Annotated in this window: 113 protein-coding genes, 3 tRNA genes, 3 pseudogenes and 1 riboswitch (1 of these 120 only partly in view); of the genes and pseudogenes, 65 read left to right on the forward strand and 54 right to left on the reverse strand. The window is 70.9% G+C overall.

All coding sequences use genetic code 11. The features are described 5' to 3' along the window. Positions 1–45: 45 nt before the first annotated feature. Positions 46–1017, reverse strand: a complete 972-nt coding sequence (locus AB0K18_RS22510; protein ID WP_364917170.1) for an ATP-binding cassette domain-containing protein — start codon at positions 1015–1017, stop codon at positions 46–48. A 231-nt stretch (positions 1018–1248) separates the two neighbouring features. On the opposite strand from AB0K18_RS22510, the gene AB0K18_RS22515 reads away from it, so the two are divergent. From AB0K18_RS22515 to AB0K18_RS22565, 11 genes are all read left to right on the forward strand, one after another. Beyond that, a complete protein-coding gene (locus tag AB0K18_RS22515) occupies positions 1249–1791 on the forward strand; it encodes an AAA family ATPase (protein WP_364917172.1) in 543 nt (180 codons plus the stop codon). An 8-nt stretch (positions 1792–1799) separates the two neighbouring features. Beyond that, the gene (locus AB0K18_RS22520; protein ID WP_364917174.1) at positions 1800–2804 is read left to right on the forward strand and encodes a lysozyme; all 1005 of its coding nucleotides are present in this window, start codon (positions 1800–1802) and stop codon (positions 2802–2804) included. Positions 2805–2823: 19 nt separating this feature from the next. Beyond that, positions 2824–3369: an NlpC/P60 family protein gene (locus AB0K18_RS22525; protein ID WP_364917176.1), complete on the forward strand. Its 546-nt coding sequence runs from the start codon at positions 2824–2826 to the stop codon at positions 3367–3369. A gap of 451 nt (positions 3370–3820) precedes the next feature. Further along, positions 3821–3896 (forward strand) — tRNA-Thr (locus tag AB0K18_RS22530). Positions 3897–4276: 380 nt separating this feature from the next. Next, positions 4277–4350: transfer RNA gene (locus AB0K18_RS22535), tRNA-Met, on the forward strand. Positions 4351–4421: 71 nt separating this feature from the next. After that, entirely contained in the window at positions 4422–4586 is a 165-nt protein-coding gene (gene rpmG, locus AB0K18_RS22540) for a 50S ribosomal protein L33 (RefSeq protein WP_019632658.1), read from the forward strand. A 200-nt stretch (positions 4587–4786) separates the two neighbouring features. Next, positions 4787–5236 (forward strand): MaoC family dehydratase N-terminal domain-containing protein, encoded by a 450-nt coding sequence (locus tag AB0K18_RS22545; protein ID WP_364571567.1) that lies wholly within the window; start codon positions 4787–4789, stop codon positions 5234–5236. 1 nt (position 5237) lies between these two features. After that, positions 5238–5666, forward strand: coding sequence for a MaoC family dehydratase (locus AB0K18_RS22550; protein WP_364917178.1), 429 nt, complete (start codon positions 5238–5240; stop codon positions 5664–5666). 211 nt (positions 5667–5877) lie between these two features. Beyond that, on the forward strand, positions 5878–6879 hold the full coding sequence (locus tag AB0K18_RS22555) for a hypothetical protein (RefSeq protein ID WP_364917181.1): 1002 nt from the start codon (positions 5878–5880) through the stop codon (positions 6877–6879). Between the two features lie 11 nt (positions 6880–6890). Continuing rightward, entirely contained in the window at positions 6891–7928 is a 1038-nt protein-coding gene (locus AB0K18_RS22560; RefSeq protein WP_364917183.1) for a UDP-N-acetylmuramate dehydrogenase, read from the forward strand. A gap of 232 nt (positions 7929–8160) precedes the next feature. Next, positions 8161–8727 (forward strand): TMEM165/GDT1 family protein, encoded by a 567-nt coding sequence (locus AB0K18_RS22565; protein WP_364571575.1) that lies wholly within the window; start codon positions 8161–8163, stop codon positions 8725–8727. Between the two features lie 9 nt (positions 8728–8736). On the opposite strand, the gene AB0K18_RS22570 is transcribed toward AB0K18_RS22565, so the two are convergent. Both AB0K18_RS22570 and AB0K18_RS22575 read right to left on the reverse strand, forming a co-directional pair. Continuing rightward, entirely contained in the window at positions 8737–11589 is a 2853-nt protein-coding gene (locus AB0K18_RS22570; RefSeq protein ID WP_364917185.1) for an AAA family ATPase, read from the reverse strand. Between the two features lie 124 nt (positions 11590–11713). After that, positions 11714–11860, reverse strand: a complete 147-nt coding sequence (locus AB0K18_RS22575; protein ID WP_345394884.1) for a hypothetical protein — start codon at positions 11858–11860, stop codon at positions 11714–11716. Between the two features lie 229 nt (positions 11861–12089). On the opposite strand from AB0K18_RS22575, the gene deoC reads away from it, so the two are divergent. From deoC to AB0K18_RS22595, 4 genes are read left to right on the forward strand one after another with little or no spacing between them, the layout of a single operon-like run. Then, a complete protein-coding gene (gene deoC, locus AB0K18_RS22580; protein ID WP_364571581.1) occupies positions 12090–13019 on the forward strand; it encodes a deoxyribose-phosphate aldolase in 930 nt (309 codons plus the stop codon). Between the two features lie 3 nt (positions 13020–13022). Continuing rightward, positions 13023–14444, forward strand: coding sequence for an aldehyde dehydrogenase family protein (locus AB0K18_RS22585; RefSeq protein ID WP_364917188.1), 1422 nt, complete (start codon positions 13023–13025; stop codon positions 14442–14444). After that, on the forward strand, positions 14434–14631 hold the full coding sequence (locus tag AB0K18_RS22590; RefSeq protein ID WP_355416814.1) for a hypothetical protein: 198 nt from the start codon (positions 14434–14436) through the stop codon (positions 14629–14631). Before AB0K18_RS22585 ends, AB0K18_RS22590 begins: the two co-directional genes overlap by 11 nt. Then, entirely contained in the window at positions 14624–15469 is an 846-nt protein-coding gene (locus AB0K18_RS22595) for an aldehyde dehydrogenase family protein (RefSeq protein WP_364917190.1), read from the forward strand. Before AB0K18_RS22590 ends, AB0K18_RS22595 begins: the two co-directional genes overlap by 8 nt. A gap of 65 nt (positions 15470–15534) precedes the next feature. Here AB0K18_RS22595 and AB0K18_RS22600 read toward each other — a convergent pair whose 3' ends face one another. Continuing rightward, positions 15535–16977 (reverse strand): amidase family protein, encoded by a 1443-nt coding sequence (locus AB0K18_RS22600; RefSeq protein WP_364917193.1) that lies wholly within the window; start codon positions 16975–16977, stop codon positions 15535–15537. 56 nt (positions 16978–17033) lie between these two features. On the opposite strand from AB0K18_RS22600, the gene AB0K18_RS22605 reads away from it, so the two are divergent. After that, on the forward strand, positions 17034–18212 hold the full coding sequence (locus AB0K18_RS22605; RefSeq protein ID WP_364917195.1) for a pyridoxal-phosphate dependent enzyme: 1179 nt from the start codon (positions 17034–17036) through the stop codon (positions 18210–18212). A gap of 4 nt (positions 18213–18216) precedes the next feature. Here AB0K18_RS22605 and AB0K18_RS22610 read toward each other — a convergent pair whose 3' ends face one another. From AB0K18_RS22610 to AB0K18_RS22620, 3 genes are read right to left on the reverse strand one after another with little or no spacing between them, the layout of a single operon-like run. Continuing rightward, positions 18217–18897 carry a hypothetical protein gene (locus tag AB0K18_RS22610; protein ID WP_364917201.1) on the reverse strand — a complete coding sequence of 227 codons (681 nt, stop codon included), beginning with the start codon at positions 18895–18897 and terminating at the stop codon, positions 18217–18219. Beyond that, the gene (gene hrpB, locus AB0K18_RS22615) at positions 18849–21239 is read right to left on the reverse strand and encodes an ATP-dependent helicase HrpB (protein ID WP_364917204.1); all 2391 of its coding nucleotides are present in this window, start codon (positions 21237–21239) and stop codon (positions 18849–18851) included. Before hrpB ends, AB0K18_RS22610 begins: the two co-directional genes overlap by 49 nt. A gap of 18 nt (positions 21240–21257) precedes the next feature. After that, entirely contained in the window at positions 21258–21641 is a 384-nt protein-coding gene (locus AB0K18_RS22620; protein ID WP_364917206.1) for a metalloregulator ArsR/SmtB family transcription factor, read from the reverse strand. 89 nt (positions 21642–21730) lie between these two features. Here AB0K18_RS22620 and AB0K18_RS22625 point away from each other — a divergent pair, with 89 nt between their 5' ends. Next, positions 21731–22882, forward strand: a complete 1152-nt coding sequence (locus AB0K18_RS22625) for an MFS transporter (RefSeq protein ID WP_364917209.1) — start codon at positions 21731–21733, stop codon at positions 22880–22882. 66 nt (positions 22883–22948) lie between these two features. Continuing rightward, positions 22949–23632, forward strand: coding sequence for a hypothetical protein (locus tag AB0K18_RS22630; RefSeq protein WP_364917211.1), 684 nt, complete (start codon positions 22949–22951; stop codon positions 23630–23632). On the opposite strand, the gene AB0K18_RS22635 is transcribed toward AB0K18_RS22630, so the two are convergent. Then, positions 23601–24431 (reverse strand): undecaprenyl-diphosphate phosphatase, encoded by an 831-nt coding sequence (locus AB0K18_RS22635; RefSeq protein ID WP_364375410.1) that lies wholly within the window; start codon positions 24429–24431, stop codon positions 23601–23603. The two genes, AB0K18_RS22630 and AB0K18_RS22635, sit on opposite strands and share 32 nt — an antisense overlap. A 215-nt stretch (positions 24432–24646) precedes the next feature. On the opposite strand from AB0K18_RS22635, the gene AB0K18_RS22640 reads away from it, so the two are divergent. The 3 genes from AB0K18_RS22640 to AB0K18_RS22650 all read left to right on the forward strand — a co-directional run bounded on the left by AB0K18_RS22640 (position 24647) and on the right by AB0K18_RS22650 (position 26331). Beyond that, on the forward strand, positions 24647–25567 hold the full coding sequence (locus tag AB0K18_RS22640) for an AraC family transcriptional regulator (protein ID WP_364917214.1): 921 nt from the start codon (positions 24647–24649) through the stop codon (positions 25565–25567). Then, entirely contained in the window at positions 25564–26073 is a 510-nt protein-coding gene (locus AB0K18_RS22645; RefSeq protein WP_364917217.1) for an HAD domain-containing protein, read from the forward strand. The genes AB0K18_RS22640 and AB0K18_RS22645 overlap by 4 nt, the downstream gene beginning before the upstream one ends. A gap of 66 nt (positions 26074–26139) precedes the next feature. Further along, positions 26140–26331, forward strand: coding sequence for a PspC domain-containing protein (locus AB0K18_RS22650; protein ID WP_345394922.1), 192 nt, complete (start codon positions 26140–26142; stop codon positions 26329–26331). Here the strand turns inward: AB0K18_RS22650 and AB0K18_RS22655 are convergent. Then, positions 26316–27530, reverse strand: a complete 1215-nt coding sequence (locus tag AB0K18_RS22655) for an MFS transporter (RefSeq protein WP_364917219.1) — start codon at positions 27528–27530, stop codon at positions 26316–26318. The genes AB0K18_RS22650 and AB0K18_RS22655 overlap by 16 nt on opposite strands. Positions 27531–27614: 84 nt before the next feature. On the opposite strand from AB0K18_RS22655, the gene AB0K18_RS22660 reads away from it, so the two are divergent. The 3 genes from AB0K18_RS22660 to AB0K18_RS22670 all read left to right on the forward strand — a co-directional run bounded on the left by AB0K18_RS22660 (position 27615) and on the right by AB0K18_RS22670 (position 30526). After that, positions 27615–28193 (forward strand): TetR/AcrR family transcriptional regulator, encoded by a 579-nt coding sequence (locus AB0K18_RS22660; protein ID WP_364917222.1) that lies wholly within the window; start codon positions 27615–27617, stop codon positions 28191–28193. A 45-nt stretch (positions 28194–28238) separates the two neighbouring features. Beyond that, positions 28239–28874, forward strand: a complete 636-nt coding sequence (gene lipB / locus AB0K18_RS22665; protein WP_364917225.1) for a lipoyl(octanoyl) transferase LipB — start codon at positions 28239–28241, stop codon at positions 28872–28874. Between the two features lie 122 nt (positions 28875–28996). Beyond that, on the forward strand, positions 28997–30526 hold the full coding sequence (locus AB0K18_RS22670; protein WP_364917228.1) for an alpha/beta fold hydrolase: 1530 nt from the start codon (positions 28997–28999) through the stop codon (positions 30524–30526). 51 nt (positions 30527–30577) lie between these two features. On the opposite strand, the gene AB0K18_RS22675 is transcribed toward AB0K18_RS22670, so the two are convergent. Then, positions 30578–32110, reverse strand: coding sequence for an amino acid permease (locus AB0K18_RS22675; protein ID WP_364917230.1), 1533 nt, complete (start codon positions 32108–32110; stop codon positions 30578–30580). Positions 32111–32248: 138 nt separating this feature from the next. Then, on the reverse strand, positions 32249–32797 hold the full coding sequence (locus AB0K18_RS22680; RefSeq protein ID WP_364917232.1) for a type 1 glutamine amidotransferase domain-containing protein: 549 nt from the start codon (positions 32795–32797) through the stop codon (positions 32249–32251). A 120-nt stretch (positions 32798–32917) separates the two neighbouring features. On the opposite strand from AB0K18_RS22680, the pseudogene AB0K18_RS22685 reads away from it, so the two are divergent. Next, a pseudogene (locus AB0K18_RS22685) lies at positions 32918–33121 on the forward strand (cation transporter); the annotation flags it as partial. 70 nt (positions 33122–33191) lie between these two features. On the opposite strand, the gene AB0K18_RS22690 reads toward AB0K18_RS22685, so the two are convergent. Continuing rightward, positions 33192–33899, reverse strand: coding sequence for an SDR family NAD(P)-dependent oxidoreductase (locus AB0K18_RS22690; protein ID WP_364917234.1), 708 nt, complete (start codon positions 33897–33899; stop codon positions 33192–33194). 89 nt (positions 33900–33988) lie between these two features. Here AB0K18_RS22690 and AB0K18_RS22695 point away from each other — a divergent pair, with 89 nt between their 5' ends. The 6 genes from AB0K18_RS22695 (at position 33989) to AB0K18_RS22720 (ending at position 40701) form a co-directional block, all read left to right on the forward strand. Beyond that, positions 33989–34834, forward strand: a complete 846-nt coding sequence (locus tag AB0K18_RS22695) for a helix-turn-helix transcriptional regulator (protein WP_364917237.1) — start codon at positions 33989–33991, stop codon at positions 34832–34834. Positions 34835–34984: 150 nt separating this feature from the next. Then, the gene (locus AB0K18_RS22700; protein ID WP_355416873.1) at positions 34985–36799 is read left to right on the forward strand and encodes an ABC transporter substrate-binding protein; all 1815 of its coding nucleotides are present in this window, start codon (positions 34985–34987) and stop codon (positions 36797–36799) included. Next, positions 36796–37848: an ABC transporter permease gene (locus tag AB0K18_RS22705; protein ID WP_364917241.1), complete on the forward strand. Its 1053-nt coding sequence runs from the start codon at positions 36796–36798 to the stop codon at positions 37846–37848. Before AB0K18_RS22700 ends, AB0K18_RS22705 begins: the two co-directional genes overlap by 4 nt. After that, positions 37845–38726: an ABC transporter permease gene (locus tag AB0K18_RS22710; RefSeq protein ID WP_364917244.1), complete on the forward strand. Its 882-nt coding sequence runs from the start codon at positions 37845–37847 to the stop codon at positions 38724–38726. Before AB0K18_RS22705 ends, AB0K18_RS22710 begins: the two co-directional genes overlap by 4 nt. Next, positions 38723–39700 (forward strand): ABC transporter ATP-binding protein, encoded by a 978-nt coding sequence (locus AB0K18_RS22715; RefSeq protein ID WP_364917246.1) that lies wholly within the window; start codon positions 38723–38725, stop codon positions 39698–39700. The genes AB0K18_RS22710 and AB0K18_RS22715 overlap by 4 nt, the downstream gene beginning before the upstream one ends. Beyond that, the gene (locus AB0K18_RS22720; protein WP_364917249.1) at positions 39697–40701 is read left to right on the forward strand and encodes an ABC transporter ATP-binding protein; all 1005 of its coding nucleotides are present in this window, start codon (positions 39697–39699) and stop codon (positions 40699–40701) included. Before AB0K18_RS22715 ends, AB0K18_RS22720 begins: the two co-directional genes overlap by 4 nt. Positions 40702–40704: 3 nt before the next feature. Here AB0K18_RS22720 and AB0K18_RS22725 read toward each other — a convergent pair whose 3' ends face one another. Continuing rightward, positions 40705–41352, reverse strand: coding sequence for a response regulator transcription factor (locus AB0K18_RS22725; RefSeq protein ID WP_364917252.1), 648 nt, complete (start codon positions 41350–41352; stop codon positions 40705–40707). A gap of 205 nt (positions 41353–41557) precedes the next feature. Here AB0K18_RS22725 and AB0K18_RS22730 point away from each other — a divergent pair. Further along, positions 41558–42736 (forward strand): annotated as a pseudogene (locus tag AB0K18_RS22730) (RNA-guided endonuclease TnpB family protein); the annotation flags it as partial. Positions 42737–42786: 50 nt separating this feature from the next. Here AB0K18_RS22730 and AB0K18_RS22735 read toward each other — a convergent pair. Beyond that, positions 42787–43902, reverse strand: coding sequence for a histidine kinase (locus AB0K18_RS22735; protein ID WP_364917254.1), 1116 nt, complete (start codon positions 43900–43902; stop codon positions 42787–42789). Positions 43903–44049: 147 nt separating this feature from the next. Here AB0K18_RS22735 and AB0K18_RS22740 point away from each other — a divergent pair, with 147 nt between their 5' ends. Beyond that, positions 44050–45168, forward strand: coding sequence for an alpha/beta fold hydrolase (locus AB0K18_RS22740; protein ID WP_364917257.1), 1119 nt, complete (start codon positions 44050–44052; stop codon positions 45166–45168). A gap of 23 nt (positions 45169–45191) precedes the next feature. Here the strand turns inward: AB0K18_RS22740 and AB0K18_RS22745 are convergent, their stop codons facing one another. Beyond that, positions 45192–45827, reverse strand: a complete 636-nt coding sequence (locus AB0K18_RS22745; RefSeq protein ID WP_364917260.1) for a maleylpyruvate isomerase N-terminal domain-containing protein — start codon at positions 45825–45827, stop codon at positions 45192–45194. A 79-nt stretch (positions 45828–45906) separates the two neighbouring features. Beyond that, a complete protein-coding gene (locus tag AB0K18_RS22750) occupies positions 45907–46635 on the reverse strand; it encodes a nucleotidyltransferase domain-containing protein (RefSeq protein ID WP_364917263.1) in 729 nt (242 codons plus the stop codon). A 10-nt stretch (positions 46636–46645) separates the two neighbouring features. Here AB0K18_RS22750 and AB0K18_RS22755 point away from each other — a divergent pair, with 10 nt between their 5' ends. Next, on the forward strand, positions 46646–47461 hold the full coding sequence (locus AB0K18_RS22755) for an SDR family NAD(P)-dependent oxidoreductase (RefSeq protein ID WP_364917266.1): 816 nt from the start codon (positions 46646–46648) through the stop codon (positions 47459–47461). Here the strand turns inward: AB0K18_RS22755 and AB0K18_RS22760 are convergent. Together AB0K18_RS22760 and AB0K18_RS22765 are read right to left on the reverse strand one after the other, a co-directional pair. Further along, entirely contained in the window at positions 47448–48386 is a 939-nt protein-coding gene (locus AB0K18_RS22760) for a ribose-phosphate pyrophosphokinase (RefSeq protein ID WP_364375315.1), read from the reverse strand. The genes AB0K18_RS22755 and AB0K18_RS22760 overlap by 14 nt on opposite strands. A gap of 66 nt (positions 48387–48452) precedes the next feature. Then, complete coding sequence (locus tag AB0K18_RS22765; RefSeq protein ID WP_364917269.1) at positions 48453–49091, reverse strand: HAD family phosphatase; 639 nt, start codon at positions 49089–49091, stop codon at positions 48453–48455. Between the two features lie 98 nt (positions 49092–49189). Here AB0K18_RS22765 and AB0K18_RS22770 point away from each other — a divergent pair, with 98 nt between their 5' ends. Beyond that, on the forward strand, positions 49190–50992 hold the full coding sequence (locus AB0K18_RS22770) for an alkyl sulfatase dimerization domain-containing protein (RefSeq protein ID WP_364917271.1): 1803 nt from the start codon (positions 49190–49192) through the stop codon (positions 50990–50992). Here AB0K18_RS22770 and AB0K18_RS22775 read toward each other — a convergent pair. Next, positions 50989–51450, reverse strand: a complete 462-nt coding sequence (locus AB0K18_RS22775; RefSeq protein ID WP_364917272.1) for a hypothetical protein — start codon at positions 51448–51450, stop codon at positions 50989–50991. The two genes, AB0K18_RS22770 and AB0K18_RS22775, sit on opposite strands and share 4 nt — an antisense overlap. Before the next feature lie 22 nt (positions 51451–51472). Then, complete coding sequence (locus tag AB0K18_RS22780) at positions 51473–52888, reverse strand: cytosine permease (protein ID WP_364917275.1); 1416 nt, start codon at positions 52886–52888, stop codon at positions 51473–51475. 105 nt (positions 52889–52993) lie between these two features. Between AB0K18_RS22780 and AB0K18_RS22785 the strand changes: the two genes are divergently transcribed. Then, positions 52994–54394: an MFS transporter gene (locus AB0K18_RS22785; protein ID WP_364917278.1), complete on the forward strand. Its 1401-nt coding sequence runs from the start codon at positions 52994–52996 to the stop codon at positions 54392–54394. Between the two features lie 89 nt (positions 54395–54483). Further along, positions 54484–55545 carry a HAMP domain-containing sensor histidine kinase gene (locus AB0K18_RS22790; protein WP_364917281.1) on the forward strand — a complete coding sequence of 354 codons (1062 nt, stop codon included), beginning with the start codon at positions 54484–54486 and terminating at the stop codon, positions 55543–55545. A gap of 5 nt (positions 55546–55550) precedes the next feature. Here AB0K18_RS22790 and AB0K18_RS22795 read toward each other — a convergent pair whose 3' ends face one another. Further along, positions 55551–57338, reverse strand: coding sequence for a bifunctional metallophosphatase/5'-nucleotidase (locus tag AB0K18_RS22795; protein ID WP_364917284.1), 1788 nt, complete (start codon positions 57336–57338; stop codon positions 55551–55553). 108 nt (positions 57339–57446) lie between these two features. On the opposite strand from AB0K18_RS22795, the gene mshD reads away from it, so the two are divergent. Beyond that, entirely contained in the window at positions 57447–58355 is a 909-nt protein-coding gene (gene mshD, locus AB0K18_RS22800) for a mycothiol synthase (RefSeq protein ID WP_364917286.1), read from the forward strand. Positions 58356–58370: 15 nt separating this feature from the next. On the opposite strand, the gene AB0K18_RS22805 is transcribed toward mshD, so the two are convergent. From AB0K18_RS22805 to dcd, 3 genes are all read right to left on the reverse strand, one after another. After that, positions 58371–59378 carry an inorganic phosphate transporter gene (locus tag AB0K18_RS22805; RefSeq protein WP_364917288.1) on the reverse strand — a complete coding sequence of 336 codons (1008 nt, stop codon included), beginning with the start codon at positions 59376–59378 and terminating at the stop codon, positions 58371–58373. Between the two features lie 8 nt (positions 59379–59386). Further along, positions 59387–60004: a DUF47 family protein gene (locus tag AB0K18_RS22810; protein ID WP_106243913.1), complete on the reverse strand. Its 618-nt coding sequence runs from the start codon at positions 60002–60004 to the stop codon at positions 59387–59389. A gap of 251 nt (positions 60005–60255) precedes the next feature. Further along, positions 60256–60831 carry a dCTP deaminase gene (gene dcd / locus AB0K18_RS22815; protein WP_364917720.1) on the reverse strand — a complete coding sequence of 192 codons (576 nt, stop codon included), beginning with the start codon at positions 60829–60831 and terminating at the stop codon, positions 60256–60258. A gap of 98 nt (positions 60832–60929) precedes the next feature. Here dcd and AB0K18_RS22820 point away from each other — a divergent pair. From AB0K18_RS22820 to AB0K18_RS22840, 5 genes are all read left to right on the forward strand, one after another. Then, positions 60930–61003: transfer RNA gene (locus tag AB0K18_RS22820), tRNA-Gly, on the forward strand. Positions 61004–61274: 271 nt separating this feature from the next. Next, a complete protein-coding gene (locus AB0K18_RS22825) occupies positions 61275–61463 on the forward strand; it encodes a DUF5919 domain-containing protein (RefSeq protein WP_364917723.1) in 189 nt (62 codons plus the stop codon). A gap of 35 nt (positions 61464–61498) precedes the next feature. After that, positions 61499–62323: an inositol monophosphatase family protein gene (locus AB0K18_RS22830; RefSeq protein ID WP_364917291.1), complete on the forward strand. Its 825-nt coding sequence runs from the start codon at positions 61499–61501 to the stop codon at positions 62321–62323. A gap of 344 nt (positions 62324–62667) precedes the next feature. Next, a complete protein-coding gene (locus AB0K18_RS22835; RefSeq protein ID WP_364917293.1) occupies positions 62668–62904 on the forward strand; it encodes a hypothetical protein in 237 nt (78 codons plus the stop codon). Then, positions 62901–63293 carry a type II toxin-antitoxin system VapC family toxin gene (locus tag AB0K18_RS22840; protein ID WP_364917296.1) on the forward strand — a complete coding sequence of 131 codons (393 nt, stop codon included), beginning with the start codon at positions 62901–62903 and terminating at the stop codon, positions 63291–63293. The genes AB0K18_RS22835 and AB0K18_RS22840 overlap by 4 nt, the downstream gene beginning before the upstream one ends. Positions 63294–64002: 709 nt before the next feature. On the opposite strand, the gene AB0K18_RS22845 is transcribed toward AB0K18_RS22840, so the two are convergent. Together AB0K18_RS22845 and AB0K18_RS22850 are read right to left on the reverse strand one after the other, a co-directional pair. Next, a complete protein-coding gene (locus tag AB0K18_RS22845) occupies positions 64003–64302 on the reverse strand; it encodes a helix-turn-helix transcriptional regulator (RefSeq protein ID WP_364917299.1) in 300 nt (99 codons plus the stop codon). Positions 64303–64491: 189 nt separating this feature from the next. Beyond that, entirely contained in the window at positions 64492–64641 is a 150-nt protein-coding gene (locus AB0K18_RS22850; protein ID WP_364917302.1) for a hypothetical protein, read from the reverse strand. Between the two features lie 497 nt (positions 64642–65138). Between AB0K18_RS22850 and AB0K18_RS22855 the strand changes: the two genes are divergently transcribed. The 3 genes from AB0K18_RS22855 to AB0K18_RS22865 all read left to right on the forward strand — a co-directional run bounded on the left by AB0K18_RS22855 (position 65139) and on the right by AB0K18_RS22865 (position 67315). Next, complete coding sequence (locus tag AB0K18_RS22855) at positions 65139–65927, forward strand: class I SAM-dependent methyltransferase (protein WP_364917305.1); 789 nt, start codon at positions 65139–65141, stop codon at positions 65925–65927. Positions 65928–66181: 254 nt separating this feature from the next. After that, positions 66182–66412 carry a hypothetical protein gene (locus tag AB0K18_RS22860; RefSeq protein WP_364917308.1) on the forward strand — a complete coding sequence of 77 codons (231 nt, stop codon included), beginning with the start codon at positions 66182–66184 and terminating at the stop codon, positions 66410–66412. Positions 66413–66919: 507 nt separating this feature from the next. After that, positions 66920–67315, forward strand: coding sequence for a hypothetical protein (locus AB0K18_RS22865; protein ID WP_364917310.1), 396 nt, complete (start codon positions 66920–66922; stop codon positions 67313–67315). A gap of 167 nt (positions 67316–67482) precedes the next feature. On the opposite strand, the gene AB0K18_RS22870 is transcribed toward AB0K18_RS22865, so the two are convergent. The 4 genes from AB0K18_RS22870 to AB0K18_RS22885 form a co-directional block, all read right to left on the reverse strand. Then, the gene (locus AB0K18_RS22870; protein ID WP_364917313.1) at positions 67483–68286 is read right to left on the reverse strand and encodes an SDR family oxidoreductase; all 804 of its coding nucleotides are present in this window, start codon (positions 68284–68286) and stop codon (positions 67483–67485) included. A 365-nt stretch (positions 68287–68651) separates the two neighbouring features. Beyond that, positions 68652–69137 (reverse strand): DUF5946 family protein, encoded by a 486-nt coding sequence (locus AB0K18_RS22875; RefSeq protein WP_364917316.1) that lies wholly within the window; start codon positions 69135–69137, stop codon positions 68652–68654. Positions 69138–69279: 142 nt separating this feature from the next. Continuing rightward, the gene (locus AB0K18_RS22880) at positions 69280–69693 is read right to left on the reverse strand and encodes a PIN domain-containing protein (RefSeq protein WP_364917319.1); all 414 of its coding nucleotides are present in this window, start codon (positions 69691–69693) and stop codon (positions 69280–69282) included. Beyond that, entirely contained in the window at positions 69690–69950 is a 261-nt protein-coding gene (locus AB0K18_RS22885) for a CopG family transcriptional regulator (RefSeq protein WP_364917321.1), read from the reverse strand. Before AB0K18_RS22885 ends, AB0K18_RS22880 begins: the two co-directional genes overlap by 4 nt. A gap of 252 nt (positions 69951–70202) precedes the next feature. Here AB0K18_RS22885 and AB0K18_RS22890 point away from each other — a divergent pair, with 252 nt between their 5' ends. Next, positions 70203–70580: a VOC family protein gene (locus AB0K18_RS22890; protein ID WP_364917324.1), complete on the forward strand. Its 378-nt coding sequence runs from the start codon at positions 70203–70205 to the stop codon at positions 70578–70580. 15 nt (positions 70581–70595) lie between these two features. Here the strand turns inward: AB0K18_RS22890 and AB0K18_RS22895 are convergent, their stop codons facing one another. Further along, positions 70596–71549, reverse strand: a complete 954-nt coding sequence (locus tag AB0K18_RS22895) for an AraC family transcriptional regulator (protein ID WP_364917326.1) — start codon at positions 71547–71549, stop codon at positions 70596–70598. A 90-nt stretch (positions 71550–71639) separates the two neighbouring features. On the opposite strand from AB0K18_RS22895, the gene AB0K18_RS22900 reads away from it, so the two are divergent. Both AB0K18_RS22900 and AB0K18_RS22905 read left to right on the forward strand, forming a co-directional pair. Beyond that, on the forward strand, positions 71640–73259 hold the full coding sequence (locus AB0K18_RS22900) for a zinc-binding dehydrogenase (RefSeq protein WP_364917329.1): 1620 nt from the start codon (positions 71640–71642) through the stop codon (positions 73257–73259). 393 nt (positions 73260–73652) lie between these two features. Next, on the forward strand, positions 73653–73760 hold the full coding sequence (locus tag AB0K18_RS22905; protein ID WP_364917331.1) for a DUF5713 family protein: 108 nt from the start codon (positions 73653–73655) through the stop codon (positions 73758–73760). A 21-nt stretch (positions 73761–73781) separates the two neighbouring features. On the opposite strand, the gene AB0K18_RS22910 is transcribed toward AB0K18_RS22905, so the two are convergent. The 3 genes from AB0K18_RS22910 to AB0K18_RS22920 form a co-directional block, all read right to left on the reverse strand. Further along, the gene (locus AB0K18_RS22910; protein ID WP_364917334.1) at positions 73782–74447 is read right to left on the reverse strand and encodes an HAD-IB family phosphatase; all 666 of its coding nucleotides are present in this window, start codon (positions 74445–74447) and stop codon (positions 73782–73784) included. After that, a complete protein-coding gene (locus tag AB0K18_RS22915) occupies positions 74440–75051 on the reverse strand; it encodes a TetR/AcrR family transcriptional regulator (RefSeq protein WP_364917336.1) in 612 nt (203 codons plus the stop codon). The genes AB0K18_RS22910 and AB0K18_RS22915 overlap by 8 nt, the downstream gene beginning before the upstream one ends. A 199-nt stretch (positions 75052–75250) precedes the next feature. Continuing rightward, positions 75251–75778, reverse strand: a complete 528-nt coding sequence (locus AB0K18_RS22920; protein WP_364917338.1) for a hypothetical protein — start codon at positions 75776–75778, stop codon at positions 75251–75253. Positions 75779–75914: 136 nt separating this feature from the next. Here AB0K18_RS22920 and AB0K18_RS22925 point away from each other — a divergent pair, with 136 nt between their 5' ends. Beyond that, entirely contained in the window at positions 75915–76307 is a 393-nt protein-coding gene (locus tag AB0K18_RS22925) for a GNAT family N-acetyltransferase (RefSeq protein WP_364917340.1), read from the forward strand. A 142-nt stretch (positions 76308–76449) separates the two neighbouring features. On the opposite strand, the gene AB0K18_RS22930 is transcribed toward AB0K18_RS22925, so the two are convergent. After that, a complete protein-coding gene (locus AB0K18_RS22930) occupies positions 76450–76881 on the reverse strand; it encodes a MarR family transcriptional regulator (RefSeq protein WP_364917343.1) in 432 nt (143 codons plus the stop codon). Between the two features lie 55 nt (positions 76882–76936). On the opposite strand from AB0K18_RS22930, the gene AB0K18_RS22935 reads away from it, so the two are divergent. Next, positions 76937–77560: a DJ-1/PfpI family protein gene (locus tag AB0K18_RS22935; protein WP_364917346.1), complete on the forward strand. Its 624-nt coding sequence runs from the start codon at positions 76937–76939 to the stop codon at positions 77558–77560. Positions 77561–77650: 90 nt separating this feature from the next. Beyond that, the gene (locus AB0K18_RS22940) at positions 77651–78256 is read left to right on the forward strand and encodes a shikimate kinase (protein ID WP_364917348.1); all 606 of its coding nucleotides are present in this window, start codon (positions 77651–77653) and stop codon (positions 78254–78256) included. Here AB0K18_RS22940 and AB0K18_RS22945 read toward each other — a convergent pair. Beyond that, positions 78219–78719, reverse strand: coding sequence for an FBP domain-containing protein (locus AB0K18_RS22945; protein ID WP_364917350.1), 501 nt, complete (start codon positions 78717–78719; stop codon positions 78219–78221). The genes AB0K18_RS22940 and AB0K18_RS22945 overlap by 38 nt on opposite strands. Positions 78720–78794: 75 nt before the next feature. Between AB0K18_RS22945 and AB0K18_RS22950 the strand changes: the two genes are divergently transcribed. After that, on the forward strand, positions 78795–79370 hold the full coding sequence (locus tag AB0K18_RS22950) for a WHG domain-containing protein (RefSeq protein WP_364917353.1): 576 nt from the start codon (positions 78795–78797) through the stop codon (positions 79368–79370). Here AB0K18_RS22950 and AB0K18_RS22955 read toward each other — a convergent pair. The 3 genes from AB0K18_RS22955 to AB0K18_RS22965 are packed head-to-tail and all read right to left on the reverse strand — an operon-like array spanning position 79356 to position 81292. Beyond that, positions 79356–79955: a hypothetical protein gene (locus AB0K18_RS22955; protein WP_364917355.1), complete on the reverse strand. Its 600-nt coding sequence runs from the start codon at positions 79953–79955 to the stop codon at positions 79356–79358. The two genes, AB0K18_RS22950 and AB0K18_RS22955, sit on opposite strands and share 15 nt — an antisense overlap. Next, the gene (locus tag AB0K18_RS22960) at positions 79952–80683 is read right to left on the reverse strand and encodes a Clp protease N-terminal domain-containing protein (RefSeq protein WP_364917358.1); all 732 of its coding nucleotides are present in this window, start codon (positions 80681–80683) and stop codon (positions 79952–79954) included. Before AB0K18_RS22960 ends, AB0K18_RS22955 begins: the two co-directional genes overlap by 4 nt. A 3-nt stretch (positions 80684–80686) precedes the next feature. Continuing rightward, on the reverse strand, positions 80687–81292 hold the full coding sequence (locus tag AB0K18_RS22965; RefSeq protein ID WP_364917361.1) for a TetR/AcrR family transcriptional regulator: 606 nt from the start codon (positions 81290–81292) through the stop codon (positions 80687–80689). 153 nt (positions 81293–81445) lie between these two features. On the opposite strand from AB0K18_RS22965, the gene AB0K18_RS22970 reads away from it, so the two are divergent. Together AB0K18_RS22970 and AB0K18_RS22975 are read left to right on the forward strand one after the other, a co-directional pair. Further along, the gene (locus AB0K18_RS22970; RefSeq protein ID WP_364917365.1) at positions 81446–82411 is read left to right on the forward strand and encodes a 2-dehydropantoate 2-reductase N-terminal domain-containing protein; all 966 of its coding nucleotides are present in this window, start codon (positions 81446–81448) and stop codon (positions 82409–82411) included. 126 nt (positions 82412–82537) lie between these two features. Further along, positions 82538–83215 (forward strand): hypothetical protein, encoded by a 678-nt coding sequence (locus AB0K18_RS22975; protein ID WP_364917367.1) that lies wholly within the window; start codon positions 82538–82540, stop codon positions 83213–83215. Here AB0K18_RS22975 and AB0K18_RS22980 read toward each other — a convergent pair. After that, positions 83202–85211, reverse strand: a complete 2010-nt coding sequence (locus tag AB0K18_RS22980; protein ID WP_364917369.1) for a GxGYxYP domain-containing protein — start codon at positions 85209–85211, stop codon at positions 83202–83204. The genes AB0K18_RS22975 and AB0K18_RS22980 overlap by 14 nt on opposite strands. A gap of 235 nt (positions 85212–85446) precedes the next feature. Between AB0K18_RS22980 and AB0K18_RS22985 the strand changes: the two genes are divergently transcribed. Both AB0K18_RS22985 and AB0K18_RS22990 read left to right on the forward strand, forming a co-directional pair. After that, a complete protein-coding gene (locus AB0K18_RS22985; protein WP_364917371.1) occupies positions 85447–85785 on the forward strand; it encodes a hypothetical protein in 339 nt (112 codons plus the stop codon). Positions 85786–85819: 34 nt separating this feature from the next. Next, entirely contained in the window at positions 85820–87934 is a 2115-nt protein-coding gene (locus tag AB0K18_RS22990; protein WP_364917373.1) for a carbon starvation CstA family protein, read from the forward strand. Between the two features lie 6 nt (positions 87935–87940). On the opposite strand, the gene AB0K18_RS22995 is transcribed toward AB0K18_RS22990, so the two are convergent. Together AB0K18_RS22995 and thiD are read right to left on the reverse strand one after the other, a co-directional pair. Further along, positions 87941–88615: a TenA family protein gene (locus tag AB0K18_RS22995; RefSeq protein WP_355417029.1), complete on the reverse strand. Its 675-nt coding sequence runs from the start codon at positions 88613–88615 to the stop codon at positions 87941–87943. A gap of 28 nt (positions 88616–88643) precedes the next feature. Beyond that, positions 88644–89453, reverse strand: a complete 810-nt coding sequence (gene thiD / locus AB0K18_RS23000; protein WP_364917375.1) for a bifunctional hydroxymethylpyrimidine kinase/phosphomethylpyrimidine kinase — start codon at positions 89451–89453, stop codon at positions 88644–88646. After that, a riboswitch (TPP riboswitch) is annotated at positions 89441–89536 on the reverse strand. It overlaps the preceding gene by 13 nt. A 57-nt stretch (positions 89537–89593) precedes the next feature. Here thiD and AB0K18_RS23005 point away from each other — a divergent pair. Together AB0K18_RS23005 and AB0K18_RS23010 are read left to right on the forward strand one after the other, a co-directional pair. Next, positions 89594–90538, forward strand: a complete 945-nt coding sequence (locus AB0K18_RS23005; protein ID WP_364917377.1) for an ATP-dependent DNA ligase — start codon at positions 89594–89596, stop codon at positions 90536–90538. A 221-nt stretch (positions 90539–90759) separates the two neighbouring features. Next, a complete protein-coding gene (locus AB0K18_RS23010) occupies positions 90760–92226 on the forward strand; it encodes a M28 family metallopeptidase (RefSeq protein WP_364917380.1) in 1467 nt (488 codons plus the stop codon). Positions 92227–92279: 53 nt separating this feature from the next. Here the strand turns inward: AB0K18_RS23010 and AB0K18_RS23015 are convergent, their stop codons facing one another. Both AB0K18_RS23015 and AB0K18_RS23020 read right to left on the reverse strand, forming a co-directional pair. Continuing rightward, positions 92280–93806, reverse strand: a complete 1527-nt coding sequence (locus tag AB0K18_RS23015) for a M28 family peptidase (RefSeq protein ID WP_364917383.1) — start codon at positions 93804–93806, stop codon at positions 92280–92282. A gap of 82 nt (positions 93807–93888) precedes the next feature. Continuing rightward, the gene (locus AB0K18_RS23020) at positions 93889–94503 is read right to left on the reverse strand and encodes a hypothetical protein (protein ID WP_364917386.1); all 615 of its coding nucleotides are present in this window, start codon (positions 94501–94503) and stop codon (positions 93889–93891) included. Between the two features lie 207 nt (positions 94504–94710). Between AB0K18_RS23020 and AB0K18_RS23025 the strand changes: the two genes are divergently transcribed. Both AB0K18_RS23025 and AB0K18_RS23030 read left to right on the forward strand, forming a co-directional pair. Continuing rightward, positions 94711–95964, forward strand: coding sequence for a hypothetical protein (locus AB0K18_RS23025; RefSeq protein WP_364917389.1), 1254 nt, complete (start codon positions 94711–94713; stop codon positions 95962–95964). An 18-nt stretch (positions 95965–95982) separates the two neighbouring features. After that, positions 95983–96186: pseudogene (locus AB0K18_RS23030) on the forward strand (WXG100 family type VII secretion target); the annotation flags it as partial. A gap of 66 nt (positions 96187–96252) precedes the next feature. On the opposite strand, the gene AB0K18_RS23035 reads toward AB0K18_RS23030, so the two are convergent. The 3 genes from AB0K18_RS23035 to AB0K18_RS23045 all read right to left on the reverse strand — a co-directional run bounded on the left by AB0K18_RS23035 (position 96253) and on the right by AB0K18_RS23045 (position 98044). Continuing rightward, a complete protein-coding gene (locus AB0K18_RS23035; RefSeq protein ID WP_364917391.1) occupies positions 96253–96378 on the reverse strand; it encodes a hypothetical protein in 126 nt (41 codons plus the stop codon). A gap of 65 nt (positions 96379–96443) precedes the next feature. Continuing rightward, positions 96444–97505, reverse strand: coding sequence for a HesA/MoeB/ThiF family protein (locus tag AB0K18_RS23040; protein WP_364917394.1), 1062 nt, complete (start codon positions 97503–97505; stop codon positions 96444–96446). A gap of 95 nt (positions 97506–97600) precedes the next feature. Beyond that, positions 97601–98044, reverse strand: a complete 444-nt coding sequence (locus AB0K18_RS23045) for a hypothetical protein (RefSeq protein ID WP_364917396.1) — start codon at positions 98042–98044, stop codon at positions 97601–97603. A 211-nt stretch (positions 98045–98255) separates the two neighbouring features. Between AB0K18_RS23045 and AB0K18_RS23050 the strand changes: the two genes are divergently transcribed. Continuing rightward, entirely contained in the window at positions 98256–98753 is a 498-nt protein-coding gene (locus tag AB0K18_RS23050) for a sigma-70 family RNA polymerase sigma factor (protein WP_355417230.1), read from the forward strand. A gap of 34 nt (positions 98754–98787) precedes the next feature. After that, positions 98788–99483, forward strand: a complete 696-nt coding sequence (locus AB0K18_RS23055) for a zf-HC2 domain-containing protein (RefSeq protein WP_364917399.1) — start codon at positions 98788–98790, stop codon at positions 99481–99483. A 53-nt stretch (positions 99484–99536) separates the two neighbouring features. Here AB0K18_RS23055 and AB0K18_RS23060 read toward each other — a convergent pair whose 3' ends face one another. The 5 genes from AB0K18_RS23060 to AB0K18_RS23080 form a co-directional block, all read right to left on the reverse strand. Next, positions 99537–101846, reverse strand: coding sequence for a hypothetical protein (locus AB0K18_RS23060; protein ID WP_364917401.1), 2310 nt, complete (start codon positions 101844–101846; stop codon positions 99537–99539). After that, positions 101843–103543: an ABC transporter permease subunit gene (locus tag AB0K18_RS23065; RefSeq protein WP_364917404.1), complete on the reverse strand. Its 1701-nt coding sequence runs from the start codon at positions 103541–103543 to the stop codon at positions 101843–101845. Before AB0K18_RS23065 ends, AB0K18_RS23060 begins: the two co-directional genes overlap by 4 nt. Positions 103544–103604: 61 nt before the next feature. Continuing rightward, positions 103605–104840 (reverse strand): hypothetical protein, encoded by a 1236-nt coding sequence (locus AB0K18_RS23070; protein ID WP_364917407.1) that lies wholly within the window; start codon positions 104838–104840, stop codon positions 103605–103607. Continuing rightward, positions 104824–105453 carry an ATP-binding cassette domain-containing protein gene (locus AB0K18_RS23075; protein ID WP_364917410.1) on the reverse strand — a complete coding sequence of 210 codons (630 nt, stop codon included), beginning with the start codon at positions 105451–105453 and terminating at the stop codon, positions 104824–104826. Before AB0K18_RS23075 ends, AB0K18_RS23070 begins: the two co-directional genes overlap by 17 nt. 97 nt (positions 105454–105550) lie before the next feature. Beyond that, the gene (locus AB0K18_RS23080) at positions 105551–106159 is read right to left on the reverse strand and encodes an alpha/beta hydrolase (RefSeq protein ID WP_364917414.1); all 609 of its coding nucleotides are present in this window, start codon (positions 106157–106159) and stop codon (positions 105551–105553) included. A gap of 98 nt (positions 106160–106257) precedes the next feature. On the opposite strand from AB0K18_RS23080, the gene AB0K18_RS23085 reads away from it, so the two are divergent. Together AB0K18_RS23085 and AB0K18_RS23090 are read left to right on the forward strand one after the other, a co-directional pair. Beyond that, positions 106258–107484, forward strand: coding sequence for an aromatic acid exporter family protein (locus AB0K18_RS23085; protein ID WP_364917416.1), 1227 nt, complete (start codon positions 106258–106260; stop codon positions 107482–107484). Positions 107485–107623: 139 nt separating this feature from the next. Beyond that, positions 107624–108301 (forward strand): hypothetical protein, encoded by a 678-nt coding sequence (locus AB0K18_RS23090; protein WP_364917418.1) that lies wholly within the window; start codon positions 107624–107626, stop codon positions 108299–108301. On the opposite strand, the gene AB0K18_RS23095 is transcribed toward AB0K18_RS23090, so the two are convergent. After that, the gene (locus AB0K18_RS23095; protein WP_355417097.1) at positions 108279–108647 is read right to left on the reverse strand and encodes a hypothetical protein; all 369 of its coding nucleotides are present in this window, start codon (positions 108645–108647) and stop codon (positions 108279–108281) included. The genes AB0K18_RS23090 and AB0K18_RS23095 overlap by 23 nt on opposite strands. Before the next feature lie 105 nt (positions 108648–108752). Further along, positions 108753–110031 carry the 3' end of a tetratricopeptide repeat protein gene (locus tag AB0K18_RS23100; RefSeq protein ID WP_364917420.1) on the reverse strand. 2174 nt of this gene lie beyond the right edge of the window, so only the last 1279 of its 3453 coding nucleotides appear in the window; the start codon falls outside the window, past its right edge — the gene reads right to left on this strand; the stop codon is at positions 108753–108755.

Raw genomic sequence — 110031 nt, forward strand, 5'->3', positions numbered from 1 at the left:
AGAGTTCCTTTCTCGGGCGGGCGACCGGCGGTGAAGCAGGAAGCCTCACGGGCGACCGTGGGAATCCCCCTCGTTCACGAGGGGGAGGAGGTCAACTTCGAGGCTTCTCCCCGTGAGAGTCAGGAACACGTCGTCGAGGGTCGGGCGGGTGGTCTCGGCCGTGGTGACCTTGATGCCGGCGGCGTCGAGCGCCCGCAGGTAGTCGGGCAGCGCGGCGGGGGCCTGGGCGACCCGCAGCCGCACGGTCGTGCCCTCGGCGCTGCCGCCCCCGATCCCGGCCGCCGCCGCGGCCTCGCGCTCGGTGCCGGTGGTGATCGTGATGTGGTCGCCGGCCAGGTCGTTCTTGAGCCGCTCAGCGGTGCCGTCCGCGATGATCAGGCCGTTGTCGATGATCACCACCCGCTCGGCCATGGTGTCGGCCTCCTCCAGGTAGTGGGTGGTCAGGAACAACGTGGTCCCGTACGTTTCCCGCAGCCGCAGGATGTGCCGCCAGACGTCGGCGCGGCTCTTGGGGTCGAGCCCCGTCGAGGGTTCGTCGAGGAACAGCAGGTCGGGGCGGTGGATGAGGCCGAGCGCGATGTCGAGGCGGCGGCGCTGCCCGCCCGAGAGCGTGCCCGGCGCCCGCTTGGCCAGCGGGGTCAGCTCCAGCAGGTCGAGCAGCTCGTCGGCGCGGGCGCCCGCCTCCTTCGGGCGCAGACCGTAGCAGCGGCCCTGGGAGACCAGCTCGTCGCGGACGAGCTGGTCCTCGCCCGCGCCGTTGCGCTGCCCGACGTAGCCGATGCGCGAGCGCACCGCCCTCGGGTCGGCGGCCACGTCGTGGCCCGCCACGGTGGCGGTGCCCGAGGTGGGCGGCAGCAGCGTGGTGAGCATCCGCAGGGTGGTGGACTTCCCCGCGCCGTTCGGGCCGAGGAACGCGACGAGCTGGCCGGCTTCGACGTCGAGGTCGATGCCGCGTACGGCGGTGACGGTCTCCTTCTTCACCTTGAAGTCACGGGTCAGTCCCCGTGTGTGGATCATGGTCGGCCTCCTGCGGGCATGACGAAGAAACCCCTGGTCGGGGCCGCTTTCGGTGGATCGGCTCAAGTCTGGGCGCCCGATCGGATTTCGGCAAACGTGAATGTTACGTACACAAATGCCCCTGACCTGCGAAAACGACGTCATTCCGACGTCTTCGACATAGGCCGATTTACGGCCGCTGAAGTGCGGTTTCTCCCTACGTCATGAAGATTTTTTGCGACGATGCCCGTCATGTGCGAACTGGTCGTCATCGTGAACGGTCTTCCCGGCTCGGGAAAGACGACGCTGGCCCGCGAGCTCGGTCGGCGGCTGCGGTTGCCCGTCTTCACGAAGGACGTGGTCAAGGAGACGCTGGCCGACACGATCCCGCGTCCCGAAGGCGTGGGGCCGCGCGAGTGGAGCAGGCATCTCGGCAGGGCCGCGGCCGAGAGCCTGTGGACTCTGCTCGCCACCGCCGGACCCGGCGCGGTGCTGGAGAGCCCCTGGCTTGCGCCGCTGCGGCCGGTGGTGGAGACCGGGCTGCGGCGGGCGGGCGTCGAGCCGGGCCCGCACGTGCGCGAGGTCTGGTGCGACGTCCCGCTCGACCTCGCCAGGAGCCGGTACGAGAGCCGCGTACGGCATCCCGTGCACCACGACGACGAGGTCGGGGACGAGCGATGGGCCGAATGGGCGGCCGGGGCGCGGCCCTTGGCACTGGGCCCGGTCCAGCGGGTCGACACCACAAAAGAGGTTGATATTTCCGAGCTTGCGAAATGGTGTAGGGGTCCGGAATGATCACTGGCGTGAAACGTCTGTTGTTATCTACGGTGATCGCCTCGATCGGCATGACCGGCGTCGCCCATGCCGCCGATGACGTGCCCGGCGTGGACGTCAGCAATTGGACGGGCGAGATCGACTGGCCCGCCGTCGTGGCCGGTGGCGGGAAATTCGCGTTCGTGCAGGCCACCGAGGGCACGAATTATCGCAATCCGATTTTCGACTCCCAGTACGGCGGCGCCGCCACGGCCGGTCTCGTCCGCGGCGCATATCACTTCGCGCAACCGCACGAATCCGATGGGACAGCGCAGGCCGACTATTTCCTGCAGAACGGCGGTAACTGGGTCAGCGACGGCCAGACGCTTCCGGGTGTGCTCGATTTGGAGGACAACCCGTACCAGTCGAAGAACGGCAAGAACTCGTGTTACGGCCTGTCCACCAAGGACATGGTCACCTGGATCACGGACTGGACGAAGAAGTACTACGAGGCCACCGGGCGGCGGGCGATCATCTACACCACCACGAGCTGGTGGCGTACGTGCACGGGCGACTCCAAGAAGTTCGCCGTCAACCCGCTCTGGCTGGCCCGCTGGGGGAGCGAGCCGGGTGAGCTGCCGAAGAGCTGGAAGAAGCACACGTTCTGGCAGTCGGCGGAGAAGGGGCCGCTGGTCGGCGGCGGGAACGCGTTCAACGGCTCGGAGTCGCGCCTGAAGGAGCTGGCCAACCCGCCCGCCGAGGTGCGGGTGTCGGGCCGGGTCGGCGGCAGGACGTCGTACGCGGTCACGATCGCCAACACCGGCCCGCACCCGGTCGCGAACGTCAAGCTGTCCGGCCGCGCCTTCGGCGGGCAGCGCGTGGTGAAGGCGCCCGGCTGCACGTTCAGCGGCACGGCGGTGCGCTGCGTGGTCAAGGAGCTGCCGCGCAGGAAGAAGATCACCTTCGTGTTCACGACCAAGCCGAGGAAGTCGAAGGGCACGGTCGGGATGAATGTGACGGTCGGATCGGTGAAACTTACCCTTAAAGCCCGATAAATCGGTGTTTGGGGGCGGAATGAGGCGGCGGTCAGCCGCGGCGGCGGCGCTGCTCCTGCTGACCGCCATGGCAATGGTCACGGCATTGGTCACGGCATCAGTGCCACTGGGGCTGTCCCTGCCGCCGCTGACCCTGCGGATCGCGTACGAGATCCAGCAGCGCGGCATCGCCTACTCCTGGGGCGGCGGCCACGCCCCCGACCCCGGCCCGTCCAAGGGCACCTGCCGGGGCTACCGCGGTTCGATCAAGCCCTGCCCGGCCGCGAAGACGCGCGGGCTCGACTGCTCGGGCTTCACCCGCTGGGTGTACGCGCTCGCTCACGGCCGCGACGTGCTGGGCCCCGGCAACACCGACGCGCACGTGCGCAGGATGCACCGGGTCAGCCGGCCCGAGCCGGGTGACCTGGTCTTCTTCGGCAAGATCGGCAAGAAGCGGATCAGGACCCACCACGTCGGCATCTACCTCGGCGGCGGCAGGATGATGAACGCCCCCGAGACCGGGGCCGTGGTGCGCGTCGACTCCATCGCCGGTAAGAAGGACCTCGCCGGCTTCTACCGTCACTGAACGCCCGGCTCCTACCGATTCGGTATGCCGGTAACGCGTGGTGCGCGACGAAAAATGAGAGACCCCAGGGCTACTCTGTGCCGTTGTGGAAAGGCCAACGAGAAGGTGCTGGGTCGGCATCGACGGCTGGGAGGTCGTCGGAGCCGTGCGCGCGGGGCGGCAGGTGCTGCGGGTGCGCAGAAACGGGTGGGTGGTCGCCGACTGCACGTCCGTGGCGGAGGTGGCCTCGCTCGTCGATCTGGCCGATCTGTGCGAGGTCGTCGAGTTCCCGCGGCGGCGGCCGGTCGGCCCCCTGATGGACCTCGTGACGGACCCCGTGACAGACCCCGTGGCGGACTCTTCGGCGGGCGCTTCCATAGAGGGCCGATCGGGCTCTTCTGGAGAGGGCCGAACGAGTTCGCATCATCGGTGAGTGCCGTGTATGGTTACACCTGTCCGCAGCGCCGGACAGGCCCCTATAGCTCAGTCGGCAGAGCGTCTCCATGGTAAGGAGAAGGTCAACGGTTCGATTCCGTTTGGGGGCTCCACTTCGCACCGACATCACGCCCGCTCCGGGTTTCGGAGCCGGGCGTTTTTCGTTGTCCGGGCCTGCCCGCTGGGGGAGCGGCCGCGGGCGCGGCGCGGATTCGCGCCGGGACCGCTCCGCGGCCGCGCCGGGGGCGTCGTAGGGCGCGGGGTCACGGGCGGCCGTACGGGCGGCTGCGCGGGCGCGTGCGGGTTCGCGGCGGTCCGGTGGCGCTGCTACGCTGATCACCCTCGCGTGGTGCGGCATGGGGGATGCCGCACAAACGATTTCGATTGACGGGGGTTCCTGAGGCATACTGGGAGCACCCCACCCGATCGGGTGAGTTACTCACGTGCTCACCGCTTCGGGTATCCTCTACGGGCCGGGTCGTTCCGGCTCAAAGGCGGAGTAGCTCAGTCAGGCAGAGCAAACGGCTCATAATCGTTGTGTCGCCGGTTCAAGTCCGGCCTCCGCTACTGCCCTAGCCCAGGTCCACCGACCTGGGCACGGGCGTGTCCATGTCCCGAACGTAGAAAGGCACTCCCAAGTGGCTGCCACCGACGTTAGGCCGAAGATCACGCTGGCCTGCCAGGAGTGCAAGCACCGCAACTACATCACGCGGAAGAACCGGCGCAACGACCCGGATCGGCTTGAGCTGAAGAAGTACTGCCCCAACTGCCGCTGCCACCGCGCGCACCGCGAGACCCGCTAGGTTCTCCGGGCAGGGCTTCTGCCTCCAATATCTCTTCATAACGCACAACCGGCGTCCCTTCGCAGGGCGCCGGTTCGTCGTGTCTGAGGCCCCGGTTCCGTGCCCTCGGCAAAAAGGCTTGCATAGCAGGGACAGCCGAACGTTGTTCTGTTAGCGTCTCGCTCATCGACGCCGGTACGGAGACATGCGAGGGAGCAACCATGGCCTTGAACCGTGACTTCGTGGGCAGAACGTATCCGCCCAGTGCCCCGTACGAGGTCAGCCGGGTGAAGATCAAGGAGTTCGCGGCCGCCATCGGCGACAACAACCCGCTCTACCGCGACCGCGAGGCCGCCAGGGCCGCCGGTCACCCCGACGTCATCGCGCCCCCCACGTTCCCCATCGTCTTCAGCCTGCAGAGCGGCGGCGAGGCGCTCGTGGACCCCGACCTGGGCCTCAACCTCGCCATGGTCGTCCACGGCGAGCAGCGCTTCGAGTACGTCCGCCCGATCCACGCCGGCGACGAGCTGGTCATCACCTCCGCCATCACCGACATCCGCACCGCCGGGCACAACGAGCTGCTGACCGTCAGGAGCGACGTGCGCACGGTCGAGGGCGAGCCGGTCTGCGTGACCTACAACACGATCGTCGAGCGCGGAGGGGCGAGCTGAGATGGGCGCTGCGGTGAAGTACGACGAGGTCGAGGTCGGGCAGGAGATCCCGGCCGTGGACTACCGGGTGCGCCGCCTGGACCTGGTGATGTACGCCGGCGCTTCGGGCGACTTCAACCAGATCCACTGGAACGAGCGCTTCGCCAAGATGGTCGGGCTGCCCGACGTGATCGCGCACGGCATGTACACGATGGCGCAGGCCGGCCGGTTCGTCACCGACTGGGCGGGCGACCCGGGGGCGGTCGTGGACTTCGGCGTGCGGTTCTCGTCGATGGTGGTCGTGCCGGACGACGACAGGGGCGCGACCATCACGGTCAGCGGGGTCGTCGAGGACAAGCTGCCCGACAAGCGGGTGGTCATCGGGCTGACCGCCACGTCGGGCGACGCGAAGGTGCTCTCCAAGGCCCGCGCGGTCGTCCAGCTCGCCTGACCCGCTCCCGGCCCGCGCGGAGGCCGGCTCGCCTGACCCGCTCCCGGCCCGCGCGGCGGCCGGCTCGGCTGACCCGCTCCCCGGCCCGCGCGGTCGTCCGGCGCGCTTAAACGCTCAGTGATAAGTGGGCGGGTCTCGGGTAGCGCGTGACCCTATGAGTGAAGCCGTACGACACATTTGGCCCACGGTTCGATCGATCCCCGTTTCCGCCGTGACCGACGCGAGACCCCCAGGACATCTCAAGGCCGCCCGCGTCGAGCAGGTCGCGGGCGGCACCGGAACCGGGCGTGACACGGCGGGCGGGGCGCGTACCGAAGCGACGACCGGGGCGGAAGGCAGGCGGGCGTCCGGGGTGGGGACGCGCGGTACCCACGCCCGCATGAACCCGGCCGCCGAGCTGGGCTTCTCCGGCGACCCCGGCCAGCACGGCGACCCCGATGACGAGATGCTGCACGCCCAGCGCACCTGGGACGGCACGCTGGCCACGAACCGGCTCGACGACCTCGGCGTGAACGTCGAGCGGCAGCGCGTGGCGACGCAGGACGTGACGGAGTGCGTCGGCGTGCTGGTGGACGGCTGGCCCGAGGACGTCAGGCGCTGCCTGGAGTCGGTGGTCGCGCACACCAGGGCGAAGGTGCTCGCCCTTGACCTGGGCAACGTGGACGGCGCCGGAGACGTGCTGGCCGAGCTGGCGCGGCGGTACCCCGAGCGGATCACCGCCTGGCACGTGGCCGAGACCCCGCACTGGCGCGGCGGCACCGCCACCTGGGGCGAGAGCCGCGCGAAGCTGCTGCACCTTGACGACTCCGAGGTGCACGTCCTCATGGAGACCGGCCTGGAGTTGCACGGCGACGCGCTGACCCCGCTCGTGGCCGCGGTCAACGAGGGCGCGGTCGCGGCCGGGTGGCGAGGCGCGGAGCCGGCCGACGACGGGCGTACGTGGCTGGAGGCGGGCCCCGGCAAGGTGCGGGCGCTCACGGGCGGCATCATCGCCGTACGCCGGGCGCAGGCCCTGGCCGCGCTGCCCGAGGACGCCAACTACGGCCGTCACGCCGACCTTGAGCTCTCCCTGGCCCTGCCGGGCGACCTGGTGGTACCCGAGGGACGGCCGCCGGTGCTGCCGCTGCAGCCGCACGACGTCCCGGCCGACTATCTGGAGCGCGAGTCGCGCCGCAACCACGACGAGGTGCTGCGCAGGCTGCATGCCTCATAAGCTTGTCGGTCATGGAGATGCTCGCGCCGTACACCACGCTGCGCCTGGGAGGCCCCGCCCGAGACTTCGCCGAGGCCACATCGGCGGAGCAGCTCGTCTCGCTGGTCGCGGAGGCCGACAGGACCTCGACCCCCACGCTGGTGCTCGGCGGGGGCAGCAACCTCGTGGTGGCCGACGAGGGCTTCGACGGGCTGGTCATCAAGGTCGCCACCGAGGGCGTCACGTTCACCCGCGACGGTGAGCAGATCGTCGTGACCGCCGAGGCCGGCGAAGACTGGGACGCGCTGGTGGTCCGCGCGGTCAGCGAGGGCTGGTCGGGCATCGAGTGCATGTCCGGCGTGCCGGGGCAGGTCGGCTCGACGCCGATCCAGAACGTCGGCGCCTACGGGCAGGAGGTGGCCCAGACCGTCCGGTGCGTGCGGGCCTACGACCGGCTCACCCGGCAGGTCGTCGACATCGAGGCGCGGCAGTGCGGGTTCTCCTACCGTGACAGCGTCTTCAAGCGTGACCTCTCGCGTTACGTGGTGCTCGCGGTGACCTACACGCTTGAGGTGTCCGCGCTGTCGGGGCCGCTGGCGTACGAGGAGCTGGCCCGCAGGCTCGGCACCGAGGCGGGAGGCCGGGTGCCGCTCGCCGAGGCCCGAGAGGCCGTGCTGGCGCTGCGCAGGGGCAAGGGCATGGTGCTCGACCCCGGCGATCCCGACACGCGCAGCGCGGGCTCGTTCTTCACCAACCCGATCCTGACCGCCGAGCAGGCGGCGGAGCTGGCGGTCCGCGCGCCGGGGCATCCGCAGTGGGAGGTGCCCGGCGGGCTGGTCAAGGTGCCGGCCGCGTGGCTGATCGAGCAGGCCGGCTTCGCCAAGGGCTACGAGCGCGGGCCCGTACGCATCTCGACCAAGCACACGCTCGCCCTCACCAACCCCACCGGCGCCGCCACCACGCGCGATCTGCTGGCCCTGGCCAGGGAGGTGCGCGACGGCGTGCGCGAGAAGTTCGGGGTCACGCTGGTCAACGAGCCGGTGATGGTGGGCTGCACCCTGGGGGAATAGCCCCGGGCGGGCTGCTGTTAGGGTGTTCTGGAGTTACCGAAGGGGAGTAGTCCCAATCGTGTGATCGACACACTGGCGCTTCTGGGCGCCCGGTCATGCGGGCCTTCGCGGGCGGACGAGACCTTCGGCCTGGCAAGCCATGTTGACGAGGCGTTGCCGGGCCGAACGTCGTGCCCGAAATTCCCTGGGTGTCGCGCTTCCGGTCCGGTCGCGCGGAAGGGGACCCCCTCTCTTGGAAGCGTTCTGGATCAGTCTCGGCGCGATCTTCATCGCCGAGCTGGGTGACAAGAGCCAGTTGATGGCCATGACGTTCGCGACCCGGTTCAAGATCTGGCCCGTGCTGGCCGGCATCACGATCGCCACCACCGCCGTCCACCTGGCCAGCGTCGCCCTGGGCGGGCTGATCGGCACCGCGCTGCCCACCACGGCCATCTCGATCGTGGCGGGAATCGCCTTCCTCGGCTTCGCGGTGTGGACGCTGCGCGGCGACGAGCTGACCGAGGAGGAGAAGAGCAAGGCCCGCCGCACCACCAGGAACGCCGTGATCGCGGTGACCGTGGCGTTCTTCCTGAGCGAGCTGGGCGACAAGACGATGCTGGCCACGATCACGCTGGCCACCCGGCACGACTGGCTGGGCACGTGGATCGGCTCGACGATCGGCATGGTCGCCGCCGACGCCCTGGCCATCGTGGTGGGCCGGCTGCTCGGCAAGCACCTGCCGGAGAAGGCCATCAAGTACGGCGCCGCCGCCGCGTTCGCCGTCTTCGGCGTGGTGATGCTGGCCGAGGCGATCTTCTAAGGCATTGCGTCAGCTCAGCAGCGACAGGCGGTGGGCCGCGGCGGCGGCCTCGCCGCGCGTCGTGACGCCGAGCTTGGCGAGGATGTTCGAGACGTGCACGCTCACCGTCTTCGCCGAGATGAACAGCTCGGCGGCGATGTCACGGTTCGTCCGGCCCTGGGTGACCAGGCGCAGCACCTCCAGCTCGCGCGGCGTCAGCAGCTCCGACGGCTCCTGGGCGAGGTCGAGCCCGCCCACCCGGCGGCAGAGCGTCTCGATCTCCTCGATCAGCGGCGTCGCGCGCAGCGCCTCGGCCAGCGGCAGCGCCACCTTCAGCCGGGCCGCGGCGCCCTCCCTGTCGCCGGACCGCGCGCTCACCCCCGCCGCCCTGAACAGGGCCTTGGCCTGGTTGTGCGGGCGGCGCAGCCGCTCCCACGCGGCCGCGGCGGCGTCGAAGTCCCCCGTGTACGACAGCCGGTACGCCTCCACGACCGGCCCGTCCACCGACAGCCCCGCGGCCACCTCGGCGGCGTGCGCGCGGACGGCGGCGCTGCGCTCGGGCTCGGTCTCCTGGGCCGCGTCGCACACGTTGCGCAGCACCGCGAGCAGCCGCCACGACAGCATGGCCTTGCTCGACCGCTTGGGCTGGGCCAGCACCTGCTCGGCGGCGGCCAGCGCGGCGGCCGGCTCGCCCCGGGTGAGGTGCCAGCCGATGAGCAGCCTGGCGTTGCTGATGATGTCCTGGACGAACTCCTCCGCGCGTGACGCGAACAGCCCGATCTCCGACAGGATGCCCTTGACGAGCGCCATCTCGCCCCTGGCCAGCGCGATGTCGGCGCGGACGCGCAGCAGGGCGTAGCGGGTGCGCAGCACGGGGCCGTGGCTGAGCGCCGTCTCGACGGTCTCGACGGCCTCGTCCCAGCGGCCCAGCGCCTCCAGCGCCTCGGCCCTGTTGTTCAGGATGAACGTGCCGCTGCCGCGCAGCCGCCCGTACTTCTTGGCGACCCGCCAGCCCTCGTCGGCCCGGCGCAGGGCCTCGTCCGCGCGGCCCATGTCGATCAGCGTGTCCACCAGGTTGCCGATCGCGCGGCTGATGACGCGGCCGCTGCGCTGCTCGCGGCCGATCGCGATGGCCTGCTCGTTGATGATGTTCGTGCTCTCCAGCTGCCCGCGCAGCGAGTATCCGAGCGCCTGGTTCATCAGCAGGTCGCCTTCGAGGCAGCGGTCGCCGTGCTCCCTGACCCAGCGCAGGCCGTCGCTGATGAGCCGGTCGGCCTCCGCCAGCTCGCCGCGCAGCATCAGGTGGCGGCTCAGCGGGGTGACGACCTCGGCCCAGTCGAGGGTGTTCTCGGGGACGAGCCGCAGCGCGTGCCTGAGGTCGTCGATGACGCCCGGCTGGTTCTTGGAGTTCTTGAACGCGGCCCTGCGCACGATGAGCTGCGACACCCTGGCCGGCTCGCGGGTCTCGTCCAGCTCGGCGAGCGCCGCCTTGACGAACTTGACCCCTTTGTCCACGTCGCCGCCGGCGTTGGCGGCCTCGGAGGCGCGTTCCAGTGCGGCGGTGTGGTCCACGCCGGTCAGCTCGGCCGCGTCGGGGACCCGGTCCCAGAGCATGAGCACGCGTTCGAGCAGTTGCAGGGCCTCGGTGTAGGCGAACGTCTTGAACGACTCGTGGGCGGCGTCCCAGGCCGACAGCAGGGCCCAGCGGTCGTCGCGGGCGCCGTACCAGTGGTGGGCCAGCTCGACGGCGGCCCTTCCCGGCGGGACGAGCGTGCGGTCCTTGGAGATCTCCTCGGCGTAGCGCGCGTGCAGGCGCTGGTGCTCGCCGGGCAGCAGCTCGTCGTGGACGGCCTCGCGGATGAGCGAGTGGCGGAAGACGTACGCGCGGTTGTCGGCGATCTGCAGCACGTTGCCGGCGATGGCGGGGCGCAGCGCGGTCTCCAGCGCGACGTCCGTCAGGCCGCTGACGGCGGCGAGCAGCGCGTGGCCGACCCGGTTGCCGCCCGCGGCGGCGACGCGCAGCACCCGCTGGGTCTCCTCGGGCAGGCGTTCGACGGAGGCGAGGATGAGGTCCTGCATGGAGTCGGGGAACGTGCACCCGTCGCCGTTCTCCAGCATGGCCTCGACGAACAGCGGGATGCCCTCGCTGCGCTCGTAGACGTTCTCGATCTTGGCGTACTCGGGGGTCCTGCCGAGGATGGCGGTCATCTGCTGGGCGACCTCGTCCCTGGACAGGCGGGGCAGGTCGAGGCGGAGCACGCCCTGCACGCGGCCCAGCTCGGCCAGCACGGGCCTGAGCGGGTGCTGGCGGTGCAGGTCGTCGGAGCGGTAGGTCATCACCAGCAGCACCTGCGGGGTGCGCAGGTTGCGGCTGAGGAAGGCGATGAGGTCGCGGCTGGAGCGGTCGGCCCAGTGGATGTCCTCGATGACGAGGACCGTGGGGCGGTGGTCCGCGAGGCGTTCGAGGAGGGTGAGGAACTGCTCGAAGAGCCGGGCGCGGCCGGTGTCGGTCTCGCCGTCGCCGTTCGGCTCGCCGAACTCGGGGAGCAGCCGGGCGAGGTCGCGCTCGGCGCCGTCGGGCAGCAGCCCGGTCACCGCGGCCGGGCCCTGCTCCCTGACGAGCTGGCGCAGGGCGGCGGTGAAGGGCGCGTACGCGAGGCCCTCGGTCGACAGCTCCACGCAGCCCCCGACGAGCACGTGGGCCCCACCGGCCGTACACTGCTCGGCGAAGCGCTGCACCAGCCGGGTCTTGCCGACTCCGGCCTCGCCGCCCAGCAGGACGGCGGTCAGTGTGCCTTTCCTGGCGTCGTCGAGGCTTTCCGACAGAGCCGTCAGCTCCTCTTCCCGCCCGACGAAGACAGGACTGACAGATCGTCCCCGCATGTCATCCAGCATGTCACGCCACATCCGCTGCTATCGACGCTTTTGTCCGGGTGTTGGACACGGTCTCAAGGGGGCTGGGAGGCCCGGCCACGTGGCAGTGAGTGGCCGGGCTCTCGTGCGGCGGTCATGCGTGACGGCGGCGGCCGAAGAGCGAGCGGCGCTCGGACTTGTTGTGCCGCTCGGCGTCGCGGGCGAGGCGGTGCTCGGCGGCGGCCGCACGCAGCTCGCGGGCCTGGCTCTTCATGTACTCGAACTCGATCTCGGGATGCATCGAAGTCTCCTGAAATGTCGTGCTTCTTGCTGACATATTCAAGATTCGGGCTAAGGCCCGGCCCCGCACATCAGGTGGATGCCCTATCTCTCCCGTCACGCCGCCTCCGGCATACCTAGCCCGGCCGCCTTAGACCTCCCCGCATCCCTAGGACCAGGCCCGGCGTGCCCTAAGGTGCTCCGGTTTGGAGGAGGCGGCCCTGGTCGGCGATGCTGTCTAGGTGTCAACTGTGACTACCTCGCTTGCCGACGTCGCCTCGTCCGACGCGGCGCTGCGAGCATTCCTGCACGGCCTGCCCGGCGTCGACCGGGTCGGCGCCGACCAGCGGGCGGCGATGCTCGGCACCCGATCGATCAAGACCACGGCCAAGGCGCAGGCCATCGACCTCGCCATCTCCATGGTCGACCTGACCACACTCGAAGGGGCCGACACGGCCGGCAAGGTGCGCGCGCTGTGCGCCAAGGCCGTGCGCCCGGGCGGCGACGCCCCCTCCGTCGCGGCCGTCTGCGTCTACCCCGACCTCGTCGCCGTCGCGGCCGAGGCGCTCAAGGGCAGCGGCGTCAAGGTCGCCTCCGTCGCCACCGCGTTCCCCAGCGGACGCACCTCGCTGGAGGTCAAGGTGAGCGACACCAGGCTCGCCGTGGCCGCCGGCGCCGACGAGATCGACATGGTGATCGACCGCGGCGCGTTCCTGTCCGGCCAGTACATGAAGGTCTACGAGCAGATCGTCGCCGTGAAGGAGGCCTGCGGCGCCGCCCACCTCAAGGTGATCCTCGAGACCGGCGAGCTGTCCACCTACGACAACGTGCGGCGGGCCTCCTGGCTGGCGATGCTGGCGGGCGCCGACTTCATCAAGACCTCCACCGGCAAGGTCTCGCCGGCCGCCACGCCGCCGGTGACGCTCATCATGCTGGAGGCCGTACGCGACTTCCGCGAGGCCACCGGCCGCCAGGTGGGCGTGAAGCCCGCGGGCGGCATCCGTACGTCGAAGGACGCCATCAAGAACCTCGTGCTGGTCAACGAGACCGCCGGCGACGACTGGCTGACCCCCGACTGGTTCAGGCTGGGCGCCTCCTCGCTCCTCAACGACCTGCTCATGCAGCGCGAGAAGCTCGCCACCGGCCGCTACGCGGGTCCCGACTACTTCACCCAGGACTAGACGATGTTCGAATATGCACCGGCACCCGAGTCGCGCGACGTCGTCGATCTGAAGTCCTCCTACGGGCTGTTCATCGACGGCGAGTTCGTCGACGGCTCAGGGCCCTCGTTCAAGACCGTCAACCCCGCCACCGAGGAGACGCTGGCCGAGGTCGCCACCGCCTCGTCCGACGACGTCGACCGCGCCGTGCGGGCGGCGCGCAAGGCGTTCGGCGTGTGGAGCGCCCTGCCCGGCGCCGAACGGGCCAAATACCTCTTCCGCATCGCGCGGATCATCCAGGAGCGGGCCAGGGAGCTGGCCGTGCTGGAGACACTCGACAACGGCAAGCCCGTGCGCGAGTCGCGCGACGTGGACCTGCCGCTGGTCGCGGCCCACTTCTTCTACTACGCGGGCTGGGCGGACAAGCTGGAGTACGCCGGGTTCGGCACGCCCAAGCCGCTCGGCGTGGCCGGCCAGGTCATCCCCTGGAACTTCCCGCTGCTCATGCTGGCCTGGAAGATCGCCCCCGCGCTGGCCTGCGGCAACACGGTCGTGCTCAAGCCGGCCGAGACCACGCCGCTGACCGCGCTCGCGTTCGCCGACATCTGCCGCCAGGCCGACCTGCCGCCCGGCGTGGTGAACATCGTCACCGGCGCCGGTGAGACCGGCGCCGCCGTGGTCGCGCACCCCGACGTCGACAAGGTCGCCTTCACCGGCTCCACCGAGGTCGGCCGGATCATCGCCCGCACGGTCGCGGGCACCGGCAAGAAGCTGACGCTGGAGCTGGGCGGCAAGGCCGCCAACATCGTGTTCGACGACGCCGCCATCGACCAGGCCGTCGAGGGCATCGTCAACGGCATCTTCTTCAACCAGGGCCACGTCTGCTGCGCCGGTTCGCGGCTGCTGGTGCAGGAGTCCGTCCAGGAGGAGCTGCTGGCCGCGCTCAAGCGCCGGCTCGGCACGCTGCGGCTCGGCGACCCGCTCGACAAGAACACCGACATCGGCGCCATCAACTCCGCCGACCAGCTCGCCAAGATCCGGCAGCTCAGCGACCTGGGCGAGACGGAGGGCGCCGAGCGCTGGTCGCCCGCCTGCGAGCTGCCCGAGCGCGGCTACTGGTTCCCGCCGACGCTGTTCACCGGGGTCGCGCAGTCCCACAGCATCGCCAGGGAGGAGATCTTCGGGCCCGTGCTGTCCGTCCTGACCTTCCGCACCCCGGCCGAGGCCGTCGAGAAGGCCAACAACACCCCGTACGGGCTGTCGGCCGGCGTCTGGACCGAGAAGGGCTCGCGCATCCTGTGGATGGCCGACCGGCTGCGCGCCGGCGTGGTGTGGGCCAACACCTTCAACAAGTTCGACCCCACCTCGCCGTTCGGCGGCTACAAGGAGTCGGGCTACGGCCGCGAGGGCGGACGCCACGGGCTGGAGGCCTACCTTGACGTGTGAGTACCGCAGGCCCCGCCGCAGGAAGCTGCGCGCCCAGGCCACCAGGGGGCACGCCTACGCCAGGGCCGGGCGGCCCGTACGCACCGGCTGGTACGCCCACCGCTGCGGCGTCAGCCGATGCGGCCAGGTCTTCGTGCCGGTCCAGATGTCGCAGGAGTCCACGTGGAGGGGTCGGGGCGATGAGTAGGTTGTCCGTCAGAAAGACCTACAAGCTGTACATCGGCGGGGCCTTCCCGCGCTCCGAGAGTGGGAGGTCCTACCCGGTGACCTCGGCCAAGGGCGACTTCCTCGCCAACGCCTCGCGGGCCTCGCGCAAGGACGCCCGCGACGCCGTGGTGGCCGCTCGCAAGGCGTTCCCCGGCTGGTCGGGGGCGACGGCGTACAACAGGGGGCAGATCCTCTACCGCGTCGCCGAGATGCTGGAAGGGCGGCGCGCGCAGTTCGCCGACGAGCTGGGCGGCACCAAGCGGGCGGCGCTGGAGCAGGTCGACGCGGCGATCGACCGGCTGGTCTGGTACGCGGGCTGGTCCGACAAGATCGCGTCCGTGCACGGTGGCGCCAACCCCGTCGCCGGGCCCTACTTCAACCTGTCCACGCCCGAGCCGACCGGCGTCGTCGCCGTGGTGGCGCCCGACGACCCGCTGCTCGGCCTGGTGTCGGTGGTCGCGCCGGTGATCGTGACCGGCAACACCTGCGTCGTGGTGGCGTCCGAGCCGTCCCCGCTGGCGGCGATCACCCTGGCCGAGGTGCTCGCCACGTCCGACCTGCCCGGCGGCGTGGTGAACATCCTCACCGGGCAGCGCGCCGAGCTCGCCCCCTGGCTGTCCGCCCACATGGACGTCAACGGGCTCGACCTGACCGGCGTCACCGACGCCGAGCTGGCGCTGAGCTGCGAGCAGGCGGCCGCCGAGAACCTCAAGCGGGTCTCGCGGCCGGTCCAGGAGGACTGGACGGCCGGCCCCGGGATCGGGCGCATGACCCGCTTCCTGGAGATCAAGACCGTCTGGCACCCCGTCGGCATCTGACGCTCACGCGGCGGGCCGCCCGTCCGGCCGTCGAGGGCCGCGCGGGCCGTCCGCTGCCGGTGCGCTTAGTGGGCGAAGCCCGGTGGGCTGAGTGGTGGGTGTGCGGCCTGGAGCTGGGCGGCCAGTCCCAGGAGGTGGGGCTCGCCGCCCGGCGGGGCGACGATCTGCACGGCGATCGGCAGGCCGCTCGAATGGGTGGCCAGCGGCACGGCGACGGCGGGCCAGCCGCACATGTTCCACGGCCCGGTGGCGGGCGCGTAGGCGACGTTGGTGAGGGCGTTGCGCAGGAAACCGCGCTCGCCCCACCGCTCCGCCTTGGGCGGGATGCCGGCCAGCGCCGGTGTGACGAGCGCGTCGGCCCGGCCGAACCACTGGTCGGCGCCGTAGCCGCTCCAGCGCTCCCGGCCGCGCACGCCGTCCAGCTTGAGCGCCGCGAGCACCCGGCCCGTCCTGGCCAGCCCCTTGGTACGCCGTTCGAGCCGCTGCCGGTCGAGCCCCTCGATCGCCTCGGCGGCCCTGACCAGCCAGGTCGCGATCGTGCTCGGCCCCAGCCAGGCGGGCAGCGACCGTTCGTGCTCCACCACCGTGTGCCCGGCCACCCGCAACGTCTCGGCGGCGCCGCGTACCGCCGCCTTGAACTCGGCGTCCACCCGCAGCCCCGGCGGCAGCGGCTGCGGCGCGTACGCCACCCGCAGGTCGAACGGCTCAGGGCTGCCGGGCGGCGGCTGCGGCTCCCACACCTCGTCGTCGTCCGCCCAGACCGAGCGCAGCATGCGCGGCGGCGGCTCCACGCGCCGCCCCGAGCGCCACGCCTCGGCCAGCGCCGGGTCGGCGGCCAGCACGGACAGCGCGAGCGCCAGGTCGGCGGCGGTCCGCGCGATCGGGCCGTTCTCGGTCAGGTGGTCCCAGTCGTTCGCCGGCGGCGGTACCAGGCCGAGGCCCGGCTTGATCGCCAGCACGCCGCAGCAGGCCGCCGGAATGCGTAACGAGCCCATGCCGTCGTTGCCGAGCGCGATCGGCACCATGCCGGCCGCCACCGCCGCCGCGCTGCCCGAGGAGGAGCCGCCGGCCGTGCGCGCGGGGTTCCAGGGGTTGCGGACGATGCCGTACGCGCTGTCGCCGAACGCCACCAGCCCCAGCTCCGGCAGGTTCGTCAGCCCGACGATCAGCGCGCCCGCCGCCCGCAGCCGCGCCACCGTCTCGTGGTCGTGCGGCGCGGGAGCATCGGACGTCGCCGCCGAGCCGCCCCTGGTCGCCTCGCCCGCCACCTCCAGGTTGTCCTTGACCGCCACCGGCACCCCCGCCAGCGGCAGCTCGGCCAGGTCGCGCCGCTTCTGCAGGGCTCGCGCCTCGTCCACGGCCTGCTCCCTGACCAGCCGGAACGCCCCGATGCCGGGATCGCGCCGCGTGATGACGTGGAGATGCTCCTCCACCACGGTCGTGGCCTTGACGTCACCGCTCCTGACGGCCGCCGCGATCTCGATGGCGGACCTTCCTGCCCACACCATGGTTAGAGTGTGCAGCTTTTCACTGATCGTTGCGAGGATCGGTAGGGTCCTTGCACGTGAACGGACCTTCGCTTGCCCTCCGCCAGCGCTCCCTGGGCGACCTATCGGCCGAGTTCCCGCTGTTCCCGCCGCTGACGCGCGGCTGTCCCAAGACCAGCACCGCCGAGCTGGCCTACCCGCTGGAGGTCGTCTACGACTACGCGAAGGTCGACAGAGGGCTCTTCACCCAGCCGCCCGGCCCCGACATCGCGCGCTGGTCGCCGCTGCTGCCGCCGCTCGACGCGCCCACGCTGGGCGAGGGCGGCACGCCGCTGATCCCGTTCGGTGACGTGCACGTCAAGGACGAGTCGCGCAACCCGACCTGGTCGCACAAAGACCGGCTCAACCGGGTCGCCGTCAGCGCCGCCGTGGCGTCCGGAGCGCCGGGCGTTGTCGTCGCCTCCTCCGGCAACCACGGCGCCTCCGCCGCCGCCTACGCGGCCAGGGCCGGGCTGCCCGCGATCGTGCTGGCCTCCGCCGACTCGCCGCCCGCCGTGCAGGCGTTCGTGCGGTCGTACGGCGCCAAGGTCGTCTCCGTGCCGGTCGAGGCGCGCTGGCCGCTGCTCCGGCAGGTCGTGGACGAGCTGGGCTACCACCCCGTCAGCAACCAGACCGTGACGCACACCGGGCATCCGTTCGGGCCCGAGGGCTACAAGACGATCGCGTACGAGCTGTTCCTGCAGCTCGGCACCGTCCCTGCCGCCGTCTTCACGCCCACCGGCTACGCCGAGCTGCTGTACGGCGTGTGGAAGGGGTTCGCCGAGCTGCGGCTGCTGGGGGTCGCCGACCGGACGCCGCGGATGTTCTCGTGCGAGACGGCCGCCGGCGGGCCGCACGCCAAGGCCCTGGCCACCGGCGCCGACGCGGCCGTCGTCGGGCTGGGGCCGACGGACGCGTACGGGGTGGCCTGCTCCGTCGGCGGGCACCGGGGCGTGGTGGCCGTCCGCGACAGTGCCGGCGACCCCGTCCTGGTCACCGACGAGGAACTCCGCCTGGCCCAGCGGGATCTGGCCCGTGCGGGCCTGTGGCAGGAGCTGTCCGGCGCCGCCGGCCTCGCCGGCTACCGCCGCCTGCGCCGCGACTTCGGCGGCCCTGTGGTGTGCATCGCGACGTCCAGTGGCTTCAAGGACACCGGCGTGGCCACCGAACGCCACCCCGCCCTCGAAGAGCCGGCCTTGGAGGACCTCATCCCCTGAAACTTCAGGGTCTGTGCCAGACGCGGAGGGGGCCGGTGGTGATGAAGCCGTGGGTGAGGGCGTCTGAGGGGTCGATCTCGTAGCCGGCCAGCGGGCGGCCGGGGAACAGGTGGGCGGCCATGGCCGTCACGCCCTCCCAGGCCGAGCTCGGGCCGAACACGTTCGAGACGCCCACCACCGGGCCGGTCGCGGTGAGGACCGCGCCCTCGGTGATGGTGTCGCCGGTGCGGGCGTACACGATCGTGGCCCCCGGCTCTTCGAGGAGGGCCGGGGTGAAGAGGGCGGTGAGGTCGCAGGCGCTCGCCCAGGCGGCCAGCGTGGCGGCGTCCTCCACCACCTGCCAGGTCGTCTCCGCCGGGCCGGGGGCCGGGCGGTGGATCCAGTGCGCCTCGAACAGGACCTCGAAGCCCGGCAGGTCGAGCGTGGCGAAGCTGTCCTTGACCGAGGCGCCGGAGCCGGCGTCGATGTGGGGCAGCACGTCGGTGGCCGTGGCGAGCGGGGAGAGCGTGACGGCGTCGGGGTAGAAGGGCGGGGTGCGGACGGGGTTCGTCCAGGCCACGCCGGCGAACGTGCCGGGCCTGCCGTGCGCGCGGCACATCAGGTCACACCAGGCGGCGTTGTCGCGGGCCGCCGCGATCACTTCGTGCGGCGCGTCGGCTGAGCGGTGAGGGGGTCTTCCGGCCATGGGTGCTTAGGGTAACGACCGCGCATCTCAGCCCGTACGTGCCGGTAGCCCGCACGCCAGAACGACGCCAGGTCCGCCGTCACCGCCAGCGGGCGGCCCGCGGGGGAGAGCAGGTGCACGAGGACCGGCACCCCGGCGATCCGCGGGGTCTCCTGCCAGCCGAACAGCTCCTGCAGCTTCACCGCCAGCACCGGCTGCTCGCCCGAGTAGTCGATGCGGATCTTGGAGCCGGTGGGGACCTCGATGCGTTCGGGGGCGGTCCGATCCAGGCGTTCGCTCCACGGGATGAGGCGTTCGAGTGCGCTCGCCACGTCGATGCGTTCCAGGTCAGCGCGGCGGCGGGCGCGGGACAGCTCGGGCTCCAGCCACTGGCCGGCCAGGTCGATGAGGTCCTTCATGTCGCCGGTCGGTGGCCAGGGGTCGCCCAGGGCCCGATGGCAGAAGGTCAGGCGGTCTCTCAGGTCTTTGGCGGCTTTCGTCCAGGTGAGGACGTCTTCGGTGCGCAGGCCGTACAGGATGGCCTCCCGTACGTCGGCGTCCTTGAGCGGGGTGGCGTTCAGCTCGATGGCGCCCATCCGCTCCACACGGCGGGCCGACACGTCGCCGCGGCGCTCGCCCGGCGGGACCTTCCAGGCGACCTCGTCCTCGACCGTCGTGCCCACGGCCATGCGGGCGGTGGCCTCGTCGATCGCCACGGCCTGCCTGATGCGGGCCGACGCCGCCCCGGCCGGACGGTCGGCGACCGCGATCGCCAGCCACTCGGCGCTCCCCAGCCGCGAACCCTCGGGCAGCTGGGCCTGCGTCCCCGACACCATGAGGTACCCCCCGCCCCGCCGCCGCGCCACCCGCTCAGGAAACGCCAACGCCACCGCCAGCCCCGCCACCTCGTCCTCGGACCTCCTCGTGGAAGGGGCGGAGGAGCGGTGGAGGCGGCGGGTCTCCTGCTTCCAGCGGGTGGCGAAGGGGGTGGTGGCGCGGCGGGTTGTGCGCCAGACGTGCACCAGGTCGTCCGACGCGTCGCGGGGGAGCTGTTCCGAGAGCAGGGCGACCACCTCGGCGGCTTCCTGGCCGAGGTCGAGGAGGGCGCGGGCCAGGCGTGGGTGGACGCCGGCCAGGGCCATCCGCCGCCCTCGCTCGGTCACTCGCAGGCCCGCTCTGCCGGGTTCGAGGGCGCCGAGCATGGTGAGGGTCTCGGTGGCGGCGGTGAGGGCCGCGGGCGGAGGTGGGTCCAGGAGGGCGAGGGCCTCGGCGTCGGGGGTGCCCCAGCAGGCGGCCTGGAGGGTGAAGGCCGTCAGGTCCGCCAGGGCGATCTCCGGGCGGGGGTGGTCGGCCAGGCGGGCGTGGTCGGTCTCCGTCCAGCAGCGGTAGACCGTGCCGGGGGCCTCGCGGCCCGCTCGGCCCGCTCGCTGGGTGGCCGCGGCCTTCGAGGCTCTGACCGTGGTGAGAGAGCCCAGGCCTCGGGAATGGTCGGTACGCGGCTCGCGGGCCAGCCCGGAGTCCACCACCACGCGTACGCCGGGGACGGTCAGGCTCGACTCGGCCACCGACGTGGCCAGCACCACGCGGCGGCCCGCCCCGGGGGTCAGGACGGCGTCCTGGACGTGGGCCGGGGCCTGGCCGTGTACTTGGAGGACCTGGTCCACGTCGCCCGCGAGCTGCCCGGCCACCCTGGCGATCTCGGCGACGCCGGGCAGGAAGCACAGCACGTCGCCGTCCCGTTCCGCGAGGGCCCGGCGGACGACCGAGGCCACGTGGGTGAGCAGCGCGGGGTCCACGCGCAGGCCGTGGGGCGGGCCCACCGGGCGCGGTGGCGGTGCCCAGACCGTCTCCACGGGGTGGGTGGCGCCGGTGGCGGCCACCACCGGGCCGCCGATCAGCCGCGCCCACGGCTCGGCGTCGGCGGTCGCGGACGTGGCCAGCAGGCGCAGGTCGGGCCGGAGCGTGTCGCGTACGTCGAGGAGGAACGCGAGCGCGGTGTCGGCGTCGAGGTGGCGTTCGTGGCACTCGTCGAGGATGACCGCGTCCACGCCGGTCAGCTCCTGGTCCCGCTGGAGGCGCTGGAGCAGGACGCCGGTGGTGACGACCTCGACCATGGGGTTGGCGCCTTTGTGGCGTTCGCCCCTGATCGTGTAGCTCACGCCCATGCGGCGGGCCGCCGCGCGTACGGCCAGGCGGCGCGGCTCGGCCACCAGCACCCGCAGCCCCGCCTCGGCCAGCGCCAGGGGCACCACGGTCGTCTTGCCGGTGCCGGGCGGCGCGGTCAGCACCGCGCTGCCGTGACGTTCGAGCACGGCGAGCAGCTCGGGCAGCGCGCCCCTGATGGGCAGGTCGGTCTCAGGCACAGGCGGCGACTCTGCTCGTCAGCGGGACCCGGCGGAGGCGCGCGCGGCTGCTGGGGCGCTCACCGTGCCTTCGGACGTGGTGGGGGTGCGGTGGAGGGTGGTGGCGGTGAGGATGGCCGGCAGGAGTCCGGGGAAGCGGGATTCCAGGTCTTCGTGGCGCAGGCTCATGTATTTCAGGCGGCCGTCCTGCTCCGTCCGCACCACGCCGGCCTCGCGGAGGGTGCGGTAGTGGTGTGAGGCGGTCGATTTGTGGACGCCGAGGGCGTCGCCGGCGACCGTGCAGTTCATCTGCCCGGCGGCGGCCAGGCGGGCGACGATCTCCAGGCGCACCGGGTCGCTGAGCGCCCGCAGGACCTCGGTGAGCTGGATGTTCTCCGTGGCGGGTTGCGGGAGCAGGCGCATGGGGAAACCCTACCTCCGTCCCATGGTTTGACAACAATCCAACTATACGTCAGTTTGATGGGCATCCAACTTTCTCGGGGGAGGCCCACATGCGCTCGCGGCTCTATCCGTTGGCCGCCGGAAATTTCGCGATCGGTACCGGTACGTTCGTCACCGCCGGTCTGCTGGCGCCCATCTCCGCCGACCTGGGAGTGTCCCGGCCGGCCGCGGGCCAGCTGATGACGGTGTTCGCCCTCGCGTACGCCGTGCTCTCCCCCGTGCTCGCCGCACTCACCGCCCGCATGTCCCGCAGGACCCTGCTGCTGCTCGCCATGGGCGTGTTCGTGGCGGGCAACGTGCTGACCGCGCTGGCCCCGACGTACGCGCTGGTGCTCATCACCCGCGTGGTGGCGGCGGCGGGTGCGGCGATGTTCACGCCGACGTCCTCGGCCGTGGCCAACGCGCTGAGCGCCCCCGAGCGGCGCGGGCGCGCGCTGGCACTCGTGATGGGCGGGCTGAGCGTGTCGTCGGCCATCGGGGTGCCGCTCGGCACGTGGCTGGGCGAGGCGGTGAGCTGGCGGGCCACGCTGTGGCTGGTCGCCGGGCTCGGCGTGCTGGGCCTCGCCGGGGTGGCGGCGCTGGTGCCGGAGCTGCGGCTGCCGGCGTCGGGACGGCTGCGCGAGCGGTTCGAGCCGCTGCGCGACCGGCGGGTGCCCGCGGTGATGGTGACGCAGCTGCTGTTCTTCGCGGCCGGGTTCACCGCGTACACCTACATCGGCTCGCTGTTCGACCTGCCGCTGGCCGCGCTGCTGTGGGCGTGGGGGCTGGGCGGCATCGTGGGCAACATGCTGGGCGGGCGGCTCACCGACGCGTACGGCCCCCGCCGCATGATCATCGGTGGCCTGGCCGTGGCGGTGGTGTTCATCGCCCTGATCCCGGTGGCGAACCTGGCGCTGCCCGTCGCCCTCGTGTGGGGCTTCCTGTGGGGCGCGACCGGCTGGATGATCGCCCCCGCACAGCAGTTCAGGACGGTCACGGCGGTGCCCGGCAACGTCTCGATCGGGCTGGGGCTGCTGTCGTCCGCGCAGTACCTCGGGCTGGTGGTGGCGGGGCTGGCCGGCGGGGCGGCGCTGGAGACGTACGGAAGGACGGGCGTGGTCGTGCTGTCGGCCGGGCTCGGCCTGGTGGGGCTGGTCTTCACGCTGGTGACGTACCGGCCGGCGAGGGTCCTGGCGGCCGAGCCCGCGCCCGCCTCCTCCTGACGGCGGACGCCCGGTCACCCGCCGGGCGGACGACCGGCGGCCGCCCGCCCGCCTACGGTCGGCGGCATGCTCAGAGACCAGGTGACCTTCCGCCGCGTCGCGGCGGGCGTGCTGCTCATCGTGGCGCCGCTGCTCCAGGCCGTCGCCGTCGCCGTCGATCCAGGGACCTGGGGCGACGAGCGCGAGACGGTCAGCTTCGGCGCGAACCCCGCGCTGGCCCAGGCGCAGTCCGTGCTCTACCACTGGAGCTGGATGCTGCTGGTGGTCGCGGTCATCGGCCTGACGCACCTGACCAGGCGCCGGGCCACCCGGCTCGGGCACGTCGGCGGGGCGCTGGCGGTGATCGGCTACCTGCAGCTGTCGGGGCTGCTGATCGTCGACCCCGTCGAGTGGTGGCTCGGGCGTCACCACTCACCCGAGGAGGCGCAGCGCATCCTCGACGAGATGATGGACCTGCCCGGCGTGACGTTCGGCTTCCAGCTCCCGTGGATGTTCCTCGGCTTCGTCGGGCTGCCGCTGCTGACGGTGGCGGTGTGGCGGGCCGGGTTCGCGGGGTGGTGGGTGCCGGTGCTGGTGACGGCCGGGTATCTCGGCGGGTTCCTGGTGTCGTACGGGCCGCTGACCGTGCCGCTGTGGGCCGCCCCCGCCGTCGCCCTCGGCTGGCTGGGCCTGAAGGTGCTGCGCATGGGCGACGAGGAGTGGGCGGCCTACTACCGGCTCAGCCCTGAGCGGGAATCCAGCCCAGCGTGACGGCCAGGATGACGAAGAAGCCGAGCGCGATGCGGTAGATGACGAAGCCGGTGAAGCGGTGGGTGCTGATGTAGCGCAGGAACCAGGCCACCGCCGCGTAGCCGACGAGGAACGAGATGACCGTGGCCAGGATGGTGGGGCCCCAGTCGGGGGCCGGACCCTCGCCGATCTCGGCCAGCTCCAGCACCCCCGAGGCCAGCACGGCCGGGATGGCCAGCAGGAACGAGTATTTCGCGGCGTCCTCGCGGCGGTAGTCGAGCAGCAGACCGGCCGTCACGGTGCCGCCCGAGCGGGACACGCCGGGGACCAGGGCGAGCGACTGCGCGAAGCCGTAGATGATCGCATGGGTGAAGCTGAGGTGCTTCTCCAGCGTCAGCTTGTTGCGCGCGGTGTGGTCGGCGAACCACAGGACGACGGCGAAGACGATGAGCGTGGTGCCGACCAGGCGCAGGTCGCGGAACGAGGTCTCGATCTGGTCCTTCAGCGCCAGGCCGAGTATGGCGATGGGCAGGGTGCCGACGATGACGTACCAGCCCATGCGGGCCGCCCAGTGGCCGCGCAGCTCCTTGACGAAGAGCGAGCGGGTCCAGGTGGAGATGATCTCCCAGATCTCCTGCCGGAAGTAGATGAGCACGGCGGCCTCGGTGCCGAGCTGGATGACCGCCGTGAACGCCGCCCCCGGGTCCGGCCACTGAGCGAAAGCGGACACCACCCGGATGTGGGCGCTGGAGGAGATCGGCAGGAACTCCGTGAGCCCCTGGACCAACCCCAGAACCACCGCTTCTAGCCAGCCGATCACGACGACACCTTCCGTGGACGCAGCGAGTGTGAGGGTGAGGCTAGCGGAATCGGGGGTCGAGCGATTGCTCTCGTAAGGCGTTGAGCTGCTGTGATCGCGCGTCGTGGCGAGGTCGATGCGTCCTGTTCATGAAGAATTGGGCGGTTGTTCGCCCGGTCGTAGGGCGGAGTGCCCCGCCGGTTGAGCAGGGGAATCGCATGTGCCATGGTCTGACCATGGATCAGCTCGCGGCGCTGCTCGACGGGCCCAGAGCACACGGCGCCTTCCTCCTCCGCTCGATCCTCGATCCGCCGTGGTCCCTGCGCATCCAGGACGAGGCTCCGCTGTCGGTGGTGGCGCAGGTGCGGGGCGAGTCGTGGATCACGTTCGACGGCTGCGAGCCCGTACGCGTCGAGCCGGGGCGGGTGGCGATCGTCCGGGGGCCGGAGCCGTACACGGTGGCCGACGACCCGGCGACGGAGCCGCAGGTCGTCATCCACCCCGGCCAGCGCTGCACCACCCTCGACGGCGAGTCCGTCTACCAGGCGATGGACCTCGGCGTCCGTACGTGGGGCAACGACCCCGGCGGCGGCACCGTGCTGCTCACCGGCACCTACAACCTGGAGGGCGAGGTCAGCAGGCGGCTGCTCGACGCGCTGCCCCGGCTGATCGTGGAGCCCGGCGGGCCGCTCATCGGGCTGATGAGCGCCGAGATCGTCAAGGACGAGCCAGGCCAGGAGGCCGTTCTCGACCGGCTGCTCGACCTGCTGCTCATCGCGGTGCTGCGGGCCCACTTCGCGGCGAACGAGGCGCCGGGCTGGTACCGCGCGATGGGCGACCCGATCGTCGGCAAGGCGATGCGCATGCTGCACAACAACCCGGCACACCCGTGGACGGTCGCCGCGCTGGCGGCCGAGGTGGGGGTGTCGCGGGCCTCGCTGGCGCGGCGCTTCACCGACCTGGTGGGCGAGCCGCCGATGGCGTTCCTCACCGACTGGCGGCTGGCTCTGGCCGCCGACCTGCTGCGCGAGCCCGACGCCACGATCGGCTCGGTGGCGAGGAAGGTCGGCTACTCCAGCCCGTTCGCGCTCAGTGCGGCGTTCAAGCGGGTACGCGGGGTCAGCCCCCAGCAGCACAGGGCCGGGGCCGTCACGTGAAACCCCTGCTCCTGCTCGACGTGGACGGCGTGCTGAACCCCATGGGCCGGCCCAGCCCCGACTTCCGGCCCTACCGGTGCACGATCGGCGCGGAGGTCTACACCGTCTACCTCAACCCGCGCCACGGCCGCCGCCTGCTGGAGCTGGCCCTGGCCACCGGCTCCGAGCTGGTCTGGGCCACCACGTGGGAGCACCACGCCAACGAGTGGATCGCGCCGCGCGTCGGCCTGCCCTCGCTGCCGGTCATCGCCGTGCCGCCCGACGTGCCGCCGAGCGAGCACGGGGAGATGTTCAAGACCCCGCACGTGGCCGCGTACGCGGGGCGGCGGCCGTTCGTCTGGTTCGACGACCAGGTGTTCGCGGAGGACGAGGAGTACCTCAGGGTCCATCAGGGACTGACCGATTTCCTGCTCGTGCACGTCGATCCGAGGCGGGGACTGACCAGCCGCGATCTGGGCATGGCACAGGAGTGGCTGACCCTCTCAGGGTTTTCTCAGGGTCCCTGACGGGAGTCGGGCCGCTGTGTCGTCCGTTCTTCAAGTAGGTCGACAACCACGACGGAGGAACAGCTCATGTACCGCTCACGAGAGCACAGGATCCTGGCCGGCGTCTGCGGCGGCATCGCCGACAAGACGGGCATGCCCCCCACGCTCGTCCGGATCCTCTGGCTGCTGCTGTCGCTCATCCCCGGCCCGCTCTGGGTGGTCTACGTCGCCATGTGGATCCTCGTCCCGGAGGCGCCGAAGGGTTACCGGGCGGCATAGCGGCCCCGGTCCGCCGCACGGAAGAGCGCGAGCGCGATCAGCTCGGCGCCGACCGCGGCGGCCGGCAACCACCCGCTCCCGTACGTCTCCAGCACCACCCCGCCGAGCGCGGCACCGCAGGACACGCCCACGTAGACGGCACTGCTGTTGAGCGCGAGCGCCTGCGGGGCCGCAGGACCGGCGAGGGCGATCATGCGGGACTGCGCGGGCGGCGGGATCCACCACGACGCACCCGCCCAGAGCAGCAGCAGCGGCAGCAGGGCGAGCAACGGCACGGGCCTGAAGAGCTGGCAGCAGGTCAGGGCGGCCATCACCGCCGCGAAGGCGGCGACGCCGGTGGTCATCGCCCGGCTCGCGCCCCAGCGGTCGGCGGCCCGGCCGCCCAGCTGCCCGCCGGCCAGCCCGGCGAGTCCGGCCAGCACGAACACCCAGCCCAGCTCAGTGGGCCCGGCTCCGGCGAGGTCGCGCAGGAACGGGGCGAGGTAGCTCAGCACCATCATGCTGCCCAGCACGATCGCGACGATCCCGAGCAGGCCGAGCAGCACCTGGGGGCGGGCCAGCGGGGCCAGCCGCCGCCCGACGGGCATGGCGGGCGCGGGCGGCGTCTCGGGCAGCGTGGCACGTACCGCGAGCAGCGCGACGATCCCCAGCAGGGCCCCCAGCCCGAACGTGGCCCGCCAGCCGAAGGCGCCGCCTACCCAGGTGCCGAGCGGCACGCCGAACGTGAGCGACACGGTCAGCCCGCCCATCACCAGCGCCAGGTAGCGGCCCTGCCGCTCGGCGGGTGCGAGGGAGGTGGTGATCGCGTACGCGGCGGGGACGACCGCCGCCGCCGCGACGGCGGCCAGCACGCGCAGGCCGAGGAGCAGCGCGTACGAGCCGGCGAACACGGCCGCCGCGTTGGCCGCGACGAACAGCGCCAGCGCCCAGGTCAGCAGCCCGCGCCGCGACCAGGTGGCGGTCACCACCGACGCGACGGGCGCGGCCAGCGCGAACGCCAGCGAGAAGGCGGTGACGAGCTGCCCGCCCACGGCCTCGCTCACCCCCAGGTCGGCGGAGAGCGCGGGCAGCACGCCGGCGATCACGTAATCGTCGGTGGCGAAGGTGAACGTGGTGAAGACCAGCGCGAGCAGCCACGTGGGCAGATACGTGGGCAGATACGTGGGCAGCCGGGCACGCCGGCGCACGTCGATGGGCATGGGTGTCCCCTGGAATTAAGGTAACGGTCGTTTCCTGGATAGGGTAACAGTCGTCACCTCAATGGCGTCAAAGGGGAATCCCGCATGGCCAGGACCGCCGACCCGCACCGCCGCGGCGAGCTGCTCGACCAGATCATCGACTACCTGGCCGAGCACGGCCTGTCCACGCTGTCCATGCGCCCGCTGGCCCAGCACCTCGGCAAGTCCACCCGCGTGCTCACCCACCACTTCGCCGACAAGGAGGAGCTGCTGTCGGCCACCATGGAGCGGCTCGACGAGCGGCACCGCGACTGGCTGCGCGGGCTGCCCGGCTGGTCGGGCTCCGACAGCGTGGGCACGATCATCCGCCGCACCTGGGACTGGCAGACCCGCGAGGACAACCAGCCGATCGCCCGCCTCATCCACGAGATCGAGGGGCTCGCGGTGGCCGGCAAGCTGGCCGGGCACGTGCCGCGGCTGCTGTCGGACCGGTCGGAGTTCGTGGCCGGGCTGCTGCGCGAGCGCGGGGTGCCGGAGCCGGAGGCGACGCGGATCTCGACGCTGGCGAACTCGGCGTACACCGGGCTGCAGATCGACTTCCTCACGACGGGAGAGCGCGAGCGGGTGGAGGCCGCGCTCGACCAGCTCTGCGCGCTGGTGGACGAGTGGGTCGCGGCCTGCTGACGACCTGCGGCGGGGTCAGTCAAAGGACGGGCATATCCTCGAAACATGAGGGCAAGGCCGCTGACGCTCATCCACGATGGGCTCGTCGATTACGATCAGGCGATGGAGCGCATGACCGACCTCGTCGGGCAGCGCCAACGGGACGAGCGGCCGGACACGCTCTGGCTGCTGAGTCACCCGTCCGTCTTCACGATCGGGCGCCGCACCCCGATCACCCACCTGCCCGACCCGTCGCGCGGCATCCCCGTGGTCGAGACCGGCCGGGGCGGCCAGCTCACCTATCACGGGCCCGGTCAGCTCGTCGGTTACCTCATCGTCAAGCTGGACGAGGGGGAGGGCATCGTCGACTACGTCCGCGAGGTCGAGCTGCGGCTGGTGGAGGCGCTGGGCAAGCTGGGGCTGCCGGCCGAGCGGCGTGACACGCCGCCGGGCTCCGAGCTGCTGACCGGCGTGTGGACGGTGGAGACCGGGCGGAAGATCATCTCGATCGGCATGCGCCAGAGCAGGGGCGTCACCAGCCACGGGTTCGCGCTCAACGTCGACGGCGACCTGACGCCGTGGAACTGGGCGGTCGCGTGCGGGATGCCCGACGTCGACATGACCTCGCTCAAGCGCGAGCTGGGCAGGGCGGACATGGACGAGGTCCGCGAGGTCGTGGCGGAGGCGTTCGAGGCGTCCTGACGGGACGAGTCATCCTCAGGGAGGAAAAATCGTCATTTCTCCCCGCACATAACCCCAGATAAGCGATGATCCATCTTCGGTCGCACGCCCCGACGGGGGGATCGACAGAAGATTGGAGCATCGTGCGAAAGAGGTTCACGCTGCTCGCCGCCGCCTTAGTGGCGGTGGCGACATTGTCGCCCGCGGCGCCCGCCAACGCGGCGGTCCCGCAGGCGCAACGCACCATCACCTGGGCTCCGTGCGAGGAGGAGCCGTCGGCCGAGTGCGGCACGCTCACCGTGCCGATCGACTGGTCGAAGCCCGACGGCCCGACCGTCGACATCGCGGTCGCCCGCCGCAAGGCCACCGACCCCGACGCCAGGATCGGCTCGCTGGTCATCAACCCGGGTGGTCCGGGCGGCTCGGGGGTCGAGGCCGTGTACGGCGCGCCCGGCTCCTACACCGAGGAGCTGCAGCGCCGCTTCGACATCGTCGGCTTCGACCCTCGGGGTGTGGGTCGCAGCCACCCGGTGATCTGCTCGGCCTCGGTCTACAACCAGATGCCGCACACGGTGATGAGGAGCCAGGCCGACTTCGCGGCATGGGACGCCTTCACCAAGCGCCTGCACCAGGACTGCCGCGAGCGCACCGGCCCCCTGTACGACCATGTCGACTCCGTGGACGTGGCCCGCGACATGGACGCCCTGCGCGCCGCCCTCGGTGAGGAGAAGCTCACCTACTACGGCATCTCGTACGGCACCCTGATCGGCCAGATGTACGCCGAGCTGTTCCCCGACCGCGTCCGCGCGCTCGGCCTCGACAGCAACATGGACCACAGCCTCGACGTCGTGGGCTTCATGACGACCGAGGCGCTGGCCGTCGAGGACGCCTTCGACCAGTTCGTCGGCTGGTGCGACCAGGAGCCGAGCTGCGTCCTGCACGGCCAGGACGTGCGGGCGATCTGGAAGAGCCTGCGGGAGAAGGCCAAGCGGGGCGAGCTGGTCTACCCGAGCACCGGCACGAAGATGACGGAGCTGCAGCTCATCTACAACGCCGCGCTGGGCAACGAGGGGCCCGACTGGTGGACGCTCAGCCAGACCATCAACTGGCTGAACGGCGGGCCCGAGCCCGACTGGGTGCCGCCGCTGCCGGGCCGGGGGCCGGTGGAGGGCGACGTGGCCGAGCTGCCGACCACGATCCTGTGCCAGGACTACAACCTCAGGGTGCGCAACTACGCCGAGTACGCCGCCCTCATGGCGGTCTCCGGCAAGCTGGCGCCCGACACGCGGTACCACCCGTACCCGGTGGACGACCTGCCGATCTGCATGAACTACCCGACGACGAACAAGCCGCACAAGCTGCGGTACACGGGTGACGCTCCTCTGCTGCTCGGCAACTCGCTGCACGACCCCGCCACGCCGTGGATCTGGTCGGCCAACGCGGCCCGCCAGCTCGGCCCGAAGGCGGTGCTGCTCACGTACGAGGGGTGGGGGCACCGCATCTACGGCAAGGACAAGTGCCAGACGGACATCTTCGACGAGTACCTGATCTCGCTGAAGGTGCCCGCGCACGGCACCCGCTGCGCGGTGGGCACGCCTGAGGAGGAGAGCCTGCTCAAGAGCAAGGCCGGCACGCACGCCTGGCCGACGGACCGGCTGAGCTGGGCCGGCTAGAGCACGTTCGCAAGACGCCCGGGGGCCTTGAAGGCCCCCGGGCATTTCGCGTCAGGAGACGAGGTTCTCGTCGTCCACCGTGCGGCGCGGCCCGGTGAACCAGTGGCGGGCCGACAGCGCCCACCACAGCGCGATGCCGACGAGCACGATGCCCACCGCGACGGGCGCGTAGTTGACCGACGTCCAGGTGAAGTCCGCGCTGCCGGGCACGCCGGCCGGCGAGAACGGCATGATGAAGTAGACCGAGACGATCACGATCTCGACGCAGGCGATCCAGCACAGCGCCTTGTACTTGCGGCCCAGCGTCCACGGCCCCGGAGTGAAGGCGTCGCCCATGCGCAGCCGCAGCCAGATCGGGATGAGGAAGGCCAGGTAGAGGCCGATGACCGCGATCGAGACGACGGCGTAGAACGCGACCGGCGTGGTCAGCCCGGGAGGGGCGTAGAGCGCGGGCAGCGTGATGAGGGCGGCGGCCACGCAGCCGGCCACGATGGCGTTGACCGGGGTGCGGTTGCGGTCCACCTTCGACCAGAGCCGCCAGCCGGGCACGGCGCCGTCGCGCGAGAACGCGTACGTCATGCGCGACATCGAGGTCACGCAGCTCATCCCGCAGAAGAACTGGCCGATGGTGGAGATCGCGAAGATCGCGGTGGCCAGCGGGGACGACAGCGCGGTCTCGAAGATGGCGCCGACGAAGCCGGACTGGGCGTTGAGCTCGTCCACGTTCGTGGCCGCGAACAGGAACGCGAGCAGCAGGATCCAGCCGCCGATCGCCGAGTAGAAGATCGACTGCCACAGGCCGCGGGCGGCGCTCTTCGCCGCTCCCTGCGTCTCCTCCGACACGTGGGCGCAGGCGTCGAAGCCGGTGATCGTGTACTGGGTGAGCAGGAAGCCGAGCGGCAGCACGTACAGCCAGAAGGGCAGGCCGTCGGAGCCGTCGCCGAAGCCCGAGGTGTTGTTGGTGCCGAAGAAGACGAAGCTCGCCGACTGGTGCTCGCTGGGCGCGAAGACGAGGATGGCGACCACGATCGCGGCGCCGGCGACGTGCCACCAGACGGAGATGTTCTGCAGCAGCGAGATCAGCCGGTGGCTGAAGATGTTGATCAGCGCGTGCAGCGCCAGGACGATCACGAACAGCAGGAACGCCTGGGGGAGCGTGGCCTCCCACGCGCCGCCGGTCAGCCGGTTGAGGGTGATGTTGAGGAACGTCGCGCAGCCGTAGTCCACCGAGGCGGTGACCGCGATGAGCCCGATGAGGTTGAGCCAGCCGGTGAACCAGCCGTGGATCGGCTTGCCCAGCTTGGCGGCCCACCAGTAGATGCCGCCCGCCGTCGGGTACGCCGACACCAGCTCCGACATGCAGAAGCCGATGATGAGGATGAACAGGGAGATCAGCGGCCAGCCCCAGGAGATGGCGATGGGGCCGCCGTTGTTCCAGGCCTGTCCGAAGGTCGTGAAGCAGCCGGCGAGGATGGAGATGATCGAGAAGGAGATGGCGAAGTTGGAGAAACCGCTCCAGGTGCGGGCCAGCTCCTGCTTGTAGCCGAGCTCGGCCAGTCGCCTGGAATCCTCTTCTGTGCTCATTGAGGTCTCCCTGGGGGGCGCGGAGGACGCTCCTTTTGGTCTACGTCTAGACCATTTCTCCCCAGGGGACAAGGCGTTACGGGCGGGTTTCGATCTCGCCGGTCCGGTCCGGGCTCGCCGGGCCCGGACCGGCGAGCCTCACTTGTCGCCGAAGAGGTCGGTCACGGCCTGGCAGAACGCCTTGAGGTCGTCCGGCTTGCGGCTGGTCACCAGCGTGTTGCCGCCTTCCGTGCACACCACGACCTCCTTGTCCACCCAGGTCGCCCCGGCGTTGCGCAGGTCGGTCCGCAGGCTCGGCCACGAGGTGAGCGTGCGCCCGCGGACGACGTCCGCCTCGACGAGCGTCCACGGCGCGTGACAGATGGCCGCCACCGGCTTGCCGGCGTCGAAGAAGGACTTGGCGAAGCGCACGGCGTCGGGCGACATGCGCAGGAAGTCCGGGTTGGCGACGCCGCCCGGCAGCACCAGGCCGTCGTACGAGGCGGGATCCGCCTCGTCCACGGTGTCGTCCACGGCGAAGGTGTCGGCCTTGTCCAGATGGTTGAACGCCTGGATCCGGCCGGCGGAGGTGGAGACCAGCCTGGGCGTGCCGCCCGCCTGTTTGACCGCCTTCCACGGCTCGGTGAGCTCCACCTGCTCGACTCCCTCGGGTGCCACCAGGAAAGCGATGGTCTTGCCGTCCAGCATGAGAACCCCCTTGGACTGCGTGTTTCCCGTCCCCTTACCGGGCGGCGCGCATGTATGCGTCTTTACCCCCAGGGGGTATAGAGTGAGCGCATCGGAGCCGATCCAGGAAGGAGCGTTCGCATGACCGTCGCCACGTACCAGGTCGAGGGCATGACCTGCGGCCATTGTGTCAGCGCCGTGACAGAAGAGGTGAGCGGCATCGCCGGGGTGAGCGGAGTGGAGGTCGATCTCGCCTCCGGCGCGGTGACCGTCACCAGCCAGGCCCCCATCGACGACGCGCTGATCGGCGCCGCCGTCACGGAGGCCGGCTACGAGCTGGCGGGCGCGGCGGCTCCCGTCGAGCTGCTGCCCATGGCCGGCGAGTCATGCTGCGGCAGCGGCGGCTGCTGCTGACTCACCAGGGCAGCGGGCCCTGCGCGGTGAAGAAGCCCCCGGTGGGACCGTCGGGGGCCACCCGCGCCATCCGTACGATGATCTCCGCGCCCTCCTCGACGGACTGCGTGCCGGTGTTGAGGTTGAGGTCGGTCTTGGTGTAGCCGGGCTCGACCGCGTTGATCCGCATCTCGGGGAACGCCTTGGCGTACTGGATGGTGAGCCGGTTGACCGCGGCCTTCGAGGCCGGGTACGCGACGCCGGGATAGGCGTGCACCGGGGTGCCCTCGGTGGTGCCGATGGCCATCGAGGCCAGGCCGCTGCTGACGTTCACCACGACGGGGGCGGCCGAGCGGCGCAGCAGCGGCAGGAAGGCGTGCAGCACGCGCACGACGCCGAAGACGTTCGTCTCGAACGTCGTGCGCATGATCTCGGCCGTCACCTCGGCCGGCGTGTAGACCGTGCCGTCCGGCCGCCGCTCCTCGATGCCGGCGTTGTTGACCAGCACGTCGAGCCCGCCGTCCGCCTCCACCGCGGCGGCCGCGGCGGCCACGGACGCGTCGTCGGTGACGTCGATGAGCACGTGCCGCGCCCCCAGCTGCTCCGCCGCCCGGCGGCCCCGCCCGGCGTCCCTGCTGCCCACGTAGACGGTGTGGCCCGCGGCGATGAGGCGGCGGGCGGTCTCGTATCCGAGCCCCTTGTTGGCTCCGGTGATCAGTGTCGTCGTCATGCTCCCAGCTTCCGTCCCGGCCCGCTGACCAGCCAGCACCCTCGCCGTCCTGGGACTCGCGGTACCAGGGAGAGGGCACACTGGGGGGCATGACCACGAAGGAGTTCGGGCAGGCGGTCAGGCGCTGGCGCGAGCGCATGCCGCCCGAGGCCGCCGGGCTGCCCACGAGCGGCCATCGCCGCACCTCCGGGCTGCGCCGCGAGGAGCTCGCGACCCTCGCCGGCATCTCCGTCGACTACGTCGTCCGCCTGGAGCAGGGCCACGCCACCAACCCCTCACCGCAGATCGTCGAGGCGCTGGCCCGCGCGCTGCGGCTGTCGGACGAGGAGCGCGCCTACCTGTTCGAGGCCGCCGGGCTCGCGCCGCCGGGCCCGGAAGCGGTGCCCGCGCAGATCACGCCCAGCGTGCTGCGGCTGATCGACCGGCTCGACGGCGCCGCCGTCGCCGTCCACGACGCCACCTGGACGCTGCTGCTGGCCAACCCCCTGTACGCGGCCCTCGTCGGCGACCCGGCCGGCCGGCACGGGCGCGAGCGCAACGCCCTGTGGCGCATCTTCCTCGGCTCCGGCACGACCACGCCGGTCAGCCGCACCCCTGACGAGCAGGCCGCGTTCGAGGCGGCGCTGGTCGGCGACCTGCGCGCCACGGCCGGCCGCTACCCCGCCGACCGCTCACTCCAGGAGCTGATCGCCGAGCTGCGCGCGGGCAGCCCCCGCTTCGCCGCGCTGTGGGACTCCGGCACGGTCGGCCGTCAGGTGGGCGGGCGCAAGACGTTCGAGCATCCCCGGGTGGGCCCGATGACGCTCGACTGCGACATCCTCAGCGTGGCCGGCAGCGATCTTCGCGTCATCGTCTACACCGCCGAGCCGGGTACCGCCGACGCCGAGCGACTCGCTATTCTGGCGCGCCAAGTGATGGCGCCCGCGGGGACATGACAGCAGCTCACGGCCGTGCCAAGGGCACTGAAAATTTACACCGCCGTTGGAAACGAAGATGAAACAATTTTCCGCCACTCGTTGACACGCGGTCTCCGTATGGTGTGCCTTCTTCTACACAGAGACCCCCCGCCTGAAGGTGAGGCACTTATGAGGAAATGGTTCGCACGCCTGGCTGCGCTGGGCGTCGCGCTATTAGTGGCCGGTCAGGGCACCACGGCTGCCCTCGCCCAGGACCCGGCGGCGGGGAAGAAGATCGTACGCGTCGGCGCCACGCAGGCGATGGACTCGATGAACCCCTTCCTCGCGGTCCGCCTGGTCTCCACGTCGATCCACCGCTGGATGTACGGGTTCCTCACGGTGCCCGACTCCAAGACGCTCGCGCCGAGCCCCGACCTGGCCGAGTCGTGGAGCACGTCGGAGGACGGGCTCACCTGGACGTTCAAGATCCGTGCCGCCAAGTGGTCCGACGGCCAGCCGATCACGGCCGAGGACGCCGCCTGGACGTTCAACAAGATGATGACCGACGAGGCCGCCAAGACGGCCAACGGTCCCGCGGTGGAGAACTTCGAGAGCGTCACCGCCAACGGCCAGGACCTGGTCATCAAGCTCAAGGCGCCGCAGGCCAGCATGCTGGACAACCCGGTCCCGATCATGCCCAAGCATGTCTGGGAATCGGTCACCGACATGGCCAACTACGACGCCGAGAAGTACCCGACCGTCAGCAGCGGCCCGTACTTCGCGATCGAGCACAAGAAGGACCAGTACGTCAAGCTGCAGGCCAACCCCAACTACTGGCGGGGCAAGCCCAAGATCGACGAGCTGCAGGTCATCTTCTACGACAACCCGCAGGCCGCCATCGCGGGCCTGAAGAACGGCGACATCGACCTGCTCGGCCGGATGAACCCGCCGGAGTTCGAGGCCATCCAGAACGACCCCAACATCGTCGCCTGGAACGAGCAGGGCCGGCGCGCGGCGTACCTGCAGATCAACCACGGCGCCACCACCAGCGACGACAAGCCCGTCGGTGACGGCCACCCGGCGCTGAAGGACCAGAAGGTCCGCCAGGCGCTCCACTACGCCATCGACAAGCAGAAGCTCGTCGACGAGGTCCAGAACGGCCTGGCCAAGCCGGCCGACGGCTCGATCGTCCCGCCGATGTACCAGGACTTCTTCTGGGAGGCCACCGGTGACGAGAAGGTCAGCTACGACCCGGCCAAGGCCAACCAGATCCTCGACGACGCCGGCTACAAGAAGGGCGCCGACGGCGTCCGTACGATGCCCGACGGCAAGCGCAAGCTGGAGTTCCGGTTCAGCATCCACACGGACACCCCGATCGAGGACAAGCTGGCCGAGTATCTGACGGGCTTCTTCAAGGAGATCGGCATCACGCTGACCACCAAGAAGCTCGACTCCAGCAAGTTCACCGAGGAGACCGGCGTCACCGGCCTGTTCGACATCGCCATCAGCGGCTGGTCGGTCAACCCCGACCCCGAAGAGGTCCTCGCCACCCACCTGTGCAGCCGGCGGCCCAGCCCGACCGGTGAGGGCGGCGGCACCGAGTCCTTCTACTGCGACGACGAGTTCGAGCAGCTCTACAAGGACCAGCAGAAGGAGCTCGACCGGCCCAAGCGCGCCGAGCTCATCAAGAAGATGCAGGAGCGTCTCTACACCGACGCCCCGGTCATCGCGATCTACTACACCAACGACCTTGAGGGTTACCGCAAGGACCGCATCACCAGCATCACCCCGATCCCCGAGGACAGCGGCATCCTCTACGGCGGCAGCGGCTACTGGCCGTTCTACACCGTGGACGTCAAGGCCGTGGCCGCGTCCGGCTCCAGCGCCGAGGGCGGCTCCAACACCGGCCTCATCGCGGGCGTCGTGGGCGGCGTGGTGGTCATCGGTCTCGCGGTGTTCCTCCTGAGCAGGCGGCGCAAGAGCACCGCAGACGAACGCGAATGACGACACCGCTCGAAGCAGCAGAGCCCGCCGCCCAGGCGGCGGGCCCTGGTGACGAGCGCCCCACCAGCCGCGGCATGCTGCAATATGCGCTGTCCAAGGCCGGTGGGGCGCTGTTCAGCATCGCCATGGTGATCATCGGAACCTTCTTCGTGTTCCGGCTGCTCCCCGGCGACCCCGTACGCAACCTGGCCCAGGGCCGCAACATGACCCCGGCCCAGCTCGACCTCGAACGCCGCAGGCTCGGCCTGGACAAGCCGCTCATCGACCAGTTCTTCCAGTTCGTGGGCGACACGCTCAGGCTCGACCTCGGCACCTCCTACGAGTACAAGCGCCCGGTCATCGACCTCATCGGCGAGCGCATCGGCCCGACGCTGCTGCTCGCCGGCACGGGCCTGGTCATCGCGGTCAGCCTGGGCGTCTGGCAGGGCACCAGGGCCGGCTGGCGCCACGGCAGCCGCTTCGACCGCTTCTCCACCGGGCTGTCGCTGCTGCTGTGGTCGGTCCCGACATTCTGGCTCGGCCTGCTGCTGATGATGGTCTTCGGCGTCGGCATCGGGCCCATCCCCGGCATCTTCCCCTTCCGGGGCATCGAGAGCGTGGACGCGCCCGACGGGTTCGCGTACGTGCTGGACGTCGCCTCCCACATGGTGCTGCCCTGCCTGACGCTGGTGGCCGTCGTGTACGCCCAATACCTGCTCATCATGCGCTCGTCGCTGCTTGAGGAGGTCAGCCAGGACTACGTGACGGTGGCCAGGGCCAAGGGGCTGCGCGACGACGACGTACGACGCAGGCACGCGGTGCCCAACGCGCTGCTGCCCACGGTCACGCTGGTGTTCATGCGCATCGGCTTCGTCGTCGGCGGCGCCGTCACCGTGGAGACGATCTTCACCTGGCCGGGGCTCGGGCAGCTGTTCTACGAGGCGGTCAGAGTGCCCGACTTCACGCTCATGCAGGGGACGTTCCTGCTGATCACGGTCGCCGTCATCGTCATGAACACGCTGGCCGACGTGGTCTACCACGTGCTCGACCCGAGGGTGAGGTCCGCATGACGGCTGTCGCCTCCGAGCGCAGGAAGCAGGCGCTGAGCCGCTTCTGGGCCGGATTCCGCACCCACCGCGGCGGCGTCGCGGGTCTCGTCGTCCTCGTCGTCGCGGTCGTGCTCGCGCTCGCCGCGCCGCTGTTCATCGACGAGACGGTCACCAGCGTCATCCAGAACACCGGGCAGCGGTGGGCCGCGCCCAGCCTCGCCGAGCCGTTCGGCACCGACGAGTCGGGCCGGTCGATCCTGCTCATGGTCTGGTGGGGCTCGCGCACGTCGCTGTTCATCGGCTTCCTCGCCGCGCTGCTCAGCATCGTGATCGGGCTGATCGTGGGCGTCGCCGCCGGGCACTTCAGGGGCTGGGCGGGCGGCGCGCTCATGCGCGTCACCGACTGGTTCCTGGTGCTGCCCTCGCTGGTCACCGCGCTCGTCCTGGCCGCCATCCTGGGCGGCAGCACGTTCACGATCATCGCCGCGATCGGCATCACCACCTGGCCGTCCACCGCCCGGCTGATCCGGGCGCAGACGCTCGCCGTCGAGGCCAGGCCGTACATCGAACGCTCCAAGGCGCTCGGCGCGGGCCACTGGCACATCACCACCCGGCACGTGCTGCCGAACGTGGCGCCGCTGCTGCTGGCCAGCACCACCCTGGAGGTGGCCAGCGCCATCGTCACCGAGTCCACGCTGGCCTTCCTCGGCGCCAGCTCCAACCGCACGTCCTGGGGCACCATGCTCCGGGCCTCCTACGACTTCGGCGCCACCACCCAGGGCGCCTGGTGGTACATCCTCATCCCCGGCCTCGCCATCCTGCTCGTCGTGATGGCGTTCACGCTGGTCGGAAGGGCGCTGGAGGCCGTGCTCAACCCGAGGCTGAGGAGGGCCGCATGAGCCTGCTCGAACTCGACGACGTGTCCGTGACCTACCGCATCGCCTCGGGCGAGGTGCCCGCCGTACGCGGGGTGTCGCTGGCGCTCGACGCCGGTGCGGCGCTCGGCGTCGCCGGCGAGTCGGGGTCAGGCAAGTCGACGCTGGCCATGGCGCTGCTGCGGCTCCTGCCCAAGGACGCGCAGGTCGGCGGCCGGATCCTGCTCGACGGCGAGGACGTCCTGACCATGAAGTGGGGGCGCATGCGCGCCGTCCGCTGGGCCGAGGCGTCCATCGTCTTCCAGGGCGCCCAGCACGGGCTCAACCCCGTGCGCAGGATCGGCGAGCAGATCGCCGAGCCGCTGCTCGTGCACAACCTGGCCAAGCCCGAGGCCGCCCGCGCGCGCGTCGCCGAGCTGCTCGACCAGGTGGGCCTGCCCGCCTGGCGGGCCCGCAGCTACCCGCACGAGCTGTCCGGCGGCCAGCGGCAGCGCATCATGATCGCGATGGCGCTGGCCTGCTCGCCGCGCCTGATCATCGCCGACGAGCCGACCACCGCGCTCGACGTGATGGTGCAGGCGCAGGTGCTCACCCTGATCAAGGACCTGGTCGCCGAGCACGGCATCTCGCTCATCATGATCTCGCACGACCTGTCGGTGCTCGCCGACGTGTGCGACCAGCTCGCGGTCATGTACGCCGGCCGCGTCGTCGAGCACGGCCCGTCCGCCGAGGTGTTCCACGACGCCAAGCACCCCTACAGCAAGGCGCTCGCGGCGGCGTTCCCCACCGTCGGCGACCCGGTCTCGCGCATGGCCCCCAAGGGCCTGGGCGGCGACCCGCCCGACCCGATGGAGCTGCCCACCGGCTGCGCCTTCCACCCGCGCTGCCCGGTCGCGCTCGACACGTGCGCCGACCTCGACGTGCGGCTCTGGCCGGCCGGGCCCAACCGTACGGCGGCCTGTGTGCACGCCAGGGCCGACGAGGAGGTCGCCTCATGACGGAGACCCGCACCGCCGCGGAGGAGCTCGGCACCACCAGGTCCGGCCTGCTCGAAGCGCGTGACCTGCACGTCGAGTTCGCCTCCAGGGGCCGCCGCGCCCGCGCCGTGGACGGCGTGAACCTGGCCGTCGGCGAGGGCGAGATCGTCGCCCTGGTCGGCGAGTCGGGCTGCGGCAAGACCACGCTCGCCCGCACCCTGCTCGGTCTCGAACGCCCCACCTCGGGCGAGGTCCGCTACGACGGCGCGGGCCTCGGCTACACCACCAAGGCGCTGCGCGCCTACCGCAGGCAGGTGCAGCTCGTCCTGCAGGACCCGACCGGCTCGCTCAACCCCCGCCACACCGTCTACGAGGCCGTCGCGGAAGGCCCCCGCATCCACGGGCTGGCCGACGAGCGCGACATCGTGGCCACCGCCCTGTCCAGGGCCGGGCTGCGGCCGCCCGAGCGGTTCTTCCAGCGCTACCCGCACGAGCTGTCCGGCGGGCAGCGGCAGCGCGTCGTCATCGCGGGCGCGCTGGCGCTCAACCCGAAGGTGCTGGTCGCCGACGAGCCCGTGGCCTCGCTGGACGCGTCCGTACGGGGTGAGATCCTCGCCCTGCTGCTCAAGCTGCGCGCGGAGCTGGGGCTTTCCGCGCTGGTCGTCACCCACGACCTCGGCCTGGCCTGGAACATCGCCGACCGGGTCGCCGTGATGTACCTCGGCAGGATCGTCGAGTCGGGCCCCGTCGAGCAGGTGCTGACGGCGCCGCGGCATCCGTACACGCAGGCGCTGCTGTCGGTGCTGCCCGAGTCGCCCGAGCGGATCGTGCTGACCGGCGAGCCGCCCGACCCGACCCGCATCCCCGGCGGCTGCCGCTTCCACGCCCGCTGCCAGGTGCTGGCGTCGGGCAAGGCGGCGGAGGCGGGAGTGGACGGCCGCTGCCGCACTCAGCTCCTGGACATCCTGCCCGCAGTGCCGGACGCCCAGGCCGCCTGCCACTACGCGGAGACCGTCTCCTGACGCTCAGGCGAGGTCGGCGTCGTGGACCAGGATGGCCGCCTGTACGCGGTTGGCCAGGCCCAGCTTGGCCAGCACGCGGCTGACGTGGGCCTTGACCGTGGCCTCCGTCAGGCGCAGCTCGCGGCCGATCTCGGCGTTGGACAGGCCGCGGGCCAGGGCCCTGATGACGTCCTCCTCCCGGCCGGTCAGCCCGGCGAGCTGCCGGCGGGCGGTCTCGGCGCGGGAGGGGGCGCGGTCGGCGTAGGAGGCGATCAGGCGCTTGGTGACCGAGGGGGAGAGCATCGCCTGACCGGCCGCGACCGTGCGCACGGCGGCGGCCAGCTCGCGCGGCGGGGTGTCCTTGAGCAGGAACCCGACCGCGCCGTGCCGCAGCGCCTCGTGGACGTACTCGTCGAGGTCGAACGTGGTCAGCATGATCACCTTGGGCGGCTCGGGCAGGGCGAGGATCCTGGCCGCCGCGGCCAGCCCGTCGAGGACCGGCATGCGGACGTCCATCAGCACCACCTCGGGCCGCAACCGCCGTACGGCCGACACCGCCTCCGCACCGTCCCGCGCCTCACCCGCGACGGCGATGTCCCCCGACGCCTCCAGGATCAGCCGCAGCCCCGACCGCACCAGCTCCTCGTCATCCACGACGAGCACCCTGATCACGCGAGAACCCCGGCACTCATGAGAACGCCGCCCACTTGGGCGGTGTTACTGATCATCAGATACCTCCGTGGAACCCCCGCCTTCAGGCGGGGAAGGATTCGGACTCCTGCGGTGCGGGACGGGGGCGGCCGGTTCGCCGTCAGGTGAACCGGCGTATCGAACACACGCGCGACCTTTGGTTGATCGTTTCGGTAGCATGTGAGGTGTGGCGCAGATCGTGAAGCGGGCCTACAAGTACCGCTTCTACCCGACCCCCGAGCAGGCCGGCGAGCTTGCCCGGACGTTCGGCTGCGTCCGTCTCGTCTACAACAAGGCGCTCGAGGAGCGCAGCCGCGCCTACCGGCTGGAGGGCCGCCGTGTCTCTTATGTGGAGTCTTCTGCGCGGCTGACGGAGTGGAAGCGCAGCGGCGAGTACGGCTTCCTGTCGGAGGTGTCGTCGGTTCCTCTTCAGCAGGCGTTGCGGCATCTTCAGGCGGCGTTCGCGAACTTCTTCACCAGGCGCGCCAACTACCCGGCGTTCAAGTCCCGCAAGAAGTCCCGGGCGTCGGCGGAGTACACGCGTTCGGCGTTCCGCTGGCATGACGGCGCCTTGACGCTGGCGAAGATGGACACACCGCTCGATATCGTGTGGTCGCGTCCGCTGCCGGAGGGTGCGCGGCCGTCCACGGCCACCGTCTCCCGCGACGGCGCGGGACGCTGGTTCGTGTCCCTCCTGGTCGAGGAGAAGATCAGCCCGCTCCCGCCCGCCGGGCGGAGCGTCGGTGTGGACGCCGGCATCACCGCGCTGGCGACACTCTCGACCGGCGAGAAGATCGTCAACCCCAAGCATGAGCGCGCCGACCGCCGCAAGCTGGCCAAAGCCCAGCGCGCCCTGGCCCGCAAGGCCAAGGGGTCGAACAACCGCGCCAAGGCCCGGGCCAGGGTCGCCAGGGTGTACGCCCGGATCGCCGACCGCAGAAGAGATCACCTGCACAAGGCCACGACACGGCTTGTTCACGAAAACCAAGTGATCGCCGTGGAAGACCTGACCGTCCGCAACATGGTCAAAAACTGCGGCCTGGCCCGCGCCATCTCCGACGCGTCCTGGCGGGAGTTCCGCTCCATGCTGGAGTACAAGGCCGCGTGGTACGGGCGCACCGTGGTGGCGGTCGACCGCTGGTTCCCGTCGTCGAAGCTGTGCTCGGCGTGCGGGGCCCTGCAGGAGAAGATGCCGCTGAACGTCCGGGAGTGGATGTGTGCTTGCGGTGCGGTCCATGACCGGGATGTGAACGCGGCCAGGAACGTGCTCGCCGCCGGGCTGGCGAAGAGCTGAAACGCCTGTGGAGCGGGTGTAAGACCTCAACGAGAGTCCTCTCGGACGGGGCGACCGGCTGTGAAACAGGAACCCTCACGGGCGACCGTGAGAATCCCCCTCGTTCACCGAGGGGGAGGATGTCAAGTGGGGATCCTGGCGCTCACGAGGAAGCCGCCGCCTTCCTGGGCGCTGCTGCGGAGCGTGCCCCCGAGCAGCTCGACGCGCTCGCGCAGCCCCACCAGCCCCCATCCCGCTCCCGGCACCGCCCCGCCCTCGCGGAGGGCGTGCGGGGCCTCGTTGCGCACCTCAACCCGCAGCTCGTCCTCGCCGTAGCGGATCAGCACGTCGGTGCCCGCGTCGCCCGCGTGCTTGTGCACGTTGGTGAGCGCCTCCTGGACCACCCGGTACGCCGTGCGCTCCACCGTTTCCTCCATCGGCCGCGGCTCGCCCTCGTCGCGCCTGGTCACGTCGATGCCGAGGGCCCGCGACTGGTCGAGCAGCCGGTCGAGGTCGCCCAGCGTGGGCGGCGGGCTGAGGGCGGCGTCGGGCGGCTCGTGCCGGGGCGCGCGCAGCACGCCTAGCACGTCACGCAGGTTGGCCAGCGCCTCGCGGCCGATGCCGCCGATCAGCGCCGCGGTCCCGGCCGCCTCAGGGTCGCCGGTACGCAGCTCCAGGGCGCCCGCGTGCAGCACGATCAGCGAGACCCGGTGGGCCACCACGTCGTGCATCTCCCGCGCGATCCTCGCCCGCTCCTGCGCCCTGGCCTGCTCGGCCCGCATGACCCGCTCGCGTTCGAGCCGCTCGGCCCGCTCTTCTGCGGCGGCCAGCACCTCGGCCCTGGCCCGCGTCCACATGCCGAGCGCCAGCGGCAGCCCGACGACGGCCACCGCCATGAGCAGCGCGTTGCCCGGCCCCGTGGCGGGCGCCTGCTGCGGGCGGCCGACCGCCAGCGGAAGGGCGCACACCACCAGGCAGCCGGCGACGTACGCGACGAGCTGACGGGCGCCGCGCAGCGTGCGGCCCGCCTGATAGGAGGCGACCAGCAGCGGCGGCCACATCAGCAGCCACACGTACGCCAGCGCGCCCACGGCGGCCAGCGGCCACCAGGCGCGGCGCGCATGCCAGGCGGCGACCCCGGCCACGACGGCGATCAGGACGAGCACGGGGACCGGCAGCCCGGACGGCACCCCCGCCTGCCCGGTCCCGGTGAACCACGACAGCCCGGCGACCACCGCGCCGAGCAGAACGAACCGCATGGCCACAGCGTAGGCCGCACGCCGCGCGACGCTTTACGACGAAAGTAGTAACGCGCCGAGCGGGGCGCGCCTTACGACGAAAGTAGTAAGCGCGGATCGACGATCGGGGCGGACACCTCGGCGGCCCGGCGCGCCAGCCTGGCAACCATGCACAAGTCCCTGGCCCTCACGGCCCTCACCCTGACCTTCCCCGCGACCCTTTCCACGACCCTCGCCACCCCACCGGCCCACGCGACGGCCACCGCACCCGTTCGGGCCGCCGTCTCTGAGCTCAAGCTGCCGGCTCCCACCGGGCGGCGGCCCGTGGGGACGGAGAGCCTGCACCTCGTGGATCTCGGCCGGCGGGACCCGTGGAATCCCGGCGCGGAGCACAGGGAGCTGATGGTGACGCTCTGGTACCCGGCGAAGAAGGCCGTCGGCGCGCGGGCGCCGTACATGACGCGGGCGGAGTCGGAGGCGGTGCTCGCCGACTACGACGTGCCGGACAAGAGCGTGCTCAGCCGGGTCGTCACGCACGCGCGGCTCAAGGCGCCCGTCGCCAAGGGCAGGCTGCCGCTGGTCGTCATGTCGCCGGGGTTCAGCTTCCCGAGGGCGACGCTGACCTCGCTGGCCGAGGACTTCGCCGCCAGGGGGTACCTCGTCGCGGCGGTGGAGCACACGTACGAGTCGGTCGGCACCACGTTCCCCGACGGCCGCACCACCGGCTGCCTGGCCTGCGAGCAGCGGCCGGACGGCGCGGACGTGGCGGCGGGCCGGGTGAAGGACGTGCGGTTCGTGCTGGACGAGCTGCTCGACGGCCGCTGGGCCCGGCGCATCGACCGCGAGAAGATCGCCATGGTGGGCCACTCCATGGGCGGGTACGCCGCCGCCCAGACCATGCTCGCCGACCGCCGCATCAAGGCGGGCGTCAACCTGGACGGCACCTTCAAGGTCGGCAAGCCGCTCAAGCGCCCGTTCATGATGATCGGCACCCCGTCACACGCTCCCGGCGAGGGGAGCGGCAGCTGGGACGAGGCATGGACGCACCTGAAGGGGCCGAAGCGGTGGATCACGGTGGCGGGCACCGACCACGCGGCGTTCGTGGACTACGCGGTGCTGCGCAAGCCCCTGGGCATCCCGGCGCAGCAGCTCGACGGCGCCCGGGCGCTGGAGATCACCCGGGCGCACCTGGCCGCGTTCGCGGACCGGCACCTGCTGGGCGGGCGCGCCCCGGTGAAGAACTATCCGGAGGTCACCGACCACTCCCGTACCGCAGGAGGCGCTTGAGCGGCGCGCAGAAGCCGCGGAAGTCAGAAGGCGCTGATGGTGGCGGGGGCGCGCTCGGCGCGGCTCAGCGTGCGGATGACGGCCGTGGGGCCGTGGCGGTGGACCGCGAGGCGGGCCAGCAGCTCCACCACCGGATCGATCACCGACGGCGGCAGCCCCGGCGTCTCCACGCCGACGCTGGCGGCCAGGTCGTCGCCGTGGACGACCAGCTCCACGAGCCGGGTGAGCAGGAAGTCGTCGAGGAGCAGCGACCAGCCGGCGGGCGTGTTGACGACCCGGTCGGCGGGCTCGGAGGCCAGCGCCGCGCGCTGCATGTCGAGCAGCGCCTGGCTGCGCTCGACCAGCAGGGCGGGCCCGGCGGCCGCGGCCGCCTCACCGCCGCGCCTGATGCTGAGGTTGCTCTCGTGGTCGAGCCCGGCCTGCACCCACGGCGAGCGCGTGTAGTGCTCCAGGAGCGTGACGGGCGGCTGGACGGCCCCGTCGGGACTGAGCGCCTCGCCGACCCTGACGAGCTGATGGGCCAGGTGCCCGGCGAGCCCCGCGACGCTGAACTCCACCAGCGCGCTCGGCTTGTCCCATGACGCCGCCACCGCCGGGTGGCGGAGAAGCTCCACCGCCGACTCCGCGGCCAGCAGATAGGACTGCCTGCTTTCGACCATAGGTCGCACTCTCCCGGGATGAGGTGTGTCGATACGTAGCTCGTAACAACCGGCTCCCGGATTGCCATCCCGCCTGGGTTCAGGCCAGCACCCGGCCGATCGCGGATCTGACGAACGCGCGGGCCAGCCGTCCCCGCCTGTATCGGCTGAGCACCGGCTGCTCGGTGCCGTAGCGGCGGGCGCGGATGTCGGCGATCAGCACGGCGGGGGCGCCCAGCTCGTGCAGCACCTCGAGTGCCTCCCGCTTGCTGATCAGCCGGCCGTCCTGCAGGGTGACCGTGGCCCTGGCCACCGTCACCATGCCTAAGTCCACCCATACGTCCTGCAGCCAGCGCCGGCGCCCCTGTGCCCGGACGAGCCAGAAGTCGCGCAGGTCCGCGCGGATGAAGCGGGCCAGCTCCTCGTCCGAGACGGGCGGCAGCAGCTCGGCGGGCGGGGGGCCGTACAGGACTCTGGCGCCCTCGTGCAGCTCGCGCCGCGTCACCGCCGTCACAGGGCGCCGGAAGATGTGCTCGTGCGCCCACGTGATGTGCTCGGCGCCGAGGTCGTCGAGCTCCTGTCTCGCCATGTACGAGCAGTGCAGCCGCTCCGCCAGCGGCAGGCGTAGCCTCCTGTGCACCGCCTTGATGCGCCGCCAGTGATCCATGGTCGGCGTGGTGTCGAGCACCGCGACCAGGTCGAGGTCACTGCGTCCTGGTTGATAGTCGCCGGCCGCTAACGAGCCGTGGGCCCAGAGCGCGACCAGGGGGACGGCCGGCTCCACGCCCTCGAGAAAAACCTCCAGCAGGCGTTCCGTCGCTGCGTGCATGATGGCAACTATGATCGATACCCGGCTGTCTGGAAAGGTCGCGCTGATCACCGGCGCCAATCAGGGCATCGGCGCGGCGGCCGCCCGCGCGCTGGCGGCCGAGGGCGTGGCGGTCTTCCTCACGTACAAACGGCTGACGCCGCTGAACGACCCGGTCTATCCCGCGGCCTACGACCAGGCGCGCGCCGCCGACGCCTCCGAGGTCGTGGCCCGCGTCCGCGAGGCGGGTGGCACGGCGGAAGCGGTGGAGGCCGACCTCGCCGACCCGGCCGTCCCCAAGGCCCTGTTCGACCAGGCTGAGAAGGTGTTCGGCCCGGTGGAGATCCTGGTCAACAACGCCAGCGGCTGGCTCAGCGACACCTTCTCGCCCGCCGAGCGCGACGGGTTCGGCCGCCCCCTGCGCCCGGTCGACGCCGAGACCCACGAGCGGCTGTTCGCCGTCGACGTACGCGCGCCCGCCCTGCTGATCGCCGAGTTCGCCCGCCGCCACCTGGAGCGCGGCGCGAGCTGGGGCCGCATCATCGGCCTCACCTCGGGCGGCGCCGACGGCTTCCCCACCGAGGTCAGCTACGGCGCGGCCAAGGCCGCCCAGGAGAACTACACCATGTCGGCCGCGCGTGAGCTGGGCCGTCACGGCGTCACGGCCAACATGGTCCATCCGCCCGTCACCGACACCGGCTGGGTCAACGAGAAGGTCGCCGTCGCGGTCGCCGCCGACGGCGTGCTGCCCGAGGTGGCGCAGCCCGACGACGTCGCCGAGGTGATCACGTTCCTGGCCTCGCACCAGGGGCGGCGGGTGACGGGTCAGGTGGTCAAGATGTACTGAACAGGGCGCTGACCGACTCGCCGTCGTGGATCCGGCGCATGGCCTCGGCCAGGGCGGGCGCGATGGACAGCACGGTCAGCTTGTCGGCCGGCTTGGGCGGCGGCACGGTGTTGGTGCAGACGATCTCCTCGACCTCGGGCAGCGAGGTGAGGCGTTCGAGCGCGCCGCTGGAGAACAGGCCGTGCGTGCACGCCACGCGTACGGACCTGACCTTCTGCTCGCGCAGCCGGTCGAGCAGCTCGATGACCGTGCTGCCCTTGGCGATCTCGTCGTCGAGGATGATCACGTCTTTGCCGGTCACCTCGCCGATCACGGAGCTGATCACCACGCGGTCGTCGCTGAAGCGCTGCTTGGCGCCCATGGCGACGCCGGTGCCGAGCAGCCGCGCGAAGGCGGCGGCCTCTTTGGCGTTGCCCAGGTCGGGGGAGACGACGACGGTGTTGGACAGGTCGTAGCGGCGGAAGTGGGCGGCCAGCTCGCGCAGCGCGTGGAGGTGGTCGACCGGCACGCTGAAGAAGCCGTGCACCTGCGGCGAGTGCAGGGTCATGGCCAGCACCCTGCTGGCGCCCGCGGCCACCATCAGGTCGGCGACCAGGCGGGCGCCGATGGAGATGCGCGGGGCGTCCTTCTTGTCGCTGCGGGCGTAGGCGTAGTGCGGCAGCACCACGGTCGTCCGCGCGGCGGAGGCGCCGCGCGCGGCGTCGAGCATCAGCAGCAACTCCACGAGGTGCTCCTGCACCGGCGGGACGAGCGGCTGGATGAGGAACACGTCGCGCTCCCGGCAGTTGGCCTGGAGCTGCACTTCGAGTACGTCGTTGGCGAACCGGTTGATCTGTACGGGGTGGAGAGGAGTGCCCAGCTGAGCGCAGATCTCCTCAGCCAGCTCGGGGTGGGCACTGCCACTGAAAACCGTGATGTCTCGCACGATTCCCACATCGTAGCCACCGGCACTGACATGGCCTGGCAGCGGCCCCGCGAGTCGTGAAGGGGCTCAGCCGATCAGCTCGGGGGTGAGCGCGTCGAGGCCGGGCAGCACCCGCCAGGCCAGGGCGAGCGCGTCGGGCGCGGGCGGGTAGCGCGGGTGCGGCACCGCGATCACGTGCATGCCCGCCGCGTACGCCGACCGCAGCCCGTTGCTGGAGTCCTCGACCGCCACGCAGCCCCGGGGATCGACGCCGAGCCGCCGCGCCGCCTCCAGGTAGCCGTCGGGCGCCGGCTTGCCCCGCTCGACCTCCTCGGTGGACACGGTGGCCGCGAAGCACTCCGTCAGCCCCGCCGCGTCGAGCACGACGTCGATCAGCCGCCGGGGGGACGAGCTGGCCAGGCCGAGCGTGGCCGTCGCGGCCAGGCGGCGGACGGTCTCGACGGCCTTCGGCATGAGCGGGACGCCGTCGCGGTAGCGGGCCGCCATCTCGTCGATCACGCCGCGCGCGATGTCGCCCGGCTCCTGCTCGACGCCGATCTCGTGCAGGTAGGCCGCCCATTCGCCGGTGCTCATGCCCATCAGCTTCGTCTGCGTGTCGGGCTGCCAGGTGCCGCCGTGGTCGGCGACGTACGCCCGCCGCACCTCCTCCCACACCGGCTCGGAGTCCACCAGCACACCGTCGAGATCGAATACGCACGCATCCACGTGACCACCCTAATCACCTCCGGACTTGCCGTGAGATTCATCCTCTTTAGTGCATCTATTGGGCTATATGTCTGGTTCTCCAGGGCATGCGGCTTGGCATGGCAGACCTTCCATTTCACGACCGTGCCGACTTCGAGGACGCCGACCGGGGCTTCATCGCCGCCCTCACCCCAGGCGTCGTCAAATCGGTGGACGGCGACGTCGTGTGGGACAACGACGCCTACGACTTCCTCAAGGAGGACTGCCCCCGGACCGCCCATCCCGGCTTGTGGCGGCAGGGCGCGCTCTGCGCCCGCCAGGGCCTGTACGAGGTCACCGACGGCATCTACCAGGTACGCGGCCTCGACCTGTCGAACATGACCCTGGCCGAGGGCGAGAGCGGCGTCGTCGTCATCGACCCGCTGATCTCCACCGAGTGCGCCGCCGCCGCGCTCAAGCTCTACCGAGCCCACCGTGGCGACCGCCCGGTCACCGGCGTCGTCTACACCCACTCCCACGTGGACCACTTCGGCGGCGTGCGCGGGGTGACCGGCGGCGGCGTGCCGATCCTGGCCCCGGCCGGCTTCATGGAGCACGCGGTCGCCGAGAACGTCTACGCGGGCCCCGCGATGGCCCGCCGCGCCGTCTACATGTACGGCCCCGCCCTGCCCCGCTCCCCTGAGGGCCAGATCGGCGCCGGGCTCGGCATGACGGTCTCGACCGGCACGATGTCGCTCATCCCGCCGACCGCGGAGGTCACGCGTACCGGCCAGGAGGAGGTCGTGGACGGCGTCCGGATGATCTTCCAGCTCACGCCGGGCGCGGAGGCCCCCGCCGAGATGAACGTGTTCTTCCCCGGCCGCCGCGCCCTGTGCCTGGCCGAGAACGCCACCCACAACCAGCACAACATCCTGCCGCTGCGCGGCGCGCAGGTCCGCGACGCGCGCGCCTGGGCCCGCTACCTCACCGAGGCGCTCGCCCTGTTCCTCGACGGCACGGACGTGGCCTTCGCCTCCCACCACTGGCCGACCTGGGGCCGCGAGCGCATCGAGCGCTTCCTGTCGCGGCAGCGCGACCTGTACGCCTACCTGCACGACCAGACCCTGCGCCTGCTCAACAAGGGCCTGACGGCGGCCGAGATCGCCGAGGTCGTGCAGCTCCCGCCCGAGCTGGAGCAGGCGTGGCACGCGCACGGCTTCTACGGCAGCGTCAGCCACAACGTCAAGGCCGTCTACCAGCGCTATCTCGGCTGGTTCGACGGCAACCCCGCCCACCTGTGGGAGCACCCGCCGAAGGACAGCGCGATCAGGTACGTCGAGTGCCTCGGCGGCGGCGCGGCCGTGGTGGCCTTCGCCCGCCGCTACATCGACGAGAACGACCTGCGCTTCGCCGCCCAGCTGCTCAACCACGCGGTCTTCGCCGACGAGGGCAACAAGGAGGCCCGCGACCTGCTGGCCGAGGTCTACACCCGGCTCGGCCACGGCGCCGAGAACGCCACCTGGCGCAACTTCTACCTCATGGGTGCCCTGGAGCTGGCCGACGGCATCGTGCCGGCCACGGCCGACCGCCCCGAGACCGACTTCTTCGCCGCGCTCTCCGTGGAGCAGATCTTCGACTCGATCGCCATCAGGGTGGACGGGCCGCGCGCCTGGCACGAGCGGCTGACCATCGACTGGCACCTGACCGACCTCGGGCGGCGCTACCGTACGTCGCTGTCGAACGGCGCGTTCGTCCAGCAGCGCGACCCGCGCGACGACGGCGCCGCCGACCTCACCCTGCGGCTGACCAGGGCGCAGCTCGCCGGCCTGCTGTCGGGCAAGGGCGTGGAGGGCGTCGAGCGCGAGGGCGACACCAACGTGCTGCGCCGGCTGGTGGCCGTGCTCGACCACCCGGTGCCGGACTTCGCGATCGTGACCGCCTAGCGTCCCAGCTCGGCGCGCAGCGCCTTGCAGGCGAGCGCGAGCAGCGTCACGACGGCCGCGGCCACGCCCGGCCCGACCAGCAGCGGCAGGGTCAGCTCACCGGCGTGCCAGGCCGCCGCGATGATCGCCGACGAGGTCAGCACCGACACGCCGAACATCGCCGCCCACAGCGGCAGCACGTGCAGGTACGCGAACAGCAGCGGGAACGCCAGCCACACGAACGGCGGCGCCGCCATGGCCAGCACCGCCCACCCCGCGCTCACGAGCCCGAGCCACACCGCCCTGGCCGGGCCAGGGGTGGCGGGCGCGGCGGCGTAGAGGAGGCCGAGCAGCACCCCGCCCGACGCGACCGCCAGGCGGTCCTGCTGCCACGTGGTGACCACGGCGACCGCCAGCACCCCGAGCCCCGTCGCGTGCACCGCCCAGGTCAGCAGCCGATACGGAACGTTCATCGTCACGCACCAAGCGTAACCGTCCGGATCAGCTCCGAACGTGGGTGCGCAGCCGCGGCACCGCCGACAGCGCGAAGTACAGGATCCCGGCCAGCACCAGCGCGATCACCACGCCGATGTTCGCCGATCCGAACGTGCCGCCCTCCAGCTCCGTGCTCATGAGGAAGCCGACCACGTTCGCGATGCTCGGGTCGGCCGAGGTGATCAGCCCGAGCCCGGTGATCGACGCCACGACCAGCGACAGCAGCCCCGCCCAGTTGAGCGCGGGCGCGCCGGCCCGCAGCAGCCGCTCGTCGTAGTCCCGGCCGCCGGCCCGCAGCCGCCACATGTCCACCAGGAAGATCGCCGCCCAGGCCGCCATCACCACGCCCACGATCGCGAGGAACGCCTGGAAGGTGGCCAGGAAGCTGGTGGAGACGAACAGCAGGTAGTAGCCGCCGAGCACCATGAGCAGCCCGTCGATCAGCACCGCGTAGTGGCGCCTGATCGGCACGCCGAGCGCCAGCATCGACAGCCCCGACGAGTAGATGTCCATGATCGCCCCGGCCAGGAACCCGCCGATCGCGGTCAGCAGGTACGGCAGCAGGAACCACGTCGGCAGCGCCGCCGCCAGGGCCGCCACCGGGTTGGCGCCCGCCTCCTCGGCCAGCTTGGGGTCGCCGCCCGCCAGCAGCACGCCGAACACCAGCAGCACCATCGGCGGCAGCGCGCCCCCGAGCGTCGTCCACAGGGTCACCGAGCGCGGGGACGAGGTGGCGGGCAGGTAGCGGGAGTAGTCGGCGCCGCAGTTGACCCAGCCGAGCCCGAGCAGGGTCATGGCGAAGATGACGCCGCCCACCCAGCCGCCGGGACCGGCCGTGGTCTCCAGCGAGACGCCGAGGTTGGGGGCCATGAGCACCATGTAGACGACGGTGAGCACGACGAACACGTACGTCAGGTAGCGCTGGACGACCATGATCATCGCGTGGCCGTACACGCCGACCGCGATCACCACGACGGCGGCGACGACGAAGCAGATCGCGGTGGTCGTCGTCTCCGGGATGCCGGGCGCGACGCGGCCGAGGATCTCGGCGCCGCTCTGCGCGGCGAGCGTGACCAGCACGATCTCCCAGCCGACGTTCGAGATGTAGGAGAACAGGGTCGGCAGCTTGTTGCCGTGGTAGCCGAACGGCGCCCGCCCGAGCGTCATCGTCGGCACGCCGGACCGCGCCCCGCCCACCGCGACCAGTCCGACCAGCAGGAACGACAGCACGTAGCCCACGGCGCCGGTGATGATCGCGGGCACCACGCCGAGCTGCAGCCCGACGATGTAGACGCCGAACGCCACCCCGAACAGCGACAGGTTCGAGCCCGCCCAGGGCCAGAACAGGTCGCGCGGCCGCCCGCGCCGCTCGCCTTCGGGGACGGCGTTGATGCCGTTCTGCTCGACCTCCATCGTGCTCATGATCGGACGGTACTCGTCAGGGGGCATTCCGGGCAAAGAAAATCCTGGTGGGCGATATCTCCGCTTTCCCGGGGAATCATCCAGCTCGGTTTTCCGGCGGAGGAGGTGATCGGCGCGTTCGGCTCCGACCCGCGACGGCGCGCCCTGGCCGTATGCCTGACCTCCGCCTTCATGACGGGGCTCGACGTGAGCATCGTCAACGTCGCGCTGCCGTCGATCCGCGAGGCCCTGCACGCCGGCGACGACGCCCTGCAGTGGACGGTGTCCGGCTACGCCCTCACCTTCGGCCTGTTCCTCATCCCCGCCGGACGGCTGGGCGACGCCAGGAGCCGCCGCACGATCTTCCTGTGGGGCGTCACGCTGTTCACCCTCTCCAGCGCGTTCTGCGGCCTCGCCTGGCAGATGCCCGTCCTGATCGTCTCCCGGCTCGTCCAGGGCATGGCGGCCGGGCTGCTCAACCCTCAGGTGTCCGGGCTGATCCAGCAGATGTTCCGCGGCTCGGAGCGGGGCCGCGCCTTCGGGGCACTCGGCGCCACCATCGGCGTCTCCACCGCCGCAGGGCCGCTCATCGGCGGCGCGCTGGTCACCGTCTTCGGGCCCGAGCTGGGCTGGCGGTGGGTGTTCCTGGTGAACGTGCCGATCGGGCTGGCGCTGCTGCCGCTGGCCTGGCGGGTGCTGCCACGCCCTCACGTCGATGAGCACCGGCGCGAGAGCATGGACCCGGTCGGCGTACTGCTGCTCGGCGTCGGCGTGGCCGGGCTGCTGGTGCCCGCCATCCAGCGGCACCGCTGGGACGCCCAGGTCTCCACGCTGATCGCCGTTTCCGCGCTGGTGGTGCTGGCCGCCTTCGTGGCCTGGGAGCGCCGCTATCCGCGTGAGCCGCTGGTCAACCTGGAGCTCTTCCGCAAGCGGTCGTACCGGCTGGGCACCGCCATCGCCCTGTTCTACTTCTCCGGCTTCACCGGCATCTTCTTCATCTTCACCCTCTACCTGCAGAGCGGCCACGGCTACAGCGCGCTGCTCGCCGGGCTCGCGATCACGCCGTTCGCGCTCGGCTCGGCCTCGGCCGCCGTGCTCGGCGGGCACCTCGTCTCCCGGATGGGGCGGCGGCTGACGGCGATCGGGCTGTCCATGGTGATCGCCGGGCTCATCGCCACCATGGTCGCCACCGCGCTCGTCCCAGGGCCGCGCACGGGCCTCGCGACCGCCCTGCCGCTGCTGCTCGCGGGCCTCGGCAGCGGCCTGGTCATCTCGCCCAACCAGGCCATCACGCTCTCCGAGGTGCCGCCCGCGGGCGGCGGCAGCGCGGCCGGCGTCCTGCAGACCGGGCAGCGGCTCGGCTCGGCCATCGGCATCGCGGCGGCCGGCTCCACCTTCTTCGGCTCGCTGGGCGACGGCTGGGCCGGCGCGTTCCGCCACGGACTGATCGTCGTGGTGTCGTCGGTCGGCATCGCGCTGCTCGCCGCCCTGTACGACCTGATACGCAGCCGCCATGACGCTCACTGAGCGTGTCTATCGGAGAAGTGTTCGCAGGTTAGGGAGAACGTCAACGGAGGGTAAAGTCACGGACAGTGACGTGGGAGGGTGGGGATGGGATGACAGTCCGGCTGGTTCCGCTGGTTCCGCGCTCGATCAGGACCCCGGGCAGCACACCAGGTGCGCTGCGCGTGCTCCCGCGCTCGATCCGGGTGCGGCTGACCACGATCGCGACGCTGGCCGCCGCCGCCGTCTTCACCACCGGGGTCGTGCTCGCGCTCGCCGACCCGAGGCGGGCGCTGCTGTGGACGTCGCTCGGCGCGCCGCTCGTCCTGCTGGCCGTCGGCGGGCTCACCTGGAGCGCGGTCAGGTCCGCGCTGCGCCCGGTCGAGCGCATCCGCGCCGAGCTGGCCGAGATCACCGGGCAGGACCTGAGCAGGCGGGTGACCGTACCTGACACAGGGGACGAGATCGCCGGGCTGGCGGTCACCACCAACCACACCCTCGACCGGCTCGAACGCTCCGCCGAGACCCAGCGCCGCTTCGTCGCCGACGCCTCCCACGAGCTGCGCAGCCCCATCTCCGCGCTGCGCGCCCAGCTGGAGGTCGCGGGCAGCTACCCTGACGAGACGGACTGGCCGGTCACCTGCGCCCGCGCGCTCGCCGCCGCCGACCGGCTGACCTGCATCATCGACGAGCTGCTCATGCTGGCCAAGCTCGACGCGGGCGCCGTCACGCGGCGCCGCGTGGTGGACCTCCGCGGCGTCGCAGAGGATCAGGTACGCCGCCGCGAGGGCTCACGCGTGCCCGTGCACCTGCGGCTCAGCGGCCCCGCCCCGGTGCTCGGCTCGCCCGTGCAGCTCGACCGCCTGCTGACGAACCTGCTCGACAACGCCACCAGGCACGCCGCCACCCGCATCGACGTCTCCGTGGCCGTGCGCGGAAACGACGTGGTGGTGACCGTCACCGACGACGGCGACGGCATCGCGCCCCAGGACCGCGAGCGGGTCTTCGAGCGCTTCACCCGGCTGGAGAGCGCCAGGGCCAAGGACAGCGGCGGCTCCGGGCTGGGGCTGCCGCTGTCCAGGGAGATCGCGGTGGCCCACGGCGGCACGCTGACCGCCGCCGACCACCGCCCCGGCGCCCGCTTCGTCGCCGTCCTCCCGCTGCACACCGCCTGACGGAGCTACGGCACCACCGTGATGCGGTCCGTGGCCGGCGGGGCGATCGGGTTGTCCCTGCCGAGGTGGTCGACGAAGGCGTCGATGTCCAGCGGCCCGCTCCACAGGTCCGTGCCCTCGGTGAAGCCGAGGAACGCGTCACCGCCGCCCACCAGGAAGTTGTTCGCGGCCACCCGGATCGTCTGGGTGTCCGTGACCGGCCGGCCGTCGATCGTCATGTCCGACACCTTCGAGCCCCACGGCGCGCTCTGGCCGTAGGTGTAGGTGAAGTTCGCCGAGGGCTGCAGGATCTTGGTGAACGCCTGGTTGTTGGGGCCGCCGGTGAACTGCTGCTCCAGCACCGTCTTCAGCTGCGCGCCGGTCAGCGTGACGACCTGCATGAGGTTGTTGAACGGCTGCGTGGTGAACGCCTCGCCGTACGTCACGACCCCGTCGCCCTCACCGGCCGGCGAGCCCGCGTACGTGAGGGGCGCCCGCACCCCGCCCGGGTTCATCAGCGCGATCTGCGCGTTGCCGCCCTCCCGCGTGGCGGCGAGCTGGGCGTCGGCGATGAGGTTGCCGAGCGGCGTCTCACCGGACGGCGCCGCGACCGTCGTGATGTCGGCGCTGATCGTGCCGACCGCCCGGTTCGCGACCGGGGCCACACGGTCCTTCCAGGTCTGCACGAACGCCGAGATCTCCGGGTCCGGCGTCACCGTACGCGTCACCACGTGGTTGTCGGCCACGACCGAGGCCCGGTCGATGTCCCGCGTCTTGACGTTCACCTTCATGTCGACCTGCGTGATGACCCGCCCGAACGAGCCGCCCTGCGAGAAGAGCCGGTCCTTGCCCGCCGGGTCCTTCACCTTGCACACGTACGCCTGGTGGGAGTGGCCGCTGAGCACGATGTCGATCTCGGGGTCCACCTGGGTGGCGATGCGGTTACCCGCGCCGGGGACCGCGCTGCACGCGTCGGGCGACTGCCCCGCGTTCACCTGGTCGCCCTCGTGCACCAGCACGACCTGGGCCTTCACGCCGACCAGCTTGAGCAGCTTGGAGGCGACGTTCGCGGCCTTGACCTCGTCCACGAACTTGAGGTCCTTGATGCCCTCCGTCGTGACGATGCTCGGGGTCGTCTGCGTGACCAGGCCGATGAAGCCGATCGGCACGCCGTTCATGATCTTGATGCTGACCGGCGGCAGCGCGGGCACGCCCCAGTCGGACAGCAGCTTCTCGATCTTCGAGCTGTGCGCGCCGCCGAGCGCGGCCAGCGCGTCGGTCTTCTCGTGCTTGTTCTTGAACAGCACGTTCGCGCCGACGTAGTCGAACGCGGCGCCCTTCCACTTGCCGGCGGGCGAGCAGCCGTCCACGGGGTGGCAGCCGCCCTTCATGATGCGGCGCAGCTCCGTGTAGCCCTCGTCGAACTCGTGGTTGCCGACCGCGGCCACCTTGAGCCCGAGCTTGCCCATGAACTCGACCGACGGCTCGTCGTGGTAGGCCGCCGAGATCAGCGGCGTGGCCCCGATGAGGTCGCCCTGGGCGACGGCGATCGTGTTCCTGTCACGCAGGGCCTTCATGTGCGTGGCGACGTAGGCCGCGCCGCCGGCGTCGACCGTGTTGCCCTGCTCGTCCACCATGCGGCCTGAGGACCCGGTGGGAGGTTCGAGATTGCCGTGGAAGTCGTTGAGCGCCAGGAGCCGGACGGGAACCGTCCTGGGCGCCTTGCTCGCGTTCGCCGGGATGGTGGCCATCAGCACCGCACCCGAGGCGACGGCTCCGGCGAGCGCCAGCCGGAGGAAGGAACCAGACGTCATGGCCCAAGACGTTACGGCGGGAAGCTATGCAGCCAATGTCGCAAAGGTAACGATTTGCCGGGGTGCCTGATGGCGTTATCTGCCAGTCGTACGCCTAGAGTTCGTTCTGTGAACGTGCGCGTGGATATCCGGCAAAGGCTCGCTGACCAGGAGATCGCCGACGTCGTCGGCTTGGTGGAGGCCGCGACGGAGGCCGACGGCGTCTGTCCGCTCAACGAACACGTCATGCTGCACCTGAGATACGGCGGCGACCCGCAGGCCCGCTCGCTCCTCCTCTACGCCGGCGACGCGCTCGCCGGCTACGCCCACGTCGATCCCACCGACGAGGTCGAGGGGCCGAGCGCCGAGCTGGTCGTCCCCCCCGCCCACCGCCGCCAGGGCCACGGCACCCGGCTGCTGCGCGCCGTCATGGACGCCGCCGGCGGCCGTCCTCGCCTGTGGGCCCACGGCGACCACGCGGGCGCGGCCGCGCTCGCCGCCGCCTTCGGCTTCGACCGCGTCCGCTCCCTGTGGCAGATGCGCCGCCCCCTGGCGGAACCGCTGCCGCCGGCGACGCTGCCGGTCGGCGTGGAGCTGCGGACGTTCGTCCCCGGGCAGGACGAGGAGGAGTGGCTCAAGGTGAACGCCGCCGCCTTCGCCCACCACCCGGAACAGGGCGCCTGGACGATGGACGACCTGCTGCGGCGCGAGCAGGAGCCCTGGTTCGACCCCGAGGGCTTCTTCCTCGCCCAGCGCGGCGACCGCCTCGCCGGCTTCCACTGGACGAAGGTGCACGGCTCGTCCGAGCACGGCCACGACCCGCTGGGCGAGGTCTACGTCGTCGGCGTCGACCCCTCCCAGCAGGGCACCGGCCTCGGCAAGGCGCTCACCCTGGCCGGGCTCGACCATTTGCGCTCGCGCGGTCTCGCCCAGGCGATGCTGTACGTGGACGAGACCAACACGGCGGCGATCCGCCTCTACGAGGGCCTCGGTTTCACCCGCTATGACGTCGATGTCATGTACGCGCCCCCGCAGTAAGGGCCTTCCCGGGGGTCAGCCCTCCACGATGGCGTGCAGGACGAAGTAGGACAGGGCGGCCACGATGGCCGCGGCAGGGATGGTGAGGATCCACGCGGTCACGATGTTGCCCGCGACGCCCCACCGCACCGCGCTGAGCCGCTTGGTGGCCCCCACACCCATGATCGCCGTGGTGATGGTGTGGGTGGTGGAGATGGGAGCGCCGAAGCCGATGGCCGCGCCGTACAGGACGGTCGCCGCCGCCGACTCGGCCGCGAAACCCTGCGGCGGGTCCAGCGCGATGATGCGCCGGCCCAGGGTCCGCATGATGCGCCAGCCGCCCGCGTACGTGCCGAGGGAGATCGCCCCCGCCGCGGAGAGGATGACCCACTGCGGGATCGGGTCCGACGGCTGGGCGAACCCGCCGACGGTGAGCGCCAGGAAGATGACGCCCATCGTCTTCTGCGCGTCCTGCAGGCCGTGACCGAGCGCCATCGCCGCGGCCGAGACGGTCTGCGCGTACCGGAAGCCCCTGTTGGTCTTGCCGGGTTGCCCGTTGCGGAAGATCCAGTAGATTGCGATCATGATCGCGGCGGCCAGGCTGAACCCGATCACCGGCGACAGCACCATCGGGATGACGACCTTCTCCAGGACGCCGTCCCAGTGCACCACGCTGCTGGAGGCCAGGGCCGAGCCCACCAGGCCGCCGATGAGCGCGTGACTGGAGGAGGACGGCAGGCCGAAATACCAGGTGATGAGGTTCCAGACGATCGCGCCTATCAGCGCGGCCGCCACGATCACCAGGCCGTGCGAGCCGTCGGGGGCGTCGATGATGCCTTTTCCGACGGTCTGCGCGACCTGGGTGCCGAGATGGGCGCCGATGAAGTTCATCGCCGCCGCCATGAACAGCGCGGCCCTGGGGGTCAGGGCCCGGGTCGAGACGGAGGTCGCGATCGCGTTCGCCGCGTCGTGGAACCCGTTGGTGTAGTCGAAGGCCAACGCGATGACGACCACGCCGATGACGAGGCCAAGCGTGAGGTCCACTGCCGGGCCTAGCTTTCCTTGACCGCGATCGACTCGACGGTGTTGGCGACGTGCTCGAAGGCGTCGGCGGCCTCCTCGAGGGCGTCGACGACCTCCTTCATCTTCATCACGGTCAGCGCGTCGTACTCGCCGCTGAACAGCTTGGCCAGCAGCCGCCGGTAGACCTGGTCACCCTGGTTCTCCAGGCGGTTGACCTCGATCCAGTACTCGTTCAGGTTCTTCATCGAACGCAGGCGCGGCATGGCCTCGGCCGTCAGCTCCGCCGCCCGCTCCAGCACCTCGACCTGCCGGACGACGTCCTTCGGAAGATGGTCGATCTGGTAGAGGACGATCAGGTCGGAGGCCGCCTCCATGGCGTCCATCACGTCGTCGAGGTTCGAGGCGAGCCGGTAGATGTCCTCGCGGTCGAACGGAGTGATGAAGCTCTCGTTGAGCCGGTTCATGATCGCGTGAGTGCGTTCGTCACCGGCGTGCTCGCAGGCGCGCATCTTCTCGGCCAGGGCCTCCCTGTCCGAGCCGTCACTGATGATCTCCACCAGTAGCCGGGATGCCGTGACCAGGTTGTTCGCCGAGTCGGCGAACAGGTCGTAGTAGCTGTCCTCACGTGGCGTGAGACGCAGGCGCACGTCGTTCTCCAGATGTGCGGGGATGGTCCGTGGAAGAGTATGGCTTACCAGGCGAAATGCGAACTTCATGTCCCCTTCGCCTAGTGGCTACCCGGTGTTCGTCCCACAACACCGGTGTAGCAGGTGGTTTCGGGGGCATTCGTGCAGCTCGGACCGGCGTTGCGACCGCTCAGAACGCCTTCATGATGGCTCCTCGACCCCTGCTGTTCATCTACCTGTTCCTCTACTGTTCACCTGTTGTTCACCTGAGGTCAGATCTTGGTCCGGTGGAAGTTCTGGAACGACCGCGACGGCGTCGGGCCACGCTGACCCTGGTATCGCGAACCGTACTTGTCGGACCCGTACGGATGCTCCGTCGGCGAGCTCAACCGGAACACGCAGAGCTGACCGATCTTCATCCCCGGCCACAACTTGATCGGCAACGTCGCCACGTTCGACAACTCCAGCGTCACGTGCCCGCTGAACCCGGGATCGATGAACCCCGCCGTCGAATGCGTCAGCAACCCCAGCCGCCCGAGCGAACTCTTGCCCTCCAGCCGCGACGCCAGGTCGTCCGGCAGGCTGACGACCTCGTACGTGGAGGCCAGCACGAACTCACCCGGATGCAGGATGAACGGCTCGTCCCCCCGCGGCTCCACCATCCGCGTCAGATCCGGCTGCTCCTCCGACGGATCGATGTGCGGGTAGCGATGGTTCTCAAACACCCGGAAAAATCGGTCAAGCCGGACATCGATGCTGGACGGCTGAAGCATCTCCGGATCGAACGGATCCAGCGACAGACGCCCGGCGTCGATCTCGGCCAGGATGTCACGGTCAGATAGCAGCACGGTGAGCAACTTACCGGTCGTGGACCGACGTGCGGGCTCGGGGATTGCTGTTGTGGCCCAAGTTTCCGCTAGAGTAGGGGCGCGACGTTCGGTCGTACGCGGGTGTAGTTCAATGGCAGAACATCAGCTTCCCAAGCTGACAGCGCGGGTTCGATTCCCGTCACCCGCTCCAATCCTTTTCCTGGGCCTCACTGCATGGCCTTCCACCTGGGGCGCTTCGCGCATGGGTGTTCCAGTCTGTGTCTCCCAGGGGGCTTCGCCCCTTCGACCCCCTGAAACCCCGCTCGCCCTCAGGCCCGCCCGTTGCCTGGTACATGGTGGGCTGGCTAGAGTCCCTGAACGGGCTTCGCTGACGCTCGAATCACCCCTCCCGCGATAGCGGCTCTGGCTTCGGGTGATCGCCCCTTAGTTACTGGAAGCGTACGAGTTGGTGGAGCAACCACCTGACTGCGCAACAGACAGTCCTTGAGCTCCACGTTTACGACGAGACGATCCGATACAACCTGATCATCGTGGACCGGGCGTTGTGCGTGGTCCAGCCGTACCTGCCGCAGGCACGCGGAGTCGATTCACCTACCTTTGTGATCACGGACAACACCGCCGAAGAAGGGCTGTTCCCCATCTTCGACTAGGTGTTCAGGGATATGTGGGAGCGGAGCAAACCTGGATGACCATCGACGCCCGATCGCTGCTCCCCATCGGTGAACAAGCCGTGTCGATCGCCGGCGAGATCATCCGTACCAGGGCCCCCGGCGTCGTCACGGCCAAGGGGGATCGGGACATGGCGACGGAGGTGGATTACGCCGTCGAGCACGCCGTGCGGGAGTTCCTGGCTCGTGAGACGCCTGAGATCGGCTTTCTGGGTGAGGAGGAAGGCGGCAGTCGCCTGGGCGATGGCCTGATGTGGGCGCTGGACCCTGTGGACGGGACGGCCAACTTCCTGCACGGCATCCCGCTCTGCGGCGTCTCCCTGGGCCTCGTCGATAAGGACATCCCCACGCTTGGAGTGATCGGCCTGCCATTCCTCGACCTTCGCTATGCGGCGGCCGAAGAGGCCGGCGCTGCCGTGAACGGCTCCGCGATCCAGGTAGGCGATGCCCGCGACCTGAGCAGTGCAATTGTGGCGATCGGTGACTATGCCGTGGGGGAGAACGCCGAGGAGCGCAACCGGCCGAGGTTCGCCCTGACCGAAGAGCTCGCCGCGCGCGTTCAGCGTATTCGGATGTTCGGCTCAGCCGCGATCGATCTCGCGTGGGTGGCGCACGGCAGGATCGACGCCACCATCATGCTCAGTAACAACCCGTGGGACACCGCAGCAGGCGTCATCATCGCCCGAGAAGCTGGCGCAACGGTGATCGATCTCGACGGCAGTCCGCACAGCATGACCGCCCAAGCCACCATCGCCGCAAGCCCGAAGCTTGTAGCCGATCTCATCGAACTCATCGCAGAGGCCCGCAAGGTCGGGGTGCTCGACCGGAAGATTGCCGAATAGCTCTTGTAGGTATCAAGCGGCGGCGCGCCGCGCCGCCGTACAGCGGCCCGTCGCTTGCCCGCCGCCCGGGCGTGCGGCCTGGGGGCCGGTCCCGGACGGCGGCGGGACACCGGGCCGGGCGCCGCATGCCAGCACCGCCGTACGAACCGAACGTTCCGACCGGGGTTGCCGCGCCGCGCACAGATGCAGCCCTACGATCGCCACAGCATGGCTGAGCATCATTATCGCCGCCCTTCTAAGCCCTCGGCTGGCCCGTTGGCGGCGACGATGGTCGATCTTGACGACGGATCGCAGGAGCCGGCCGGTACTTGCTGCCGTAAGACACTTCGTCTTACAGTGGTGGTATGGCTGACACCATCACCATTCGCAGCGACGCAGAGACCGAGCATGCGCTGGATGTCCTCACCCATGACGGCAGCTCACGCTCGGCGGCTATCCGCCAAGCCGTATTGGAAGCCGCCCTCCGTAAGGAACGCGCTGCCGCTATGCGGCGCGCTGTCCTGCGTATGCCGATTGGCGAACCGGACGGCGTTGATATCGGCGCGGAGATCGCCCACGGCCGTGACAGCGAACGCCGATGATCTATCTCGACTCGGCCGCCGTCGTGAAACTCGTCCATGCTGAGGCCGAGTCGCAGGCATTGCGCGACTGGCTCGATGAACGGGCTGAGACCGGATGGACGAGTTCGGTCCTCCTCGAGATCGAGTCGTCACGGGCCCTGACACGTTACGCCCCAGAAGCGGTCCCCCGCCTTCACCTGGTTCTCGACCTGATCGAGTTGGTGGAACTGGACGCTGGCATCCGAATTCTGGCCCAGACTGTGAGACCGGTGACCGTACGGAGCCTGGACGCCATCCACTTGGCAACTGCTCTCCGTATCCGCTCCCACCTCACCTCATTCGTCACGTACGACAAACGACTGGCCGATGCTGCCCAAGCGGCCGGACTGGCTGTCGACATGCCTGCCTGAGATATCTCTCCACCACCAGGATCCCTTTGGGGATCCAGCCCTATCTGGATGGCGAGCATCACCAGCGCGATCAGACCTGACGCAGCAGATACCTCTTCCTCGGAAAGTCCCCAAGTGCATTCCGTTATGTTGCCGCCTTCGTACACGGCGCAGTCGCGCCCTAGGGTCGCGGCAGTGGCGAACCAGTTGAGGATCAGAAGGGGAATCGCCCCCAAGGCAAGGGCCGGCGTGATGTACGCCGGCCCTTGCCTGCCGCCGGCTCCGTCTTCGTCGGAACAGGTCCGGGAAGCCTGCCTGTCTCCGAAACAAAAGGCACGCAGAACACGTAAGCACAGGCGACCGACCGCGTGCCGAATCAGTGCCAGAAGAGACGAAGAACCGCGGCCACTCGCGGACACTCACGTCCAACCGGCCCGCCCTGACCTGCACCCTCGTTCTCCCAGCTCAGCCTGGCATGATCAGTAGCCGGTTCCCGGCTGACCGCGCGCTGATGGATCATGGCCGCTCGTATGTTGTCATGTCCCATGGGTGCCGTGAGGTCCTTGAGGCCCGCTCCAGACTTGGCGGCCAGCATGTCCCATCCGCAGAGCGCTCGAAGTAGGCGACCCCGGAGCGGACCGTACGTTCAAGAGCTGCTCTCGATCTCCCGTGCAACCAACGACGCAGTGTCGGCGGTCGACTGTGACCGTCGACATTGCTTGGAGCGAGATCAGCCAGCCTCGCGCAGCGGTTGGAACTGGATGCTGAGCCGCATCTCCAGTGCATCTGCGAGGCGCTTCAACGAGGGGATGGTCGGCATGGTCCCTCCGGCCTCGAACCGTGCTACCGCCGGCTGTTTCAGCCCAGTGCGCTCCGCCAGTTCAGCTTGGGTCAGCCCCAGTTGCTCACGCCGCAGCCTCACGGCCTCACCCAGTTCGAACCGGATCTTCGCCGCCTCGTAGGCCGCTCCGGCGCGGGGGCGACTCAGTATTTCGGACTTCTTGTCGGCCCAAGTCCTGCGCTCGCTCACTCCGCTCACTCCTCATCAGTGGTGTGCGCCTCAGTGATACACCGCTGTATGGCCCGCCACGCACGATCGATCTCAGCGGTCTCGCGCATCCGCTGCTTGCGGAACACCGTCAGCTGATGATCCGTCTCCCCGGAGCAATCCAGTAGGTGATCCGGACTGCCCCTCGCTGGAGGTGGAACCGCAGTTCCCTCAGAGCTGACGAGTGTAGGGCTCGTCGAGCAGGACACCACGAGCGGCCAGTAGGTCGATGTAGAACGCTGCTGTTTCCTGGTCTTCCTGATCAAGCGTGTCGAACCACTCATCAACCTCTGGTTTCAGCTCCACCTCTCCCCAGTTCATAACACGGACGTTATAGTGCGGCAAGAGCCAGGTCTTGCAGAAACGAAATTGCCCCGTTACCTGCCACATGCCGGCGGACGATGTGCATGAGGACGCCCATGTCCCGTGGTCCTGGCCCCTTCCCTTCGGGTCGGTTGACGGCGGACGGGGTGTTCAGGCGGTCGGCGTACGCGCGTCGCGCAGGACGGGCTGATCGTCGTGCTATCAGCGTGCATCAAGGGCGGTGACTAGGGTCATTACGGTCACTCACGAACCGGGAAGCCGCAGGTCAACGCCTCTACAAGCCAAGATCTCTGCGATTTCCAAGGTGACAGCGCGGGTTCTTTTCCTGTCACCCGCTGTCACAGCGAAGGCCCAGGTGGGTCGGTGGACTCGGCACCTGAGCTTTGGTCTTCAATCGTGCGCGGGCATGAAACCGGTCACCAGCCCCTGGACCAGTCCGATTGCGGCTTAATGCAGGTGCATGAGCGTATCCGTTGTGGTTAGCCTTGCCGTTCATGACGGAGCAGACGACAGACGAGACGACCTCCGACCAGATTCCCTCGCAGCGGAGCAGACTGACGTTCCACGGGCCGTTGAGTGAGGAGCGGGCCGCGGGGTTCGTCGCGCGTCTGGCTGCGACGGAACCGGAGAGCGTGCTGGACATCGGCTGCGGCTGGGGCGAGTTGAGTCTCCGGCTGCTCGCCGCCGCGCCTGGCGCCACGGGCATCGGCATCGACCTGCTCGACCGGGATCTGGAACGTGGCCGGGCCCTCGCGGCCAGTCGCGGTCTGGCGGATCGGATGGAGTATTTGAAGGAGTCGGCCACCGGCACTCAGCGCGGTCCCGCCGACGTGGTGCTGTGCGTGGGCTCGGGGCAGGCGCTCAGCGACGCCCCGGCGCCCGACCAGTACGGTGAGGCTCTGAAGGAGCTGCGCAGGCTGGTCAACCCCGGCGGCCGCGTGCTGTACGGCGAGGGGTTCTGGGAACGCCGGCCGCAGCCGGAGGAGCTGGCCAGGATGTGGCCCGGCGCCAAGCCCGACGACCACCTGCCGCTGGACGGCATGGTCGAGGCGGCGGTGCAGGCCGGGTTCCGGGTGGAGTGGCTGGAAGTCGCCTCCCAGGAGGAGTGGGACCAGTTCGAGGCGGGCTATCTCGCCGACGTCGAGGTATGGCTGGCGGCCAACGCCGACCATCCCAAGGCCGCGGAGCTGCGCGCCGATGCCGACCGGCAGCGCGCCTCGTACCTGACCGGCTATCGCGGAATTCTCGGGCTTGTCTATCTGACACTGGTCCCGGTGGCGTGACGGGGAGGCCCTGTCGGCTGTGTCATCCACGATGCCGGCGACGGGCCGTGATTTATTCTTCTGTCTGCATTCTGCGCGCCCTAGTCGTCGGGGACGAGTGCCGCAGGGTCGTTCACGACGTACGTGTGCAGGTGCTTTCTGGGACATGAGCCGGGCACCGCTCGCCAGCCCGCCCCACTTGCGACAGGGGTGCCACACCGCCGCTGAGTACGGCCGCTCCCGCACAGAACTGTTCTGGCCTAGCATCGGCTTTCATGATCGGTCGCCGGATCTTCCTTGCGTTAGGCACCTTCCTCCTCATCACATCCGTCTTCAGATCCTGCGGTGCGATTGGCGGCTCGTTCCCGTCGCAACCAGTGCGTGAAGTGCTGCCAGTCATGGCCATCGCGGGAGTGGGATTCATGATTGCTGCCGTGGCGATGGCCATAGTTGAGTACGGAGAGGCTCGACAGCCCAAAAGCGGTCATGAGGAGAAACATTCGTGACGGCAGTGTGATCAGGTTCCGCTCGTCGCTCCGCACCACCGCAGAGATACAGCCTGACGATTGCGACCGCACGGTCTCACATGCAACTCCGTCCGTGACGTAAAACGGTTCCGCCTATTCACCCGGACAGGATCGGTCACCCCGGATGCGGTCAGCACGGGTTGGCGGGAGCCGGCTAGGGAGCCGGAGAATGACGGGCGGTGTCGACAGGTCGCGAGTCACGCGCAATGATCGCGCAAGAGTGGCCACTGGATCAACGATGGTGAATGCGCCGCCCACCGTCATCCTGGGCCGGCGGAGCGAGCAGAAACGCGCTGCGTGCTCGTTGTGCTAGACAGACTGTCTCACCATGGCTGACACCATAATCATCCGCAGCGACTCGGAACGCAGTGCCTATGGCGTTCCGAGTCCTGAAGCGGCACCTGGTGGATGTGATCTACCTGGCCCTCATCGCCGACCACCACGCGCACAATGACGTGACATCGACAGGACCAGTAGTTTTCTACCGTGGAGGATGAACGTCGGGGCGCACAATGGGTGCGGTCGCCAGAGCAACGCGAGGACGTGCTTGAGGCCTTACGAGCCTTAGGGGACCGCGGCTACCAGGATCAGCACTGGCGATTCGGGGAGGGATCGCCGGATCTCACGGCTGCCGTGCACTGGCTGATCGACGACACCTTCATCGACCAACACGGTGCACGAGCACTGATCTCTCACCTTTTCGTCGATCAGCGAGAAGCCGACCTGGTGCAGACGGTGGTCGACGCCCTCTTGCGCGTTCTCGATGACCTCGGCCCTACCGCTCCAGACAACGCTTATCTAGACCATCCTGAGTGGATCAACGTCCTGAACTCGGCCGGCGCCGCCTACCTGGCATTGTCCTCCGGAAAGCAGAGCTCATGACGTAACTCACGCAACGTCCTCGTACATAGGAGCGTCAGGCGGGAGGTGCGTGCGCGTCGCGCGGGAAACGCCAGGGCGCGGGTTCGATTTCCGCCACTCACTCCATACACGAAGGCCCAGGTCATCCGGGAAGTTCAGATGACCTGGGCCGCGGTGTCGATCGGTCGTCAAATCTGCTTGAGGAACCCGCTGTCGACGGCGAAATCCGCGCCGGTCGTGCTGGCCGAGCGAGGTGAGGCGAGCAAGGCGACCACGTCGGCGATCTCCTGGGGCTCGGCCAGACGGCCCGTCGACAGGTTCATCATCTCGGGTGCCACCTTGTCGATGACGCTGTCGCGGTCGGTTCCCGCTTGGGCGGCGATGATGTCGGCCGCGCCACCGCTTTTCGTCCACCATGCCGTACGCACCGGGCCCGGGGAGACGGTGTTCACCCGGATGCCCTGGGGCGCGAATTCCTCCGACAGCGCCTTGGTCAGGTTGTTGAGGCCCGCCTTGGCGGCGTTGTAATCGACGTTCATGGGCGTGGGCAAGTGGGCGTTGGCCGAGGAAATGTTGACGATCGACCCTTCGCCGCGGGCGAGCATGGGCGTGATGGCCGCCCGGACGGTACGTACGACCGAGAACAGGTTGAACTCGAACATCGCCCGCCAGTCCTCATCAGTGGAGGTCAGGAACCCGAAGCGCGGCAAGGTCACGCCAGGCGGTGGGCCGCCGGCGTTGTTCACCAGGATGTCGAGCCCACCGAACTCCGTCACGGCCTTCTCCACGATCTGAGCGGGGGCCTCAGGGTCCATCAGGTCGGTCGGAACATGTAGCAGATCACCACCGAGCGCCTCCAACTCGGGGGTGCTCGTCCGCGAAGCGGCCACGACACGAACCCCTTCGTTGAGAAGGGTACGTGTGACGGCCAGGCCGATGCCCTTGGAAGCACCGGTGATAACTGCAACCCGGCCGGAAAGCTGGAGATCCATATCTTATTCCCTCGTCCTGATTTCACTCGAAAGACGGATGACGTTTTCGCTGAGCACGTTACGAGTGATTGCCTGACGAGGGCTGGCGTGAATCAGACTAGCTATTTCAGCTGATATCGGACGTCGCATTCCACGCGACCGCGAATAGCGGCAGAGGGGCCAGTGCGCGTGACCGACACCTCGGGCAACTCATCGCGGGGGCGCGTCGGGCTTCGGTATTCGACTGGAACATCGCCGAGTAGCTCTCGTATGGAGCAAGGCGGTGGTGCGGTGCGCAGCAGGGGCTCTGGCCCTGCGCCTGCCCGCTGGTCCGGGCGCGCGCGCCGGAGGATTCAGCGGGGAGGTCCCCGTGTCGCCTTCGAGCGTCAGCTCCGGACGGATTTCCAGGACTCCACCGTTGCTTCGGCGATGGCTTTGATGCGATCCCCGTACGCGGAATGTCCATCGAACACGAAGCTGCCGTCCTTGACCGGCAACCCGCTGAACGAGGCCGAGAAGGCGGGAGGTTCGCCCTTCGGGAACGGCGCGAATGCCGTCAGCGGTGCCGTGTCGTAGCTCGGCCGTGCCCGGTGGTTGTTGCGTGCCACCCGATGGGCTGCCAGGCGGAGCAGTGCGTCAAGGCCCTTATCCACGTAGAGCTGCAACTGGCGATACTGGTCGTCGAGGTACTTCTCGTGGGCTCTGGAAGGATGCTGCAGGAGGTATGTCACGACCACGCACGCGTGCCACCTGAACATCTGCGGATCCGACTGCTCCTCGGCCAGGATCCCGTGGTAATAGTCCACGCACATGCCCAGTGGGCCGGCCGTCGCACCGCAGTCGCATCGATCTGTCATGGAGTCATCTGCCATGCCTGCAACATAGGTGGTCGACCTTGACTCTTGCGACGACTTAGAGGCGCCGGCTGATGCCCTACTCGGTCGTGGTCCTGCGGTCATGAGATCCCTTCAAACGCAGGCCGTCCCTGCGTCGTTTCTCTCAGGGCTGCTCGACTCAAATTTTGATGACAGTGACCCGTACACCGCACAGTGCGGCGAGGTCCTCGGGGCCGGAGGTGAGGACCGTCACGGGGCCTGGGGCAGCGCGGGCGGTGGCGCCGAGCATCGCATCGATGGCGTACTTGTCCCCGTGGAGGCCGGCGTCGGACAAGAGCGTGGCGCCGTGGCGAGCGATTGGTTCGATGATCGGCTCGATAACGAGGCGGGACAGCGTCCATTCCAGGGCCGGCCGGTTGACGCGATGGTGGATCACCTCGACAAGGGTGGCGGCAGAGGTGATGACGCGGAGGTCGTCAGCACGGGCGAGCGCGAGCCATGCGGTGACCGTACGGTCGCGCAGGACGGCTTTGGCCAGTCCCTCGCTGTCGAGGACAAGGGTGCCGCCGGGAGCAGCGGGAGAAGAGGTCACGCAGCCGCCCCATTATCGGCCTGTTCCCGCCGGGCCTGGTGGAGTTGGCCGCGCAGTGCCTGGACCTCGTCGTCCGTGATGGGGCCGTGTTCGGCCTCGGCGACCTGGATGAGTTCGTTGAGGTTGTCTCGCTCGATTTGGCGGGCGACGGCGGCGGCGACGTAGGCGGACAGTCCGGAAGGGCCACTCCGAGCTCGGGCGGCCTCGGCGATGTCACGCGGCATGGTGATCGAATACTTACCAGTAGGCTCGCTCATGCTCTTTGTCCTACCTCCAATCCTCCTGGCCTCCCGGGAAACGACATGGAAAGCCGGTCGCGTCATCGAAGTCGGCACCCACGACGAACTCCTCGCCTCTGGCGGCCTGTACCACGAACTTTTCCATGTGCAGGCGAGGGCATACAGGTAAGGGGATCTCCGTGAAGCTCGGAAACAGGACGCTGGCATCAGGAAGCTGGTTCGGGCTCAGGGGCAGGGGTGGGCGCTCATTGACCAGGGCTGGGAGGTGGCGTGATCGACAGGCCACGGATGGCGTTGGCGGCGACGGTGCTCGGTGCGCCGGACGCTCGCGCGTTGGCGGCTTTCTATCAGCGGTTGCTCGGCTGGGTCGTACGGGACGAGGAGTCTGATTGGGTGACTCTTCGTGCGCCTGACGGAAGGGCGGGGTTGTCGTTCCAGACCGAGGCGGCTTATGCGCGGCCGACGTGGCCTGCCGGGCCTGGGGATCAGCAGATGATGATGCACCTGGACATCGAGGTGGACGATCTGGAGACCGCGGGAGCCCATGCCGTCGAGGCGGGGGCGACGCTCGCGGAATACCAGCCTCAAGACGATGTACGGGTTTATCTCGATCCCGCCGGGCATCCGTTCTGCTTGTTCACGCGGTAGAACGGGCGCGCTCCATCACCTCAAGGACGGAGTGCGGGCCGGGAGCGGGCAGCCCTGTCGGCGGTATCTGCCGGGGGCCATGGCGTACTGGCGCTTGAACGCGTTGGCGAAGGCGAATTCCGAGCCGTAGCCGACCGCGCCGGCGATCTCGCTCAGCGCGGCGTCGGAGTCGCGCAGCATGCGCGCGGCCGTGCCCAGCCGCCACCAGGTCAGGTACGTCAGCGGCGGCTGCCCGACGTACTGCGTGAAGCGGCGGGAGAACGCCGCGCGGGACAGCCCCGCGCGGCGGCCGAGCGACTCGACCGTCCACGGGTGGGCGGGGTCGCGGTGGACGGCGTCGAGCGCGGCGCTGATGGCCGGGTCGGCCAGCGCGGCGGCCCAGCCGCGGGCCTCGCAGTGCTCCATCGGGACGTCGAACCAGGCGCGCAGGATGTACAGCAGGAGCATGTCGAGCAGCGCCGACACCACCAGGTCGGCGCCCGGGCGCGGGCCGCCGATCTCTTTCCCGAGCAGCTCGACGGCGGCGCGCAGCTCGGTGTCGTGCCCCAGCTCGGCAGGCAGGTGGATCATCGCGGGCAGCTCTCTGAGCAGCGGATGCGCCTGGCCGGCGTCGAGCCGGTAGCCGCCGCAGAGCGTCACGGTGACGGGCCTGGCGCCCTCCAGGGAGGCCGAGGCGAACAGCTCGGCGGCGGTGTCGGGGTCGCAGGTTGGCTCCGCGATGGGGCTGGCGGGGGAGTCGGCGAGCGCGTAGCCGTGTCCGTGCGGGAAGAACAGCACGTCGCCCGTTCCGACCGCGATCGGCTCACCTTCCGGCGGGATCGCCCAGCACGAGCCCTGCAGCACCACCTGGAAACCCGCCGAGCCGGGCGCGGACGGGAATCGCTGCCCCCAGCGCGCCGGCCACTCGACCCGCGCCGAGCGCGGCACACCCACGCGCATGGAGGCGACCACGTCGCTCAGCACATCCATGCAAAGGAGTCTAATTGTGAAGACGATCGCGTATGAATCGCGCACGCACAAGCATTGGGCGGCTCTCCTGGTGCTCCTAGGGTGGACGGCATGAGAAAAGTCCTGGTCAGTGGGGCGACCGGCACCATCGGCCGCTCGCTGGTGAAGCAAGCCGAGGACGCGGGCGCCGACGTCCGTACGATCACGAGGGAGCTGACGGACCCGGTCGCGCTGGAGGCGGCTCTCGACGGTGTCGACGCGATGTTCTTACTGTGGCCGTTCGCCACGGCCGAGGGTGCCCGCGAGCTGCTGGAGCTGGTCGGGGCGCGGCGGGTGGTCTATCTGTCCTCCGCCGCCGCGCGTCCGTACGAGATCGAGATCGAGCGGCTGATCGCCGAGAACGCCCGGGAATGGACGGTCTTGCGGCCGCACGCGTTCGCGGCCAACACCCTGCGGTGGGCCGAGCAGGTCCGCGCGGGCGTCGTGCGGCAGCCGTACGGCGACGCGATCTTCTCCCCCATCCACGAGCGGGACGTCGCAGCCGTCGCCGTGCGTGCGCTGCTCGGCGACGGGCACCACGGAGCGGTCTACACGCTGACCGGACCCCGGCCGATGACCCAGCGGGAACAGGCGCGGGCGATCGGCGCGGCGATCGGCCGGCCGGTCCGCTGGGAGGAGGAGCCTCCGGGAGAGACCAGGACGCGGCTGCTCGGGCTGGGGTGGCCCGAGCAGGCCGTGGACGGGATGCTGCGCGCTCTGGCCGAGCCCGGCCCGGCCACCGGGACCGTGGAGGAGGTCACCGGAGCGCCCGCGAGCACGTTCGAGACGTGGGCGAGCGAGCACGCCGCCGACTTCCTCGGCAGCATGCGGGCCGCCCGCATCCACGAGTACGGCGACGCCTCGGTGATCTCGCTGGACGAGGTGCCGGTGCCGAAGCCAGGGCCGGGAGAGGTGCTCATCAGGGTGGCCGCGACGTCGTTCAACCCGTCGGAGGTCGGCCTGCGGATGGGGCTGCTGCGGGAGGTGTTCGGCGGCACCCTGCCGCATACGCTCGGCTGGGACGTCGCGGGCACCGTGGTCACCGGGGCGGGTGACTTCGTCCCCGGCGACCGGGTGATCGGGCTCATCGACGGGGCGGCGGCCGGTTACGCGGTCGCGGAGGCGAGCCTGCTGACCAGGGCGCCGGAACGGATTCCGCTGGCGGACGCGGCCGCCGTGCCGGTGGCCGGGCTCACCGCCTGGCAGGCGGTCTTCGAGCATGCCCGCATCGGCCGTGGCAGCCGGGTGCTGATCAACGGGGCCGGCGGGGGTGTGGGGATGTTCGCCGTTCAGCTGGCCAAGCATGCGGGGGCGTACGTGGTGGCTACCGCGAGTCCGCGCAGCGCGGTGGCCGTACGGGGGCTGGGCGCCGACGAGATCGTGGACTACACCGCCGCTCCCTTGCCGGGCGGCAACGACGTGCTGATCAACCTGGTTCCCGGCGTGTCCGTCTCGGTGACGCGGTTGGCCAGGGCGTTCGTCTCCATCACTCAGCCGATCGCGCATCCGCACGCCGTCCAGTTCGTCGCCCGCAACGACGTGGGTCAGCTGTCGGAGCTCGTAGCGCTGATCGACAAGGGCGTCGTTCGTGTCGAGGCGGACGTCCGCCCGCTGGAAGCCCTGGCGGACCTGCACCGGGACGCCGAGCGTGGCCGGGTGCGGGGGAAGGTCGTCGTGACGATCGAGGCCTGATCAGGATCGGCCCGTCGTCGGATCGATGGTTCGATGCGCTGGAGGGGCTGGGGGTCGATCCGGGGGATGGCGAGATACCGGCTGAATGTCAGGATGGGCGCTGGCTGCGGTCCTGAGCATCATGTGGGCAACAGCCGTGGTGCCGCCTACGCCGAGGGCCGGTGTCGCGCGGAGGCGGAGCCCATTGCTTCTCGTGTCGGATGGCGAGTCGGACCGCCCAGTAGATGAGGAAGAACAGCGCCACTGCGGGAACGATCCACAGCACTATCAGAAACAGACCTTCGAACATTCCCATGCCCATGGCCGTCGCCATCCGATCGCCGACATAAGGAAGACAAGGATGCACGATCCGATGATCAGCGTCCACCTATGGTCTGAGCGCGAGAAAGGAGCGTGGCCGTGGCCCGCGAGGTGATCGCCGAGGACTTCTGGTTCGTTGCGTCGGCCTACGGGTTCGCGGACGCGGACGTGGAGGAGCTGATCGCGACCCGCGAGTGGTGACGTATCGACGTGGGCAGCCGCTCATTCGAGCGGCAGTACGGCGGGGTCCGTGCCCAGGGCTGCTCGGACTCGTTGCCGCGTACGGGGTGCGGGGCCCACGAGGACGGGGTGCTTCGCGGCGCGGAGGAGGGGCAGGTCAACGGCGCTGTCGCTGTACGCATAGTCGATCGGCGGGACGACACCCGCCTGTTCCAGACGGCGGACCTTTTCGGCGCCGAGGCAGCCTTCCGCCACCCGGTGCGCGCGCCGGGAATGTTCGAGGCGGGCGGCGATCACCTCGACCCCGGCCAGGCCGAGGGCCCTGCACACGGCGCCGGCGAGCGGGTCGGCGCAGCCGGTGACGATGATGACGCGGTCGCCGGCGCGCTGGTGGGAGCGGAGGCGGTCGAGGGTGATGGCGATGCGGCGCGGCTCGGCGGCGTGCGTGAGCGCGAACTCCTCCGCCAGCGCTTCGAAACGATGAGGTGGTACGCCGATCGTGGCCAGCCACAGGAACCCGGCCACCGCTCGGCGGCGCGTCCGCGAGATCAGGAACAGCGGGATCAGGATGACCGCCGACAGCAAGGAGATGACCGCACGGATCGGCCGGCGCAGGAGGAGGAGCCGGAGGAAGCTGGCGAAGGAGTCACCTCGTACGAGGGTGCCGTCGAGGTCGAAGACGGCCACCCGCTGGTGCGGATCAGGCATCGCCGGCTCCTTCGACGGCGGACAGGTCGAAGGCCCGGAGAAGGACCTCTAGGACGGCATCGGGGGTTGCGGCGCCGGTCGCCGTGGGCAGGGCGTTCCAGATCCACAGCTGGGCGAAGCCGTGCAACGCGCTCCACAGGGCGCCCGCCAAGCGGCGGCTGTCCGTACGGTGCTGCCAGCCGGTGGACTGGTGGGCCCGTACCAGCTCCACCAGAGTGTCGAAGACCTCCAGACTGACGCGCGCCAGCTCCGGTTCGCGCGGGTCGACCAGGTCGTGGCGGAACATCAGCGCGAACATCCCCGGCTCGTCGAAGGCGAACGCCACGTAGGTACGGCAGGCGGCCCGCAGCCGTTGCCCGCTGCCGTACGTGGGAGGCAGCCCGGCGAGGACGCGCCGGCCCCGTGCGGCGAGATCGCGGAACCCTTGAGCGGCGACGGCCGACAGCAGGGCTTCCCTTCCGGCGAAGTGGCGGAGCGGAGCGCCGTGTGAGACCCCGGCGCTGCGGGCGATCGCGCGCAGGGTGACGTTCTCGGGGCCGCTCTCGGCGACCATGGCGGTCGCGCACGACACCAGGCGGTCTCTCAGGCCCGCATCTGCTTTCATGTAGACAGTGTCTACAGTCGAATGGCCGTCGGTGTCCATGTGATTAGCTCAGTCGTAGGCATGACGGATGGCGGCCGAGACGTCGGCCGGCGGTCCGCGGCCGGCGACCATGGCTTTCCCTCGTACCAGTCCTCTTCAGCACATGGGTGGCGAGTCCCAATGAAGCCGTAGATGTCAGTGCCCACGGTCGCGACCTCGTTCAGCCAGGCAAGCCGCTCGTCAGGCTTTGGCGTGCGTACTGCTGATCGGGCTCTCCGAAGTCCATGCCGTTCTCATCAAGAGCGTTGTAGATGGTCACTCGGCCCTGCGGAAAAACGAATCCGACAGCCACCGTCCCGTACGCCGGGTCTTCCCCCATCCACGTCAGCAGCTCCACGGCCTGCAGGCTCTGCCCCTGCAGCCGCGCCAATTCAGCCGGTATGCCTTCTCGCCAGGCCAGCCGAAATCCCTGGCCGGCCCAATCCAGCGGCTGAGCCGGGTCGACCACGTTCCACGTAAGGGAGGTGTCATGGAACTTGTGGTGGACGATCTCGACCTGCTCTCCCTCGAAATCCAGAAGGATCAGGCCATCGGAGAACCAGCTGTCCTCGTCGAGATCCCACACCAGGAGAGCGCGCGTCAGCTTCCGGCCTTCCAGCATGGCCAGTCTCGCGCCATGCGCGGCGGTTACTGCCGGGCCGCCGCTCAGCCAGGTGGGGCGGTATCCATTGATGCCGAAGTCGAACATCTGGCGATTATGCATGGTCAGGCCTGATGCCTCCCTGCGGCAACACGGCTCCGGCAGGCGCCGCAGTGGGGCGATAGCATCGCGTTTTGTGGGGGATTGGGCGCTTCGGGCTGCTGTGATGGGCGATGTCGAGGCTGTGGCTGAGTTGCGGGCCGTGGTGCTCAGGGAGGACCTTGAGCGGCTCGGGCGGTACGACGAGCGTCGGGTGCGGCAGCGGTTGCGGGATGGGTTCGTGCCGGCGCACACGTGGGTGATCGAGGTGGGTGGTGACTTCGCCGGCTGTGTGGCGTTGCGGTCGGCGGAGGACTGCCACTGGCTGGAGCACTTCTACCTGGCGCCGGAGCTGCAGGGCAGGGGCATCGGCACTGCTGTGCTGCGGAGGCTGCTGGAGCGGTGTGATCGGGAAGGGGCCGTGGTCCGGCTGAACGTGCTGCAGGGCAGTTCGGCGCGGCGGTTGTACGACCGGCACGGGTTCACGCGAGAGGCCGAGGATGAGGTGGACGTCTTCATGGTGCGCCACCCCAACTGAGCCTGGTCAGAGAAGGAAGGCACGGGCGTGGTCGGCCATGAGCGGGGCTGTCTTTCCTTCCGGGCCGAAGTGGTTGAGGCCGGGCAGGGTTTCGAGAGTGGCGTCGGCCAGGGTGTCGCGGAGGGCGGCGTACTCGGCCCGGTCAGGCGTCCCGTTCTGCGCGGTCGAGGGTGGCGAGCAGTTGCGCGGTGTGCCGGGCGTACTCGGCGTACGGCACCCCGCTGTGGGCGACGAGGGCGTTCATGCGTTCCTCGAAGCCCTGCTGGACCGAGGCCACGAGCCGCCGTCCCTTGTCCGTGAGGCTCAGGTGGCGGCGGTGGCCGCCGCCGGGGTCGGGCCGGACGTCGAGCAGCCCGTCGGCGGCGAGGACGGACGTCATGCGGCTCACCGACGGCTCGGTGACCCCGAGGGCGTCGGCCAGGGCGCGTTGCGTCGAGGCGCCGAGTTCCCCCACCAGGGTCAGGGCCAGGAAGCGGTTGTAGGAGATGTCGTGCTCGGCCCGCAGGAGCCGGTCGGCCGCACGATCCAGGCGGGCGGTGAGGACGTGCAGGGTGAAGCTGAGATTTCTGTCCACAACTTAACATGCTAACTTAGCAAAGCAAGCATTCGCCTCTGCCGAGGGAGTCGCCGTGCGCATCGCCATTCCGTTGTTCGATCGGTTCACGGCGCTCGACGCCGTCGGCCCGTACGAGGTGCTGAAGTTCCTGCCGGACGCTGAGATCGTCTTCGTGGCCGAGCAGGCCGGGCCCGTCCGCGACGTCCCCAAGTGGCTGGCCCTCACCGCTGACGCCGCCTTCGAGGACATCGACGCCTGCGACGTGCTGCTGGTCCCGGGAGGGCCGGGGGCCAGGGCGCTGCTGGACGATCGCCCGCTCCTCGACTGGATCCGGCGGATGCACGAGACGAGCGCATGGACGACTTCGGTGTGCACCGGGTCCCTGCTGCTGGGTGCGGCGGGGCTGCTCAAGGGGTTGTCGGCGACCACGCACTGGGGGGCCGTGGACGTGCTGGAGTCGTTCGGCGCGACCTACACGCCGGAGCGGGTGGTGTTCCAGGGCGACGTCGTGACGGCGGCGGGGGTGTCGTCGGGCATCGACATGGCGCTCGCGCTCGTGGCGCGGCTCAAGGACCGGACGACGGCGGAGGCGATCCAGCTCGCCATCGAGTACGACCCCCAGCCGCCCTTCGACGCCGGCTCACCCGCCAAGGCCCCTCAGGCCGCCAAAGACCTGCTCAAGAGGAAGTTCGCCTAGATCGTCTCCATGGTGGAGGTCACGTCCGTGAGTCGCATGGCGGGCACGCTACCGAGGCGCGCCCTCCCACCGTCAGCCGAAAATGGGGGGATGTGCGCGTGGATGGTGCTCATCGGTCCGGCCGCGACCGGGAAGAGCACGCTGGGAGAGGCGGTGGCCGCCGCCACCGGGCGGCGGTTCGTGGACGTCGACGCGCTCGGCGCCGCCTACTACGCCGAGGTGGGCTGGAGCATGGACCGGCTGCGCGAGCGCATCCGCGCCGTGGGCAGGGTCGCGGCCGAGCGCGAGTGGGAGCCGGCGCGGGCGCACGCGGTCGAGCGCGTCGTGGCCGAGCATCCTGACGCGGTCATCGCGTTCGGCGCGGGGCACGGCCAGTACACCCGGCCCGACCTGCGGGAGCGGGTGCGGGAGGCGTTGCGGCCGGTGGAGCACGTGGTGCTGGTGGTGCCGTCCCCCGACCCCGACCAGTCCGTACGGGTGCTGCGGGAGCGGAGCATCGCCACCAAGGGGACGGACTGGATCACCGGCGACGGCCACGACTTCCTGCACGAATGGGTCCACGACGCGGGGACCCGCGAGCTGGCCACGACCGTCCTGCACACCGAGGGGGAGTCGCCCGCCGAGAGCGCCGGCCGGCTGCTGGACGAGGTGATCAGGATCAGGCCGTCACCTTGTCCAGGAACGCCTCCAGGTTGACCCGCACGCGGGCGATCTTGTCCTCCACGGTCAGCGACTCGTCCATGAGTGCGCCGTCGCCGGGCGCCTTCTTCCTGCCCCTGGTGTAGAGGGAGCAGGCGAGGTCGGCGCAGACGTACTGGCCGACGGTGTTGCCCTGACGGCCGGCCTCGCCGGTGCGGCGGGCGGTCATCAGCGCGACGCCGCCGTTGGTGTGCGTGGTGAGGCAGAGCGAGCACATGCTGCGGGAGGTGAACGCGCGCGCCGCGCCGGACGTCACGCGCAGCGCGACGCCGGTGAGCGTGCCGCCGTGGTCGGCGACGAGGTACGCCCGCTCGGGGGCGCCCGGGTCGCGCCAGCCGAGGAAGTCGAGGTCGTCCCACGGGAGGTCCGCGAGATCCTTGGGGGTGCCGAGCCGCTTGGCCTCACCCTTGGAGCAGTTGATGAAAGATGTACGGATGTCGTGATCTGTGATGGGACGCATGAGCGGCGACGCTAGTCCTTCTTAAAGCTCGTAAGCAACTGATTAAATAGCGTAGCAAGCGATGAAAGGCAGCGCATGGCACGTGCGGGAGTGACCGCGGAACGCCTCACCCAGGCGGCGGCGGAGCTGGCCGACGAGATCGGCTTCCAGAACGTCACCGTCTCGGCGCTCGCGCGCGCGTTCGGGGTCAAGCCGGCGGCCCTGTACTCACACGTCAAGGACCTCCAGGACCTTCGGATCAGGGTGGCCAAGCTGGCCCTGGCCGAGCTCGCCGACCGCGCCGCCACCGCGCTCGCCGGGCGGTCGGGCAAGGACGCGCTGGTGGCGTTCGCCAACGCGTACCGGGACTATGCGAAGGAACATCCGGGCCGGTACGCCGCCGCGCAGCTGGAGATGGACTACGAGACCGCCGCCGACAGCGCGGCCCCGCGCCACTCCGAGATGACGCGGGCGATCCTGCGCGGCTACGACCTGCCCGACCCTGCCCAGACCGACGCCGTACGCATGCTGGGCGCCGCCTTCCACGGATACGTGAGCCTGGAGATGGTCGGCGCGTTCCGGCACACCCCGCGCCCGGTCGACGAGTCCTGGAACCGCACCCTGGACGCGCTCGACGCCGTCCTGCGCAACTGGCCCTCAGACGGAGGGTAGCTCGCCGACGGCGGCGACCAGGTGGGCGCCGCCGTACGTGCAGCGCCAGGCGACGGTGTCGTCCAGATGCGCGACCCACAGGCCGCGGTCGTGTTCGGGACAGACGGGCCAGGCCCGCCAGATCATCTCCACGATGACCTCCTGGGCGGCGTCGGCGACGTCGGCGAGTGCCCCGACCGGGTCGCTGCCGGTCGAGGGGGCCATGCCGTTGCCCTGGTAAGCGCCGCGGAACTCCACGCGCGCGTACCCGTGCGGGTCCCAGTCGGGGACGTTGAGCCGCAGCGTGCCGGTGACGCCGGTGGCGCGGGCGTCGCGCTCCACGACGGCGAGCGCCTCTTCCAGGGTGCGCCACCAGCCGGGTTCGACCGCGAACGGCGGCTCGAACGACGTCTCCCGCAGGACCGCCTGCGCCACCCGGGACAGGTCGGCAGGGTCGGACTCCAGGAACTCCCTGGTCGCGGGGGTGCTGACGCCGTGGTCGTCCAGCACGATCACGAGGTCGAGGAGCGTGGCGTAGTCGAGGTCGCCGCCGCGCAGCTGCTCGTAGACGCGGCTGCTCGCCTCCGTGATCGCGTCGCCGGTCACGTGAGGTTGCGGAGCTGGCCCACCGTACGGACGATGTGCTGCTCGGCCGGCTCCTTGGTGACGCCGAGGCCGGCGAGCACGCCCACCACCGGGGCGTCGTCGAGGGACAGGACGCCGAGCAGGAGGTGCTCGGTGCCGATCCAGTCGTGGCCGAGGCGCAGCGACTCGCGGGCGGCGAGCTCGAGCGCCTTCCTGCTCTGGGCCGCGAACGGCAGGAACTGCTCCGCGCTCCCCGGGCCCGTGCCGAGCGCCGCCGCCAGCGCGTTCCTGACCGTATCGACGGGCGCGCCGAGCGCGCCCATGGTGACGGCGCCCAGGGCGTCGGGCTGGTGCAGCTGGCCCAGCACCAGGTGGGCCGGCTCGATCTGCGCGTGCTTGGACGCGCGGGCCTCTTCCTGGGACTTGACCACGACGATGCGGGCGCGATCGGTGTAGCGGGTGAACGTCTGCAGGTCGTCGGTCATGGGCTTGGCGCTGCTGCCTTCCTTGGGGACGAATCGCTTCTGGGCGGCCTGTTTGGTGACGCCCATGCTACGCCCGATCTCCGTCCACGATGCTCCGGAACGCCGGGCCTGGTCGACGAAGTGGCCTATGAGGTGGTCCGCGACTTCGCCGATGTGCTCGGCGAGCGTGACGGCGTCGGACAGCTCGCTCAGGGGGTCGCCGTCGGGGTGGCGGCTTCTGATCGCGGTGATGAGGTCGTCCAGGCGGACCGGGTTGGTGCTCATGCGTCAACCATAGGTTGACGTTGGCCTAGCGTCAACTCTGGGTTGACGCGAGCGCAGGCCGTCCAGCAGGAGGGTGATGACGCCGTCGGCCTCGGCTCGCCAGTCGGGGCGGTCGTGGGCGGCGCCGATGCCGTGCAGCGCCATCATCACGGTGCCGGGTCCCACGTCGTCGCGGACGGCGCCCGCGTTCGCGGCGGCGGTGATCAGGCCCGTGACGGCCTTTTCCAGTGCGCGGCTGCCCTCGGCGACCGGCTCCGACCCGCTGGTCATGAGGGTCGCCAACGTACGGGCGAGGCCCTGGTGGGCGTGCATGTGGTCGACCATGCCGCGCAGGAAGGCCGCCAGCGCCTCCTCCGCCGGGAGTGCCGACTGGAGGTGGCGGGCGCGGTCGCACAGCGCAGCGACCTCCTCGTGGTAGACCGCCTCGGCCAGCGCCTCCCTGGTGGGGAAGTGCCGGTAGAGCGTGCCGACGCCCACGCCGGCGAGCTGGGCGAAGTCGTCGTAGCGCAGGTCGAAGAAGTCTCCGGCGTCGAAGACCTCGCGGGCCTTGGCGAGCAGGGCTGCGCGGTTGCGCCGGGCGTCGGCGCGCAGCGGTTTTCCTGCAGTCATGCGGCACCTCGTGCACGCTCAGTGCCGGCGCGCGGCGGCTTTGCGGCGATCATGTGACATCCCGTGTTGACAAAGCGGAATCCGTCTCCATATGTTCCAGGAAGTGGAGATTGTCTCCACTTCATCATAGCGAGGTGTGCCATCAGGATCCTCATGGTCGGCCGGGGCGTGATCGCCGGCATCTACGGCTGGGCTCTGCGGCAGGCGGGGCATGACGTCGAGTTCTACGTACGGCCGGGGCGCGCCGCGACGTACGGGGAGACGATCGACCTCGACCTGACGGACACGCGCCGACGGGTGGGGCGGCGGCGCGTCGCCGGGACGTACCCGGCGCGCTACCGCGAGACACTCCCGGAAGACCACGACTTCGAGCTGATCGTGCTGAGCGTGCCGCATCACCGTCTCCCGGAGGCGGCCGCCTTCCTCGCGCCGCGCCTCGGCGAGGCCACCGTGCTGGTCTTCGGCAATCTCTGGGCCGAGCCGCTCGCCGCCGTCGGCGACCTGCCGCCCGCCCGGGTCGCGTGGGGTTTCCCGCAGGCGGGGGGCGGGTTCGGCGATGACGGGGTGCTCCGGGGGATGCTGCTGTCGTCGGTCGTCTTCGGCACCCTCGGCCGGCCCCCGACCCTACGCGAGCGGGCCGCACGCCAGACGTTCCGCACGGCCGGCTTCCGCGTCAAGGAGCGGCCCGACTTCCGCGGCTGGTTGTGGCTGCACTTCGTGGCCGATGCCGGGCTCCACTCACAGGGGGTGCGGCTGGGCTCGCTGGCCGACCTGGTGGGAAAGACGGGCGACCTGCGCGAGGCGATGCGGGTCACGCGCGAGCTGCTCCCGCTCGTCGAGGCGCGCGGCGTCGATCTGCGCCGGCACCGGGCCATCGTGCGGTCGTTCCGTGCGCCCACCTGGCTGACGGGGCCCGCGCTCGCGTGGCTGACCGCTCATCTTCCTCTGGTACGCGGCAACTTCGCGGCCCACTCCGACCCCGAGGCCGAGGAGCCGCGGGAGATCTGCCGGGACGCGCTGGCGGAGGCCCGCCGGCTGAACGTCCCCACGCCCCGGCTGGAGGCCGCCGAGCCGTACTTCACGCCAGGTCGAGAACGCCGACCGTCTCACCCTCGCTGACCTCACCGGTCATACGGAGCCCCAGCTTCCGGTAGAAGCCCTCAGAGTCAGGCGTGGGCGGGGTACACGGACGCCTCGCGGCTCAGCTTACGGAGGGGTGCTCGGGGGTCGTGAAAGGGTGGAGGCATGGGAGCTGACGAGCTGGCGCACGTACGGTGGATCGCGGGTGGGACGGGGGCCGGCAAGAGCACCATCACCCGGATTCTGGCCGAGCGGTACGAGTTGTCCGTCTACGACGGTGATCGTGCCGAGGCCCGGTACGCCAGGCGGTGCACGCCGGAGCGGCAGCCGTACATGTGCGCTCTGGTGCGGATGCCCAAGGAGGAGCGGTTCGCCGGGCGCGCGCCGGAAGAGGTGTTCCGCGCGATGCCGAGCCTGCACGGCGAGACGTTCGGGTTCGTGGTCGAGGAGCTGCTGGCGCTGCCCGCCGATCGGCCGGTGCTGGTGGACGACTTCCGGCCGCTGCCCCGCGAGCTCGCGCCGCTGCTGGAGCGCCCTGAGCAGGCGGTGTTCCTGCTGCCGGAGCCGGGGTTCCGGCGCAGGAACCTGGCGGCCCGCTACGCCGACCCCGCCGCGGCCCGCGCCACCTACGGCGACGTGGACCCGGCCGCGGCGCTGGCCGTGCGGGTGGCGCGGGACGAGCTGTGGGACGCCGAGGTACGCCGCCAGGCCCGCGAGACCGGCCTGCCCGTCGTGGACGTGGACGGCTCGCGGACCCTGGACGACCTGGCCGCCGACCTCGCCGCCGCCTTCGGCCTCACCCCACTTCCAGCAGCCGAGGCCGGCCGTTCTACTTCTTCGTGAGGTGGCGGTTGAGGAGGTCGAAGAAGGCGTCGCCGCGGACGATCTCGAACGGGTCGCCCAGCAGCTCGCCCAGCTCGGCGATGTCGGTCGGCGTCCAGTTCCACGCGTTCACGGCGCCGGCGATGAACAGCGGCGTGGAGCCGTCCCAGCCCTCGATGTGCCTGAGCAGCCCGTCGCGGTACTCCTGCGCCTTCCCCTGCGGGTAGAGGTTGCCGATGACCGGCAGCCCGCCGACGTGGGTCTGCAGGTCGCCGGTCTCCCACGACTGGATGATGCCGCGGATCGGGGTGTTCCTGCGGTAGGAGGCGGCGATCCGCTCGTCGAAGGCGACCCAGCCGTCGTCGTCGGCGTTGCGGTGGTTGTAGGCGTAGACGAGGTCCATGCCGGTGCGCCGCAGGAACCGGCCGGTGAGCTTGGTGTAGGCGGCCAGGTCGGCCTCGGGCCACGAGCCCGGGTAGGTGTAACCGGCGCCGGACGGCCCGGCGATGAGCAGGTCGTTCTCGGTGGCGGTGCGCTGGTAGTGGGCGAGCAGCGCGGGCCCGATGTCGGCGAGCAGCGGGCTGACCGTCCAGTTGGTGGGGACGCGGCCGCGCGCGGGGTCGTCCCAGAGCTGCCGCATGCGCCGCTGGCAGTACTGGATGTTGTCGCCCTCGCCGACGGTGAGCGTGAGGTAGACGCGGTTGCGCAGGGTGGCGCGGGGACGCGGGCGTACGCGGTCGGAGACCTTGGCGGCGACGCCGGCGTGCACGGTGCCGTTCATGTAGTAGTCGGCGGGCACGACCTCCACGGCGTGCTGGGAGGCGCGGTCCACGCCGCCCCACTCGCCGGCCACGTCGTTGGAGAACCAGCCGGCGTACGGGGTCGTGGGCCTGACCTTGCCGAAGATCTCGTCGAGCAGCTTGCCGGTCTCACCGGACGGCGGCAGCCAGAACACCATGGCCCGGCTGGCCACGGTGTAGTCGCGGAAGTAGGGGAACGGCTCGACCCGGGTGGGCGCTGTGGTGGTGGCGGTGACCAGGTACTGGTTCCACAGGTCCACCTCGACGAGCAGCTCGCGGGTGCCGGCCGGCGGGGTGAAGCGGTAGATGAAGTAGCCGCCGCCGTCGGCGAAGCGGTTGGACTCGGCGCCGACGGCCGAGTTGACGCCGTCGAAGAGGTACGGCGCCTCGGCGTCGGTGCCGGGCGTGAAGGCGGCGATCTGGGTGCCGTCGGACTTGACGACCAAGGAGCCGACGGAGGCTCCCCAGCCGTCGTCGCCGAGCGAGTCCTGGAAGCGCAGGAAGACGCCCTCCTCGCCGGACAGCTCCTGGCTGAGGTCGAAGGTGCGCACCTCGCGGTTGGAGGTGTCCCTGATGCGCTCGGTCTCCCTGGCGATCTCGCGCCACTGGACGTTCTCGACGGACACGGTCCTGGTCGGCGGCAGGCCGCTGAGCAGGGCGTGGGTGCAGCGGGGCCAGAGTGTGTCGAGCTGCCAGCGGTAGGTGGCGAGCACGTCGTCGGGGTCGAAGCGGCCGCGCAGGTCGGTGATGACCTTGAGCCGGTGCTCCTCGGCCTGCTCGGCGGTGGCGGCGACGGCGTTCTCCAGGCCGGCCAGAGTGGTGGCGACGTTCACCGAGTCGGGGACGCCGGGGTCGTGCAGGATCGCGCCGCGCACCTCGCCTCGGTAGCGGGCGACGAGGTCGAGCGGGCGGTCGTGGCGGGTGACGGCGGCGCCGGTGCTGGACAGCCAGCGCTCGTCGTAGCCCTCCTCGTTGTAGTTGAAGTACAGGCGGGGGCGGCGGCGGTTGACGACTCCCTGAAGGGTGGTCAGGAGGAGCTGGTCGTCGCCGTGCAGGGTGGCGAGGTCGGCGTAGTCGAGGCGGGTGGGGCGGCCGAAGCCGGGCAACAAGGGGGCGGAGGTGGAGGCGGCGGCGGGGGCGGCGGGCAGGCTCAGGCCCAGTGCGCCGGCCGCGAGGACCGTGCCGTTCGCCAGGAGGAATTCGCGTCGGGAGACCATGGCGTTCACTGCTCCTCGTCGGGGGGAGACCAGGAATGACAGCGTTGTCATCGCTTCGCTAGCGAACGTACCTAGGTGACGGATTGTTGTCCATGGTGTAAATGAGGCGAAATTTCCGGATAAGTCGTGCGGATCGCCCACGTGATCGTTTCGTGAGGCACTGAAGCGTTTCGACCGAGCAACCGCAGGGTAAGGCCGACGTTAATTTGAGCTGCCTGTTCACCAGGAGCCACGGATGTCCCGTGTCACGCTCACCCCCGCCGCCCGTGACGCCCTGCGCGCCGACGAAGTGGTCTTCTTCGACTGGCACGTCACCGGTCTGTGCTGCGCGGACGCGGGCGAGTTCTCGGTCCGGCCGCTGCGGCGCAGCAGGTTGCCGCGCCGGGCGCGCGAGCTCGGCCCGACCGGTCTCGTGTACGCCCACCCGACCGCCTGGGTGCACCTCGCCGAGCTGCCCGTCACCATCGACTGCCGCCCGCTGTGGCGCTGGCGGCGCTTCACCACCGACCTGCTGCCGGACGCCGGGCTGCGCTGCTGCCTGGGCCGTCCGGCACACAACACGGCTCACGACTGATCCTGTCCGTCGCCAGACACATGGGAGGTAACCGGTGAAGCTGCGTTCCATCATCATCTGGACGGCGGTGGCCCTCGTCGGGGCCGTCGGCTGGGCGGTGCTCGCCCTGTCCAGAGGCGAGAACGTCAACGCGGTGTGGCTGCTGTGCGCCGCGCTCGGCTCGTACGCGATCGCCTACCGCTTCTACGCCCGCTTCATCGTCCGCAAGGTGCTGCGGGCCGACGATCGCAGGGCCACCCCCGCCGAGCGGCTCGACAACGGCATCGACTACCACCCGACCGACCGGCGCATCCTGTTCGGCCACCACTTCGCCGCCATTGCGGGGGCGGGGCCGCTGGTCGGTCCCGTGCTGGCCGCGCAGATGGGTTACCTGCCCGGCACGATCTGGATCATCGCGGGGGTGATCTTCGCCGGAGCCGTGCAGGACATGGTGGTGCTGTTCTTCTCCATGCGGCGCAACGGCAGGAGCCTCGGGCAGATGGCCCGCGAGGAGATCGGCCCGGTGGGCGGCGCGGCGGCGCTGATCGCGGTCTTCGCCATCATGATCATCCTGCTCGCGGTGCTGGCGCTGGTCGTGGTGAACGCGCTCGCGCAGTCGCCCTGGGGCGTCTTCTCCATCGCGATGACCATCCCGATCGCCCTGTTCATGGGCTTCTACCTGCGGGTGATCAGGCCGGGCAGGGTCGTCGAGACGACGGTCATCGGGGTCGTGCTGCTGATCCTCGCCATCATGGCCGGCGGCTGGGTGCAGGAGTCGAGCTGGGCGCCGACCTTCACGCTCAGCCCGTCGGCGCTGGCGCTGTGGCTCATCGCGTACGGGTTCGTCGCCGCCGTGCTGCCCGTCTGGATGCTGCTCGCGCCGCGCGACTACCTGTCGACGTTCATGAAGATCGGCACGATCGTGCTGATCGCGGTCGGCATCGCGGTCACCATGCCGCCGCTGCGGACGACCGCGTTCACCGACTTCGCCTTCAACGGCGAAGGGCCGGTCTTCGCCGGGTCGTTGTTCCCGTTCGTGTTCATCATCATCGCCTGCGGCGCGCTGTCCGGCTTCCACGCGCTGATCTCGTCCGGCACGACGCCGAAGATGATCCAGAAGGAGACGCAGGTCAGGATGATCGGCTACGGCTCCATGCTCATGGAGTCGTTCGTGGCGGTCATGGCGATCACCGCGGCCTGCGTGCTGAGCCCCGGCCTCTACTTCGCGATGAACTCACCGGCGGGCGTCGTCGGCGCGACCGTGCAGAGCGCCGCCGAAGCCGTCACGAACATGGGCTTCGTCATCACCCCCGAGCAACTGCAGGCCGCGGCGGCGGCCGTGCAGGAGGAGACGCTGATCGCGCGGACGGGCGGCGCGCCCACCCTGGCCGTGGGCATCTCGCAGATCTTCTCCGGCTTCCTCGGCGGCGCGGGACTCCAGGCGTTCTGGTACCACTTCGCGATCATGTTCGAGGCGCTCTTCATCCTCACCACCGTGGACGCGGGCACGCGGGTGGGCCGGTTCATGCTCCAGGACACGATCGGCAACCTGTGGAAGCCGATCTCCCGGGTGAGCTGGTGGCCCGGACTCGTCGCGACCAGCGCCGTCGTGGTGGCGGCCTGGGGCTACTTCCTCTACCAGGGCGTCAACGACCCGCTCGGCGGCATCAACCAGCTCTTCCCGCTGTTCGGCATCGCGAACCAGCTCCTCGCCGCCGTCGCGCTCACCGTGGCCACCACGCTGCTGATCAAGAGCGGCCGGCTCAAGTGGGCGTGGGTGACGGGCGTCCCGCTGGCCTGGGACGCCGCCGTCACGCTCACCGCGAGCTGGCAGAAGGTGTTCTCGCCCGACCCCACGCTCGGCTTCTTCGCCCAGCGCGACCGCTATCAGGCGGCGCTCGACCAGGGGCAACTGCTCGCGCCCGCCAGGACGGAGGACGCGATGCGGCAGATCGTGGTCAACTCGACCGTTGACGGCGTGCTGGCCGCGCTCTTCGCCGTGCTGATCATCGTGGTCCTCCTCGACGCCGCCCGCATCTGGATCAAGGCGATCCGGCTGCGCGAACCGCTGCCCGACACGGAGGCGCCGTTCCAGGAGTCCACGATCGTGGCGCCGTCGGGGCTCATCGCCACCCGCGAGGAGAAGGAGCTGATGGCGAAGTCGCCCTGAGCGGCGTCAGGGGGCCAGCCAGGCGGCCGTGGGCCAGCCCTCGCGCCGCCACGCGCTGTCCCAGAACATCCACTCGTACGCCGCCGCCCGCCCGTACGCCTGCGCCATCGCCTCGCGGGTGTCCGGGAGGGAGGCGGCGGCGAGCCGGTCGGTGATGGCCTTGGCCCGCTCGACGGAGGCGGCGAACTCGGGGTCGGAGTAGGTGGAGATCCACTTGGCGTACGGGTGCGCGGGATCGTCGCCGGCCTTGGCGAGCAGCGCGGTGCCGACGTCCTGGTAGATCCAGAAACACGGCAGCACCGCCGCCGCGATCACCGGATACGGCGCCGACAGGGCGGTGGCCTGCAAGAACGACGAGTACGCCAGGCACGTCGGCGAGGTCGCGATGCCCTTGACGGCCGCGCCCAGCTCCTCGATGTAGCCGGAGTGCAGCTCGCGCTCGGCGACCAGCGCGGTGTGCGCGCTCATGGCCCAGAACGCCGCCTCGTCGGAGTCGTCGGCGCGGACGGAGGCGGCGGCCAGCGCCTTCGAGAACGCCTCCAGGTAGCGGGCGTCCTGCACCATGTAGAAGGCGAACGTCTCACGGTCGAGCGAGCCGTCGCCGAGTGCCGTCACGAAGGGGTGCTCGTGGATGGCGCGCATCAGCTCGGACGTGCGCTGCCAGATGTCATCGCAGAACATCGCGTCTCTTTCGCGAGAAGGGGGCCGGTTACCAGGCGTTGTGGAAGTGGTGGACCGGGCCGTGGCCGTGGCCGACGCCCAGCGAGTCGGCGGCGCGCAGCGCCTGCGTCAGGTAGTCCTTCGCGGCGCGCACCGCACCGGGCCAGTCGTCGTGGCGGGGCCGCAGAGCCGCGATGGCCGAGGACAGCGTGCAGCCCGTGCCATGGGTGTTGTGCGTCGGCACCCGCGGCGCGGCCAGCTCGATCGTGCCCTCGGGGGTGGCCAGCACGTCGACGCAGGTGTCGCCGTCGAGGTGGCCGCCCTTGAGCAGCACCTGCCGGGCGCCGAGCGCGCGCAGCCTGGCCGCCTGCGCGTGCATCTCGGGCAGCCCGCTCGCCTGCGGCTCGCCGAGCAGGTCGGCCGCCTCGGGCAGGTTGGGGGTGATGAGGTCGGCGCGCGGCAGCAGCGTGCGGCGCAGCTCGCTCACCGCGTCGGCGGGCAGCAGCCGGTCGCCGCTCTTGGCGACCATGACGGGGTCGAGCACGACATGAGGCGGCCGGTACGTGTCGAGCGCCGCCGCCACCGCCTTGATCAGGTCGGCGTCGCCCAGCATGCCGATCTTCACGGCATCGGCGGGCACGTCGGTGAGCAGGGTGTCGAGCTGCTGGGCCACGAACGCGGCGGGCACCTCGTGGATGCCGGTCACGCCCGTCGTGGTCTGCGCGACCAGCGCGGTGACGACCGTCATGCCGTACGCGCCGAGCGCGGAGAAGGTCTTGAGGTCGCCCTGGATGCCGGCCCCGCCACTCGGATCGGTGCCCGCGATGGTCAGGACTTTGGGAACGGCGTTCGCTGCCATGACGTCCCTTCGCTAGTGCGAACTAGATCAGGTTCGACGGGTGTGATCTCAGCCCGGCTTTCCGGGCACCCCGCGTCAACGGCTCACTCTAACAGGCCGGGTTGTTGACCACACGTTCGAGTGTGGGCATCGTAGGGCGGGTGGCCGCTGACGAGACGCGCGACGGGGTCTCCCTGACCAACCTCGACCAGCCCCTCTTCGACGGCGCCGACGCCACGAAGCGGGACCTGGTCGACTACCTCGACGCGGTCGCGGGCCGGATGGTGCCCGTGCTGCGCGACCGGCCGCTCTCGGTCATCCGGGTACGCCCGGGGCAGGAGCCGTTCATGCAGAAGAACCTGCCCAAATACGCTCCCGACTGGGTGCGGTCGGTGACCATGTGGGCGGATTCCGCGCGGCGGCAGGTCACGTACGCGCTGTGCGACGACCGCAGGACGCTGCTCTGGTTCGCCAACCAGCGGGCGGTCGAGTACCACCCGGCGCTCTACGCCGGTGAGCACCCCACGCACATGGTGCTCGACCTCGACCCGCCCGAGCACGACTCCTTCGCGCCGGCCGTCCGGGGCGCGCACCTCGTCAGGCAGGCGCTGGCCGACTGCGGGCTGGCGGGGGCCGTCAAGACCAGCGGGGCCAAGGGGGTGCACGTGTTCGTGCCCGTCGTGCCCGGCACCGCGATGGACGACCTGGCCGCCGCCACCCGGGCGCTGGCCGCCCGCGCCGAGCGGCTGGACCCGGCGCTGGCCACCACCGCGTTCATCAAAGAGGACCGTGAGGGCAAGGTGTTCCTCGACTCCACCCGGGCGGGCGGCGCGACGGTGGCGGCCGCCTACAGCCCGCGGATCCGGCCCGGCGTGCCCGTCTCGTTCCCCGTGGCCTGGGACGAGCTCGACGGCGTGCGGCCTGGCGAGTTCACCATCCGCACCGCCGTCGAGCGGCTGGGTGAGGGCGACCCGTGGGCCGAGCACATGCCGGCGCCGCAGGCGCTGCCCGCCGACCTCGTCGAGGAGGGGCACACGATCCCGGTGGCGCGCGTACAGGCGATGCACGAGGGCAAGCGCCGCGCCCGCGCCCGCCGCGCCGACTAGCCGTCCGGGCCCGCCGCACCGGATAACCGCCTGCGGCGCCGGACTGCCGCCCGCGGAGCCGGGCCGTCGCCCGTGGCTGGCGGCGGGGGCTGTGGGCGGCGCGGCTGGCGGCGGATAAGTCCGGATTTATGGGTCTTCACGCTGGTCGGTTGGCGGGTTACCGTCCGGGGGCGGCTGCTCGGGGGGAATCGCCGCTCTTCCGACCTTCCCTGGGGGACCCTATGCGAAGGACGTTCACCGTACTGCTCGCCGTGCTCGCGTTATCGCTCGTCACGGCCGCACCGGCGCACGCGGGCGGGCTCGACGACGTGTTCGCCAAGCTGCTCGTCAAGCAGGTGAAGGGGACCAGCGCCAAGAAACACCTGGACGCCCTGCAGGCTATCGCCACCGCGAACGGCGGCAACCGCGCCGCGGGCACGCCCGGCTACAACGCCTCCCGCGACTACGTGGCGGGCAAGCTGCGCAAGGCGGGGTACAAGGTCACGCTCCAGCCGATCGACTACGTGGAGAGCTGGACCGAGAACGCCCCTGCGGTGCTCCAGCGCGTCTCGCCGGATCCGAAGGCGTACGTGGCCGAGCAGGACTTCCACACCTTCCAGCCCTCGCCGCCCGGTGACGTCACCGCGCAGGTGCAGGGCGTGGACCTGACCCTGCCGCCGACCCCTGAGCCCACCTCGACCAGCGGCTGCGAGGAGGCGGACTTCGCCGGGTTCGTGGCCGGGAACATCGCGCTCATCCAGCGCGGCACCTGCCCGTTCGCCCAGAAGGTACGCAACGCGGGCTTCGCGGGCGCGTCCGCGGTCATCGTCTTCAACGAGGGCCAGCCTGGACGTACCGACTCGACCCCGCTCGACCTCGGCGAGTGGCGGGCCGGCATCCCCATGCTCTACACCGACTTCGCGGTCGGCGCCGAGCTGGCCGCGAACCCCGGCACCACGGCCAGGGTCAAGGTGGACGCCACGCTCGTGCTCGGCAAGAACGACAACGTGATCGCCGAGTCCCGCTTCGGCGACCCGCGCGACGTCGTCATGGTCGGCGCGCACCTCGACAGCGTGCCCGAGGGCCCCGGCATCAACGACAACGGCTCAGGCACCGCCGCCGTCCTCGAGGTGGCGGAGGAGATGGCGCTCTACCCGGTCAAGCACAAGATGCGCTTCGCGTTCTGGGCCGCTGAGGAGATCGGGCTGCTCGGGTCCGACCAGTACGTCGAGTCGCTGTCGGAGGCGCAGCGGGACCGGATAAGGGTGTACCTGAACTTCGACATGGTGGCCTCGCCGAACCACGCGTACAAGCTGTACGACGGCGACGACTCCGACGGCGTCGGCTCCCCCGCGGGCCCGGCCGGCTCGGCCAAGATCGAGCGTCAACTGGCCGACTTCTTCAAGAGCCGCAAGCTGCCCACCGTCGGCACCGACTTCGACGGACGCTCCGACTACGGGCCGTTCATCGCGGTCGGCATCCCGGCCGGCGGCATCTTCACCGGCGCGGAGGGCATCAAGACGCCGGAGGAGGCGGCGATGTTCGGCGGCACGGCGGGCACGCCGTACGACCCGTGTTACCACCAGGCGTGCGACACCCTCGCGAACGTCAACGCGAAGGTGTTCGACGTGAACGCCGACGCCATCGCGGACTCGACGGCCCGCTTCGCCTTCGACCTGCGCGGCATCCCGCCACGCACCGCCCCGTAGTCCGCCCGGTAGTCCGCTTCGCCGGGGCGAGGGCACTCTCGCCCCGGTCGCGGTCAGCGGGTGATGGTGACGTCGTCCAGGCCGGCCTCCACGAGGGAGGCGCCTGAGGCGTCGGCGGCGTCGATGAGGAGGCGGACGGTCTGGCCCGCGTAGGCGTTCAGGCTCGCCGTCGCGGTGGTCCAGGCGCCGTTGCGGTTGGCGGCGGCGCCGGGCTGGTTGAGCACGGTCGTCGTGGTGCTGCCGACGACGCGGACGCGCAGGTAGTCGGCGCTGGAGGCGTTCGAGCCGTGCGCCAAGTAGTACGAGAAGGACAGGTTCAGGGGGCCTGCCGAGGGGAGCGTGATCGGCGGTGACTGGATCGAGGTGACGCCGCCGTCGATGTCGTGGTCGCCCGCCGACGAGCCGGCCAGGCGGCCGGTCACCAGGTCGTTCGTGCCGCTGACCGTGGTGCCGAGCTGCTTGGCGCCGCTGGAGGTGGTGGCCTGCGGGTCGCCGCGTTCCCAGAGCCCGGTGCCGGCCGTGTCGGTGCCGTTCGGGTTCGCCGTCCAGCCCGTGGCCGTCTCGAACGTGTCCTGCCAGACCACGACCGGCGGTACGGCGGTGGCGACGGTCCACACGGCGTAGGCGATGGCGTCGGCGTTCCTGTTCAGCGCGGTGTCGTTGATGTTGGCCGTGGTGTCGCAGGAGCGGTGGTAGCAGACGTCGAACGCCTGCCCGGCGGTGCCGCCCCACAGCGCGGCCTGCGCGCTGGTCTTGGTGCCCTCGGCCCCCGTGAACGTGCCACCGGCCGGGATGCCCGCCGCGATGAACGGCCCGTAGTCGGAGCGGCCGTCGAAGTCGGTGCCGCGGGTCTGGACGCCGATGGAGGTGAAGTAGTCCTGGAGGGTGCGCTCCAAAGCCGCGGACCCGGCGGGGCCTGGCCCGGCGCCCGTGCCGTCCGAGTTGTCGCCGTCGTACACGAAATATCCGGCGTTGGGGGAGCCGACCATGTCGAAGTTCAAGTACCCCTTGATCCGCGTACGTTCTGCGGCCGGCAGGTTGTTCACGTAGAACTGCGACCCCCGCAGCCCCAGCTCCTCCGCGCCCCACCAGGCGAAGCGCAGGTGCCTGGCCGGCTGCAGCGATTGGCGGGAGACTTCGAGCGCGGTCTCCAGGACGGCCGCGCTGCCCGAGCCGTTGTCGTTGATGCCGGGCCCCGCGGTGACGCTGTCGAGGTGCGCGCCCACCATGAGCACGTCGTTCGGGTCGCCGCCCGGCCAGTCGGCGATGACGTTGTAGCCGGTCGCGCCGTTGTAGGTGAACGACTGCAGGGTGGTGGTGTAGCCGGCCGCGTCGAGCTGCGACCTGACGTAATCGGCCGAGGCGAGGTAGCCGGGCCTGCCGTGCGCCCGGTTGCCGCCGTTGGCGGTGGCGATGGACTGGAGCTGCGACAGGTGGGCCTTGACGTTGGTGAGGGAGATGTCCGGCGGCGCGGCGGCCCGCGCCGGCCCGGCCGGCATCACCGTGATGAGGGACAGTGCCGCGATCGCCGCGATGAGGGGTGATCTCGTTTTCCAGGACGTACGCCTAGATAAGAGCAAGGCGGCGCCTCCATCCGAGGTCGAGGGGTGGAAGATCCCGAGATGGTGCTGAATGGACGGTAACGCCGCGAAGGTGGTTCGCCTAGCCGTTCGTACGAGTGGTGATGCCGGGTTTGAGCGCCGCCACCGCCGCCTCGGGATCCTGGGCGAAGAACCTCACCGAGGTCACCTCGGCGCGGCGGCCCAGCGGGCGGACCACGGTGACCGGCTCGGCCAGCTCGACCGTCACGTTCGTCTGCGAGGAGACCGCCACGGTCAGCCGCCCGCCCTCGACCGTGATCATGCCGCCCTGGTGGTACGCCCGCCCGGTCCGTACGCCCGCCACCAGCTCACGGGGCACCCGCAGATCGAGGTAGACGCCGTACCTGACGCGCAGCTCATCGGCGGTGACGACGTGCGGCCTGGTGGCGCAGCCCGCGACCAGCATGAGGACGTACAGCAGGCCGTACAGGTCGGCGATCAGCACCCCGTACCGCAGCCAGCCGGGCACGCCGAGCGCGGCCAGCAGCAGGTCCACGACCACGGTCTCGACCGCCATCGCGAAGCTCATCAGGCCCAGCATGAACGCCTGCTCCTTGCCGTACGCGAGCGCCGTCGCCCCGTCCGGCACCCCGTGCCGCCGCCGCACGATCCACGCCGCGATGGCGGCCAGGCCCCTGACCTCGAACCCCACGATCCGCAGCACCGCTCTGACCATGTGCTTCCTTCCTCCGGCGGTTTCCCCGCTCATGGGACACGTTGACGTCGCGTCAAGGTCAAGCCCGGCAAACCCGCTCGGCATGGGTTGAACCCGCCATAAGGAGTCGGCGTACAACCTGTCGGACCTGCGGCACCCGCCGATGACCTGCCGGAACGCGATCACCGGCGGTGCCGCCCACGCTGACCGGCCACCATGGGGACGGCGATGGAATTTCAGGGATGGAGCGACGGCCTGGCTCTTCGGCCGCGCGATTACCTCGGCATGGGCGAGCCTCTGACCGCCGTCCTCGCGACGGCGGGCCCGCTCACGGGCGAGCGGCTCTACCTGTTCGCCCTCGGCACCGCCACCACGATGGCGCGCCTGCACCTGGGCGGCATCGCGGGGCTGCGGCTCAGCCCGGCGAACGTGCTGATCTCACCCCAGGGGCAGGCGTTCTTCGCGCCGGGGCCCAGGGACAGCCTGTTCCCCGGGCACGACGTCGGCGACTGGGCGGACGTCGTGGTGTATGCGGCGACGGGGCGGCTGCCGGACGACGGCGCCGACCTCGACCGGCTGCCGCCCGCCTTGCGCGCGGTGATCGACGAGTGCCGCCGCCCGGACCCGGGTGCCCGCCCGCCGGCCGTGGACCTGGTCCGCATCCTGCTCGGGCATCCCGGGCGGCACTCTGGGCGGCGCAGTGACGGCTCGGTGCACGAGCTGCTGATGGCGGCCGAGCGGCGGACGATGCCGTACGAGCGGGTCCGGCATCCTGAGCCCCCGCCGCCCGGGCCGTTGTGGCGGCGGCCCGCCTACCTCGCGGGGCTGGCGATCGGCGTGCTCGCCGTGGCCGTGGCGGCCGGCGTGGTGATCCTGGCGTCCGGCGGCGAGCGGCGTGCCGCCACGGACGACCTGGTCGACGCGATGGGCGCGCGCACGGCCACGTTCCGGCACGTGAGCGGGGAGACCGTGGCCGAGGGGCGGCTGAGCTTCGACGGGGCCGCGTCCACGGCGTACGCGATGAAGCTGACCTGCGGGAACGCCCCCGCGCCCGTCACGGTCTCGCTGGTCGGGAGCAGGGGCGTGGCGGGCGGCGCGGCGTTCGACACGGCCAGGCCGCCGAACGAGCCGTGCGCCCAGCAGCAGGCGCCCGGCGTGCGGGAGCTGAGCTCGCCGTACACGATCAAGGCGCTGCTCGACGCGGCGGGAACCGGCGTGACCAGCAGGCCCGCCGAGGGCGGCGGGCGCGTGCTCACCGGCTCCGCGCTCGCGCACCGGGTGCGGGGCGAGGAGGACGCCGCGTCGTTCGCGGGCGTCGGCGCCGAGGGCCCGGTGCGGTTCACCGTGCAGGTGGACGACGCGGGGCTGCCGGTACGCCTGCGGCTGCGCATGGAGAGCCGGGCCGCCGGCGCCCGCGTCGTCGAGACGGTCTACCGCGACTGGCGCGCCTACGAGGACATCGAGGAGGGGCCGCATGGCTGAGGAGTTCAGCGCGAACCGACCCAGCTCAAGGCGATGATCGACCAGCTCGTGACCAGCGACTTCGTCACCGAGCGCGCCTCGGGCAAGTTCCAGCAGGACTACGATCGGTGGAACAACGGCGCCCGCCAGGTCATGCAGGGCCTGGAGGGCATGAGCCACTTCCTCAAGACCGCCATCGCCAAGCACCGCGAACTGGACGCGTCACTGAGCGGCGGCGCATAGGACGGCCCTGAGTTTCGAAGAAGAAATCGTCCATGCCCCATTACCGGCGGTCGCCCCGAAATTCGCTCAGTTGGAGTTGCCGTGGCTGGGGTGGAGCACGGCCGGGGTCTCGGCCTTGGCCAGGCGGCGGATGGTGATCGTGGTGGGGGCCTTCCGCTCCTGCTGATTCTGCGGGGCAGGGGGGTTGCTCATGGCACTCCTTACCGGGCAAGTCAGGAAAACAGTGGGGTGACGGTATGATTCCCTTCGCATCCCCCTTAATAACAGAAATTACACCCGCTGCGGGTGGGATATCGCGCAAAAACATGCGTATCCGGGTCGAGCAATGACAGGCCGTGGAAATAGCCCGGCGGGGTGGCCGACAGGCCGGTCAGCAGTTGCACCACGTCGTACGCCACGAGCTGGCCCGACAGCCCGGCCGACATGCCGGTGACGCCGGGCCAGGCGTAGCCGCCGCCGGGCTGCGGCGGGATGCCGGCCCGTACGCACGCGAAACACGGACCGCCGGGCCCGAAGACGCCCACGCTGACCAGCGGCCCGTTGTAGCCGCCCGTCACCCACGGGATGCCCGCCCGCGCGCAGGCCCGGTTGGCCCACGTCCTGATGCCGTCCGGCTCGCCGGGCCGGTCGGCGCAGAGGGCCAGTACGTCGAAGCCGTCGATCAGGCGGGCCAGCGCGTCGGGGCCGTCCACGGTGAGCGGTTCGCCGGTGACTGAGATGTCGGAGTTGACCCGGCGCAGCCGCTCCACCGCCGCCTCCGCCTTAGGGCGGCCGACGTCCGGCTCGGTGTAGAGGATCTGCCGGTTGAGGTTCGACAGCTCGACGACGTCGGGGTCCACCAGGTGCAGCCGGCCCACGCCCGAGGCGGCCAGCGACCAGGCGGCGTGGGTGCCCGTACCGCCGAGGCCGATCAGCAGCACGCGCGCGGACTTGAGCGTGACCTGCGGCTCCCAGCCGTGGTCGCGCGGGGTGAGGTCCACCCAGCGGAAGTAGTCGCGGCTGCGGCTGTAGCGGTCCTTCTCCCGTTCGCTCAGCTCGTCGCAGGGGCCCGGCGACGTCTCCTCCACGTGGCCCGACGCCAGCAGCGCGGCCACCAGCTCGTCGGCCTCCTCCTGGGTGAGCGTCGCGAAGCCGGCGCGCAGCTCGGCGGCGATCTCGGCGGGTGCGCGGGTGCCGTCCATGAGCGTCAGGGCCGACCAGGCGTGGCCGTCGGCGTCCCGGATCTCCGTGGCCAGGCCGAACATCGCCCCGCCGAGCCGGACGGTCCCGTCGCCGAGCCGCTGCGGGGCGTGCTCGGGCTTGACGCGGGGAAAGCGCATGCCCCCGATCGTGGTCAGCGGCCGGCTACAGGGTCAAGGTCGCGAGCTGCACGAGGTCGAGGCGGCGGGACGCGGCCAGGTAGGCGCGGCTCAGCTCAGCGGGCGCGAGCATGTCCTGCAGCAGCGTGGGCAGCGTGTCGAAGCGATGGCCATCGCCACCGAATTGGGCAGCGGCAACAGCGACGAAAGCAGCGCCACCGCCTATTGCGCTGCGGCACCTCGTCGCGCGGCATCGTGATGCGCGCGGCGGGCGCGGGGGAGAAGGCCCGGTCGAAGTCGCGGAGCAGGTCGATGTCGGTACGCTCGCGGCCGATCAGGTGGCTGCCCGGCGTCAGCCAGACCACCCGGCCGGCGTCGGGGCCGGCGAAGGCGCGGATCGCGCCCGCCGCCGCGAGGGGCCGCCAGGGTTGCGTACGCTCAGGCTCGCCCACGCTGATCGTGACGCCCGGCACGAGCGGGCTCTCGGCCATGGGTGTCTCGGGCTCCGCCGTCACCTCGGCGTCGGCGGCGGTGCCTGCCGCCGGATCGCGGATCGTCAACCGAATGATCATAATCCCCTCTCCGGGGGACTGAAGCACGATTTAGCGGAATAATCTGGCTATGCGGCGAGGTTCGCAAAATACCCCACCCGCGCGGCGCGCCGTCGCTAGAGTGATATTTCCCAATATCAGCGTACCGAGTGCGGTATTTCATGATATCCGCAGCGCGAGGAGCCCGCCCGTGGTGAATCACCGCGTAACGGACGAGGCCATGGTCCGAGCCCTCTACCGCGAATACGGCGCCCCCCTGCTGGCCTTCGCCATCAGGCTGACGGGCGGCGATCGCCGCTGGGCCGAGGACGTCGTCCAGGAGACGCTCGTACGAGCCTGGCGCAACCTCCACGACCTGCGCACGGAATCCGGCTCGCTGATGCCCTGGCTCGCGACCGTCGCGCGGCGCGTCGTCATCGACGACCGGCGCCGCAACAGCGCCCGCCCCCTCGACACCGTCGAAGACCTTTCCGACCGCGCCCAGCCCGTGGCCGCCGAGGACGAACAACTGCTGCGCGAGATCGTCGTGACCGACGCGATGATGTCGCTCTCCCCGGCGCACCGGCAGGTGCTCACCGAGACGTTCCTCCTGGATCGCACACTCCAGGAGGCGGCGGAGACGATCGGCGTGCCCGTCGGCACGGTGAAGTCCCGCGTGTACTACGCCATGCGCGCCTTACGGGTCGCGCTGGAGGAAAGGGGGGTGACGCTGCCGTGACCAAGGTGCGTCACGATGACAGGGGGGTGGCGCCATGACCGAGGTACATCACGAGGACGTGGCCGCGTACGCGCTGGGCCTGCTCGACGGGGATGAGCGGGCGGCCTTCGAGCGCCATCTGCACGGGTGCGGGACGTGTTCCGCCGAGGTGGGGTCGTTCGCCGCCATGGGAGAGCTGATCAAGGGGGTGCATCCGGACGACCTGCTGCCGCAACCACCGGATCCGCAGGTCGAATCGCTCCTCGTCCGCCGCGCCGCCACCGAGCGGCGGCGCCGCAGCCTGCACCGCGCGTTCATGACCGCGGCGGCCTGCGTGCTCGTCGCGGCCGGCGTCTATCTCGGCGTCAGCGCCACGACCGCAGGTCCCGATCCCGACAGCATCCACAGCCCGGCCCGCGCCCTGCTCATGACCGGCCGCACCTACTCGGTGACGGACCCGGCCACCGGCGTGACCGGGCTCGTCGGCGTGGAGGACAAGGGCTGGGGCACGCACGTCGCGCTGGAGCTCAAGGGCGTCAAGGGCCCGCTGCAGTGCCGGCTCATGGCGGTCGGCGACGACGGCCGCTCCGAGGTGGTGGCGAGCTGGGGCATCCCGGACAAGGGGTACGGCGTGCCGGGCTCACCCGACCCGCTTCTCCTGCACGGCGGCACCAGCCTCCCGCAGGACGAGCTCAACCACTTCACCATCCAGACCTTCGACGGCAGAACCCTCGCCACGGTGGCGGTCTGACGGGAGGCGGCTTCGCGCCCGGCGGGCCGCCGGCACCCTGCAGGGCGGGCGGGTCAGGGGACTTGCAGGAGTTTGCGTAGCTCCTCGACCTGTTTCGGCTCGGCGATGCCGTCCCATGGGTGGAGGGCCTTCAGGCCCTTCTCGCGGTGGTCGGCGGCCCGCTCCGGGCGGAGCCTGCTCAGGTGCAGGTGGGCGAGCGCGGTGCTGATGCCGGCGGCGGGCAGGCGGGAGGTGGCCTGGTCGAGCAGGCCCGCCACCGCGCCGGGCTCGTGCGCCGGGTCCGCCAGCAGGATCCCGGCCCGGTGCACCAGGCAGCGCCCGCGGCCGAACTCGTCGGCGGTCCCGGCGTAGAGGCGTTCGGCCTCGTCCAGGTGCAGGCCGGCGTCGTGACTCTGGCCAAGGTAGTGGTGGGCGAGCGCGAGCAGCTCGCGCGCGTGCGCCTCCGTCGCCTGGTCGCCGGCCTTCCGCGCCAGGTCGAGCGCCTCGAACAGCACCACCCGGGCGTTGGTGTGCAGGCCGCGGGCCTTGCCGGCGGCGCCCTCGTGGTCGTGCGCCTGGGCCTTGCGCATGAGCAGCGCGGCCACGTTCGCCAGCCTGATGGCCTGCCCGGCCACGTGCCCGCCGGTCAGCGCCTGCCCGTACCTGACCAGCGCGGACTCCACGGCCTCGTACTCGTCGCCGGCCGACAGCAGGATGGCCGCGTGCGCCAGGTGCAGGTCGGCGGGCCACGACTCGACCCTGACGCGCACCGCCGCCGCCCGGTCGAAGTGCCTGCGCGCCTCGCGCGGGTCGCCCGTGGTGAGCAGGATCGCGCACTGCCGCAGCTCGGCCATGGCCTGCACCTGCTCGTCCCCGAGCGATTCGGCGGCCCGCGCCAGCTCGGCCGCCGCGCGCAGCCGGTCCTCGTGCCGCTGTTCGAGCCGGAACCAGGTTTCCAGCGCGTCGCCGATCTCGGCCAGCGCCCGGCCGGTACGCGGCGCGGGCTCCTCGCGGGCCAGCACCTGCAGCAGCACCCGGTCCTCCATCGCGAACCAGGTCCGCGCCTCCTCGGCGGGCAGCCGCCCGGCGTACCCGGTGGCCTGCTCGGCGAAGTGCTCGACCAGCCGCCGCCAGGCCGCGATCTCCCTCGGCGGGCGCGCCGCCGTGCCGGTGCCGGGGTCCGCCGCGCCGCTGCCGCGGAAGGTCCCCGACACCCGCACCCGCGTCATCCGTACGTTCTCCACCAGCCCCAGCTCGGCCAGCTCCGCGATCGCGTCGGCCGCGGACGGCACGCCGAGCAGCGCGGCGGCCGCCTGGTGGTCGACCTCGGCGATCGGCAGCCCGGCCAGCAGCACGAACAGTCGCTTGGCGGTCGGCCGCAGCTGCCTGACGCTGCGTTCGAGCACGAAGTCGAGGGTGTCGGGGATGGACAGGTTGCGCAGGTCGTCCACCAGCGACTGGAGGGAGACGCCGGGGTTGCCGGCCAGCCAGCGGCCGACCCTGACCAGTTCGAGCGGGCTGCCGAGGCAGGCGTCGGCGAGCAGCTCCAGCGCCTTCGGCTCGCGGGTGACCCGGTCGTCGCCGATGTGCCGGGCCAGCAGCTCCCGCCGCGCGTCGGGGGCGAGCGGGCCGAGCTGGATGAGCTCGATGTGCTGCGGCGGCTGGTCGGCGAGCGTGCCCGCGATCACGATGTGCGCGCCGGGCACCCGGGTCGGCAGCCACTCGACCTGGCTCCACGAGCTGACGTTGTCCAGCAGCAGCACCTGGCCGGTGCCGGTGAGCGCCTCGATGACCTCCTCGGTGGCGTCCCCGGGCTCCTGGATGCCGCCGGGCGGCCGGTTGAGCGTGCGCAGCACCCGCTGGGCCACGCTCAGCGGCGTCTCGGGGCGGTCCCGGTCGGCGCCGCGCAGGTCGGCGTAGCGCTGCCTGCGCGCCTCGCCCTCCAGCTCCCACACCGCGTGGACGGCGACGGTGGACGTGCCCATGCCGATGGCGCCGTGCACGACGACGACGCCGCGTTCGAGCGCCTCCGCCTTGATCCGCCGCAGCTCGGCCGCGCGGCCGATCAGTTCGTCGATCCGGTCGGGGAACGGCATCGTGGCCGGCACCAGCCGCGGCGGGCGGGCGCGCTGACGCCGGATCCGGTACGTGACCAGCCCGGCCACCACCGGCACCACGACCACGAACACCGCGAGCAGCCCGGCCACCGCCCAGATCGGCAGCAGCTCGACGAGCTTCTTGGCCAGCTCCTCCTGGAGGATCAGGATCGCGCCGCCCACCGTCAGCGCCCCGCCGACCCCCAGCTCCGCCCAGTGCGCCGCGGCCAGCCGGTAGAGCCGCGACAGCCGGAAGCCGAGCCGCTCCCTGCGCGAGATGTCCGTCACCGGCGCACCCCCCGCGTCAGGCCCCGGTACAGCAGCCGCGCGGTCACGGCCAGCACCAGCACCGGCACCGCCGTCGCGAGCACCGCCTGGGCCGCGAGCGGGCTCGCCGCGCTCATGAAGTGGCGGGCCTGCTCCAGCAGGATCAGCGGCAGGTGGTCGCCGGACGGCCAGTTGAGCAGCAGCCCGACGATCGCATCGTTCCAGACCAGGACGAACGTCAGCACTCCTGCCAGCACCACCGCGGGCCGGGCCTCGCGCACGAAGTGCACCAGCTCCCACCGGTCGCGCGCGAGCATGGGCGCGGGCACCCGGACGAACGCGTTGTGCAGCACCAGCACCGCCAGCGGCAGCACCAGCGCCGCGTGCACGATGGTCAGCGCGGGTGCCGTGCCGATCGGGCTCAGCGTCTGCTGCAGCGGCACCGCGAACGCCTGTGGCGGCAGCACCGCCAGGGCCACCGAGACCAGCAGGACAGGCCGCCAGGTGCGGCGCGGCAGCAGGTGCTCGTGGGCCAGCACGTACGCCGCGGGCACCGCGGCCAGCAGCACCACGCACACCACCGTGACCGCCCGCAGGAACGTGGTGCCGAGCGCCCCGGTGAACGCGCTGTCGGTCAGCGCCTCCGCGTACGAGCCGAGCGTCCACGGCTCGCCGTTCCACCACCCGCTCCGCGCGGCGGCGACCGGGTCGCGCAGCGAGGTGATGAGCAGTGCCGCGAACGGCAGCAGCCACAGCACCGACACCGCGCCGCCGAGCGGCCAGAGCCGCCGGCCACTCGTGGCGGGCGGCTGCGCGGACGGCGTGGAGCCGGCCCAGGTGACCCGCCCGCGCAGGCCGAGCAGGGCGGGCGCGGCCAGCCCGGCCACCAGCAGGGACATCAGGACGGCCAGCGCGGCGGCCCTGGCGTACCCCAGGTCGTCGTTGTGCCGCCACCAGTACAGCCCGCCGCCCTCGACCAGCGCCTGCATCGACCCGGGCACGCCCATGAGCACCAGGTCGAACACGCGGGCCGCCGCCACCAGCGCGAACAGGTACGCCAGCGCGGCCGGCCCGGCCAGCGCAGGCAGGACGACGGACCACAGCCGGCGCCCGCGGCCCGCGCCGAAGGCCCTGGCCACGCGCAGCAGGTGGGCGGGCAGCCTGGCGAGTGCCTCGTGGAAGACCAGGAAGGCGACGCCCGCGTACTGCCAGACGAAGGCCAGGCCGAGCACCAGCCAGATCCAGCCGGGGCCGAGGAAGGCGGTGTCGCGGCCGAGCACGGCGGCGGCCATGCCGCGCTCGCTGCTGGTGTCGAACAGCAGCCGGAAGATCGCGCCCGTCGTCAGCGGCGACACCACGGCGGGCAGCACCAGGATGACCCGCATGACCAGGCCGAGCGCAGGGCCCGCGGTCCTGACCAGCCAGGCCAGGCCGAGCCCCACCGCGCACACCACCACGACCAGCACCCACCAGATGAGCGTGTTGCCGACCGCCTGCCACGCCTGCGGGTCGGTCAGCACCTCCGACCACGCGCCGGGCCGCGAGAAGCTGATCAGCACGGTGCCGAGCAGCGGCGCCAGGATCACGCCCGCCGACAGCACCACCGCGAGCAGCAGATAGAGCGCCGCCCGCCACCGGCTGATGCCGCGCGCACTCACCGGCCCCCCGGCATCGTGATGCGGCGCCACCTCGAACAAGAACGCGTCTGGCCCGCTCATGGCGCGCTCACCCCGGACAGGAGGGCGTGACGTCCGCTCGTTACGGCGCTCGTTCGCCCGCTCATCGGCCGATGCCCTTCGTGAGGCTGGTGACGATCTTCTCCCGGGCGGCCTGGGCGGCGCCGGCGGGGGCGGCGGTGCCGGCGGCGACGTCGCCGAACAGCTCCGTGAGGACGCGCCACAGGCCGCGGCCGTCGCCGCCCTCCAGACGGCCGATCAGGCGGTCGGACAGGTCGTAGCGGCGGCCCTCGCGCCCGCGCAGCGCCAGCGCGGGCTCGCGCAGCAGCGGGTGAGAGGGCTCGCGGTCGAGGGTGAGGAACCCGCCCTCGTCCACCCAGTCGGTCAGCGCGTCGTGCTCGTCGCTCCCGCGCGGCCTGGTCAGCCACTCCACGAAGTCGAGCGCGTCCTGCCCGCCGCCCCGCATCGCCACCGCCACGTCGCCGCCGGCCACCAGGGGCGGCGGCCCGCCCGCGTGGCCGGGGAAGGAGAAGTGGCGGGCGACGTCCTTGCCGGCGTAGCGCTCGATGACGGGCAGCGCGAAGTCGGGCGCGGCCACCACGTCGGCGCCGCGGTAGCGGAAGACGTCGAGTATCGAGTCGTGGAACTGCAGGGTCAGCGCCCGCCTGCCCTGGTCGGGGGTGAACGCCTCGCGCCAGATCAGCGCCAGCACCGTGAGCGCCTCGGCCACCTCGTTCCTGCCCCACCACTCCGGGTCGCCGCGCGTGGCCGCGGCGAAGAGGCCGTCGTAGACCTCGGGCGCGTAGGCGAGCAGCACGTTCTCGAACCAGTCGCTGAGCACCCACCCGTCGGCCGCGCCGATGGCCACCGTGCCGGGTCGGGGCATCCATGAGGTCAGGTTCGCCGGGGCGTGCCGCTCATCCTTGCGGTGCCAGACGAGCGACTTGTTGGCGAGCTTGAACCAGGTGCCGAGCTCGGGCCCGCCCTCGTACGGCGTCACGAGCCCCCGCCAGAACGCGTCCTGCACGTGCCCGCCCACCCTGGGCTGGATGCGCGGGCTCACCAGCGGGTCGAACAGCAGCCCGAGCCTGGGGATGACGGCCACGTCGGGGATGACGTTCTCGGCGGGGCCGCGCAGCAGCGCGCTGATGTTGTCGCCCGCCGAGTAGACGCTGACCGGCCGCCGGGAGCCGGCCGCGTACGCGTCCACCACCCGCAGGAAGCGCTGTAACTCCGCGCCGCTCCACACCACCGCGACCCGCAGCGGCGGCTGACCCGCGCAGGCCGTGGCGGCCAGTGCCGGCACCCCCAGCAGGAACGCCCTACGGCTGATCGGCATCGGTGATCTCCCAGACGCGCGCGGACGAGGCGAGGCTGGTCACCCTGGTGCCGTCGTCGGTGACGATGAGCACGGCCAGCTTGCTGTGCAGCGCCCGGCTCACCGCCGCGTGGCACGGCTCGCAGCCCGTACGGTCCTCGACCACCACCACCTTCGGCGGCATCGGCCGGCACATGACCCGCGCGAGCGCGACGGTCAGCCGCTCGTCGTGGGCCAGCTCGTGTGGTTTGGCGCGCATGAAGCCCTGGATGTCCATCCACCCCGACATGTACGCGACCTGCCCGTGCGACACCAGGGCCAGGTCCTTGCGGGCGGCCAGTTCGAGGTTGCGCCTGACGGTCAGGTGCGGCAGCAGACCGCCGCCCGCGGGCACCAGCCCGATGGCGCGGTCCGCGGTGGACAGCGCGGTGACGTCGCGGTCGTCCAGGCGGAGCCGGCCTTCGTGCGGCGACTCCAGGCCGAGCAGGACGTCGGCGAACGCCTCGCCCGCCGCCGGGTCGCCGGCCACCACGACCGCGGCCTGCTCGGCGTCGAGAGTGAGCGGGCCGGGTGACAGTCGCTGCCGGACGCCGTGCGTGAGCCAGGTGAGACCGTCGATCTCCAGCAAGGGCACGTGTGCAACCATCCGTCACGTCGGGATGCCGTCCGCCACCTGACGTTCGCACAAACGACGATCTACTTCAACGTGGCCGGGCGACTCCCGCGCGTGTTCATACGGCGGTACGGGCGCCGCTGAAGTGGGTGACGAACCAGCCGCGGGCATGCTCCGCCACGGCGTCCAGCGCGCCCGGCTCCTCGAACAGGTGCGTGGCTCCCGGCACCACCGTGATCCTGGTCTCGGCGCGCAGCCGCCGCGCGGCCTCCTCGTTCAGCTCCATCACCACCGGGTCCCTGCCGCCCACGATGAGCAGGACCGGGGCGCGTACCGCGGCGAGCCGGTCGCCGGCCAGGTCGGGCCGCCCGCCGCGGGAGACGATCGCGGCGACCGGGTTGTCCGGCTCGGCCGCCGCCCACAGCGCCGCCGCCGCTCCCGTGCTCGCGCCGAAGTAGCCGACCGGCAGCCCGGCCGCGCCGGGCTGCTCCCGCACCTGCGCCGTACGCTCCAGCAGCCGCCCGGCCAGCAGCTCGATGTCGAAGACGTTCGCCCGGTCGGCCTCCTCCTCCGGCGTCAGCAGGTCGAACAGCAGCGTGCCGAGACCCGCCTCGTTGAGCGCGCCGGCCACGTACCGGTTGCGCGGGCTGAACCGGCTGCTGCCGCTGCCGTGCACGAACACCACCACGCCCAGCGCGCCGTCAGGAACGACCAGATCTCCCGGCATGTCCACCCACTCCCCTCACCGCAGCCTGCCGCTACCCGGTCACGCCCGGCTCTATCCGCCCCTGAGCTGGGCAGTGGCCTGGGGAGGGGGACGGGGACATGAAGACGGAACCGGGGCGCAGGTTCGAGCCGGCCGGTGACCCGCTCGAACGCATCTTCGCGGGCGGGGCGTCGGCGCTCACGCTCGTCCGCACCATGGGGATCGGCCGCTGGCTGCGCATGGAACGCGAGGCGCTGGCCCAGACGGTCAAGGTGACGGCGGCGTGCGCGCTGGCCTGGTGGCTGGCCGCGTACGTGCTCAAGGTCGACCTGCCGGTGCTCGCGCCCATCGGGGTGCTGCTGACCGTGTCGGCGACCGCGTACAGCACGGTCGTGCGCGGCGCCCAGCAGATCCTGGCGGTGATCGTGGGCGTGGCGGCGGCCACCGCGTTCATCTGGCTCATCGGCCCGAACGTGGCCACGCTCGCCGTCCTCGTCGTGGCCGGGCTGGTGCTGACCAGGCTGCTCAACCTGCCGGCCCAGAACGTGCAGATCCCCATCACGGCGCTGCTGGTGTTCGCGCTCGGCAGCACGTACGGCTTCGCCCGCCTCGCCGACGTGCTGCTCGGCGCCGCCATCGGCATCGCGGCGAACCTGCTCGTGCTGCCGCCCCGCTTCGTCGACCACGCGGGCAAGGAGCTGTGCGGCCTGTCGGGGGAGTTGTCGGACCTGGCCGAGGACATGGCCGAGGGGCTGCGCGGCGCGTGGGACCACGAGCAGGCGGCCGAGTGGCTGGACCGGGCGCGTACGCTGTCGCAGCGCCTTGAGGACACCGAGGAGGCCGCCGAGCAGGCCGCCGAGTCCGTACGCCTGTCGCTGCGCCGCCGCCGCTACGACCGCCGGCTGCGCCAGGTCGCCGAGGCGGCCACCTGCCTCGACCACGCCTGCCACCAGCTCAGGGGCGTCGCCAGGGGATTGGTGGACCTGGTCGCGGGGGTGCGCGGGCTGCCCGGCGAGCGCGGCGCCGACCTGCCGGAGCCGCTCGCCGACGAGCTGTCGGCGCTGTCGCGCATCTTCCGTCACTTCGGCATGCTTCAGGTGAGCCCGGGCAGCCGCGAGGACATGGAGGACCTGCGCGCCGCGCTGGACGACGGCGAGCGTCAGCACCGGCGGATGGCGGGCACCTTCCACCGCACGAGCCACCCTGAGCTGCGCTTCCTCCAGGGCGCGCTGCTGGACGACTGCGCCAGGATCCGCCACGAGTTCGATCCCGACGACGGCCCCCACCGCGCCGCCTTCCCGAAACCCGACCGCCCGGCGCACCCCGCCGCGACCACCTCCGACTGACAGTGATGACGGAGGGGAGTGCTTCCCGCCAGGGTCTGACCCACGGAATGACAGTGACCCGAAAAACCGGCCGCGCGGCTTGCGGCTGATTCCCGCGATCACCCCGCCGACCTCGGAAGAGGTTTGGCATACTGCTCGGATGTCCGATTTCTCCGAGTTCCGCGAGCGGGGGCGGGCGGCCCTGCTGGCCGGTGAGGCCACCCACGACGTGCCCATGGTGGAGGGCGGCGCCCGCTGGGGCGCGGCGGCCGTGCTGCGGCCGGCCGGGGAGGTCGTCGGGCGGCTGACGGACCTGGCGGCCACCGTGCACGCCCCCGGTCACTGGGTGCACGGCGGCCCGGCCCTGCACGTCACGCTCAGGTCGCTGGAGCCGTACCGGAGCGTGATCCCCGAGGACGACCCGCTGCGCCGCGCGTACGCCGCGGCGCTGGCCGAGGCCGCGGACGGCCTGCCGCCCGCGTGGGTCTACCTGGCGGGCGTCACCCCGCACAAAGGCGGTGTCCTGGTGGGGGCGCATCCCGTGGACGAGACGCTGGAGACGCTGCGCAAGCGCTTCGCCAGTGGCCTGGAGTCGAGGGGCGTGCGCGACCTGGAGTACGGCAGGGTCCGCGACCGCTGGTACGTCAGCCTGGTCCACTTCGCCGGCCCCCTGACGAACGCCGAGGAGCTCGTGGCCTGGTGCGACGCCCACGCGGACACCGACTTCGGCCTGGCCGAGCTGCCGGTGGCGGAGCTCGTCCAGTTCGTCCACACCGGCGCGGCGATCAGGGTGGACGAACTGGACCGCGTCCCGCTCAGCTCATCACCAGCGCGGTGAGGAACTGCAGCAGGTGCCAGGCCACGTACGCGCTGAGCGAGCAGAACGCCCACTCCTTGCCCAGCCCGATCCGCGCGACCCAGCGCAGTTCCTCGGCCGGCTCGCGGCGCACGCGCAGGCTCCTGCTGACGAAGAACGCCGAGACGAGCCACGCGGCCCCCGACACCAGGACGAGCGCGGCCGAGAGCGCGAGCAGCACCGGTGACGGGTTCCCGCCCTGCACGTCGGAGAGCTGGCGGGCCCAGGCCGCGAGCAGCCCGCCGAGCACGGCGAGTGTGATCCGCCGGTCCTTGCGCGCCTGTCGCTTGAGCCATTGAAGGTCTTGCCGCAGATGGTTCTTGAGCATCCGGATCACCTCCGCTTGTGAATCGGCCGGTGAGTCCAGGAAACGAGAAGCCGCGCGAAAGATCTGCGACCTCAGAACCGAGATTTCACGACTTTTATCGGTGTTTCACGTGAAAAGCCGGAGCTCCTCCGCGGCCCGCCGCGCCTCCACCAGATCGCCCACCTCTTCGAGCGTCCGCACGGCCTCCCGCAGATGCGCGACCGCCGCCTCCTGCCGCCCCAGCCGGGCCGAGACGAGGCCGAGCGCCCGCGAGGCGCAGCCGAGGTCGCGGCGCGTCCCGCAGTCCTGGTGCACGTCCCTGGCCTGGCGGGCGTACGGCAGCGCCTCCTCGGCCCTGTCGAGGTCGAGCAGGATCATGGCGAGCGTGGTCAGCGCCGCCGCCCAGCGGTCGCGCGTACCGCTCTCGTGCTGCAGCTCGACCGTCTCCCTCGCCGGCTCCAGCGCCGCCGCCGGCCGCCCTGCCGCGTGCAGCGCCTGCGCCACCGACAGCAGCGCGCTCGCCCGGTTGTCGCGCAGCTCCTCCCTGATCGCCAGCGCCGCCTTGGCCGCGCGCAGCGCGGGCCGGTGCTGTCCCAGCGACAGGTACGTGTACGCGAGCGTCTCCTGCACGTCCGCCTCGGCCCGCCTGATGCCCTTGCCCTGCACGATGTCCAGGGCCTCCAGCGCGTACGTGAACGCCACCTGCGGCCTGCCCTGCCGCCGCCGCACCCGCGCCAGCCGGTTGAGCATGCGGGCCTCGACCGGCTCGTCGTTGATCACCCGGCTGATGGCCAGGGCCTGGTTGAGATAGTCGTCGGCGCGCCGGTAGTCGGCCAGCCGCCAGTAGACCAGCCCGATGTCGCCCAGCGTCTCCGCCCTGCCCTGCTCGTGGTGCAGCTCGACCTGCACGGCCAGGGCCTGCTCGTAGCAGGACAGCGCCTCGTCGTAGCGGGAGCCGTTGCGCGCGATGCGGCCGAGCGCGCACAGGGCCCGGCCGCAGCCGTACTGGTCGCCGGTCGCCGTGTAGCCCGCGAGTGCGCGCTCCGCGTCGCGCCGCGCGTCGTGCGGCAGCCGCAGCAGGTCGTAGATCTCGGCCAGGCAGAGCAGCGTCTCCGCCTCGGCGTGCTCGTCGCCCAGCTCGTGGCAGATCGACAGCGCCTCCAGACCCTCCGACAGCGCGGCGTTCGGCTCGCCCAGGTTGCGCTGCACGGTCGCCAGGATGATCAGGCTCTGGGCGGTGCCGCGCCGGTCGCCGAGCTGCTCGCGTACGTCGAGTGCCTGGCCGGCGTAGTGCAGGGCCAGCTCGTGGCGCTCCTGCGACAGGTGCAGCCGGGAGAGCGTGTGCAGGCAACTCGCCACCCCCGCCTGGTCGCCGATCTCCTCGTACAGGGCGAGCGCCTCGGAG

The organism is Nonomuraea sp. NPDC049421, assembly GCF_040677005.1.
Lineage (GTDB): Bacteria > Actinomycetota > Actinomycetes > Streptosporangiales > Streptosporangiaceae > Nonomuraea > Nonomuraea salmonea.

Excerpts from the sequence above, each read along its gene's own strand:
- AB0K18_RS22510 (WP_364917170.1), bottom strand. The coding sequence starts at position 1,017 with ATGATCCACACACGGGGACTGACCCGTGACTTCAAGGTGAAGAAGGAG.
- AB0K18_RS22515 (WP_364917172.1), top strand. The coding sequence starts at position 1,249 with ATGTGCGAACTGGTCGTCATCGTGAACGGTCTTCCCGGCTCGGGAAAG.
- AB0K18_RS22525 (WP_364917176.1), top strand. The coding sequence starts at position 2,824 with ATGAGGCGGCGGTCAGCCGCGGCGGCGGCGCTGCTCCTGCTGACCGCC.
- AB0K18_RS22545 (WP_364571567.1), top strand. The coding sequence starts at position 4,787 with ATGGCCTTGAACCGTGACTTCGTGGGCAGAACGTATCCGCCCAGTGCC.
- AB0K18_RS22550 (WP_364917178.1), top strand. The coding sequence starts at position 5,238 with ATGGGCGCTGCGGTGAAGTACGACGAGGTCGAGGTCGGGCAGGAGATC.
- AB0K18_RS22560 (WP_364917183.1), top strand. The coding sequence starts at position 6,891 with ATGGAGATGCTCGCGCCGTACACCACGCTGCGCCTGGGAGGCCCCGCC.
- AB0K18_RS22570 (WP_364917185.1), bottom strand. The coding sequence starts at position 11,589 with ATGCGGGGACGATCTGTCAGTCCTGTCTTCGTCGGGCGGGAAGAGGAG.
- AB0K18_RS22575 (WP_345394884.1), bottom strand. The coding sequence starts at position 11,860 with ATGCATCCCGAGATCGAGTTCGAGTACATGAAGAGCCAGGCCCGCGAG.
- AB0K18_RS22585 (WP_364917188.1), top strand. The coding sequence starts at position 13,023 with ATGTTCGAATATGCACCGGCACCCGAGTCGCGCGACGTCGTCGATCTG.
- AB0K18_RS22595 (WP_364917190.1), top strand. The coding sequence starts at position 14,624 with ATGAGTAGGTTGTCCGTCAGAAAGACCTACAAGCTGTACATCGGCGGG.
- AB0K18_RS22600 (WP_364917193.1), bottom strand. The coding sequence starts at position 16,977 with ATGGTGTGGGCAGGAAGGTCCGCCATCGAGATCGCGGCGGCCGTCAGG.
- AB0K18_RS22610 (WP_364917201.1), bottom strand. The coding sequence starts at position 18,897 with ATGGCCGGAAGACCCCCTCACCGCTCAGCCGACGCGCCGCACGAAGTG.
- AB0K18_RS22620 (WP_364917206.1), bottom strand. The coding sequence starts at position 21,641 with ATGCGCCTGCTCCCGCAACCCGCCACGGAGAACATCCAGCTCACCGAG.
- AB0K18_RS22625 (WP_364917209.1), top strand. The coding sequence starts at position 21,731 with ATGCGCTCGCGGCTCTATCCGTTGGCCGCCGGAAATTTCGCGATCGGT.
- AB0K18_RS22630 (WP_364917211.1), top strand. The coding sequence starts at position 22,949 with ATGCTCAGAGACCAGGTGACCTTCCGCCGCGTCGCGGCGGGCGTGCTG.
- AB0K18_RS22640 (WP_364917214.1), top strand. The coding sequence starts at position 24,647 with ATGGATCAGCTCGCGGCGCTGCTCGACGGGCCCAGAGCACACGGCGCC.
- AB0K18_RS22650 (WP_345394922.1), top strand. The coding sequence starts at position 26,140 with ATGTACCGCTCACGAGAGCACAGGATCCTGGCCGGCGTCTGCGGCGGC.
- AB0K18_RS22655 (WP_364917219.1), bottom strand. The coding sequence starts at position 27,530 with ATGCCCATCGACGTGCGCCGGCGTGCCCGGCTGCCCACGTATCTGCCC.
- AB0K18_RS22660 (WP_364917222.1), top strand. The coding sequence starts at position 27,615 with ATGGCCAGGACCGCCGACCCGCACCGCCGCGGCGAGCTGCTCGACCAG.
- lipB (WP_364917225.1), top strand. The coding sequence starts at position 28,239 with ATGAGGGCAAGGCCGCTGACGCTCATCCACGATGGGCTCGTCGATTAC.
- AB0K18_RS22675 (WP_364917230.1), bottom strand. The coding sequence starts at position 32,110 with ATGAGCACAGAAGAGGATTCCAGGCGACTGGCCGAGCTCGGCTACAAG.
- AB0K18_RS22680 (WP_364917232.1), bottom strand. The coding sequence starts at position 32,797 with ATGCTGGACGGCAAGACCATCGCTTTCCTGGTGGCACCCGAGGGAGTC.
- AB0K18_RS22690 (WP_364917234.1), bottom strand. The coding sequence starts at position 33,899 with ATGACGACGACACTGATCACCGGAGCCAACAAGGGGCTCGGATACGAG.
- AB0K18_RS22695 (WP_364917237.1), top strand. The coding sequence starts at position 33,989 with ATGACCACGAAGGAGTTCGGGCAGGCGGTCAGGCGCTGGCGCGAGCGC.
- AB0K18_RS22700 (WP_355416873.1), top strand. The coding sequence starts at position 34,985 with ATGAGGAAATGGTTCGCACGCCTGGCTGCGCTGGGCGTCGCGCTATTA.
- AB0K18_RS22705 (WP_364917241.1), top strand. The coding sequence starts at position 36,796 with ATGACGACACCGCTCGAAGCAGCAGAGCCCGCCGCCCAGGCGGCGGGC.
- AB0K18_RS22710 (WP_364917244.1), top strand. The coding sequence starts at position 37,845 with ATGACGGCTGTCGCCTCCGAGCGCAGGAAGCAGGCGCTGAGCCGCTTC.
- AB0K18_RS22715 (WP_364917246.1), top strand. The coding sequence starts at position 38,723 with ATGAGCCTGCTCGAACTCGACGACGTGTCCGTGACCTACCGCATCGCC.
- AB0K18_RS22720 (WP_364917249.1), top strand. The coding sequence starts at position 39,697 with ATGACGGAGACCCGCACCGCCGCGGAGGAGCTCGGCACCACCAGGTCC.
- AB0K18_RS22735 (WP_364917254.1), bottom strand. The coding sequence starts at position 43,902 with ATGCGGTTCGTTCTGCTCGGCGCGGTGGTCGCCGGGCTGTCGTGGTTC.
- AB0K18_RS22740 (WP_364917257.1), top strand. The coding sequence starts at position 44,050 with ATGCACAAGTCCCTGGCCCTCACGGCCCTCACCCTGACCTTCCCCGCG.
- AB0K18_RS22745 (WP_364917260.1), bottom strand. The coding sequence starts at position 45,827 with ATGGTCGAAAGCAGGCAGTCCTATCTGCTGGCCGCGGAGTCGGCGGTG.
- AB0K18_RS22750 (WP_364917263.1), bottom strand. The coding sequence starts at position 46,635 with ATGCACGCAGCGACGGAACGCCTGCTGGAGGTTTTTCTCGAGGGCGTG.
- AB0K18_RS22755 (WP_364917266.1), top strand. The coding sequence starts at position 46,646 with ATGATCGATACCCGGCTGTCTGGAAAGGTCGCGCTGATCACCGGCGCC.
- AB0K18_RS22770 (WP_364917271.1), top strand. The coding sequence starts at position 49,190 with ATGGCAGACCTTCCATTTCACGACCGTGCCGACTTCGAGGACGCCGAC.
- AB0K18_RS22780 (WP_364917275.1), bottom strand. The coding sequence starts at position 52,888 with ATGAGCACGATGGAGGTCGAGCAGAACGGCATCAACGCCGTCCCCGAA.
- AB0K18_RS22790 (WP_364917281.1), top strand. The coding sequence starts at position 54,484 with ATGACAGTCCGGCTGGTTCCGCTGGTTCCGCGCTCGATCAGGACCCCG.
- AB0K18_RS22795 (WP_364917284.1), bottom strand. The coding sequence starts at position 57,338 with ATGACGTCTGGTTCCTTCCTCCGGCTGGCGCTCGCCGGAGCCGTCGCC.
- AB0K18_RS22830 (WP_364917291.1), top strand. The coding sequence starts at position 61,499 with ATGACCATCGACGCCCGATCGCTGCTCCCCATCGGTGAACAAGCCGTG.
- AB0K18_RS22835 (WP_364917293.1), top strand. The coding sequence starts at position 62,668 with ATGGCTGACACCATCACCATTCGCAGCGACGCAGAGACCGAGCATGCG.
- AB0K18_RS22840 (WP_364917296.1), top strand. The coding sequence starts at position 62,901 with ATGATCTATCTCGACTCGGCCGCCGTCGTGAAACTCGTCCATGCTGAG.
- AB0K18_RS22850 (WP_364917302.1), bottom strand. The coding sequence starts at position 64,641 with ATGAACTGGGGAGAGGTGGAGCTGAAACCAGAGGTTGATGAGTGGTTC.
- AB0K18_RS22855 (WP_364917305.1), top strand. The coding sequence starts at position 65,139 with ATGACGGAGCAGACGACAGACGAGACGACCTCCGACCAGATTCCCTCG.
- AB0K18_RS22860 (WP_364917308.1), top strand. The coding sequence starts at position 66,182 with ATGATCGGTCGCCGGATCTTCCTTGCGTTAGGCACCTTCCTCCTCATC.
- AB0K18_RS22870 (WP_364917313.1), bottom strand. The coding sequence starts at position 68,286 with ATGGATCTCCAGCTTTCCGGCCGGGTTGCAGTTATCACCGGTGCTTCC.
- AB0K18_RS22875 (WP_364917316.1), bottom strand. The coding sequence starts at position 69,137 with ATGGCAGATGACTCCATGACAGATCGATGCGACTGCGGTGCGACGGCC.
- AB0K18_RS22885 (WP_364917321.1), bottom strand. The coding sequence starts at position 69,950 with ATGAGCGAGCCTACTGGTAAGTATTCGATCACCATGCCGCGTGACATC.
- AB0K18_RS22895 (WP_364917326.1), bottom strand. The coding sequence starts at position 71,549 with ATGGATGTGCTGAGCGACGTGGTCGCCTCCATGCGCGTGGGTGTGCCG.
- AB0K18_RS22900 (WP_364917329.1), top strand. The coding sequence starts at position 71,640 with ATGAGAAAAGTCCTGGTCAGTGGGGCGACCGGCACCATCGGCCGCTCG.
- AB0K18_RS22910 (WP_364917334.1), bottom strand. The coding sequence starts at position 74,447 with ATGCCTGATCCGCACCAGCGGGTGGCCGTCTTCGACCTCGACGGCACC.
- AB0K18_RS22915 (WP_364917336.1), bottom strand. The coding sequence starts at position 75,051 with ATGAAAGCAGATGCGGGCCTGAGAGACCGCCTGGTGTCGTGCGCGACC.
- AB0K18_RS22920 (WP_364917338.1), bottom strand. The coding sequence starts at position 75,778 with ATGTTCGACTTCGGCATCAATGGATACCGCCCCACCTGGCTGAGCGGC.
- AB0K18_RS22940 (WP_364917348.1), top strand. The coding sequence starts at position 77,651 with ATGTGCGCGTGGATGGTGCTCATCGGTCCGGCCGCGACCGGGAAGAGC.
- AB0K18_RS22945 (WP_364917350.1), bottom strand. The coding sequence starts at position 78,719 with ATGCGTCCCATCACAGATCACGACATCCGTACATCTTTCATCAACTGC.
- AB0K18_RS22950 (WP_364917353.1), top strand. The coding sequence starts at position 78,795 with ATGGCACGTGCGGGAGTGACCGCGGAACGCCTCACCCAGGCGGCGGCG.
- AB0K18_RS22960 (WP_364917358.1), bottom strand. The coding sequence starts at position 80,683 with ATGAGCACCAACCCGGTCCGCCTGGACGACCTCATCACCGCGATCAGA.
- AB0K18_RS22965 (WP_364917361.1), bottom strand. The coding sequence starts at position 81,292 with ATGACTGCAGGAAAACCGCTGCGCGCCGACGCCCGGCGCAACCGCGCA.
- AB0K18_RS22970 (WP_364917365.1), top strand. The coding sequence starts at position 81,446 with ATGGTCGGCCGGGGCGTGATCGCCGGCATCTACGGCTGGGCTCTGCGG.
- AB0K18_RS22975 (WP_364917367.1), top strand. The coding sequence starts at position 82,538 with ATGGGAGCTGACGAGCTGGCGCACGTACGGTGGATCGCGGGTGGGACG.
- AB0K18_RS22980 (WP_364917369.1), bottom strand. The coding sequence starts at position 85,211 with ATGGTCTCCCGACGCGAATTCCTCCTGGCGAACGGCACGGTCCTCGCG.
- AB0K18_RS22985 (WP_364917371.1), top strand. The coding sequence starts at position 85,447 with ATGTCCCGTGTCACGCTCACCCCCGCCGCCCGTGACGCCCTGCGCGCC.
- AB0K18_RS22995 (WP_355417029.1), bottom strand. The coding sequence starts at position 88,615 with ATGTTCTGCGATGACATCTGGCAGCGCACGTCCGAGCTGATGCGCGCC.
- thiD (WP_364917375.1), bottom strand. The coding sequence starts at position 89,453 with ATGGCAGCGAACGCCGTTCCCAAAGTCCTGACCATCGCGGGCACCGAT.
- AB0K18_RS23010 (WP_364917380.1), top strand. The coding sequence starts at position 90,760 with ATGCGAAGGACGTTCACCGTACTGCTCGCCGTGCTCGCGTTATCGCTC.
- AB0K18_RS23020 (WP_364917386.1), bottom strand. The coding sequence starts at position 94,503 with ATGGTCAGAGCGGTGCTGCGGATCGTGGGGTTCGAGGTCAGGGGCCTG.
- AB0K18_RS23025 (WP_364917389.1), top strand. The coding sequence starts at position 94,711 with ATGGAATTTCAGGGATGGAGCGACGGCCTGGCTCTTCGGCCGCGCGAT.
- AB0K18_RS23035 (WP_364917391.1), bottom strand. The coding sequence starts at position 96,378 with ATGAGCAACCCCCCTGCCCCGCAGAATCAGCAGGAGCGGAAGGCCCCC.
- AB0K18_RS23040 (WP_364917394.1), bottom strand. The coding sequence starts at position 97,505 with ATGCGCTTTCCCCGCGTCAAGCCCGAGCACGCCCCGCAGCGGCTCGGC.
- AB0K18_RS23050 (WP_355417230.1), top strand. The coding sequence starts at position 98,256 with ATGGTCCGAGCCCTCTACCGCGAATACGGCGCCCCCCTGCTGGCCTTC.
- AB0K18_RS23055 (WP_364917399.1), top strand. The coding sequence starts at position 98,788 with ATGACCGAGGTACATCACGAGGACGTGGCCGCGTACGCGCTGGGCCTG.
- AB0K18_RS23065 (WP_364917404.1), bottom strand. The coding sequence starts at position 103,543 with ATGAGCGGGCCAGACGCGTTCTTGTTCGAGGTGGCGCCGCATCACGAT.
- AB0K18_RS23070 (WP_364917407.1), bottom strand. The coding sequence starts at position 104,840 with ATGCCGATCAGCCGTAGGGCGTTCCTGCTGGGGGTGCCGGCACTGGCC.
- AB0K18_RS23080 (WP_364917414.1), bottom strand. The coding sequence starts at position 106,159 with ATGCCGGGAGATCTGGTCGTTCCTGACGGCGCGCTGGGCGTGGTGGTG.
- AB0K18_RS23085 (WP_364917416.1), top strand. The coding sequence starts at position 106,258 with ATGAAGACGGAACCGGGGCGCAGGTTCGAGCCGGCCGGTGACCCGCTC.
- AB0K18_RS23090 (WP_364917418.1), top strand. The coding sequence starts at position 107,624 with ATGTCCGATTTCTCCGAGTTCCGCGAGCGGGGGCGGGCGGCCCTGCTG.
- AB0K18_RS23095 (WP_355417097.1), bottom strand. The coding sequence starts at position 108,647 with ATGCTCAAGAACCATCTGCGGCAAGACCTTCAATGGCTCAAGCGACAG.